Genomic DNA, 113,789 nt, shown 5'->3' with positions numbered 1-113,789 from the left:
TCTATCGCCCAACCGAAGTTGAGCTGTTGATCGGCAACCCGGCCAAAGCCAAGGAAGTTCTGGGCTGGGAGCCTAAGACCAACCTGGAAGAGCTGTGCCGCATGATGGTCGAAGCGGACCTGCGTCGTAACGAAAAAGGGTTCTCGTTCTGATGAGTATCGCCGGCAAGCGAGCGCTGATAACGGGTATTCATGGATTTACGGGGCGCTACATGGCCGCCGAGCTCACAGCCCAGGGCTGCGAGGTGGTTGGCCTGGGCAGCAATCCGTCCGATGAAGCCAATTATTATCAGGCCGACCTCACCGATCTGGTGGGTCTGAGCAAGCTGCTGGCGGACCTTCAGCCGGATATCGTCGTTCATCTCGCGGCACTGGCGTTTGTCGGGCACGGCGCGGCGGATGCGTTTTACCAGGTCAATCTGATTGGTACGCGCAACCTGCTCGAAGCCATCGCCCACTGCGGCAAAGCGCCTGAAAGCGTTTTGATCGCCAGCAGTGCCAACGTGTATGGCAATGCGTCGGAAGGGTTGCTTGATGAAAGCACCAGGCCGGCGCCGGCCAACGATTACGCCGTGAGCAAGCTGGCCATGGAGTACATGGCCAGTCTGTGGTTCGGGCGGTTGCCGATCATCATCGCGCGCCCGTTCAACTACACCGGCGTCGGCCAGGCGGAAAACTTCCTGCTGCCGAAGATCGTCAAACACTTCCGCGAGAAGGCCGAGAAAATCGAGCTGGGCAACCTGGATGTCTGGCGCGATTTCAGCGACGTCCGTTCGCTGGTGGCCGCTTACCGCGGGCTGCTTGAAGCCAAGCCGTTCGGTCAGTACGTGAATGTCAGCTCCGGCAAGACTCACTCGCTGCGTGAAGTGCTCGACATGTGTCGCGCCATCACCGGCCACGACCTCACCGTCGAAGTGAATCCTGCTTTCGTGCGGGCCAACGAGGTCAAGACCTTGTGCGGCGACAACAGCAAGCTGAAGTCGCTGGTCCCGGGCTGGCAGACACCCGAGCTGAGCGAAACGCTTGGCTGGATGCTGGCCGACGCGTAACGCCGCAGTACCCAACCCGAAGCGCTGTGTGGCGCTTCGGGTTTTCCTTTATCCTCCGCTCCACACATCCCCGCTCTGCCCGCAACGCACCTATCGCGAGAACAGCGGACGTTATCGTTTCGTCAGAGAATCCTGATGACCAAAGTTTTGCACTTCTTCAAGACCTACTTCCCGGAAAGCAAGGGCGGTGGGGTCGAGCAAGTCATCTTCCAGCTGGCACAGGGTTGTCAGACCCATGGGATCGAGTCCCAGGTGCTGTCGCTGAGCACACAGGGCGCGGCGCGTAACGAGACGGTCGGCAATCACATCGCCCACCGTTCAAAGCAGGATCTGTACGTCGCGTCGACGGGCTTTTCGGTGTCGGGCATTCGGGACTTCAAAGAGCTCGCGCGCGACGCTGACATCGTGCATTACCACTTCCCGTGGCCGTACATGGACATCGCGCACTTCGCCGCGCAGATCAAAAAGCCGACGGTGGTGAGCTACCACTCGGACATCATCAAGCAGAAGACACTGCTCAAGCTGTATGCGCCGCTGATGAACCGCTTTCTGGGGAGCGTTGATCGGATCGTCGTGTCTTCGCCCAACTACGCCGCGAGCAGCGACGTGCTGACCCGGTTCAGGGATAAGGTCGAGATCATTCCGTTCGGGCTGGATCGGGCCACGTACCCTGCCCCGTCTCAGGCGAAACTCGAGCACTGGAAGCAGCAACTGGGCGAGCGCTTCTTTCTGTTCGTCGGTGCGCTGCGTTACTACAAGGGGTTGGATTTTCTGCTTGAGGCTGCACACAAGAATCGTCTGCCGGTGGTGATCATGGGCGGCGGTCATCAGGAGCTGGAACTCAAAGCGAAAGCCAAGGCGCTCGGGCTTGGCACTGTCGTGTTTGTGGGCAGCCTGCCGGATGAGGACAAGAACGCGCTGCTGATGCTGTGTGAAGCGTTTGTATTCCCGTCGCACCAGCGTTCGGAATCCTTCGGGATCTCGCTGCTGGAAGCGGCGATGTATGGCAAGCCGATGATCTCGTGCGAAATGGGCACGGGCACCACCTTTATCAACATCGCGGACGAGACCGGGCTGGTGGTTCCGCCACGGGATTCGGATGCGTTGGCGGCCGCGATGAATACGCTGTGGAATGACAGAGAGCGGGCGACGCAGATGGGGTTGAAGGCGGCGCAGCGGTTTGAGTCGATGTTTACCGCGGAAGAGATGGTGCAGGGGTATGCGGATCTTTATCAGGATGTGCTGCGCCGGCGATAGGTATTAGCAGGATTGGCTTTAGCCGGGAAGACGCCGGTCGTCACGCCGCACAATTAATGGCGCTCACACTGGCCTCTTCCCGGCTGAAGCCGGTCCTACTGACACAGCGCGCTCCCATTGATCGCGTACACCCGTAGGACTGGCTTTAGCCGGGAAGGCGTCAGGTGTCACGCCGCAAATCTCATGGAGCTCATGCCGGCCTCTTCCCGGCTGAAGCCGGTCCTACTGACAGCACGCGTTCACCCTGTGGGACTGGCTTTAGCCGGGAAGGCGTCAGGTGTCACGCCGCAAATCTCATGGAGCTCATACCGGCCTCTTCCCGGCTAAAGCCGGTCCTACTAACACAGCGCGGTCCCGCATTGATCGCGTACACCCGTAGGACTGGCTTTAGCCGGGAAGGCGTCAGGTGTCACGCCGCAAACCTCATGGAGCTCATGCCGGCCTCTTCCCGGCTAAAGCCGGTCCCACTGACACAGCGCGGTCCCACATTGATCGCGTACACCCGTAGGACTGGCTTTAGCCGGGAAGACGCCGGTCGTCACGCCGCACAATTAATGGCGCTCACACTGCCCTCTTCCCGGCTGAAGCCGGTCCCACTGACACAGCGCGGTGCCACATTGATCGCGCTGAAGTCCGGGCACTGGTGAGAGGGCCCGGACTCTGCCGCTCTTCTTACGGCTTACGCTTGCGCGGTCCGGTGTTGAACACCGGCACTTTGCGCACAGGCTTGATGGACGGCACTTCTGCCGCCGCTTCGCCGCTGTCGACCCACTTGCCCAGATTGCGTTTGCCGCCTCCGCCACTGGTTTTGGGTTTCTTTGGCTTTTTCGGCTTTTTCAGAACCTGCCCGGTCGCGTCGGTGGCGGGTACCCGGTGTTCTGGAATGAAATCCGGTTCCTCGCGGCGCTGCAGGGTCTGGCGGGTCAGCATTTCGATGGCGCTGAGCAGGTCGACTTCGTCGGCGCACACCAGGGAAATCGCCTCACCGGTCTGGCCCGCGCGGCCGGTGCGACCAATGCGGTGGATGTAGTCTTCGGCAACGATCGGCAGGTCGAGGTTGACCACGGTCGGCAGGTCGTCGATGTCCAGACCGCGAGCCGCCACATCGGTCGCGACGAGGATCTGCACGTCACCGCTCTTGAAGCGATCCAGCGCGCGCTGGCGAGTGGCCTGGGGTTTGTCGCCGTGAATGCCGTCTGCGTTGAGGCTCAGACCCTGCAGACGCTCCACCAACTGGTCGACACCGACGCGGGTTTTCGCGAAGACCAGCACCTGACCCCAGCGATGCTTCTTGAGCAGATGGATGAACAGTTCGCTCTTGCGCTTCTTGTCGACGGTGACGATCCACTGCTTGACCGACGACGCCGCCACGTTGCGCGGGCTGACTTCGATGGTCAGCGGGTTGTCGAGCATCTGCCCGGCCAGCGCGCGGATCGCATCGGAGAAGGTCGCGGAAAACAGCAGCGTCTGGCGACGTTTCGGCAGCGCGGCGTAGATGTCGCGCAGTTCTTCGGAGAAGCCAAGATCGAGCATGCGATCGGCTTCGTCGAGGATCAGGGTCTGCAACTGCGAGAACTTCACGGCGTTCTGGCGATACAGGTCGAGCAGGCGGCCGGGGGTAGCAACCAGGACGTCAACGCCTCGACGCAGTTTCATCATCTGCGGGTTGATGCTGACGCCGCCGTAGGCCGCGTAAGTGGTCAGCGGCAGGTGTTCGGCGTATTGCGCAATGGCTTCGTGAACCTGCTCGGCCAGTTCGCGGGTCGGCACCAGCACCAGCGCGCGCACGGAGTTGGCGGCGACCTTCGGGCCTTCCATGGTCAGGCGTTGCAGCAACGGCAGCGCGAAACCTGCGGTCTTGCCGGTACCGGTCTGGGCAGCGGCCATGAGGTCGCGGCCTTCGAGCACGGGCGGAATCGCCTGGGCCTGAACGGGGGTGGGAGTCTGGTAGCCCAGTGTTTCGAGGGCACGCAGCAGGGGTTCGATCAGGCCGAGGGAGGCGAATGTCATTTCAGTACCGTTGGAAAAAGGTCAGCGCACAAGAGTCTGTAGAAGACAATGGCGCGCAGTTTACCCTTTCTGCAACGGTTTCTGCTTGCGCCACTGCGGCAGGCCGATGAGCACGACGGCGCTGATGATCACCGCCATCGCTGCACCTTCCGCCCAGCCGATGTGTTCGCCGGCGAACAACACGCCGAGCAACACCGCCACCGCCGGGTTGACGTAGCAATAGCTGGTCGCGGCGGCGGGTCGCACGTTCTTCAGCAGGTACATGTAAGAGCTGAACGCGACGATGGAGCCGAACACCACCAGATACGCCATCACCAGCCAGCCCGACAGGCCGGGGGATTGGGTCATGCGTTCGCCGCTGATGAAGCTGCCGAGCAACAGCACGGCGCCGGCCACCAGCATTTCACAGGCGCTGGCCATCGGTCCGGCGGGCAATGGCAGGTAGCGGCTCCACACCGAACCGAACGCCCAGGTCGCGGCGGCGAAGATCACCAGCGCAGCGCCCATGGGGCTGGCCTGCAGGTTCGAGCCGAGGTTGAGCAAGGAGATGCCGACAAGGCCGAGCAGGATGCCCGCCCATTCCAGCCCCGTGTTGCGATGGCCCCAGAACAGGCCGAACAGCAAGGTGAACAATGGCACCACGGCTACTGCCAACGCTGCGACACCAGAAGCAACGCCTGCGTGCTCGGCCAACGTGACGCCGCCATTGCCGCAGGCGAGCAACAGAAAGCCGATCATGCCGGCGGATTTCCACTGTTTCCAGGTGGGCATCGGCGCGCCACGAAAGCGCATGAAGGCGAACAGGATGGAACCGGCGATGGTAAAGCGCACCCCGGCCATCATGAGCGGAGGCCAGGTTTCGATACCGATGCGGATGGCGAGATAAGTTGAGCCCCAGATCACATAAAGCGCGAAAAAGGCCCCGATGAGCAGCAGGGGAAAACGGCGGGCGGCAGGCATGAAAGGCTCTAGTACAGTCGTTTATTGTGGGACTGATTCTAGAAATCTCAGGGCCGCCGGCGTCAGTTACAAATGCGGTTTATTCGACCCATACACTTTTGCTGGCGAGGTGTTCGCAGCCGCTCACGAGGGAGCGGCAAGATGATCGGGAATTGAAAGTACGCAGTAAGCGATAGGCGCCATGACAACCCGGCCATCGCCCTCCTCCAGCCTCTCCCAGCGGTATTTCGTCGGCCCTGGAAAAAACCGCCTTTAGTCGCCAGAAAGCATGCCGACAACCTCATCAGGAATGGGCACTAGCGTCTTCGACCGTGCCCTGCCGTACCTTCTCGAAGAGCCACACCCTCGTCAAGACCAAGGCGGGTCAACGCGCGTGAAGGTCATGTAGCCAGTTTTCAAAGCTGGCTCAGCGGATTGAACTCATCACCGATCCCTACCCGATTATTGCGTCATTGACCTGGCCAGGCCTGCCTTGCCCCGGAGTTTCTACATGTGTTCGATGTGCGATGCGCTCACCCAACTCTGGACGGACGGAGCGACCAGCCAGGGTGTGAGCCAACAGACAGCCACCAGCCAGGCGACGCTTGGGCACCTGACGCTTGATCAGCAAGCCAACTACCTGACTGATGGCTATTGGCACGACGCCTATGGCGGTTCCCAACACCACTTTGACGTGCACGCCGGTGGGTCGCTCACCGTCAACCTGGCCAGCTTGAGCGCAAATGCTCAGGTTGTTGCTCGATATGCGCTGCAAAGCTGGACCAATGTCAGCGGCCTGAAATTTGAGGAAACCACCGCTGCCGCTGCGATCAATTTCAGCGAAAACAAAAGCGGTGCGTATAGCAGCTCCAACTATGCAGGCAGCATCATCTCGAACAGCAGCGTCAACATCGCTTCCGATTGGGTGAAATACGGTTTGTATTATCAGCAAACCTACATTCATGAAATCGGCCATGCGCTGGGGTTGGGCCATGCGGGCAATTACAACGGAAGCGCGACCTTCCCCAACAATGTTTTCTATCAAGAGGACAGCTGGAAATACTCGGTAATGTCCTACTTCAGTCAGGACGAGAATACCTATTCCAATGCCTCTTTCGGCTATGTCGCTACGCCTATGCTGGCGGACATCGTAGCCATCCAGTCACTGTACGGCACCGCCGTTACCCGCACAGGTGACAATACCTACGGTTTCAACAACAACGCCGGAACCGACTTCATGCCAGGTCTGGTGGGCACAATTTATGATGCGGGCGGCAATGACACGATCAACGTCGGCACCTATGCCGGCGCTCAAACAGTCGATTTGAGAAGTGAAGCTTTTTCCAGCCTGTACGGCGGTGTATCGAACATCGCCATCGCGCGCGGTACGGTTATCGAGAACGCCATAACGGGTGCAGGCGCGGATACGCTGATCGGCAACGCCAGCGACAACTTCCTCAATGGCAACGCGGGCAATGACCAGTTGTTTGGCGGCGATGGCAACGATCGGCTGATGGGAGGGGCGGGTTCGGACATGCTCAATGGTGGCAACGGCTTAGACACCGCCTTGTATACCGAGGCAGGTGCCCGCTACTTTGCACGCTACGATGCCGCGCTTGTGAGTGGTGCCAGCCTCAGCGTTCATGACGCGCAAACGTCCGATGTGGACTCGCTTTCAAGCGTCGAAAAGCTGGCTTTCATGGACCGCAATGCCAGTGTCGACGAACTGCTGATGGCGTTTCACAGCCGGTATGGCGCCTTTAATGCCGAGAGTGACGCCACTGTTTCATTGAGTTTTGGCATGGACCTACATCACACAGCGCTCACCGAGGATCAGGCTTACGTTGCCAGGCTCTACTCATTGTTCGGTCGGACGCCCGATTATCAGGGCTTGAATTATTGGCTGACGCATCAGGCGATGGGCAGTTCGGATGCAGAGATTCGCGATGGCTTTCTGAATTCCGCTGAAGGGATACAGCGCTTCAGCATGCTTGGTAGTCGGGACTTTGTGCTTGAGCTCTATCAGAATGTACTGCATCGCACAGGCGATGATTCAGGTGTGTCGTACTGGAACACGCTGCTGCAGCAGGGTTTGAGTCGAACAGCGGTTGCTGATGGCTTCCTGAATTCGCGCGAGAGCCATGACTTCTCGGAGGGCGAGGCAGGCTACATCAGGATCGTGGCTCATAACGCCTGGAACAATCTGGATATGGTGGTGGGCAAGGGCGTGGCCACCGGCACGGCTGGCGACGATCAGATCAGCGAGCAGGAAGTCAGGCTTGACGGCAATGCAGTTTCGCATCTGGCCGGCAACGCCGGTATCGACACCTTTATTTTCAACGACGCTGCATCCGCCTACACGATCAGCGCGCTCGATACCGATACGCTATCCGTTAGTCGTTCCACGGGAGCTGCGGCGACGTTCGACCTGAGTGGCTTCAATGTGCTGGATTTCGCAGATCGCGAACTGTTCGTTCTCGACTCGGCGCAGGCAAGTATTGGTCGTCTGTATGCCATCCTGGATCGTGCTCCCGATATCGAAGGCCTGAAGTTCTGGCTGTCTCACGGCGCCGCAGGCGAAACCGGTGCCCAGATTGCGGATGGTTTTGTGCAATCTGCCGAGTTTTCCCAACGCCTGCCCGATGGCAGCAACGCAGCCTTTGTCGAAAATCTGTATCACAACGTCCTGGATCGAGGCAGCGACGCTGGCGGCCTTGCCTATTGGGTCCAATCGCTGGACGGCGGCACGAGCCGTGGGCAGGTCGCATTCAATATCGCCAACTCCGCGGAGTCTGCTGCACTGACTCAAGGCGATGCCGGCTTTATTCACCTGATAGGGCATGCTGATTGGGTTTGAGCCACCTGCGCCACAGTCTGGCTAGAGCCCCCGGTGCTTGCTGATCGCATCTGCAATTTTTTTCGCCGGGACTTTTTGCAGCGTGCAGAGTAACTGGTGGGAAACGCCGGCGAGGCCATGGGTGTCGCGCAGTTGATGGCCCAGGTGCAGCGTGAGGTTGGCGGCCATTTCGGCATCGGCCATGGCCCGGTGAGCCTTGCCCGTGTGGGGCAAGCCGGCCCAACTGGTGAGGGTGCCGAGTTTATGGTTCGGCGCGTGGGGCAGAAGGCGTCGCGCCAGCAGCATCGAGCAGGCGAAGCTTTGTACGCGATTGCGCTTGATGCGTGACAGCTCGAAGTCCCAGAACTTCTGGTCAAACGAGGCGTTGTGCGCCACCAGTGGCGTCAGGCCGACGAACTCGGCGACCTCGTTCATGACCCGGTCAGCCGGCGGCGCCGTGCGCAGCATGCTGTTGCTGATGCCGGTCAGGGACTCGATAAAAGACGGGATGCGCACGCCAGCGTTCATCAGGCTTTGATAGCGCTCGACGATCACGCCCTGCTCCACGATCACCACGGCGATTTCCGTGGCGCGGCAGTAGCTGCTGGGGGAAATGCCGGTGGTTTCGAAGTCGATGACGGCGATACGTTCTTGCATGGCGTGGCCTTCAAATAGCGGGGTGGTGCGTGGACGTGAGAAGTATCAGGCGGCCTGATCAGCGCGCTGCTGGCATCAATTCTTGAGCAGCAACCCGCCCTCGATGGGCACATAATGACTGGCCGCGCGGATCAGCGAATTGGCGGTCAACCCCGGCACACCGTAGGCAATCGCTTCGACGCCGTGCTTGTTGATGATGCGCTCCATCAACAGGTCGAAATCCCCATCCCCGGACGCCAGCACAACCTCATCGACATTCGGCGCGACGTCCATGATGTCGATGGTGATGCCCACGTCCCAGTCGCCTTTGGCCGAGCCGTCGCTGCGCTGGATGTAGGGCTTGAGTTTGACGGTAAAGCCGAGGTTGCGCAGGATCTGCTGAAATTGCTGCTGCTTGCTGTCGCCACGGTCGATGGCATACGCATACGCCTCGACGATCTGCCCGCGCTGGCTGATGTCAGCCCACAGGGCGGCGTAATTGAAGTGACAACCGTGAGCCTGACGCACTGTGTAATACAGATTCTGTACGTCGGCGAAGACCGCGATTCTTCTCACCCAAATTCCTCGATGCGCTGACAAGCGACAGGGATCCGAAAACCGGACCGGCGCTCAGTATGCCAGTTTGGGGAAGGGATAGAAGGATTGGGTGGAGGGCGCGGTTGTGCTGCGCAGACCTGATCCCTATAGAAACAATCCTGTGGGAGCAAGCTTGCTCGCGAAATGGCTTGGCCATCCGCCGAATCTTCAGCGACTGAAATGCCGCCTTCGTGAGCAAGCTCACCCCCACAGGGAGGGCGTTAGCTGCGGCTATCAGACGAACGAATCGTCGTCGTCAAACATGCCGCCACCGGTGTCGCTGCCGTAATCGGTATCGGCGAAGCCATTCGAATCACTGCCCCAGGCGTCATTCCCGGTGTTGTCGTTGCCAGTGACGCGCTGCTGGTCGTCACCCCAACCACCGCTGCCGCCCTGATCATGTTCAGCGGCAGGCTGGGCCGGCTGCTCCTGGATGATCTCGACGACTTCCTGCGGTTGGCTGTTGTGGTGGAACAGGCTGCTGATGCCTTCCGCCAGCATCACGCCACCGGCCACACCCGCGGCGGTTTTCAGTGCGCCACCGAGGAAACCACTGCCGACGGGCGCCGCCGGTGCCTGTTGCGGTTGGGCATAGTTTTGCGGTGGCTGAGCATAGTTCTGCTGCGGCGCGTTGTAAGGCGGCGCGCTTGCAGGGCCACTTTCGCGCCAGCCGCCCGACGAAGGCTGCGGATTCGATGGACGCGAGAACGACGAAGCCGGTTGCTGAGCCTGAGGCTCGCGCGAACCGCCACCAAAGATGCTCGACAGAAACCCGCCGCCACTGCCGGACGGCGCAGGCGCCGCAGATTTTGACCGCTCCAGTTCAGCCCGCAGTTGTTGAATCTGCTCGTCGCGCTGACGGTTCTGGGCCTCCAGCTGCTTGATCGCGACTTCCTGCACCAGAATCGACTGCGCCATGTAATAAGGCGCAGCGGGCTGGCGAGTCAGGTGCTCCTTGATCAGCGCTTCGGCCTGCGCATCACGGGGGGCCGATTCGGTTTCTGCTTGCTTGAGCTTGCCAAACAAGCCGTCGATCAGGGTTTGTTCTTCGCTGTTCATGGCGACCTCGTTAGATTGCCGTAGGAATTCTGTTCTGAGCCATTGCTCAGGCATAGCCAGTAATGGGGCTGTTCAAGGGCGTTTCAATAGCATGTAAAAAAAGTTAAGAAGGCTCGCAGGTCGCGGCCGGTTGGCCGGTTCTGCGGCGCTACGTTACAGTGTTGGCCTGCTTATCCTTGTGATCCGTTCATGAATCCGCTGACCCTTCTGCAAGACTCGTTTTACTTCTTCCGACGCAACTTCGGCAGCATTCTTACGCTGTGCCTGCCGCTGGTGGTACTGGAGGCCCTGACCAAACAGCTCGTCGGCTTCGGGGCGAGCACCGGGGCCGCGCCACTGTTGGTCGGACTGCTTTTCTACCCGCTCTATACCGGCGCGCTGATCCTGTTTATGGACGCCAAAACCCGTGGCGAAGAACCGGTCAAATCCAACCTGTGGGCGGTTGCCTTGCGCCTGTGGCCTACCTTCGCGGTGCTGACCGCACTGAGCACGCTGCTGATCATGGCCGGCATGTCGCTGTTCATCCTGCCGGGCGTGTGGGTGATGATCAAACTGGTGCTGTCGGAATACCTGCTGGTGTTGCGCGGGATGGGGCCGCTGGAGGCAATGCGCGAAAGCTTCAGGATGACCCAGGGCCATGTGGTGCGGATTTTCGTCTGCGTGCTGTGCGTTTACATCCCGCTGTCGCTGCTTGAGGCGCTCAGTTATTACGTGCTGCCGGACCAACAGAGCCCGGGGCTGTCGATTGCAGTGGACAGTATTTCCAGCTTCCTGCAGTTGTTTATCAGCGTGGTGATGTTCCGGTTGTTCATGCTCATCGACCCACCTGCCCGGTCGGCCTGACAAGATGGCACGCCCGACGCGGTATCTGCTTTACCTCGCAGTGTGTGCCGGGTTGTTCGTGATACTGCTGTATGACGTGACCTGGCACCCCACCCGGCACGAGAAGGTGGCGGTATCCTGCAACGCGAAGGACGGAAAGCCACCGGTATTGGCGCCGGGTCAGACGCTCAAGGTGATGACCTGGAACATTCAATACCTGGCCGGCAAGCGTTATGTCTTCTGGTACGACCTGCCCGACAGCAGCGGCCCGGATGAACGGCCAACGCCTGAAGACATTGCGTACAACCTGGATGAAGTGGCGCGGGTCATCCGCGACGAGCAGCCGGACATCGTCTTGCTGCAGGAAGTCGACGACGGCGCGAAGAACACCCACTACGGCAATCAACTGGCCCTGCTCCAGGCGCGCGTCGCCGACCTGTACCCGTGCAGCAGCGAGGCGTTTTACTGGAGGTCCGACTTCGTGCCGGATCAACACATCTTCGGCAGTGTCGGCCGCAAGCTGGCAACGCTGAGCCGCTACCAGATGGACAGCGCCGAACGCCTGCAACTGCCCTCGCCGTCCGGCCATTTCATCAGCCGCCTGTTTCAACCCCGGCCTGCGCTACTGGTCAGCTACCTGCCGCTCAAAGATGGCGGGCGCCTGGCAGTGACGAATACGCATTTAAGCGATGCCGAATCGGGCGGCGACGTGCAACAGCGGCAAGTAGCGTCGGTTCGTCAGTTGCAACAAGCCTTCGAGCAGAACGGGACGCTGTGGATAAGTGGTGGCGATTTCAATCTACTGCCGCAGGGGCAATATCAGCGACTGCCTGCCGGACAGCGCGCGCCGTATTCGGCGGAGAGCGAGCTGCGCAGCTTGTGGGAAAGCTTCCCGATGATCCCGAGCAATGAAGACGTAGCCGGTGAGGATCGTCGCACGTGGTACACCCGCTTCCCCAACGACCCGAGCATCAGCGGCCCGGACCGGACGCAGGACTTTCTGTTCTACAGCCCGAAGCTGAAGCGGGTGGAGGCGCGGGTGAGGCAGGCGGATACCCTGTTGATCTCTGATCACATGCCGGTGATTGCGCGATTCAGGGTACCGGCGAAGGTCGAGTAGAAAAGCGCCTCTAAAGCCTGCTTCCCAGGTGCATGGCAGGGGCGCTTGATCTGAACAGACCAGTGCCGGATTGCCCGGCACCGGTCGCTGCAATCAGAACGTGACGCTGGCCGTCAGCCGCGCGGTTCGGAGCGCCCCCTCCTCCACCTGAAGCGTGCTGCTGCCCGTGGTGGCCGGGTAGTATTCCTTGTTGAACAGGTTGTCGATGTTCAACTGCAGGCTGGTCTTGTAGTCATGGGTGGGCAAATCCCAGCGCACAAAGGCATCGGCCGTTGTGTAGCTGTCCAGCCAGAAGCTGTTGGCGTCGTCCCCCGGCCGCTCTCCGACGTATCGGGCACCTGCACCGACATGCCACTTACCGGTTTCGGCAGGCAGTGCGAGTTGATGGCTGAGGTACAGGCTCGCAGTATGCATCGGCGCATTGGGCAGGCGGTTGCCTTCCTGCTCGGGTGACTCTTCGTTTTTCAGCACTTCCGTGTGGTCATAAGCGTAGGTGCCGATGATGCTCCAGTTACGCGCTATCTCTCCGGTCACATCCAGCTCAACCCCTCGTGAGCGGGCCTTCCCCACCGCTTCGTCGATGCTGTCACCGTTGCTCTGCAGCACGCTGTTCACAAGGTTCTTCTTGACGATGTCATACACGGCCAGGTTCACATTGAGCGCCTGGACCGGGCTGTATTTGATGCCGACTTCGTAGCTGCGCCCTTCGGTAGGCTTGAAGCTGTTGCCCGCGTCGTCAGCATCGTTAGGCACGAAGGAGCGGCTGTAGTTGGCGTAGAGCGCAACGTTGTCGGTCGGCTGGTAAACAATCCCGCCAAAAGGGAGAAACTTGTCGCCGCTGGAGTCGGCGCCCGGTGCGTACGAGCTGCCCAGCCCCTGATCGCTGTATTGATCCCAGTGTTCCTGACGACCACCGAATACCAGAATCCAGCGATCATTGAGGTGCCAGTTGTCCTTGAAGTATGCCGAGGTAGTGACCAGGTTATTTTCGGCGTTGCTCTGGACCGCGCTGACCGTCGAAGGCTCAGCCAGATTGCCGTAGGTGGGGTCCTGAATGTTGAGGTTGCCGGTGGTGCTGCTGGCATTGCGATAGGTTTTACCGCGGTATTTATCCAGCGACTCGTTGTCCACCCCGACGACGATCTCATGCCTCTGGCCGAACAACTGCTGATCGCCTATGAAGTCCAGAGCGGTATAGCGGCTCTCATAATCATAGTGCCCGCCATTGGCAATCCGGCGCAGGGTGTCGCCTTTCAAGGTGCTCGGCTGTGCAATCGCCAGGCTGTAACGATCCTCGGTCCATCCGTAGGTCAACCGGCTTCGCCAGGCGTCATTGAGCTGGTACTCGAACTTCGCGGTGGTGCTTTGGCTGATGCCGACGGTCTTGGCCCAGCGCTCATCCAGACGGTCGCGGTAACTGATGTCGGCCGGGTGGCCATTGGCGAACACGGTGCCGCGGTCAAAGGGGCTCGCGTAATCGTTGTAGGTGTAGGCCAGCGAGAAACTGGCGCGGTCGCCCACCCAGGCGATCGAGGGCGCAATCAGCGTGTGCTCATCGACACCATAATTACGCCAGTAGTCCTCGTGGGAGCGCTCGGCAACCAGCCGATAAGCCAGGTTGGTATCGCCCAGCGGCCCAGTGGTGTCCAGACCAAACGTCCCGCCGCCTTCACTGTAACCAGATCCGGTCAGAGTCGTGCTTTGGGTGAATTGCGGCTGCTTGCTGATCACATTGATCAGCCCGCCCGGCTCCAGCGCGCCGTACATGAGCGATGCCGGGCCCTTCAGCACTTCTACGTGATCGGTGGTGGCGCCGAGATTGCGGCCGATCGCCGAGCGCACCCCGTCCCGCAAAATGGAGTTGTCGTCGTTGCTGCCAAATCCGCGCTTGATGACAGCATCCTTCGTGCCCCCCAACGTATTCGTCTGGGACACACCACTGACAAAGCGCATGGCGTCGTTGAGGTCTTTGACCTGGTAGTCATCCAGGGTTTGCGCAGTGACGGTGTTGACGGTTTGTGCTTCATCCCGATTCTGAGTGGAGGTCTTGCTGGCCGTACTCCCTTCAGAAAGCGTATAGCTCCCCGAGCCGTCAGCTGCATCGCGTGTGGACTGGATGACACTGGGCGCCAACTCGGTAACCGTCTGAGCGGCCATTGCAAGACCAGGTAGGGCAGAACACAGCAGGACCGATGCATGAGTCCGGTTAAAGAGCTTGACCACGAGCTGACTCCGTAATGAAAAGAACGCTAATGCGATTCGTTACTATTACACGGGTTGAACTCGTATTTACCTCACATGACTGCTGAAGTTTTTTTTGATCCGCTCGGGGTCATGCCTTTGTGCAGCCGATCACTTCCTCGGCTTCACCCGCGCGGTCGGTTCGGCGATCAACGGATCGTCCGGCCAATAGTGCTTCGGGTAACGGCCTTTCAAATCCTTCTTCACCTCGGCATAGGTGCTGCGCCAGAAGTTGGCGAGGTCCTGGGTGACTTGCACCGGGCGGCGTGCGGGGGACAGCAGGTGCAGCTTGACGATCTGCCGGCCGTTGGCGATGCGCGGGGTATCGGCCAGGCCGAAGAGTTCCTGCAGGCGCACCGCCAGAATGGGCGGGGACTCGCTGTAATCCAGGCGCACCGATGAACCCGACGGCACGGTCAGGTGGTGCGGCGCCAGCTCGTCCAGCCGCTGGGGCAAGGGCCATGGCAGCAGGTTGTGGAGAATCGATGACAGGTCCAGATTGCCAAAGTGGCTCAGTCGCGTGACCTTGCCCAGGTACGGCAGCAACCAGTGCTCCAGCGTCGCCAGCAAGCCATCGTTGCTCACGTCCGGCCACTCGCTTTCGCTCAGCTTTTGGAGATCCATCTGACGCAACAGGCCGACTCGCGCCTGCCACTGGCGCAGCTCCGGTGTCCATGGCAGCAGCTCCAGCCCTTTGCGCCGCACCAGCGCCAGCAACGCCTGCCCCCGTGCTGAATCGTCCAGCCCGGTGAGCGGCTCGCGGCTGATGATCAGTTCACCGGCCTTGCGCTGACGTTCGGCGCGGAATACGCCCTCGCGCTCGTCCCAATCCAGTTGATCGAACTGCGTCACCTGTTCGGCGAGCACTGTGTCGAACAGGTCGGGATCGAACTCGGCGGCCAGATAAATACGCTCCTCGCGCTGGCCCTGGCGGCTGCCCAGGTCAGCCACCACCAGCCACGGCTGTTTCATCAATGCGTCTGGCTCGGCGAACAAGGCGGCACGTCCGTTGGCGAGTCGATACTCCGCGCCGCCAGCACGGCGTTGTTGTGCGACGCGATCGGGATAGGCCAGCGCCAGCAGCGCGCCGAGCCAGCGCGGGTGATCAGGATCGACGACCGGTTTCCGGGCCGCGCCCCTCAGATAACCCCGATATTGGCGGGACAACTGCCGCGCTCGCTGCACGCCGCCCTGTGCGCCTTTCGCGGCGCGTTCTGCCCCCGCCAGCAACGTGAGCCGACTGTGCAGATCGGCACCGGCGCCGCGCAGAATGTCGCGCTCGCCCAGCAATGCAGCGACATCGCACGCCAGCGGGCCCAGGCCCAATTCATGACCGCGCAGCAGCAAATGGGCGATGCGTGGATGCGCGGGCACCTCCGCCATCGACTGGCCGTGAGGGGTGAGTTTCCAGTCTTCGCCCGGCTTGCGCGTCAGAGCGCCCAGCCGAGCCAGCAGGTCTTGCGCCTGGGCGTACGCGGCGGCAGGCGGCAGGTCCAGCCACGTCAGCTGCGCCGGTTCGACGCCCCACCGCGCCAGTTGCAACGCCAGGCCGGCGAGGTCGGCCTGAAGGATTTCCGCCGCGCCGTAGGCCGCCAATTGATCGTGCTGAGCCTCGGACCACAGCCGATAACAGACGCCCGGCTCAAGCCGCCCTGCCCGACCCGCCCGCTGAGTGGCGCTGGCCCGGGAAATCCGCTGGGTGTCGAGGCGCGTCATGCCGCTGCCGGGATCGAAACGCGGCACCCGCGCCAGCCCCGCGTCGATGACCACCCGCACGCCATCAATGGTCAGGCTGGTCTCGGCGATGTTGGTGGCCAGCACGACTTTGCGTTTGCCCTTGGGCGCGGGTTCGATTGCCGCGCGCTGAGCGCTCAGGTCGAGCTCGCCATGCAGCGGACACAGCAGCACGTCGCTGCGATCGCCGACCGCTTCAATCAGCTGCTGATTGACCCGACGGATTTCGGCCTGCCCCGGCAGGAAAACCAGCACGCTGCCGGACTCGCTGCCCAGCGCATCGAGCACGGTCTGCACCACCCGCGGCTCGATGAACTCCCCCGGCTGAAACGGCCGCCCCCACTGCATCGACACCGGAAACATGCGCCCTTCGCTGCTGATCACCGGCGCATCGTTGAGCAAGCTCGACAGCCGCGCGCCTTCGAGCGTCGCCGACATCAGCAGAATCTTCAGCGGCTGCTCGTCACGAAACAGCGCGCGACCGTTCAGGCTTAGCGCCAGCGCGAGATCGGCGTCGAGGCTTCTTTCATGAAATTCGTCGAAGATCAGGAGACCGACACCTTCCAGCGAAGGGTCCTCCTGCAAGCGCCGGGTGAGAATGCCCTCGGTGACCACTTCAATGCGGGTATTGGGGCCGACTTTGCTGTCCAGGCGAATTCGATAACCCACCGTCTCGCCGACGCCTTCTCCCAGCTCGCTCGCCAGTCTTTCAGCAGCAGCACGAGCAGCCAGACGCCGGGGCTCAAGCATCAGGATCGTCTGCCCGGCCAGCCACGACTCGTGCAAAAGCGCCAGCGGCACCCGGGTGGTCTTGCCCGCGCCCGGCGGCGCTTCGAGCACGGCCTCATCCCGGTCGGCAAGGGCCTGGCGCAAGGCAGGGAGAACGGCATCGATGGGCAAAGAATTCATGGTGGCTCCCAGATCAGCCGGGGAGTATACCCACGAGCATCGCAGGCCCCCAGCCTGTGTGGGGATGCGTTTGCGAAGGCCGCCAGAGAACAGCGTGCTGCCGATTCTCAAACGCCAGAAACAAGGAAGCCCCGCAAGCGGGGCCACAACTTAACCTAGTCTCATCACCGTTTCAAAAGCCCGGGAGTGGAGGTGCTAGGGCAGCGACGCAAATTTATCACAGAACCCTCGCCGGCGAATTCTCGAAATCGATGCCCTCGCCCATGACCTGCTTAATGGATCCTGAACAGGCGCGGAATCCAGCTCGAAATCAGCTTTCGCTCATCTGCCTTCAACCAACTTTCTTCCCACACGGATACTCTTATTGATTAGGCATTTGCCTTGTATAGTTGCGCCTTCTTCTGAGGAGATCCCCATGCGCATTCCATCCCGTTTGATTGGCGGTGTTCTGGTCGCCACCCTGCTGACGCAACTGACTGCCTGCGGCAGTATTTTCTACCCGGATCGTCGCGGCCAGATTCAGGGCAGCGGGCGAATGGACCCGGCGATCGTGATACTCGACGCCATCGGCCTGTTGTTCTACATCATTCCCGGCGTGATCGCGTTCGGCGTGGACTTCGCCACTGGCGCGATCTATCTGCCAGGCGGCACTCACGCTCAGATCGATCCGCAAAAGCTTGAACCGGCGGTGCGCACTGACGGCACCGTCGACAACGCCAAGCTGCAAGCCATCATTCAAACAGAGCTCGGCCGTACCCTGCCGCTGGATGATCCTCGTCTGATCCAGCACAAAGGCAGCACCCAGCAGCTTGCCTCCCTGGGCCTTGTACCGTCCGCTTGAGTCTGTGATTTAAAGGAAGCGCCATGAGCACCAGTCCCGAACACGCCCGCTTATTGCGTCTGGCAACCCGCGCCTCGCTTGCCGTGGCGAGCATTCTGATCGTTGCCAAAGCGGTTGCGTGGTGGCTCAGCGGCTCAGTGAGTCTGCTGGCCGGCCTTACGGACTCGATGCTCGACGGCGCGGCGTCTTTCCTCAATCTGCTGGCCGTGCATTACGCGCTGCGTCCCGCCGACGATGATCATCGCTATGGCCACGGCAAGGCCGAGGCGTTGTCGGGCATGGCCCAGGCGCTGTTCATCGCAGTAAGTGCGTTTTTGATCGGCTTTCAGGCGGTCGATCGCATCCAGCACCCGCAGCCCCTCGGCGCTCCCGGGTTGGGTTTGCTGGTGATGATGTTGTCGATTGGTCTGACGATTGCCTTGCTGATGTTGCAGCACCGCGTGGTGAAGGCAACCGGTTCGGCGGCGATCCGCGCCGATTCCCTGCATTATCGCTCTGACCTGTTGCTCAACTTCAGCATCATGCTGGCGCTGGGCTTGGCCTATTTCGGCTACTCCCAGCTGGACGCTTATTTCGGTCTGGCCATCGCGTTCTACATTTTGTGGAGCGCGATTTCCATTGCCCGAGAAACGGTGTCAGTGCTGATGGACGCTGAGCTGCCTGTCGATGTCAGCGCAAAAATGCTCGAGCTGGCCCAGGGCGTGCCGGGTGTGCTGGGTGCCCACGACCTGCGCACGCGGATTTCGGGCAATCACTGGTTTGTGCAGCTGCACCTGGAGTTGCCGGGCACGCTGACGCTGTCGGTGGCGCACGATTTGTGCGAGCGGGTGGAAGCGGCGATTCAGGACGAATTCCCCAAGGCCGAAGTGCTGGTGCACGCGGATCCGCAGGAAGTGGTGGGGCGTGAGGATGGACCGGTTTTGAATTGAGACGGTGGTAGGACCGGCTTTAGCCGGGAAGGCATCTGGTGTCATACCGCAAATCTGATGGCGCTCGCACTGGCCTCTTCCCGGCTGAAGCCGGTCCTACTGACCGCGTGCAGTTAGTGGGACTGGCTTTAGCCGGGAAGGCGTCAGACGACAAGCCGTGAAATTGAGGGTGTTGGTGCAGGCCTCTTCCCGGCTGAAGCCGGTCCTACAAAAACAGTGCGCTGCGCATTGTGCATCCCAGGCTACATCCCGCACTCACTGCTGAATGCTATACCCCCGCCCTGCATAACAACTGGCCATCGCCTGACGGTAGACACCCAGCACTTCCGGTGCCGGCTGATAGGCCGCGCCTGCCGGGTCGAAATTGCTCTGCTGCACGGCGTAGCGGTAGCAGTCGTAGCGGTCCTGTTCGATTTCCTGTTGCGGCTTGCCTTCGGGCGGATAGGCGACAACGTCATAGGGATTCGCGGCCTGCTGAACGGGCTGCGGCTGCTGCGGCTGCTGCGGCTGCTGCGGCTGCTGCGGCTGCTGCTGCGGCGAGTACACCGGTTCGACGTTCTGAGGAGGCTCGGCGACCACATATTCCTGGGTGTTCTGCTCGTAGGTGTAATAGGTGCCGGCGGCGACGAAGAACAGCGCGCTACCAAGCCAGACCTGTTGAGCGTAGTCAGGCAGATAGCGCACGCGGACACCCCGTGGGGGCTGGACGACCACATAACGCGGGCCCTGTGGGCGATACCAGTAGCCGCCTGAGTAGAAGTAGTCCCCGCCGCGATACGGCACGCGGGAATACCCGCCCGGCATGCGATCGATTTCGTAACCCGGGCGATAGCGCGGGCCCGAACCCCAACCATCGCCATGACCACCGGGACGGCCGGGCTGCCAGTTACCGTTATCAGGACGACGGTCGCCGTCGCGCCAGCGGTTGTCTCGGGGCTGGTCGCGGTAGAAGCCCTGCCGCGGCTCCTGGGTCTGAACCACTGTGTCCGGCCGACCCTGAATCGGCAGGCCGCCTTGGCGATCCTGCAACTGACGCTGTTGTTGCTGCTGCTCTTGCTGGCGTCGTTGCTGATCCTGCTGTTGCTGGCGCTGCTGTTGCTGTTGCTGTTGCTGCTGTTGGCGTTGATCGTCGCGCAGGTCGCGCTCGCGTTCCTGCTGCTGGCGCTGCTGATTGGCGCGCTCTTGCTGGTTCTGCTGAATCTGGCGGTTTTGCTGCAGCTGCTCCTGCTGCCGCTGCTGCTGTTGTTGCTGCTGCTGCGCCTGCTGTTGGCGTTGCTGCTGACGCTGCTGATCGTCGGCAAATCCGCGCTGCTTCTCCTGCTGCTGACGCTGCATCTCGAACCCGCGCTGTTGCTGTTGGCGCTGCTGCTGTTGTTGCTGTTGCTGTTGCTGTTGCTGCTGATTATTGTCGTCGGCCCACACCTGAGCACCGATGCTCAAGGCCAAGAGACTGACACCTGCCAAACGCCAGATGCGCGTGTTCATGCTTTCCTCACTGCGGCGCGGATACCTGTTGATAGGACTGCTAGTCGGGTGCGCCGTTCGCCGCACTCTATCAGCGTGGCGGATGAAACTGTAGAAGCACCACTGCGGCCTGAGCTGAAAGGCAGGCACAAAAAAAGAGGGCTCAATGGCCCTCTCTGGAATGCTTCGTCCTGGCTCGACGCTTTTGACGTCGGCTCACCTCGCATCGTCTTCTGGACAGTGCGTAGCCCGGTGGCCTGCTCAACCCTGTCGGGTTGGAGACCGCGGCTGGCCTGATTCGGCGGGCCGCGCTGGACGCTGTGTCCGGGCAGTGATTCTGGTTAAAAGAATAGGCTTTGGGAGACGACACAGGATTGCGAATATTGCTGATGAAAACGCCACTTGCGCAATAATTCACTTCAGATTAATAATCCTGCGCAATCCATTCAATAAAGGCGCTTATGGTGAGCAAGCTCGACAGATATGACTTGAGTATTTTGGCCGAACTGCAAAAGGACGCGCGCATTTCCAATCAGGAGCTGGCCGAGCGCATTGGCCTGTCGCCTTCACCCTGCTCGCGTCGCGTCAAGCAGCTGGAAGACGATGGTTATATCGTGGGGCAGGTCGCGCTGCTGGACCGCAAGAAGCTGGGCCTTAGCCTGACGGCCTACGTGCTGATCGGCATGGACCGCCATACGCCCGACCGCTTCGAGAATTTCGAGCACCACATCCGCAACCTGCCGCAGGTGCTGGAATGCAGCCTGGTCACCGGTATCGACGCCGACTACCAGTTGAAGGTGGTCGTCCCGGACATGGATCACTACCAGAAATTTCTGCTCGGCCACCTGACCCGCATCGACGGCGTGACCAGCGTGCGCTCCAGCTTCGTGCTCAATCAGGTACTGGCAAGCACCGAATTGCCACTGGTGCATTTGCGTGGGTGAAGCGCGTCCGCGCAGGTACAGGGTTTTTGTGGGAGCGACCGGGGTGGCGATCCACCTTGCTCGCGAAGAGGCGGGTACAGCCGCTAAGTCTTCAGCGGCTGTAACGCAGTCTTCGCGAGCAAGCTCGACTCCCACAGGGGTTGCGTTTGCTTCGCGACGGCCTGTCGTTTTTACTCAAAGCTTCGCCGGCACTTCCCGCCACTGCCCCTGATCCAGCCCATCAAGGCACCAGTCGCCAATCCGCACGCGCACCAGTCGCAACGTCGGCAGGCCGACCGCTGCGGTCATCCTGCGCACCTGGCGGTTGCGTCCTTCTTTGATCACCAACTCCAGCCAACTCGTCGGCACGCTTTTGCGAAATCGCACCGGCGGGTTGCGCGGCCACAGTTCCGGCTCGTCCAGTTGCCGGGCCTGGGCAGGCAAGGTCGGGCCGTCGTTCAGCTCGACGCCGTCACGTAGCTTTTGCAGTTGCTCTTCCGTCGGCTCGCCTTCCACTTGCACCCAGTAGGTTTTCGCCAGCTTGTGCTTGGGGTCAGCGATGCGCGCTTGCAACTGGCCGTCGTTGGTCAGCAGCAGCAAGCCTTCGCTGTCGCGGTCCAGGCGACCGGCCGGGTAGATGCCAGGGATCTCGATGAAATCCTTGAGCGTCGCCCGGCCTTCGCCATCGCTGAACTGGGTCAGCACATCAAAAGGCTTGTTAAACAGAATCAGCCGAGGCTCGGCGGGCGGCGCTTTGGCGACACGCCGGGGCGCGCCCGTGCGATCATGCGAAGGACGGCGGGGATCAGGACGTTGATTGCGGGGCATGGGAAACCGGTAAAGATGACGGAAACGGAAGAGACCACTAAACAGAAAGGGCCACTTTAGTGGCCCTTTCGTTGAACGCCTAACGCCTTAACGGAGCCCTTAGCGGAACGGCGGTTCGTCGAAGCTGCGCAGCTTGCGCGAATGCAGCGAGTTGAGCTGCGTGCGCATCAAGTCCAGCGCGGCGATGCCGATCTTCAAATGCTGGGTGACCGCACGCTCGTAAAATGCGTTGGCCGAACCCGGCAGCTTGATCTCGCTGTGCAGCGGTTTGTCCGAGACACAGAGCAAGGTCCCGTAAGGCACCCGCAGGCGATAACCCTGGGCAGCGATGGTGCCGCTTTCCATGTCCACCGCCACGGCGCGAGACAGGTTGATCAGCGGCCGCTCCTGAGCCCAGCGCAGTTCCCAGTTGCGATCGTCGTAAGTCAGGACGGTGCCGGTGCGCAGACGCTTCTTCAAATCGTCGCCGCGTTCGCCGGTAACTTGCGCGGCTGATTCCTGCAACGCCAACTGCACCTCGGCCAGGGCCGGGATCGGGATATTCGGCGGCAGCACGCGGTCAAGAATGCCGTCGCGACGCATGTAGGCGTGGGCGAGGACGTAGTCACCGATGGTCTGCGACTGACGCAGGCCGCCGCAGTGACCAATCATCAGCCAGCAATGCGGACGCAATACCGCGAGGTGATCGGTGATGTTCTTGGCGTTGGAGGGGCCAACGCCGATGTTGACCAATGTCACGCCATGGCCGTCTTCGGCGATCAGGTGGTACGCCGGCATCTGGTAACGGTGCCAGACCACGCCGGAGACGATGGCCTGGGCTTCGCCGTAATCCATGCTCTTGTCGACAACAACGTTGCCCGGCAGGACCATCTTCACGAAGCGCGGGTCGTCGCGCAGTTTTTCCAGGCCATGCACGATGAACTGGTCGACGTAGCGGTGGTAGTTGGTCAGCAGGATCCACGGCTGAACATGGCGCCAGTCGCTGCCGGTGTAATGCACCAGACGGCGCAGCGAGAAATCCACCCGGGCGGCGTCGAACAGCGCGAGCGGCAGCGGATCGGTGTTGGCCCAGTCGTACAGACCGTCGGCGATGCCATCGGTGGCCGCCGACAAATCGGTGCTCGGGAAGACACGCGCAAGGGTCGCGGCGGTGACGCCGGTACCGGCCAGCTCATCGCCCTGCTCGACCACGTAGGGGTACGGAATGTTCTGTTCGCTGACGCCCACTTCCACCGTCACGGTGAAGTCGTTCATCAACGGCACAAGCTGTTCGAGCAAATATTTGCGGAACGCCGCCGGGTGGGTGACGGTGACGCTGTAGGTGCCCGGCAGCTGAACCTTGGCGTAGGCGCGGGTGGTCAGCGGCACTTCGCCCTGGCAGTGATAGGTCAGACGCAGTTCGGGGTAGCGAAACGTCAGACGCTCGGCGGCAGTCGGTTCGACGCGGTCTTTCAGGTAGCGCTTGAGCGCCTGGCTCAAGGCGGTGGTTGCCCGTGCGTGCAGCTCAGCGAGCCGGTCCACGGCGTGTTCGGCAGTTTCTACGACAATGAAAGCTTCGGTCACGATGCATATCCTTCTTATCTTGCAAGCGCATATCTTGCCTGCAACAGATGACGAAGGCACGAGTTGCCTGTGGCAGACGCGGCAATGGACGCGTTATAGCTGCGGCGATGACCGCGCGACCAGCGCCTGAACATCCACCCCGCGCGGCAAGGCGCCGTAGACGCGTCCCGGCCGCTCAAGGCGTCCGGCAATAAACCCGTCGCTGACCACGGCATTGCCCGCTTCCAGCAGCAGCTTTGCCTGCAACGCAACGGCGATGTCTTCGGTCAGTTGCCGGGCGCGGTACTGGATGTCGCCGGGGTCCTGAAAAGCCTTTTTCAAGCCATGAATATGCGCGGCCAGACGCGTGTCGCCATGACCGTCGCCAAGCTCATCGAACAGCGCATCCAGCACGCCAGGCTCTTTGGACAACGCCCGCAGGACGTCCAGGCACTGCACATTGCCGGAACCTTCCCACGTCGAATTGACCGGCGCCTCACGGTAAAGGCGCGGCAGAATGGTGTCCTCCACATAGCCTGCGCCGCCCATGCATTCCGCCGCTTCGTTGATCATCGCCGGCGCGCGCTTGCAGATCCAGTACTTGCCCACCGCCGTCACCAGTCGTGCGAAACGGGCTTCGTGGCCGTCGTCCAGACGCTCCAGCGAGCGTCCCATGCGCAGGGTCAGTGCGAGGGCCGCTTCGCTTTCCAGCGCCAGATCGGCGAGCACGTTTTGCATGAGCGGCTGTTCACTGAGCAAGCGACCGCTGACGCTGCGGTGGGCACAATGGTGCGCGGCCTGGGTCAGGGCCTGACGCATCAGCGCGCTGGAACCGGTCATGCAATCGAAGCGAGTCATCGCCACCATTTCGATGATGGTCGGCACGCCGCGCCCCTCCTCGCCCACCATCCACGCCAGGGCGCCGCGGAATTCCACTTCGCTGGAGGCGTTGGACCAGTTACCCAGTTTGTTCTTCAGCCGCTGTATGTAGAACGCGTTGCGGGTGTCGTCCGGGCGATGGCGCGGCAGCAGGAAACAGGTGAGGCCCCTGTCGGTCTGCGCCAGAGTGAGAAAAGCGTCGCACATGGGCGCCGAACAAAACCATTTGTGCCCGACCAGCTCATACGCCTGACCGGGCCCGGGCTGGCCCACCGGATAGGCCCGCGTGGTGTTGGCGCGGACGTCGGTGCCGCCCTGTTTCTCGGTCATTGCCATGCCGATGGTGGCGCCCGCCTTGTGCGCGATGCCGACGTTGCGCGGGTCGTAGTGGGTGGCGAAGATCTTCGGCAGCCAGATCTCGGCCAGGTCCGGTTGAAGGCGCAGGGCCGGGACGCTGGCGAAGGTCATGGTCAGCGGACAACCGCTGCCGGCTTCGGCCTGGGTGTGCAGATAGCTCATCGCCGCGCGGGCGACGTGGGCACCTTCCCCGGGATCGGTCCACGGCAGCGACGGGATGCCGTGCTCGACGGCGGTTTGCATCAGTTGGTGATACGCAGGATGAAACTCCACCAGATCGATGCGATGGCCGTAGCGATCATGGCTGGCGAACACCGGCTTGTTCTGGTTGGCGAGAAAACCCGCTTCCATCAACGGGCCGCCGGCCAGCGCGCCGTAGGCGTCGATTCGGTCCCGTGCCCAGCCTGCTCCGAAACGTTGCGACCACTCTTGCAGCGGCAGGTCGATGCGGTACAGGTTGGTGCCGTCCAGAGAAGGCGGCTGATTGGTGACCTCGTGGGTCTCGGCGAACTGATGCAGATTGATGGGCTGGTCCATGAGGCGACTCCGGTCCGGGCAGCACGGGGCGGTTGTGCTGCTGACCTAGTGAATCACGCACCCAGCCCCGGCGACAGCGCCATAGAAGACGAAATCACGGCCGTTTTGCCTTGTATTAGCCCTGTAGGGACTGAGCTACGCCTGAGTGAACGCGGATCGACTGTAGGAGTGAGCTTGCTCGCGAACGCGGTGGGTCTGTTACGGAAAAGTCATCTGACACACCGCAATCGCGAGCAAGCTCACTCCTACAAGGGTCAGCCTTTACAGTCCCAACGCGTTGCGACCATCACACGCTGCAACCGCCCAAAATCTACTTGAATAGACACAGATCAACTGTAGGAGTGACCGGGGTGGCGCTCCTACACCGATTGCGTGGCGATCTGCACATCCAGGCTCAAGCGGAACTGGCTGCCATTGCCCGGTTCGGACTGATGGCTCAGGCGCCCGCCCTGCAATTCAATCAACTGTCGGCAAATCGCCAGGCCGATGCCCAGCCCGCCGTATTCCCGCGTTGTCGATCCATCCACCTGGAAGAAGTTGGCGTACAGCGTCTCTTCATCCAGTCGACTGAAGCCGATCCCGGTGTCAATGACGTCGATCACCAGCCGCACGTGCTCGGCGTCTGGGCGCTGGCCGTTGACGCGGATTCTGATCGAACCGGTTTTGGTGAACTTGATCGCGTTGTCCAGCAGGCACTCCAGGCACTGGCGCAACTTGACGCTGTCACCTTCAAGGCTGTCCGGCAGCGTTTCGTCCAGCTCCACACTCAGCGGCAACGCCTTGCTGCGGGCCAGCGGCTCGAAGCCACTGCGCAGCTGGAACAGCACATGCCGCAGGCTGAACGGCTCGTTGCGCACAGTGACCCGACCGGCTTGCAGTTCGGTCAGCGTGAGGATGCCGTTGACGATGCCCATCATGTTTTGCGCCGAATCGGCGGCGGTCTGGCGATACAGCTCGATCTCGCTCTCGGCCACGTCCATCTGCATCAATTCCAGCGAACCGATCACGCCGTTCATGGGCGTGCGCAGCTCATGGGTCAGCGTGGCGAGAAACTCGTCTTTCAACCGGTTACTCACCGCCAGTTGCTGGTTGAGGGTTTCCAGGCCCTGTCGCGATTCCGCCATGATCTGCGCCTCGCGCTCGCGCATGGCGTTGATGCGGTCGGCCAGCGCCAGCGACAGCAATGCCACCTCGATCACCGAACCGATCTGGCTGGCGTACATGGTCCAGAAGGTGTTGGGCAGATGCCCCAGCAGCATGGTCGCGTTGACCACCCCGCCGATCAGGAACGCCGACCAGCCGATGATGAAGTACCGCGCGACCCGCCGGCCCTTGAACCACGCCGCCAGACCGATCAACAGCACGACGGGCGTGAACAACAACACCAGCCCGGTCACCAGGCGCAGCGCAACGCCGTAATCCATGCTCAACGCGAGGGCCATGATCACCGCGGCGCAAACCATCATCACCCGCAGCGGCACGTCCAGCCAGCGCCCGAGGCTCGGCGTCTGCAGGAATTTACGGGTGAACTGGCTGGCAAACAGAATCGCGGCGGCGATGAGGAAGGTGGTTGAGGTATTGGCCCACCACGGGTTATTCGGCCAGAAATACTCGATCGCCGCGCCGTTAACTGACACCTGATACAGGCCGAAAAAGGTGATGTAGAGGATGTAATACAGGTACGCGGTGTCGCGCACGCTGAGGTAGATGAACAGGTTGTAGACGAGCATCACCGCCAGCACGCCGTAAATCATGCCGAGGATGTACAGCCGCGACGGCTGCTCTTCTATATAGGCGTGACTGGCCCACAGATTGAGCGGCGCCTGCACCGAGCCGTGGCTGGCGACTCGCAGGTAAACGGTCTTGGTCTCGTGGGCGTTCAGGTTGAGATCGAACACGTAGTTGTTCTGCTTAATCTGCCGGCTGGCAAACGGCAGCATGTCGCCGGTCTGCCAAGCGAGACGGGGTCGCGCGTCGCCGTCGCCGAGGTAGAGATCAACGTGGTCCATCGGCGGGTAGGCCATTTCCAGCAGCCAGTCGGCGGACGCCAGCGGGTAGCCGGGGCGATACGTCAGACGCACCTTCAGCCAGAAAGCGGAGCGAGAGTACCCGGCGTTGAGCGACTGACCGGCAAGCGGTTGGAAGCGTGAGGCGCCCTCGGGGGACGAGACTTGCTGGATGGTTGCATCGCCGGTGGGGTCTTCGAACACTTGGGTGTCGCGCCCCAGTGCCAGGCTGCGGGTCTTTTCATCAAAATCGACGGCGCTGGCGAACATCGGCAACAGGCAGAGCAGGACAATCAGCACCAGGCGCATGGGGCACCGCCTTGGCACTGATGGAGTCCACGAGCTGCCGTGGGCAAATCGCACGGCTTCGCAATTCTGCGAGCGACCGCTGTATCGGTCGAATAGGTCAGCGGGCAACGCACTTGCATTCACTCTTCTGGCGGAATGTATGAAGCGCCACAGGATAGCGACCGATAGCTCGGTGACACCATCTAAATCTGCGCATTGTGCGGGGCGGGTTTGTTCCCATGTAGGACTGGCTTTAGCCGGGAAGGCGTCAGATGTCTCGCTGCAAAATCAATGGTGAACGCACCGGCCCCTTCCCGGCTGAAGCCGGTCCTACTGAAACACAGCGTTCCCCCGTAGGACTGGCTTTAGCCGGGAAGGCGTCGGATGTCTCGCTGCAAAATCAATGGTGAACGCACCTGCCTCTTCCCGGCTGAAGCCGGTCCTACTGAAACACAGCGTTCCCTTGTAGGACTGGCTTTAGCCGGGAAGGCGTCGGATGTCTCGCTGCAAAATCAATGGTGAACGCACCTGCCTCTTCCCGGCTGAAGCCGGTCCTACTGAAACACAGCGTTCCCTTGTAGGACTGGCTTTAGCCGGGAAGGCGTCGGATGTCTCACCGCAAAATTGATGGTGTTTGCACTGGCGCTTTCCCGGCTGAAGCCGGTCCTACTAAAACACCGCGCTCCCTTGTAGGACTGGCTTTAGCCGGGAAGGCGTCAGATGTCTCGCTGCAAAATCAAGGGTGAACGCACCAGCCCCTTCCCGGCTGAAGCCGGTCCTACTAAAACACCGCGTTCCCCCGTAGGACTGGCTTTAGCCGGGAAGGCGTCGGATGTCTCGCTGCAAAATCAATGGTGAACGCACCGGCCCCTTCCCGGCTGAAGCCGGTCCTACTGAAACACAGCGTTCCCTTGTAGGACTGGCTTTAGCCGGGAAGGCGTCGGATGTCTCGCTGCAAAATCAATGGTGAACGCACCTGCCTCTTCCCGGCTGAAGCCGGTCCTACTGAAACACAGCGTTCCCTTGTAGGACTGGCTTTAGCCGGGAAGGCGTCGGATGTCTCACCGCAAAATTGATGGTGTTTGCACTGGCGCTTTCCCGGCTGAAGCCGGTCCTACTAACAGCATGCGTCCTGCCGCAAAATTGATGGTGTTTGTACTGGCGTCTTCCCGGCTGAAGCCGGTCCCACCGGCAAAAACTTTAGTGGTAAGCTCGCGCACCATGAATATCTATAGCTCCCGCCCTGTTGTCCTCTGTCTCTCCGGTCACGACCCCAGTGGCGGCGCCGGCTTGCAGGCAGATATCGAAGCCCTGCTCGCCCAGGGTTGCCACGCGGCTCCCGCCATCACCGCCCTCACTGTTCAAGACACCGTGAACGTCACTGACTTTCGCGTGCTGGATCGTGAGTGGGTGCTGGCGCAAGCCAACGCCGTGCTCAACGATTCCGTCGTCGCGGCAGTGAAGCTGGGCATGCTGGGTTCGCTGGAGATGGTCGACACCGTCGTCGAACTGCTGACGGCGCATCCGCACCTGCCCATGGTCTGCGACCCGGTGTTGCGTGCCGGTGGCGGCGGTCGGCTGGGCAAGGACGAAGTGGGTTACGCCATGCGCGAGCGTCTTTTGCCTCTGGCGACTATTGCCACGCCGAATCTGCCGGAAGCGCGCATTCTGGCTGAGCTGCCTGAAGGCACGGCCGATGAGTGCGCCGAGAAGCTGCTGCCGTTCTGTGAGCACCTGTTGATTACCGGCGGTCATGGCGATGAGCACGAAGTTCACAACCGCCTGTACATCCGCGGCGGTCAGTCACGCACCTTTACCTGTCAGCGTCTGCCGGGCAGCTATCACGGCTCCGGCTGCACACTGGCCAGCGCACTGGCGGGAAGACTGGCCCAGGGTCAGGACCTGATCGGCGCTGTGCAAATGGCGCTGGACTACACTTGGCGCACGCTGCGCGATGCCGAACAGCTGGGCCGGGGACAATTCGTTCCGCGCCGCCTGCCGCTGGATTTCTGCTCGTAACGCCACGAAAAAGAGGCACCTTGATGAGATTACGTGGCTTGTATGCCGTGACCGACAGCCAGCTATTGGCCGGCAAATTCCTGTCTTACGTCGAAGCCGCCCTCGATGGCGGTGTGACCCTTCTGCAATACCGCGACAAATCCGGTGACGAGACCCGCCGCCTGCGCGAGGCCTCAGCGCTCCTCAAACTGTGCGAGCGCTACAAGACCCGCCTGATCATCAACGACGACGCCGAAGTGGCCGCGCGGCTGGGTGTCGGCGTGCATCTGGGGCAAACCGATGGCTCGCTGCCGGACGCCCGCGCCCTGCTCGGTCACAAAGCCATTGTCGGGGCGACCTGCCACGCGCAGCTTGAGCTGGCCGACAAGGCCAAGGCCGACGGCGCCACCTATGTCGCCTTCGGCCGCTTTTTCAATTCCCAGACCAAACCCGGCGCGCCGACCTGCAGCCTCGAACTGCTCAGCCAGGCGCGCAAGCGCATCAATCTGCCCATTGCGGTGATCGGCGGGATTACCCTGGAAAACGCCGCGCCGCTGGTGGCCCATGGCGCCGACTTGCTGGCCGTCGTGCACGGGCTGTTCGGCGCGGAAACCACCCAGGAAGTCACCCGTCGCGCCCGCGCCTTCAACGATTTGTTCAAGCCCGCCTGATTCTGAATCAGGCCGGTTACGCACTCATTCATTCCCGATTCAAACAGAGACCTCATCATGTCCCGTTCTGAAACCCTGTTCGCCAACGCCCAGAAACACATCCCCGGCGGCGTCAACTCGCCGGTCCGCGCCTTCAAAAGCGTCGGTGGCACGCCGCTGTTCTTCAAGCACGCGGTGGGCGCCTACGTCACCGATGAAGACGACAAGCGTTACGTCGATTACGTTGGCTCGTGGGGCCCGATGATTCTGGGCCACAGCCACCCGGACGTGCTGGACGCCGTGCGCAAGCAGCTGGAACACGGTCTGTCGTACGGCGCGCCGACGGCGATGGAAACCGAGATGGCCGATCTGGTCTGCTCGATCGTGCCGTCGATGGAAATGGTGCGCATGGTCAGCTCCGGCACCGAAGCGACCATGAGCGCGATCCGTCTGGCCCGCGGTTTTACCGGACGGGACAGCATCATCAAATTCGAGGGCTGCTACCACGGCCACTCCGACAGCCTGCTGGTGAAAGCCGGTTCGGGCGCGCTGACCCTGGGCGTACCGAGTTCGCCCGGCGTACCGGCGGCGTTCGCCAAGCACACGCTGACCCTGCCGTTCAACGACATCGACGCGGTCAAGACGATGCTGGCTGACGTTGGCCAGGAAGTGGCGTGCATCATCGTCGAGCCGGTGGCGGGCAACATGAACTGCGTGCCGCCCGCGCCGGGTTTCCTGCAAGGCCTGCGCGAGGCCTGCGACGAACATGGCGTGGTGCTGATTTTCGACGAAGTGATGACCGGTTTCCGCGTTGCTCTCGGCGGCGCGCAGGCGTACTACGGCGTGAAGCCGGACCTGAGCACCTTCGGCAAGATTATCGGCGGCGGCATGCCGGTCGGCTGTTTCGGCGGCAAGCGCGAAATCATGTCGCACATCGCGCCCCTGGGCCCGGTGTATCAGGCCGGTACCCTGTCGGGTAACCCGCTGGCGATGGCGGCGGGTCTGACGACCCTGCGCCTGATCAGCCGTCCGGGTTTCCACGACGAACTGACTGCGTTCACCACGCGTCTGCTGGAAGGCCTGCAACAGCGCGCCGACGCCGCCGGCATCCCGTTCGTGACCACCCAGGCGGGCGGCATGTTCGGCCTGTACTTCAGCGACGCCAAAGAAATCGTCACCTTCCAGGACGTGATGACCAGCGACGCCAATCGCTTCAAGCAATTCTTCCACCTGATGCTGGAAGGCGGCGTTTACCTGGCGCCAAGCGCCTTCGAGGCCGGCTTCACCTCCATCGCCCACGGCGACGCGGAGTTGCAGCAGACGCTGGACGCGGCAGAAAAGGCGTTCGCTCAACTGAAATGACCGGCAGACCGGGCGGAACGGATGCCGCCCGAGTGTCTACGGCCTGCTCAACCGCCCTGAATTCAGGTCTATCAAGCCCGCGCAGCAGAAAATCAGTAAAGACTTTGTAAGGTTGCCCTCGCTTATTTCATAATGCGCAGCCAGCACGTTTCGCTGGACGGGCATGCCCGCACCTTTTTCAGAGGTAAGTCGACTTCCATGAATCGCACCGGCCGCACCCTTGCATTGGGCTGCCTGTTGCTTCTTCATCCCCTGCTGGCTAATGCAGGTGGCAACTCGTTGTTGATCCCGGCGGTGGGTCGTTGCACCCTCGATACCCAGCCAGACAACCTGCCAGCAGCGTTGTCCGCTTGTCAGCAGGCGGCTCAGGATGGGGATGCGCAGGCGCAATACGAGTTGGGGGAGTTCTATTACGAGGGCAAAAGTGCGCCACGTGACTTGCCCCAGGCACTCAACTATTTCGAAAAAGCTTCGTTGCAGGGCCATGCCCAGGCGCAGTACCAGCTGGGTTTGATGTTCTTTCGTGGCGAAGGGGTGCAGGCCAACAACATTCAGGCGTATATCGTGCTGAAGATGGCGGCGGTCAACGGTTCGGAAGATGCACTGGACCAGGCGGATGAAGTGTCGGCACAGATGAAGCGCGAGGATCTCGAAGTGGCCACGCAAGTGCTCGGGCAGATCTTCCGCAAATACCTGCTGGAGCTGCAAACCGCTGAAGGACGCACACCGTTCGCGCCCTTCCCTGCCGACAGCGTCAAGCCCTGATCCCGGTGTTATTGCCGATCGCCTGTCCGGTATCGGCTACTTGTAGAGCGTCGTTTACTTGTCCGGCATGGGCATCGGAAACGGCATGACGTTGCCGGTGTGACGCGCCTCGGTGATCTTCGCTGTGCCCATCCGCTCGACTTCATCGATCCGCACGATCGAGTGCATCGGCACGAAGCTGCGTACAACACCATCGAACTGCGCCTTGAGCTTCTCTTCACTCGGGTCGACCACCACGGTGGTGCGCTCGCCGAAGACGAATTCTTCCACTTCCAGAAAACCCCACAGATCGCTCTGATAGATCTGTTTGGCGTACATCTCGAACACCTGTCCCTGGTTGAGAAAAATCACCTTGTAGATTGGAGCTTCGCGTTTGGTCATAACAGGCAGGCAGTGGTCAGCGTTTTGAAAAGGGCGCGAACTATAGCATGCCGCTGGTTAGACGACGCTAGGAAGCCGGGGCCCGCATCCCTATAATGCGCGGTTCTTTGAATCACCTGATGAACCCGCGCATGGCCAAGAAGCTTTACATCGAAACCCACGGCTGCCAGATGAACGAGTACGACAGCTCGCGCATGGTCGATCTGCTGGGCGAACATCAAGCACTGGAAGTCACCGCACGGGCGGAAGACGCCGACGTCATCCTGCTCAACACCTGTTCAATCCGCGAGCGGGCGCAGGATCGGGTGTACTCCCAGCTTGGCCGCTGGCGGGAACTGAAGCTGGCGAACCCGGAAATGGTCATCGCCGTCGGTGGCTGCGTGGCGAGTCAGGAAGGCGCGGCCATCCGCGACCGCGCACCGTACGTCGACGTGGTCTTCGGCCCGCAGACCCTGCACCGCCTGCCGGAAATGATCGACGCGGCGCGCATCACGCGCCTGCCCCAGGTTGACGTCTCGTTTCCCGAAATCGAAAAATTCGATCACCTGCCCGAGCCCCGTGTCGATGGCCCGAGCGCTTATGTGTCGGTCATGGAAGGCTGCAGCAAATACTGCACGTTCTGCGTGGTGCCTTACACCCGTGGCGAGGAAGTCAGCCGGCCGTTCGACGACGTCATTAACGAGGTGCTTCATCTGGCCGAAAACGGCGTCCGTGAAGTGACCCTGCTGGGCCAGAACGTCAACGGCTATCGCGGCACGACCCACGACGGGCGCCTCGCCGATCTGGCCGAATTGATCCGCGTGGTTGCAGCCATCGACGGCATCGACCGCATTCGCTACACCACCTCGCACCCGCTGGAATTCTCCGACAGCCTGATTCAGGCCCACGCCGAAGTGCCGGAACTGGTGAAGCATCTGCATTTGCCCGTGCAATCAGGTTCCGACCGGATTCTTGCGGCGATGAAACGCAATCACACGGTGCTCGAATACAAGTCACGCCTGCGCAAGCTGCGCGCGGCGGTACCGGACATCTGCATCAGCTCCGACTTCATCGTCGGCTTCCCGGGCGAAACCGAGAAGGATCACCTGCAAACCATGAAGCTGGTGGAAGACGTCGGCATGGATTTCTCCTACTCCTTCGTTTACAGCGCGCGCCCCGGCACACCCGCAGCCGATCTGGCCGATGACACGTCGGAAGAAGTGAAGAAAGAGCGCCTCAAGCAGCTGCAGGACCTGATCAACCGTCAGGGTCTGGACATCAGCCGCAAGATGGCCGGCACCGTGCAGCGCATTCTGGTCACCGACTATTCGAAGAAGGACCCGGGCGAATTGCAGGGCCGTACCGAGAACAACCGGATCGTCAATTTCCGCTGCGACAACCCCCGGCTGATCGGCCAGTTCACCGACGTGTACATCGACAGCGCCCAACCCCACTCGCTCCGCGGGTCGTTGTTGCAATAAGCCAAAAGCGCCCCAATGTAATCGTCACGTCTATTTTTTCGTGCAGGCCAAAGCGTTGAATCAGGTGCCGGACAGCCGCCATACGTCGGCTGCACCGGCCCGAGATTCGGCGCACGGACCCGGCGAGCTGTCTGCCAAAGGGCATCCTGCCGGGCGTCTGCTGACCTCATTTACCCATTAGTGCGCGAACCCTTCCGGACACTGCCTGCAGGGGTTATCCTTCACGTCACTTCACATTGCCGTCGGGCGGCCCAAAACCACTTTGAACGCACCTATCGAACCACATCGCTTCAGCCTCGAACCTATCGAGGCTCACCGCTTCGCCAATCTGTGCGGGCAATTCGACGAGCATCTGCGCTTGATCGAACAGCGCCTGGACATCGAGATCCGCAATCGCGGAGGCCAGTTCGAGATGATCGGCGAACGCAAACAAACCACCTCGGCAGAGAACCTGCTGCGCCGGCTGTATCGGGAAACGAAAGCGACCGAGCTGTCACCGGACATGGTCCATCTGTTTCTGCAGGAATCCGGCGTCGAAGAGCTGGACAACCACCCTGCTGCCGAGGTCGGCGTCGCTTTGCGTACCAAGAAAGGCATGATTCGCCCCCGTGGCTTGAATCAGCAGCGGTACGTGAAGGAAATCCTCGCCAACGACATCAACTTCGGCATCGGCCCGGCCGGTACCGGCAAGACCTATCTGGCGGTGGCCGCTGCGGTGGATGCGCTTGAGCGCGAGACCATCCGCCGCATTCTGCTGGTGCGTCCTGCCGTAGAAGCGGGCGAAAAGCTCGGCTTCCTGCCCGGCGATCTGTCTCAGAAAATCGACCCGTACCTGCGCCCGCTGTATGACGCGCTGTACGAAATGCTCGGCTTCGAATACGTCGCCAAGCTGATCGAGAAGCAGGTGATCGAAGTCGCGCCGCTGGCGTACATGCGCGGTCGCACGCTTAACAATAGCTTCATCATTCTCGACGAGAGTCAGAACACCACCGTCGAGCAGATGAAAATGTTCCTGACCCGTATCGGCTTCGGCTCCACGGCCGTGATCACCGGTGACGTGACCCAGATCGACTTGCCCAAGGGCACGAAATCCGGTCTGAACCACGTCATTGAAGTGCTCAAGGACGTGCCGGGCATCAGCTTCACCCACTTCAAGCCCAAGGACGTCGTGCGCCACCCGCTGGTGCAGCGCATCGTCGAAGCCTACGAGCGCTACGAAGAACGCACCGACAATCCGGCCGCTCCCCACGGTTCACCGGACACTCGCCGCGATGCTTGAGCTGGATCTGCAACTTGCGAGTCAGGCCAGCGCCCCGAGCGAAGCCCAGTTCCGCCTCTGGTGTGAAATGGGCCTGCGTCAGCGTTCGGCTGACTCGGAACTGACCATTCGCCTCGTCGACGAAGCGGAAGGCCGAGAGCTGAACAACACGTGGCGGCACAAGGATTACGCCACCAACGTGTTGTCGTTTCCTGCCGACGTCCCCGACGAGATGCTGGACATTCCGTTGTTGGGCGATCTGGTCATCTGCGTGCCTGTAGTCACCCGTGAAGCCGCTGAACAGGGCAAATCACTGGATGCCCATTGGGCGCATCTGGTGATTCATGGTTGCCTGCATCTGTTGGGCTACGATCACATCGATGATGACGAAGCGGAAGAGATGGAAGCGCTGGAACGGGAGTTGCTTGCAGAACTTGGCTATCCGGATCCTTACGCAGACGACGAACCTGTCGAAGCTGTTCATACAAAAGCATCGCATTCCGATACACCCCATTTAGAAACATCAGCCAAGGACCACGAGTAAGGGCTATGAGCGAAGACCGATCGAGCAACGGGCAAAAGTCATGGTTGGGCAAACTGACCCAGGCATTTGCCCATGAGCCGAAAAACCGTCAGGAGCTATTGGAGCTGCTGCGCGAAGCCCATCAGAACAAGCTGCTGGACAGTGAAGCGCTGGCCATCGTCGAGGGCGCTATTCAGGTCGCCGACCTGCAGGTCCGCGACATCATGGTGCCGCGTTCGCAGATGATCAGCATCAAGGCCAGCCAGACCCCGCGCGAATTCCTGCCAGCCGTGATCGATTCGGCGCACTCGCGCTACCCGGTCATCGGCGAAAGCCACGATGACGTGCTGGGCGTATTGCTCGCCAAGGACCTGCTGCCGCTGATTCTCAAGGAAGACGGTGGCAGCGGCGACGTGAAAAGCCTGCTGCGCCCGGCGACCTTCGTCCCTGAATCCAAGCGCCTGAACGTGCTGTTGCGGGAATTCCGCGCCAACCACAATCACATGGCCATCGTCATCGACGAATACGGCGGCGTGGCGGGCCTGGTGACCATCGAAGACGTGCTCGAGCAAATCGTCGGCGACATCGAAGACGAGCACGACGTCGAGGAAGACAGCTACATCAAGCCGCTGCCCAGTGGCGATTTCCTGGTCAAGGCGCTGACCCCGATCGAGAGCTTCAACGAGTTCTTCGACAGCGGGTTCTCCGATGACGAATTCGACACCGTCGGCGGTCTGGTGATGAATGCGTTCGGGCATCTGCCCAAGCGTAATGAAATCACCGAAATCGGCGCGTACCGTTTCCGCATCCTGAATGCCGACAGCCGTCGTATTCACTTGCTGCGCCTGAGCCCTATCAACCGCACGTAATGCCCTACCCGCTTTAAGGAATGTAAATGCGCTGGATCACCCGCCCCGGCTGGCCCGGTAACCTGCTGGCCATGGTGGCCGGCGGGTTGATTACCCTGGCCCTGGCACCGTTCGATATCTGGCCCCTGGCGATTGTCGCGCTGGTGGTTTTCTATCTCGGTCTGCGTGACCTCACCCCGCGTCAGGCCCTCTGGCGCGGCTGGTCATACGGGTTCGGCCTGTTCGGCGGCGGCACCAGCTGGATTTACGTCAGCATCCACACCTATGGCGAGGCGCCGGTCTGGCTGGCGGCTTTCCTGATGGTGCTGTTCTGCGCAGCGGTGGCGTTTTTCTTCGCCCTGCCGGCGTGGATCTGGGCCCGCTGGATCCGTCGTAACGAAGCGCCGCTGGCAGACTCTCTAGCCTTCGCAGCCCTGTGGTTCGGCCAGGAGATGTTTCGCGGCTGGTTCCTCACCGGTTTCCCCTGGCTTTATTCCGGCTACAGCCAATTGGACGGCCCCCTCAAAGGACTCGCGCCACTGGGCGGCATGTGGCTGATCTCCTTTGTGCTCGCCCTGAGTGCCGCGCTGCTGTGCAATCTGCCTCGTTTGCGCACCCGCGCGCCAAAATTGGCGGCAGGCATTGCGTTGCTGCTGGCGCCATGGGTTGCCGGGCTGGCCCTGAAAGATCACGCCTGGACCGAGCCTGCCGGCAAGCCGCTGACCGTCGCAGCCATGCAGGGCAACGTCGAACAGAGCATGAAGTGGGACCCGGCGGCGCTCAACGCGCAACTGGCGCTGTACCGCGACATGACGTTCACCTCGAAGAAAGCTGACCTGATCATCTGGCCGGAAACCGCCGTGCCTGTGCTCAAGGAATCGGTCGAAGGCTACCTGTCGGTGATGGGCAAGTTTGCGGCCGAGCGCGATTCGGCGCTGATCACCGGCGTGCCACTGCGAGAGAAAGGCACCCATGGGGAATACCGTTACTACAACGCCATTACCGTAACCGGTGAAGGCGATGGCACTTACCTGAAGCAGAAGCTCGTGCCGTTTGGTGAGTACGTGCCGTTGCAGGACCTGCTGCGGGGGTTGATCGGGTTCTTCAACCTGCCGATGTCCGACTTTGCGCGCGGCCCGTCCGGGCAAGCGCTGTTGCAGGCCAAGGGTTATGAGATCGCGCCGTTCATTTGTTATGAGGTGGTGTACCCGGAGTTCGCCGCAGGGCTGTCGGCGCAAAGCGATCTGCTGCTGACGGTGAGCAATGACACGTGGTTCGGCACCTCGATCGGTCCGCTGCAGCACTTGCAGATGGCGCAGATGCGCGCCCTGGAAGCCGGCCGCTGGATGATCCGCGCCACCAACAACGGCGTCAGCGCGCTGATCGACCCGTTCGGCGAAATCACTACCACCGTGCCGCAGTTCGAGCGCGCCGTGATGTACGGCGAAGTGACCCCGATGCAAAACCTCACGCCGTACCTGCACTGGCGCTCGTGGCCGCTGATCGTGCTGTCACTGCTGCTGATCGGCTGGGCGTTCTTCGCGGGTCGGATGGCGAAGGCGGTGTGAGCCCTCGAGCGCAGCCAGCTCCGCTGACTGCGCTTGGTCCTACAACTGGCCTGCACCCGCCTGACTGAATGCATGCGGACTATTAGTGGGACCGGCTTCAGCCGGGAAAGGGCCAGCGCGGACACCATCAAACATGCGGTGTGTCACCTGACGCTTTCCCGGCTAAAGCCGGTCCCACAATAAATCTCAACTAGCCCCGCTGACTGCGTACGGTCCCACCATTGAGCCTCAGCCAGCCCCGCTGACCGCGCGCGATCCTACAATTGGGCCTGCACCCGCCTGAATGAATGCACGCGGACTATTAGTGGGACCGGCTTTAGCCGGGAAGAGGTCGGCACGAGCACCATCAAATATGCGGTGTGACACCCGACGCTTTCCCGGCTAAAGCCGGTCCCACAATAAATCTCAGCCAGTCTCACCGAATGCGGACGGTCCCACCATTGAGCCACAGCCAGTCCCGCTGACTGCGCACAGTCCCACCATTAAGCCTCAGCCAGCCCCGCTGACTGCACTTGGTCCTACAGTCGGCCTGCACCAGCCTGACTGAATGCACGCGGACTATTAGTGGGACCGGCTTCAGCCGGGAAGAGGCCGGCACGAACACCATCAAATATGCGGTGTGACACCTGACGCCTTCCCGACTAAAGCCGGTCCCACTAAGAGCATGTGGTGTTTTGGTGGGGTAGCTACAGGCAGTCCCACTCAAGCTCCCACTCGCAGTCCCACAGTGGATAATCTGCCCGGCGCATCACCAGCCCTGCTCGAATCGGGTTATTAATGACATAGCGAGCCATTTCGACGAGCTCCTCATCGGCCCTGACCCCATGATCGTGATAACCCTTCTGCCATGTCATTTTTTTTGCGCCATGTGCCTTGTTCACTGCGAAAGCGGTTCTGCCCTTCAGCGCTTGCATGAGCGCAGGCAGTGATCCTGACTTGAGTTCAAACAGCCAATGCAGATGATCGGGCATAACCACCCAGGCGAATGAGTGCACAACGCCTGAGTCGTGCAAACGTTTCATTTCCTGAACCGCTAGGCGGCCTATTTGAATATTACTGAACAGAGGGGTGCGATCCTTCACCACAGAGGTTACGAGATAGACGTTCCCCTGTTGGGAATATCGACCGATACGCAAAGACCGTTCATGTTTGCTTCCATACATTTCGCCGCTCTCCCTCGTTGTGAAGGCGAACAGTAAAAGCAGTGAACCCCTTTACCTATAGCGGGTGGGTATCGAGAGATTTCTGATAGATGATGACATCCCCATGGGACCGGCTTCAGCGGGGAGAGGCCCGCATGAACACCATCAAATATGCGGTGTGATACCCGACCCCTTCCCGGCTAAAGCAGGTCCCACATTAAACCGCAGCCAGTCTCGCTGAACGCGTACGGTTCCACCATTGGGCCACCGCCAGTCCCGCTGAGTGCGCATGATCTTACAATTGGGCACCAGCATGACTGGATGCATGCGGTCTATTAGTGGGACCGGCTTTAGCCGGGAAGAGGCCAGTTTGCGCATCATCAGATTTGCAGTGTGACACCCGGCGCTTTCCCGGCTAAAGCCGGTCCCACTAACAGCGTGCGCGGTGTCAGGGGATACGCGCTTTGACAGCGGGACCGAACGCCTGCTGCTCAGCTCACCGGTAAAACAACCGATACCCCACCAACCCCGCCGCTTCGTTGATCAATTGCCCGTTCTGCCACACCGCCCTCGCCTCCGGCGTCCAGCCTCCAAATGGGCGGGCGTTGTCCACGCTCAGGAAGCCGACCGGAGCTGGAACCACGCTGAACCCGGCCTTCTCGAAACTCCAGACCGAACGCGGCATGTGCCACGCCTGGGTCACCACGACCACACGCTTGATGCCCTGGGGCAATAGGATCGCGGCCGTCATCTTGGCGTTTTCCCAGGTCGTGCGGCTTTCACCTTCCTGCCAACGGACAGTCACGCCAAAGTCGTCGCGCAGGGAGTCGGCCATGATCGCCGCCTCGCTCGGCGGCTCGCCGTAATGCAGCCCGCCGGTGGTGAGGATCGGCAGGCCCGACGCCTTCGACAGACGCGCGGCGTATCTCATGCGTTCCAGCGCAACCCCCGTCGGGATGTCGGTGCCCCAGCTCGGGTCATTGCGTTCCCGGCCCGAGCCCAGAATCACGATCGCATCGGCGCGCTGGGCCAGCGTTGCCCACTTGCTCTGCGGCAGCGGCGGGATGCGCTCGATGCCCTTCGCCGACCACTCCACCACAATCGGCAGACTCATCGCGGCCATCCCGCCAACGCCCATCACGAACAGCACCCGCGCCAACACCGGTCGCCTGTTTCTCAACCACCAGGCGAGCACTAACAACAGCAGGAATAGGCCCGGAGGCAGCAGCAGATTTTTGATGAAGTAACGAAAGGGCATCGGGCATCTCCAAAGATGCCCGAAGCCTAGAAGCAATGACGCTAAGCAGCAATGCTCGATTGGCCGGGGTCAGTCCCCGCAGAAGTTAACGCTTGAAATGTTTGCTGGAACTGTAGCGACTCAACTTTGCCGACACCTTGGCTCGGCGCTGATCCTTGAGCCAGATGACATTGGCGTGGGGATGGGACGCTCGCATCGGCTCTGAAGGCTCCCGTGAGGTGCTTGAACCTCCCCTCGTGACGGTCGGAGAATCTTCTTTGAAAACGACTTCGGTTCTGCCCAGATAAGCCTCGATCAACTGAAACTCGGCGTGACTCAAGCCACGCAACTCAAGCTCAACGGGGGATTCGTTTCGAAGTCGCACCGCTGTTTTTGCCGTGTCCAGAGCCAGGCCCAGACGATCGATCAGACGGTCATACACATCAGGTTGCTCTACTTCATGCTGCAGCTCTGCCATCCGTTCACCTCACTGAAGATAAACACTTACCCCCGTCAGTGAGCTTAGCGCCGCTGCAAAAACCGGCGCGATGCCGCGACCAACGGCGGATGCCGCAGATGCCGAGTCTTGAGCACGCAATCAGGGTTTCCCTCGGCTTGGTAGCCTCATGTATGCTACGGCGCTTCCTGTAAATCCACTTCCGCCCAACCGGGCATGGATGCATCGCAATGCGGACGGCCCCGTCTGGCATGCGAAGGCTTCCTGATCCGGTCACGCCGAGAAGCGGTCAAGGGTCACTCATTTCAGCCAAAAGTAGCCATGCACGAACTCTACCAGCCCCGCGAAATCGAAGCCGCCGCCCAGACCTTCTGGGACGAGCAAAAGTCTTTTGAAGTCAGTGAACAGCCAGGCAAGGACACCTTCTACTGCCTGTCGATGTTCCCTTACCCCAGCGGCAAGCTACACATGGGTCACGTGCGCAACTACACCATCGGCGACGTGATCGCCCGCTATCAGCGCATGCAAGGCAAAAACGTGCTGCAGCCGATGGGCTGGGACGCGTTCGGCATGCCGGCGGAAAACGCCGCGATGAAGAACAACGTCGCCCCCGCCAAGTGGACCTACGAAAACATCGCCTACATGAAGAACCAGCTCAAGAGCCTGGGTCTGGCGATCGACTGGTCCCGCGAAATCACCACCTGCAAACCCGATTACTACCGCTGGGAACAATGGCTGTTCACTCGCCTGTTCCAAAAAGGCGTGATCTACCGCAAGAACGGCACCGTGAACTGGGACCCGGTCGACCAGACCGTCCTGGCCAACGAGCAAGTCATCGACGGGCGCGGCTGGCGGTCGGGCGCGGTGATCGAAAAACGCGAAATCCCGATGTACTACTTCAAGATCACCGCCTACGCGGATGAGCTGCTGGAGAGCCTCGACGAGTTGCCGGGCTGGCCTGAACAGGTCAAGACCATGCAGCGCAACTGGATCGGCAAATCCCGTGGCATGGAAGTGCAGTTCCCGTACGACCAGGCGTCCATCGGCGAAGCCGGCACCCTGAAAGTCTTCACCACCCGCCCCGACACCCTGATGGGCGCGACCTACGTCGCCGTTGCCGCCGAGCACCCGCTGGCGACCCTCGCGGCGCAGAACGATCCCGAGCTGCAAGCGTTCATCAACGAATGCAAAAGCGGCAGCGTCGCCGAAGCCGACGTCGCTACCCAGGAAAAGAAAGGCCTGCCGACCTCGCTGTTCGTCGAACACCCGCTGACCGGCGAGAAGCTCCCGGTGTGGGTCGCCAACTACGTGCTGATGCATTACGGCGACGGTGCGGTCATGGCCGTGCCTGCACACGACGAACGCGATTTCGAGTTCGCCACCAAGTACAGCCTGCCGATCAAAGCCGTTGTGCGCACCAGCGCGGGCGATGAAACCCCTGCGCCTTGGCAGGACGCGTACGGCGAGCACGGCCAGCTCATTAATTCCGGTGAGTTCGACGGTCTGGACTTCACCAGCGCGTTCGACGCCATGGAAGCCGCGCTGCTCAAGAAAGAACTGGGCAACTCACGCACCCAGTTCCGCCTGCGCGACTGGGGCATCAGCCGCCAGCGCTACTGGGGCTGCCCGATCCCGATCATCCACTGCGACACGTGCGGCGACGTGCCTGTCCCGGAAGATCAACTCCCGGTCAAGCTGCCTGAAGACGTGGTACCGGACGGCGCGGGCTCACCGCTGGCGCGCATGCCCGAGTTCTACGAGTGCAGCTGCCCGACCTGCGGGGCGCCGGCCAAGCGCGAAACTGACACCATGGACACCTTCGTCGAGTCCTCGTGGTATTTCGCCCGCTATGCCTCGCCTCACTACGAAGGCGGCATGGTCGACCCGAAGGCCGCGAACCACTGGCTGCCGGTTGATCAGTACATCGGCGGTATCGAACACGCGATCCTGCACCTGCTGTACGCGCGCTTCTTCCACAAGCTGATGCGCGACGAAGGCCTGGTCAGCTCCAACGAGCCGTTCAAGAACCTGTTGACCCAGGGCATGGTCGTGGCCGAGACGTTCTATCGTCTGGAAGCCAACGGCAGCAAAACCTGGTTCAACCCGGCGGATGTCGAGTTCGAACGCGACAGCAAGGCCAAGATCATCGGCGCCAAGCTGATTGCCGATGGCCAGCCGGTTGAAATCGGCGGCATCGAAAAGATGGCGAAATCTAAGAACAACGGCGTCGACCCTCAGTCGATGATCGACCAGTACGGCGCCGACACCTGCCGCCTGTTCATGATGTTTGCCTCGCCGCCTGACATGAGCCTGGAGTGGTCTGACTCAGGCGTTGAAGGCTCCCATCGCTTCCTCAAGCGCGTCTGGCGTCTGGCGCAGGCTCACGTGACGGCGGGCGCTGCAGGCGCACTCGACAAAACCGCGCTGAACGACGACCAGAAGGCCATTCGCCGCTCGATCCACCTGGCCATCAAGCAGGCAGGTCAGGACGTGGGCCAGCACCACAAATTCAACACCGCTATCGCTCAGGTGATGACGCTGATGAACGTCCTGGAAAAAGCGCCGCAGGTGTCGGCTCAGGACCGCGCGCTGTTGCAGGAAGGTCTGGAGACGGTCGCCCTGCTGCTGGCGCCGATCACCCCGCACATCAGCCACCAATTGTGGGCGGCGCTGGGCCACTCAGGTCCAATCATCGACGCCGGCTGGCCTGTGGTGGATGACTCGGCACTGGTGCAGGACACGTTGCAGTTGGTGATTCAGGTCAACGGCAAGCTGCGTGGCCATATCGAGATGCCGGCCAGCGCCACCCGCGAGGAAGTCGAGGCTGCCGCACGGATCAACGAAAACGTGCTGCGCTTCATCGACGGCCTGACGATCCGCAAGGTCATCGTGGTGCCGGGCAAACTGGTTAATATCGTCGCCAGCTGACGCAATCATCGGGCGCCTGTCTGCAGGCCCCGCATAAATTTCAAGAACCCGGGATGCCGGGTTCTAACGGATTCAAGGGAGCAACAAGATGATCAAACGCAATCTGCTGGTAATGGGACTCGCGGTTCTGCTGAGCGCCTGCGGTTTCCAGCTGCGCGGCACCGGCACCAACGCCCTGTCGATCAAGGAACTGGACGTGAGCGCGCGCGACGCTTACGGCGACGTCGTCACCCAGCTGCGTCAGACCCTGACCAACAGCGGCGTGCACGTCTACACCGGCGCCCAGTACAAGCTGTTCATCGCCCGTGAAGACGAAGCCCAGCGCACGGCGAGCTACGCCGGCTCCGGTCGCTCCGCCGAATACGAGCTGACCACCGTGCTCAAGTACGAAATTCACGGCAGCAAAGATGTTCTGCTGCTTGATGACTCCGTGCAGTCGCAGAAAGTCTTTGTCCATGACGGCAACAACCTGATCGGCTCTGACCAGGAAGCCGATCAGATCCGTAAGGAAATGCGCACTGACCTCGTGCAGAAAGTGCTGGCCCGTCTGCAGCAGCTGACACCTCAGCGCCTTGACGAGCTGCAAGCCAAAGCCGACGCCGCTGCCCGCGCCCAGGCGGATGCCGAAGCCGCTGCTCAGCGCATTCGCGACGAGACGCCACAGCAGTCGCCTATCGAAATCCCGTCCAAGTGACGGCGTCGGGGCCGGTTCGCCGGCCCTGATCTTTTCTGACCCATGAAACTCGCCCCCGCCCAGCTTTCCAAACACCTTCAAGGTGCGCTTGCGCCTGTCTACATCGTCAGCGGCGATGACCCGCTGCAATGTCAGGAGGCGTGCGACGCCATCCGTGCGGCTGCGCGCCAGCAAGGCTATGACGAACGTCAGGTGTTCAGCGCAGACTCGAGCTTCGACTGGGGCACCCTGCTTCAGGCGGGCGCGAGCATGTCGCTGTTCGCCGAGCGCAGGCTGCTGGAGTTGCGCCTGCCGTCCGGCAAACCCGGCGACAAAGGCGCCGCCGCACTGCTGGAATACTGCGGCCGCCCTGCCGAAGACACGCTGCTGTTGATCAGCCTGCCCAAGCTCGACGGCTCGGCGCAGAAAACCAAATGGGGCAAAGCGCTGGTCGAAGGGCCGCAGACACAGTTCGTGCAGATCTGGCCGGTGGACGCCAGCCAGTTGCCGCAATGGATTCGTCAGCGCCTGTCACAGGCCGGCCTCGCAGCGACCCCGGACGCCATCGAACTGATCGCCGCGCGGGTTGAAGGCAACTTGCTCGCCGCTGCGCAGGAAATCGAAAAGCTCAAGCTGATGGCCGAAGAAGGCCAGATCACGGTCGAGACCGTGCAGGCGGCGGTGGCCGACAGCGCGCGCTTCGATGTTTTCGGTCTGACTGACGCCATCCTCAACGGCGAAGCGGCCCACGCGCTGCGGATGCTCGAAGGCCTGCGCGGCGAAGGCGTCGAGCCTCCGGTCATTCTCTGGGCACTGTCCCGCGAGCTTCGCGTGCTGGCCAATCTGGCGTTGCAGTTCAGTCAGGGCATCCCGCTGGACAAAGCCTTCAGCCAGGCGCGTCCGCCCATCTGGGACAAGCGCAAGCCGTTGATGAGCAAAGCCCTGCAACGCCACTCGGCACGACGCTGGGGCCAGTTGTTGATGGACGCCCAACACATCGACGCGCAGATCAAAGGCCAGGCCCAGGGATCGGTCTGGAGCAGCCTCAGTCGTCTGACGCTGCTGATGGCGGGGCAACGGCTGGCATTGCCGGCGGAATAATCTGTAACGTTTCGATAGCTCAGGTTAATTGGACAGCGGCGCCTAACTGGCAGAATATCCCCGCTGCTCCACCCCACCACTTGAGCGAGAACGCCATGAGCAAAGCCAAAAAGCGGCCGAACAAGGCCAAATCCATCATCGCCCAGCCCCTGTTCCGCAGCCGTCAGGAACAACCCGGCAAGGGCAAAGGCAGCTACCGCCGCGAAGCCTTCCAGTCTAAAAGCTGGGAGGCTTCTTCCGTTATGGCGGCTTGAAAACTTCAGGTTACTGACTGACGCCCCACCGACAGGGCCGGCATGTTAAGGTCTGCACCTTCCGGTTTAGCCCTGTGGACCCCAGAATGCCCCCAAGCTTTCCCCGTCGCTGGCACCTCCGCCAGTTGATCGCCGCTTCCAGCCTCTTCGCGCTGGTTGCCTGTGCCGAGCAGCCTACCGCTGCCGTTGCCACCCCGCTCCAGGCCGCACCCGCAGCGCAAGTCGTCAAAAGTCTGCCCGTGCCCTCCGGCGCTGTTGCGCAACCTGACGACGGTAACTTTGAAATCCAGCCCGCAATGACCTTCAGCGAGTGGCAGAGCCAGTTTCGTGCTCTCGCGCTGAACGCGGGTGTGCGTCCGGAGGTGTTTGATAACGCATTTGCCGGCGTCACGCCGGACATGAGCGTGGTCAAGGCCGATCGCAGCCAGCCGGAGTTCAGTCGTCCGGTGTGGGAATACCTCGACGGCGCAATGTCCGCCGTGCGTGTACGCAAGGGTCAGGCCCTGCTGAATCAATACGCCGACGCGCTGAGCGCCATCGAGCAGCGTTATGGCGTCGATCGCCAGGCACTGGTCGCCGTGTGGGGGATGGAGAGCAGCTTCGGTCAGTTCCAGGGCACGCAGTCGGTGATTCGCTCGCTGGCGACGCTGGCCTATGAGGGACGCCGACCACAGTTCGCCCAGGATCAACTGATCGCCGCGCTGCAGATCATTCAGCACGGCGACATCGATGCGCCGAGCATGCTGGGCTCCTGGGCTGGCGCCATGGGCCAGACGCAGTTCATACCGACGACCTACAACACCCACGCGGTGGATTTCGACGGCGACGGTCGCCGTGATATCTGGAACTCCCCCACCGACGCACTGGCCTCCACTGCACATTACCTGCAAAGCTCGGGCTGGCAGAAAGGTCAACCCTGGGGATTCGAAGTGCAGCTGGCGCAAGGGTTTGACTACGCGCTGGCGGACGCCTCAACGCGCAAATCCATCGGCGAATGGCAGCAGCTGGGCCTGAAGCTGCCGAGCGGCTCTGCGCTGCCGGCCAATCTGCTGCAACAACAAGCCGCTTTGCTGCTGCCTGCGGGCTATAAAGGCCCGGCCTTTCTGGTGATGGATAACTTCCGCGCCATCCTGAAGTACAACAACTCGTCGTCCTATGCGATGGCGATCGGCTTGCTGTCCGAGCGATTCAGTGGCGGCGGTTATGTGCAGGGAAGCTGGCCGCGCGGTGATCGTCCGCTGAGCCGCACCGAGCGTATCGAGTTGCAGACGCTGCTCTCGGCCCGACAGTACGACGCAGGCGCGCCGGACGGGATCATCGGCGCCAACACGCGCAAGGCGATTCGCAGCGCGCAGCAATCCTTTGGCTGGCCTGCGGACGGGTATCCAACCCAGGAACTGCTGCAGCAGTTGCGCCAGCCTTAACTGCGCAGAATGAAACGCGACACAAAAAAAACGGGCCGGATATTTCTATCCAGCCCGTTTTGCTTTCTGCGTCAGTGACGCCGTGATCAACCCGCCGTGAGCAGCGACTTGACCAGCTTGGCTTGCTCGTCCGCATGGTACGAGGAGCGGACCAACGGGCCGGAGGCGACGTTCTTGAAGCCCATTTTGTAGCCTTCTTCGGCGAACCAGTCGAATACGTCAGGGTGCACGAAGCGCTGCACCGGCAGGTGGTTGCGCGACGGTTGCAGGTACTGACCCAGGGTCAGCATGTCGATGTTGTGCTCGCGCATGCGCTGCATGACTTCGATGACTTCTTCATCCGTCTCGCCCAGGCCCAGCATCAGCCCGGATTTGGTCGGCACGTGGGGGACCATTTCCTTGAAACGCTTGAGCAAGGTCAGCGACCACTGGTAATCCGAACCCGGACGCGCGGCCTTGTAAAGGCGCGGTACGGTTTCCAGGTTGTGGTTGAAGACGTCTGGCGGCGTCGCGGCGGTGATTTCCAGCGCGATGTCCATACGGCCACGGTAATCCGGGACCAGGGTCTCCAACTGCACGTTCGGCGACAGCAGGCGGATTTCGCGGATGCAGTCGGCGAAGTGCTGAGCGCCGCCATCGCGCAGGTCGTCACGGTCCACGGAAGTGATCACGACGTACTTGAGTTTGAGGTCAGCGATGGCGACGGCGAGGTTCTTCGGCTCATCGGTGTCCAGCGCCTTCGGACGGCCATGGCCGACGTCGCAGAACGGGCAGCGACGGGTGCAGATGTCCCCCATGATCATGAAGGTCGCGGTGCCGCCAGAGAAGCACTCGCCCAGGTTCGGGCAGGACGCCTCTTCGCACACGCTGTGCAGCTTGTGCTTGCGCAGCAGCGCTTTGATGCGGTCGACTTCCGGCGAGACCGGGATACGCACACGAATCCAGTCCGGCTTCTTCGGCAGATCGACCGTCGGAATGATCTTCACCGGGATGCGCGCCACTTTTTCCGCACCGCGCAGCTTCACGCCGGCTTCCACTTTAGGACGCGCCACACGCTCAGGCGTGGCCACGTTTACCGTCGGGATCAGGGTTTGTACGGCATTCTCTGTATTCACGACAGTGTCAGCTGCCTCATACGCAGTAGTCATATCAATCGATTCCGCCCGTTAGGGTCGTCTGCTCAGCGTAGTCGAGGTGGTTGACGAGCTGCGCACGCAGCCGGGCACTAACCTCGGCAAATTCAATCGGACCTGCCTGTTCGCGCAGCTGGGTCATTGCCAGCCCCGCATACCCGCAGGGATTTATCCGTTTAAAAGGGTTCAGATCCATATCGACGTTCAGCGCAAGGCCATGAAACGAACAGCCGTTACGGATGCGCAGCCCCAGTGAGGCAATCTTGGCGCCGTCGACGTAGACCCCTGGCGCATCAGCCTTGGCTGTGGCGGTGACACCATAACCGGCCAGCAGGTCGATCAGGCTGTGTTCGATCCGGGTGACCAGGTCGCGAACGCCAAAGCCCAGACGGCGCACGTCCAGCAGCAGATACGCTACCAGTTGGCCGGGGCCATGATAAGTCACTTGGCCGCCGCGATCGACCTGCACCACCGGGATATCCCCCGGTAGCAATAAATGCTCGGGCTTGCCGGACTGGCCCTGGGTGAAGACAGGCGGATGCTGCACAAGCCAGACCTCATCGGCGGTTTCGCGGTCGCGGCCGTCGGTGAAGCGTTTCATGGCCTGCCAAGTGGGCTCGTAGTCGGTCAGACCGAGTTCACGAAAGCCCAGAACCGCACCCATCACAGCACCATGTGCACGAAGCCGGTGGCCCGCAATTCGCTGTTGATGTCGTAAAGCTGGTCTTGCCCGGTGGCAATGATGTGCAGCTGAACGGTGGTGTACTTGCCGTTGCTGCTCTGGCGCTCGGCCAGGGTTTTCATGTCAACGGTGGCGTGCTTCTCAAGAATCTCGATGACCTTGTCTTTGAAGCCCACGCCCGTGTCGCCGATGATCTTGATGGGATAGTCGGCGCAGGGAAATTCGATTTTTGGCGCTTTTACTTCGGTATCTGTCATGGCAGTAACGGCCTCGTAAGCCGGAAAACGGACAGGCCCCCGGCGCTGTCGGCGACGGGGGCGTACGGAGCAACGGTCAGCTTTTGATCAATCGTTGATCAGTTGAACAGACCGTAGAAGAACAAGCGGATGCTATCCCACAGGCGGCGGAAGATACCACCCTCCTCGACGGCGTCCAGAGCGATCAGGTTGGCACTGTGCACGACCTTGTCGTCCAGCTTGACCTCAACCTTGCCGATGACGTCGCCTTTGGCGATCGGCGCAACCAGCTGTGGATTCATGGTCATGCTCGCGGCCAGCTTCTTCAGCTCGCCTTTTGGCATGGTCATGGTCAGGTCTTCAGCCAGACCGGCTTTGACTTGACGCTCTGTGCCTTTCCAGACCGGCGCCTGAGCCAGTTCGGTGCCCTTCTGATAGAAGGTCTGGGTTTCGAAGAAACGGAAACCGTAGGTCAGCAGTTTCTGGGTTTCGGCAGCACGAGCTTGCTCGCTGTTGGTGCCGAACACGACAGCAATCAGACGCATGCCATCACGCACGGCCGAGGACACCATGCAGTAGCCGGCTTCTTCGGTGTGACCGGTTTTCAGACCGTCGACGGTCTTGTCACGCCACAGCAGCAGGTTGCGGTTTGGCTGTTTGATGCCGTTCCAGAAGAACTCTTTCTGCGAGTAGATCGCGTAGTGCGCCGGGTCTTCGTGGATGATCGCGCGCGCCAGCAGGGCCATGTCATGGGCGGTGGCGTAGTGATCAGGGTTCGGCAGGCCGGTCGGGTTCATGAAGTGGCTGTTGACCATACCCAGGTCGGCAGCGGTCTTGTTCATCAGGTCGGCGAAGGCGTCTTCGCTGCCGGCGATGTGCTCGGAAAGCGCAACGCTGGCGTCGTTACCCGACTGAATGATGATGCCGTGCAGCAGGTCACTGACGGTGACCTGGCTGCCCACTTTGATGAACATCCGCGAACCGCCGGTGCGCCAGGCGTTTTCGCTGACGGTCACCGGGTCGTTTTCGCCGATCTGGCCACGACGGATTTCCAGCGTGGCGATGTAGGCGGTCATCAGCTTGGTCAGACTGGCCGGTGGCAGGCGCTGGTCGCCATTGTTTTCGACCAGAACGTTGCCACTGTTGGCGTCCATCAGCACATAAGCCTTGGCAGCCAGTTGCGGTGGCGATGGCGTCATCTGTTCGACCGCAAACACGGCAGGCGTGGTGAATAGCGGGATAAGCAGGCAAAGGCGTTTTGCAAAGCTGGTGATGTTCATCCGTCTCTCGAAAATGCTAATGGGCAAACATGCCCTTGCGGGCAAAGCGGGTGCCGGGCTACCCCGGCAAACGGGCTCACATTCTACAGAACGTGCCGTGAAAAGCTGCTGACAACGACAAAACCGGTCGGCATGTCGTCGGTCAGGCAGCGAAACGCGCCTCCGTTGCCGGGGCGTTAATCGCTGATGAAAGCGTTACTGGTCCGACGTGACGACGCTTGGCGAACCGAGATTGGCCGACCTTACGCTGTTTTGCAGCTGCTGGGCTTCACCCGGCGTGTCGACCGGTCCCATCCGCACGCGATAGAGCGTCTGTTGATTGCGCGCGATCGAACTCACGAACACCGGCGCGCGGACCATCCCGCTCAATTTCGACCTCAGGAGTTCCGCAGCGTCCGGGTTGGCGAAGGCTCCCACTTGGAGAAACAGCCCAGACGCTTGTCCGGAAGCGTTTTTTTTTGCGTCAATCGGCACGGGCGTGACCGGAGCGGCGTGTTGCTGCGGCGGTGGCGTCCATTGCTCGATCGTACCGGCCGATGCGGTAATCACCGGCGCCGCTGCCTGCCGAGGCGGCGGATTGCTGCTTGCCACTTGCGGCTGATCCAGCATCAACGGCGCCGGTTTGCCGCGCTGCGCCCAATACTGAGAAGGGTCGATGCCTTCAACTTTCACCCGTGCGGTGCCGTTTTCGGCATAACCGAGCTTCTTCGCCGCTGCATAGGACAGGTCGATGATGCGGTCCGAATAGAACGGGCCGCGATCGTTGACCCGCAGGATCACGGTGCGGTTGTTGTCCAGGTTGGTCACGCGAACATAGCTGGGCAGCGGCAGCGTCTTGTGCGCCGCGCTCATGCCATACAGGTCATAGACTTCGCCGTTGGCCGTGTTCTGGCCGTGAAACTTGGTGCCGTACCACGACGCCGTTCCCGTCTGGGAATAGGTCCTGGAATCGCTGAGGGGGAAATAGGTCTTGCCCAGCACAGTGTACGGGTTGGCCTTGTACGGGCCGGTGTGCAGGGTCGGAATGGCATCGGGGATGCGCGACACATCAACGTCCCACCAGGGCGCGCCGTCTTTGTGCGCCCTGTTGATATCCAGCCCGGGCTGCGAGCGAATGACGTTGCCCTGCTGCCGCTGCGTCGTTGTCGTCGGGCGGCTGGTCGAGCAGCTGACGATCAGCAACGTCAGTGCCGTGAAGGCCATCAGTTTCAATGGTTGGTGCATCGGCAGTGGCCGCATTACTTGACGTCCCGGGCTTGAACAAGCATTTCAGACAGTTGATGCACGGCCATGGCGTACATCACGCTGCGGTTGTATCGCGTGATTGCGTAAAAATTCTTCAGGCCCATCCAGTATTCAGGGCCTTTGTCGCCATCGAGGCGAAATGCCGTGACCGGCATGTCGTCGCGCAGCGCATCATGACTCGCCCAGCCCAAGGCTCGCAACTCCCCAACAGTCTTCACCGGATCGATGCCCGGGCTCAAGCCCTGATCGACGCGGTCACCGCGCACGTCCGCGCGGCTGACAACCGGCTGGCCGGCCACCCAGCCGTGACGCTGAAAGTAGCTGGCCACGCTGCCGATTGCATCGTCCGGGTCGTTCCAGATGTTGATGTGGCCATCGCCGTCGAAGTCCACTGCATAGGCGCGGAAACTGCTCGGCATGAACTGGGGCAAGCCCATCGCCCCGGCGTAGGAGCCTTTGAGCGTCAGCGGATCGACCTGCTGTTCGCGGGACAGCAACAGGAACTCGCGCAGCTCCTTGCGGAAGAAGTCGGCGCGCAGGGGATAGTCGAACGCCAGGGTCGACAATGCGTCCATCACCCGGTAATTCCCGGTATTGCGGCCGAAAAACGTCTCAACGCCGATGATCGATACGATCACCTGAGCGGGCACGCCGTACTCCTGCTCGGCGCGCGCCAGGGCGGCCTCGTGCTGACGCCAGAAGTCGACGCCCCGGGCAACGCGGGCGTCGGTGAGGAACATCGGGCGATAGTCTTTCCACGGTTTGACGCGTTCGGCAGGCCTGGAAATGGCATCGAGGATTGCCTGCTTGCGCTGCACATCGCGGAACACATCGATCAGTTGTTCACCCGCGAATCCATAATCGCGGGTCATTTCGCTGACGAACTGGGCGACTTGAGGAGAGCCGTCATAGTCACCGGCAAGTGATTCCTGCACTGAGCCGAAGATGCCCATCAGACCGACCAGCGGCGCATATCGAGCAGCCCAGCCACGCACTACTTGCATTGAGTTCTTCACCTTAATCAAACCTGAGCGATCCATTTGCGATGCGTATGGACCGACATCAAAACACCAAACGCTGACAGCAGCGTCACCAGCGAAGTTCCGCCGTAGCTAATGAAGGGCAACGGCACGCCTACGACCGGCAGCAGACCGCTGACCATACCGATATTGACGAAAACGTAAACAAAAAAGGTCATGGTCAGGCTGCCCGCGAGCAGCTTGCCGTAGAGCGTCTGCGCCTGGGCGGTGATCACCAGCCCGCGGCCGATGAGCAACAGATAGATCAGCAGCAGCGCGCAAATCCCGACCAGCCCGAATTCCTCGCCGAGCACCGCAATGATGAAGTCGGTGTGACTTTCAGGCAGGAAGTCCAGGTGCGACTGCGTCCCCATGAGCCAGCCTTTGCCGAATACGCCGCCCGAACCGATCGCTGCCTTGGACTGAATGATGTTCCAGCCGGTGCCGAGCGGATCGCTCTCCGGGTCGAGGAAGGTCAGGATCCGCTGCTTCTGGTAGTCGTGCATGAAGAAGAACCACATGCCGACCGCGACCGGGACCGCTGCCGCCACCACGCTGATGATCCAGCGCCAGCGCAGGCCGGCCATGAACAGCACAAAGGTGCCGGAGGCCAGAATCAGCAGCGAGGTGCCGAGGTCCGGCTGACGCACGATCAGAATGAACGGCAGACCGATCAACCCGAGGCTCACCGCCACGTGCTTGAGGTGCGGCGGCAGCGTGCGCTTGGACAGGTACCAGGCGATGGTCGCCGGCATGATGATCTTCATGAATTCCGAGGGCTGAAAGCGGATGACCCCGGGAATGTTGATCCAGCGCGTCGCACCCATGGCGTTGTGGCCCATGACGTCCACCGCCACCAGCAGCAGAACGCCGATCACGTAGGCGGCGGGCACCCAGCGGGCCATGAATCGGGGTTCAAGCTGGGCGATGACGAACATCGACACCAGGCCGATGCCGAAGGAGGTCGCTTGCTTGATCAGCAGGTCCCAACTCTTGCCGCTGGCCGAATACAGCACGAACAGACTGCCCGCCGCCAACGTCAGCAGCAGGATCAGCAGCGGGCCATCGACGTGAATCTTCTGCAGAAACGTGGCGCGACGGCGCATCACATCTTCGCTGGACAGGATGCGGTCGAAATTACTCTTCACGGGCCGCGGTCTCCGGAGGCTGTGCATTGCTGGCGTATTCGGGTTTCAGGTGACCCTGGGGATCAAGCAGCCAGGCGTCCATGACCTGCCGCACCACCGGCGCGGCAACGCCCGATCCCGACTCGCCGTTTTCGATCATCACCGCAACGACGATCTTCGGGCTGTCGGCCGGCGCGAAGCCGACGAACAAGGCGTGGTCGCGGTGGCGTTCCTGGACTTTCGAGCGGTCGTACTTCTCGCCCTGCCGAATGGCCACGACCTGGGCCGTACCGCTCTTGCCGGCGATGCGGTACTGGGCACCGATCGCGGCCTTGCGCGCGGTGCCGCGAGCGCCGTGCATCACTTGCTGCATGCCGTGGTTGACCTTGGCCCAGTCAGACGGATCACGCAGGACGATGTCCGGCATCGGGTTGTGGTCCACCGGCTTCTGCCCTTCGACGGTCCTGGCCAGGTGCGGGCGGTTCCATTTGCCTTTGTTCGCCACCAGCGCGGTGGCCTGGGCCAACTGCAGCGGGGTGGCCTGCATGTAGCCCTGGCCGATCCCCAGAATGAGTGTTTCACCCGGGAACCACGCCTGCCGCCGGGTGACACGTTTCCAGTCACGGGACGGCATCAGGCCGGGGGATTCTTCGAACATGTCCAGCGAGACTTTCTGGCCGATGCCGAACTTGTTCAGGTACGCCGACAGCCGATCAATCCCGACCTTGTGGGCCAGATCGTAAAAGTAGGTGTCGTTGGAGCGCATGATCGCCGTGTCCAGATCCACCCAGCCATCGCCGGTGCGGTTCCAGTTGCGGTATTTGTGGTCGTAGTTCGGCAGCATGTAATAGCCTGGGTCGAACACCCGCGTGCTCGCCGTGATAACGCCAGTATCGAGACCGGCAATCGCCACCGCCGGCTTGATCGTCGAACCCGGTGGATACAGGCCCCGCAAAATACGGTTGAACAGTGGGCGGTCGACCGAATCTCGCAGTTCGGAGTACGCCTTGAAGCTGATTCCGGTGACGAACAGATTCGGGTCGAAGCTCGGCTGGCTGACCATCGCCAGCACCTCGCCGGTGCTTGGGTCCAACGCCACCACGGCGCCGCGACGCCCGGCCAGCGCGGCTTCGGCGGCTTCCTGCAACTGGATGTCGAGGCTCAGGACGATGTCCTTGCCGGGCACCGGATCGGTCCGTTTGAGCACGCGCAAGACGCGGCCGCGGGCGTTGGTTTCGACTTCTTCGTAGCCGACCTGGCCGTGCAGCTCGGGCTCGTAAAAGCGCTCGATACCGGTTTTGCCCATGTGGTGAGTGCCGCTGTAATTCACGGGATCGAGGCTTTTCAGCTCTTTCTCGTTGATCCGCCCCATGTAACCCACCGAGTGGGCGAAGTGCTCGCCCTGCGGATAGTGACGAACCAACTGCGCCACCACTTCAACGCCCGGCAGCCGGAACTGATTAACGGCGATACGGGCGATTTGCTCTTCGGTCAGCTCGAACAGAATGGGCACCGGCTCGAACGGCCGTCGCCCCTGCTTCATGCGTTTTTCGAAGATGATCCGATCATCCGGCGTCAGCTCAAGCACTTGAACGATGGTGTCCAGCACTTGGGTCCAGTCACCGGAACGTTCGCGGGTCATGCTCAGGCTGAAGCTCGGCCGGTTGTCGGCAATGACCACGCCGTTGCGGTCGTAGATCAGCCCGCGACTCGGCGGAATCGGCTGCACGTGAACGCGATTGTTCTCGGACAGCGTCGAGTGGTACTCGTACTGGATGACCTGCAGGAAATACAGCCGCGCGATCAGCACGCAGATCAGCACGACGACCGCGACAGCACCGACCACGACTCGGCTGCGCACCAGGCGTGCGTCCTTTTCGTGGTCTTTCAGGCGGATCGGCTGAGACATTTAGGGCAGGTTCACAGTGAAGGCAGCGGCGCTACTTGTGATAAGGGTGACCGGACAGCACGGTCCAGGCACGATAAATCTGCTCGCCGATGAGGATGCGCACCAGCGGGTGCGGCAACGTCAGTGGCGACAACGACCAACGCTGCTCGGCCCGTGCACAGACTTCCGGCGCCAGCCCTTCCGGACCGCCGACCATCAGGTTGACCGTGCGCGAATCCAGACGCCAGCGATCGAGCTCGCCCGCCAGTTGCTCGGTGCTCCAGGGCTTGCCATGCACTTCAAGCGTGACGATCCGCTCGCCCGGCTGCACTTTCGCCAGCATGGCCTCGCCTTCCTGACGGATGAGGCGTGCCACGTCGGCGTTCTTGCCACGGGTATTGAGCGGAATTTCCACCAGGTCCAGCGCCAGCTCGGATGGCAGACGCTTGGCATACTCATGCCAACCCTCTTCCACCCACTTGGGCATGCGGGAACCGACAGCGATCAGACGCAGACGCACAACGACGCCTTAGGCCTGGTCTTTGTTCAGCTTGTCGAAATGCTCGTGAGCGTTTTCCGGGCTGTGGTGTGCAGCGCTGGCCGAACGGCTCTGCTCGGCACCGGCCCACAGACGCTCGAGGTCGTAAAACTGGCGAGCGGAGGCGGTCATCATGTGAACGATGGCGATGTCCAGGTCCAGCAGCACCCAGTCGCTGTCGCCCTTGCCTTCTTCGCCCAGCGGCTTGAGGCCCTGCTTTTTGACTTCTTCGCGGACCTTGTCGAGCATCGCGTTGATCTGGCGATTGGAAGTACCGGTCGCGATGACCATGTAATCAGTGATGCTTTGTTTGTCACGAACGTCCAGCACCTGGATATCCTGGGCCTTGACGTCTTCCAGGGCAGCCCTGATCACTTCGATGATTGGGTTTACAGCGCGTTTGTCAGTCATAAAAAACTCTTTTAACTCGTATGTTTGGGCGTTTCTTCGCGCACTTGGCTGCGTAGCAACACACCTTCAGTTCGACGCACGGTACAGCCCGTGCGTATCGATATAGGCCAGTACCGCGTCTGGCACCAGAAAACGTACCGACTTACCGCTGGCCAGCAGTTGACGGATCTGGGTGGCAGACACCGAAAGCGGCGTCTGCCAGACGAACGTAATCTTTCCGCCGGGCCCCTTGAGGGCCTTTGGATCACTGACGGCACGTCCCGCGAGCAGATTTCGCATCGCATCCGGGGACTCGCTGTCGGCGTCCGGGCGTTGCAGCACCACGATATGGCAGTGCTCCAGCAACTCTTCCCACCGATGCCAGGAAGGCAGCCCGCAAAAGGCGTCCCAACCCAGCAATAAAAATAGCTGGTCATCGGCGGCGAGTTCCGCGCGCATCGATTCCAGCGTGTCGATCGTGTACGACGGCTTGTCGCGCAACAGCTCGCGATCATCCACCGTCAAGGGTGGCACCCCGGCGACCGCGCACTGCACCATCGCCAGACGGTCCTGCGCCGACACGCTCGGCGTGTCGCGATGAGGCGGTCGGGCGCTGGGCGTCAGGCGCAGCTCATCAAGTTCCAGCAGTTCGGCAACTTCCAGTGCGCCACGCAAGTGGCCAATGTGCACCGGGTCGAACGTGCCGCCGAGTATGCCGATGCGCTGTGGCACCCGTGCCGTGTTCAGCGGAACCGCAATCGGATCGGCCATTGCCTGCGCGCCGCTGCCTGAAGCCTGACCGACGTGGGCCAAGTCAGACCGGCCCCTGCCCGCGCAACTGCGTGCCATCGCCGACGACGATGTATTTCTCGCAGGTCAGGCCTTCAAGCCCCACGGGACCGCGCGCGTGAATCTTGTCGGTCGAAATGCCGATTTCCGCGCCCAGGCCGTATTCGAAACCGTCGGCAAAACTGGTGGGCGCGTTGACCATCACCGAACTCGAGTCGACTTCAGCCATGAAGCGGCGAGTCTGGGCTTGCGAGTCGGAGATGATGGCGTCGCTGTGATGCGAGCCGTAGTGATTGATGTGTTCGATGGCTTGGTCCAGACCGGTGACGATGCGGATCGACAGGATCGGCGCAAGGTACTCGGTGTGCCAGTCGTCTTCGGTGGCCGGCAAGACATCGATCAGGTCGCGGGTGCGCTCGCAGCCGCGCAGTTCGACGCCTTTCTCGCGAAACTGGGCGGCCATGGGCGGCAGAAACTCTGCGGCAATAGCTTGATCGACCAGCAGGGTTTCCATCGCGCCGCAGATGCCATACCGGTAGGTCTTGGCGTTGAAACTGATGCGCTGGGCAGCGGCCAGGTCGGCATGGGCACTGACGTAGACGTGGCAGATGCCGTCCAGGTGTTTGATGACCGGGACTTTGGCGTCACGGCTGACGCGTTCGATCAGGCCTTTGCCTCCACGCGGCACGATGACGTCCACGTACTCCGGCATGGTGATCAGTGCGCCAACGGCGGCACGGTCGGTGGTTTCGACGACTTGTACGACGGCGGCCGGCAAACCTGCGTCATCAAGGCCGCGCTGGATGCAGGCGGCGATGGCGCGGTTGGAATGTATGGCTTCGGAGCCGCCACGCAAGATGGTGGCATTCCCGGATTTGAGGCAGAGGCTGGCGGCGTCGATGGTTACGTTGGGACGCGACTCATAGATGATGCCGACGACGCCCAGTGGCACGCGCATTTTGCCGACCTGGATGCCGGAGGGCTGGAAGCTCATGTCGCGCAGGGTGCCGATGGGGTCTGGCAGGCTGGCGACCTGGCGCAGGCCGGCGATCATGCTGTCGATGCGGGCCGGGGTCAGGGATAGGCGTTCGAGCAGAGCGGGTTCGAGTCCATTGGCGCGGCCAGCGGCGAGGTCTTGTTCGTTGGCGGCGGTCAGCTCGGCACGGGAAGCGTCCAGCGCGGCAGCGGTGGCTGCGAGGGCGCGGTTCTTCTGTGCGGTGCTGGCACGGCCGATCACGCGGGAGGCTTCGCGGGCGGCGCGACCCAGGCGGGTCATGTAGTCAAGAACGGACTCAGTCATGGTCTCGGGGGTCTTGGCAAATGGGAAAGCGGCGGATTATAGCTGTCGGGCGTGCTGAACGACAGCGGCGACAGGCGGATGGTCGGAATAAGGAGGTTTTGTTCAGTGAACCAGGCCCACCGAGCGTGGATTCCGCCTAACGGCGGAACTGTTTCGCCTTCTGCGAGTTACTTGGAAAAGCACCCCAAGTAACCAAGGGTGCCTGCTCCCGGTTGGGCCCGACTTCGTCGGGTTCCTTCACTCCGGTCTCGCTCCGTGGGCCCGCGCCGAACGGACATCCATGTCCTGACGGCGCTCTCGCCGCATCCCTGCGGCTCGGCCCACTGCGCGAGACCGGCGTTCAGCCTGCACCCAAGTCGCGTTTGGCGGTGTCTGAGCCTTTTGCGTATGAAGATCAAAAGCAGATTAGAAGCAGATCAAAAGCTTCCCGGCTAAAGCCGGTCCTACGGGGAGCGGCGCCGGTCCCACTGGAGGGATGCGATGCTTTTAGTGGGACCGGCTTTAGCCGGGAAGGCGCACGTGTGGGCAATGAGATTTTTGATCTGCTCCCCGTTGGTAGGGGACTGATTTATTTACAGCGCTTCACCGTAAATCAATCTGTCCCCGGCTTCGCGCCCACCCTCACCCATTCAGCTCCAATTAAGGCCGATGTTGATATGATCGCGGTCCATTCTCTGACTGCATTTGTTTATGCCTGACCAATCGCCACGCGCCCTGCCGGACAGTTTTTTTCATCGCGATGCGCAGACGCTTGCCCGGGAGTTACTCGGCAAGGTCATTCGTCACAAGGTCGACGGGGTGTGGTTGTCGGCCCGGATTATTGAGACGGAGGCGTATTACGTGGCCGAGAAAGGCAGTCATGCGTCCCTCGGTTACACGGAAAAACGTAAGGCTTTGTTTCTGGAAGGCGGGCACATTTATATGTATTACGCCCGCGGCGGTGATTCGCTGAATTTCAGTGCGGAGGGCCCGGGCAATGCGGTGTTGATCAAATCGGCCTATCCCTGGGTCGATGCGGTGTCCGATGAGAACGCCCTCGCCCGCATGCTGCTGAACAATCCCGACGCCAGTGGCAACGTGCGCACGCCCGAGCGGCTGTGTGCCGGGCAGACATTACTGTGCAAGGCGCTGGGCCTGAAAGTGCCGATGTGGGACGCCAGGCGCTTCGATGAAGAGCAACTCTTTGTCCAGGACGTGGGTCAGCGACCGCCGCGGATTATTCAAACCACGCGCCTGGGCATTCCCGCCGGGCGTGACGAACACCTGATGTACCGGTTCGTTGACGCCGCCTATGCCCGCTTCTGCACACGGAACCCGATCAGACGCGGGCAAGTCGAAGGGCGCGACTATATTCTCATCGAGCAAGGAAACTGAACCCATGGGCGCATGGCTCGACAGCATCACTTCTTGGCTAAGCGCCAACCCTTCCTGGCTCGGCGCGGCGATTTTTATCGTCGCGTTCATCGAATGCCTGGCGATTGCCGGCATCGTCGTCCCCGGCACCGTTGTGCTGTTCGCGATTGCCGCACTGGCCGGCAGCGGGATACTCCCATTGAGCGAAGCGCTTTTGCTGGGCTTCCTCGGCGGTATCCTGGGCGACCTGGTGTCGTACTTCCTCGGCCGGCGCTTCCATCAGAGGATTCGTCAATTGCCGGGTCTGCGCAGTCACCCGGAGTGGATCGGCGGCGCCGAGACCTACTTTCAGCGCTACGGCATTGCCAGCCTGCTGGTCGGCCGCTTCATCGGCCCGCTGCGCCCGATGCTGCCGATGGTGGCCGGGATGTGCGACATGCCGTTCGTGCGCTTTGCCGGCGTCAGCCTGATCGCCGCGGCCGGATGGTCCGTGGCCTATATTCTGCCGGGCTGGGCGACCGGTGCTGCGATCCGCCTGCCGCTGCCGGAAAACTTCTGGCCCCAGGCTGCCGTGGTGGGCGGCGGGCTGGCGCTTCTGCTGGGCATCAGCATCCAAAGCAGCCTGCGACAAAAGCCCTACGCGACGAAAGTTATCGCCCTGACCTGCTTCATTTTGCTGGCAAGCGTTTTCCTGGGCTGGCCGTACCTGGCCGATTTCGATCAGGGCATCATGACTGTGGTGCAGGCCAGCCGGAGCGCTGCAGCCGAGAACTTCGTGGTGATGGTGACGGGCCTGGGGGATTTCCGGACTCAGTTCTGCGCGGCCGCCCTGCTGACCATTCTGCTGGTCGTCACGCGGCAATGGCGCCATGCAATCTTCGTGATCGGCACCACCCTTGGCGCGGCGCTGATCAATCAGAGCATGAAATACACTTTCGCCCGCGCACGGCCTGAGGTCCTGACGGAGGCGCTCGGGACTTACAGCATGCCGAGCGGACATGCCTCGGCCTCGTTTGCGCTATTCATGTCGCTGGCAGTGCTTGCCGGCCGGGGTCAGCCGGTTCGGCTGCGATTGACCTGGCTGCTGCTGGGCGGGATTCCGGCGCTGGCGATCGCCATGTCTCGGGTGTATCTGGGGGTGCACTGGCCGACGGATGTCACGGCCGGGATGCTGCTGGCGTTTTTCACCTGCGCCGCGAGCCTTGCCTTCGTGCAGAACAAGAAGCCGTTGGAGGCGCTGCCAATCAAGGTGTGGTGGCTGGTGCTGCCGGCGATGGTGGCGCTGTTCGGCGGGTTCGGTCTGCACTCGTTCCCCCACGGTGTGATCCGCTACCAGTACTGACGCGACGTGCATGCGGCCCGGCGGGGTAACGAGCCGGGCTGCGAGCAACATCTAGCATCAGGCCTGCATGTCGCCCTGCATTTCGTCGAGCAGGTCCTGAATCGCATCAAGCCGTTCTTCGGCGTCTTCGATTTCCAGCAGCTCGATCTTGTCTTCTTCCGCGAACGGCAACAGGTACGCCAGTTGATTGGCCAGCGAGTGCTGACCGCTGGCGGTGAGGCCCATGTTCAGCGCGGCTACCATCGGGTGTTCAGCCAGCGCAGCGAGCAACGCGACCAGATCGTCGTCCTCTTCCTGCAGCGGTTGCTCCTGGGGATCGTCCAGCCACTCGACTTCGCCGACCAGCAGGTTGTCGCGCTGGGTGCTGTAGTCCTTCACCCGAAAGCGTCGAGCCCCCACAACGCGAATGCCGAGCAAGCCGTTATCCTGCTTCTGGAAATCGGTCACCCGTGCTTCGCAGCCGATCAGCGAGAAACCGTCCGGCACGTCGCCCGTCTCACTGCCTTCAGTGATACAGACCACGCCGAAGCCTTCGCCCTGCTTCATGCAGCGGCCAATCATGTCGAGGTAGCGCGCCTCGAAGAGCTGCAGATCGAGCACGCACCCCGGGAACAGCACGGCATTCAGTGGAAACAACGGCAACGACATAAACCCGTCCTCAAGCAACCAGAGACACCGCCAACGGCAGGAACAAGGCCGTGGCGACACCCATCAAACTCATTGCCAGCGCCGCGAAGGCGCCGCATTCCTCACTTTCCTGCAGGGCCGCCGACGTACCCACCGCATGGGCCGTCAGCCCGAGGGCCATGCCTCGCGCTTCCGGGCTGGTTACCCGCGCCAGGGTCAGCAGACCGGGGCCGAATATGCCGCCGATCACCCCGGTTATCAACACAAACACCGCGGCCAGCGCCGCCACGCCGCCAATCTGCTCGGCGACGAGCATGGCGATCGGCGAAGTCACGGACTTGGGCGCCATGGTCATCAGGATCATGTGATCGGCGCCGAGCATCCAGCCCAGCCCCACGCACAGCCCGGTGGCCAGCACGCCACCCACCACCAGCGTAGTCAATACCGGCCAGAACAGTTGCCGGATGCGCCGCAGATTCAGATAAAGCGGCACCGCCAACGCCACCGTGGCGGGGCCCAGCAGAATGCTGAGGATTTCAGTGCTCTTGCGGTACTCGACGTAGGACAGTCCGCAGCTCACCAATACGCCAATCACCACCAGCATGGAGATGAGCACCGGTTGCAGAAACACCCAGCGGGTTTTCTCGTAACCGGCCAGCACCAGTTGATAAGCGCCCAGCGTGATGGCGATGCCGAACAAGGGGTGATGAATCACCGACAGCCAGGCGCCGTGCCAGTCCAGACTCATGATGGCTCCCGGCGATTGGCCTGACGGTCGATGAGTTTCTGCATCAGCCAGCCGGCGAAGGTCAGCGAGACCATCAGAGAAATCACCAGCGAGCCGACGATCGCCCAGAAATCTTCGGCGATCTGGTCCGCATACACCATCACGCCCACGGCAGGCGGTACCAGCAGCAGCGGCAGGTAGCGCAGCAGGCTGCTGGCCGCCAAACTGATGGGTTCGCTGACTTCGCCGCGGGTCATCAGGTAGATCATCAGCAGCACCAGCCCGATGATCGGGCCGGGCAGGATCGACAGAAACAGGTGATTGAGCGCGGTTCCGATCAGTTGGAACAGCACAAGCCAGGTCAGGCCTCTTAGCAACATAGAAAACTCCAGCAGATTCGCGCCGACATTATAGGCACGCCACCCGCTCTGCCTATGGGGTGGCATTCGCCAGTTGAGGGAACGTTGACCCGCGCGGTGCGGCGTGCTGATCTCCAGTGCCAAGCAATAACAGCGCCGACGCCACGCTGCCTGTGAAGATCGCGCGCAAAAAAAATAACTGACAAGGAGAGTAGCGATGCCCCACGTACCCGTTGCAGAACTCAAACGCTATGAAGGCAAGGACTTGGGATGCTCCGAATGGCTGACCATCGATCAGGCGCGGATCAATCTGTTTGCCGAGGCCACCGGCGACTTTCAGTTTATCCACGTTGATCCGGTCAAAGCGGCGCAAACCCCGTTCGGATCGACCATCGCCCATGGCTTTCTGTCGCTGTCGCTGATCCCCAAGCTGATGGAGTCCCTGATGGTCGTACCCGAAGGCATGCAGATGGCGATCAACTATGGCCTGGACAGCGTGCGATTCATTCAGCCGGTGAAAGTGAATTCGCGCGTTCGTCTAAAAGTCACGCTGGCGCAGGTCACCGAAAAGAAGCCCGGCCAATGGCTGCTCAAAGCCACGGCAACGCTTGAAATCGAAGGCCTGGACAAGCCCGCGTTCATTGCTGAACCGCTTTCGCTGTGCTTCGTATAACCCCGCCGTCCCTCTACAAAGCCTCTGCAAACCTTCCAGAAACATGAAACAGTCGTAACAGACTGTTTCATGAGCGTTCCTCGCTGCGGCATACTCGCTGCGGCTGTGTGAGCGACTCGATACACGTACGCGATCAGATCACGCCGAAACATCTTTTTTTCGGGATTTACCATGCGCGCGTTTGCTCCTTTGGCCCTGACCTTCCTTCTTACCGCTTGCGGCGACGGCGAATCGCTGTTGCCCCCGGACGCTCGCCTGCCCGACGGCGGACGCTATCGCGGCGACGTGATCAATGGCGTGCTGCAAGGCAAGGGCCGGATCGATTACCCCAATGGCAGCTGGTACGCCGGGGAATTCAAGAGCGGGCAATGGAACGGCCAGGGCGAATGGCACGCCAGCAACGGTGACGTGTACCGCGGCGGTTTTCAGGACGGGCTTTTCCATGGCCAAGGCTCGCTGACGACCAGCGCCGGCAGTTACGTCGGCGGCTACAAGCTGGGGCGGCGCGACGGGGAAGGCACGCTGAAAGAGCACGGCATGAGCTATCGCGGCGAGTTCAAGGCCGACCTGTACGACGGCGCCGGTCATCTGGAACTGGACGACGGCAGCGAGTATCAGGGCCAGTTCGCCCACGGCAAACCCAACGGCGAAGGCCAGCGCAACGATTCGGCGGGCAACCAGTTCAGCGGCAAGTTCGTCGATGGCCAGCTTGAAGGCACGGGCAATTTCAACAGCGCCGATGGTGATCAGTACGTCGGCGGCTTCCATAACAACCAGCTCAATGGCCGCGGTCGCTACGAAAACGCCGATGGCGATGTCTGGTCGGGGCAGTTCAAGGATGGCGCGTTCACCGGCAAGGGCGAGTTGATCGGCTCCGATGGCACCCGCTATCAAGGGGACTTCAAGAACTGGCGCTTCGCAGGCTCAGGCAGCCTGAAGCTCCCGGACGGCAGCGTGTACATCGGCCAGTTCGAGAACGACAACTATCAAGGCAGCGGCGTGCTGACCACGGCGGACGGCGAAGTCCAGAGCGGCACCTGGTCCAACGGCCAGCGCGTGCGCGATGCGGCCGGCAAGCTGCTGCCGGACCCGCTGGAAATGGGCCTGCTCGCCCAGGGCGCCCTGGTCGAAAAAGCCCTCGCCGCCGTGCCCGCCTCCACGCCGGCCATCGAGCTGTACAGTCTTGTCGTGGGTGGCGATGGCAAGCAGAGCGTGTTTCTGCGCGAGGCCGATTACGTGAACAAGCTGCTCGCCACGCGCTTCGGTGCGTTTGGCCAGATCACGCTGGTCAACCATCGCGATCACATGGCCGATCGCCCGCTGGCAACCCGCGAAACCATCAGCCGCGCCGTGCAGACGTTGGCCAAGCGCAGTGGTCCGGAAGATTTGATCTTCATTTACCTCACCAGTCACGGCACCCATGAACACGAGCTGGTGCTGGATCAGCCGCGCCTGGAGCTGTCCGACCTGCCCGCCAACGAGATGGCCGGCGTGCTGGCTCCGCTGAAAAATCGCGACAAGGTGGTGGTGATTTCCGCGTGCTATTCGGGCGGTTTCATTCCGGCGATCAAGGACGAGCGGACGATGGTGATTACCGCATCCCGTGAGGACCGGGTGTCCTTTGGCTGTTCTGAAGAGGCGGATTTCACCTACTTCGGCGAGGCGCTGTTCGGCAAGGCGCTGGTGGAAACCGACGATCTAGTGCAAGCATTCAATGAGGCAAAAGACATCGTCGCTCAGCGTGAAACGGACGAAAGCTTCGAAGCCTCCGAGCCGCAGATGTGGGCACCGAAAGGCGTGGTCAACCATTGGCGGCAGCTGCGCAAAAGTCAGGCGGAGCGCGCGCTGAATACCGTTCGACGCTGAGTCCCATCGCACCTGATGCAGGACCGGCTTCAACCGGGAAGGGGCCGGGCGGGTCCGCCTGTAAACCGGTTCCGACAGATTGATCCAGGCCCAAGTGCGGGATGCGCGAACATTTCATGTGTTTTTGTGAAACCCTCCCGCTACGCCCGCAGTCTGTTCCGGTACAGCGCCTATGCTTGTGGCGTATCAAGGGAGAAAGATCATGTACTTGACGCCTCAGCACATCTTGCTTGCCGGAGCTACCGGATTGACTGGCGAGCACTTGCTCGACCGCCTGCTCAACGAACCCACTGTCACCCGCCTCCTAGCCCCCAGCCGTCGTCCCCTGGCTGAACACCCACGTCTGGAAAACCCGGTCGGCGATCTCCAGCGTTTGCTGCCCACCCTCGAAGGTCCTGTGGACATCGCTTTCTGCTGCCTCGGCACCACGATCAAACAGGCCGGTTCCCAGGAAGCGTTCCGGGCTGTGGACTTCGACCTGGTCGTGGCGTTCGGCAAACGTGCCCGCGAGCTGGGGGCGCGTCATCTGCTGGTGATCAGCGCAGTGAACGCGGACCCGCAATCGAGCATCTTTTACAGCCGTGTGAAAGGCGAGATGGAAGAAGCGCTGAAGCTTCAGGGCTGGCCGCAACTGACCATCGTCCAGCCGTCGCTGCTGATTGGCGAGCGGCAGGATCAGCGTCTGATGGAGCAGCTGGCCGGGCCGATTGCCAAGCTGATTCCCGGCAAATACGGCGGCATCGAAGCCTGCAACCTCGCCCGCGCGTTGTGGCGCCTGGCGCTGGAAGAGCAGGAAGGGGTGCGGGTGGTTGAATCGGATGATTTGCGGCGGTTGGGGAAGTAGCGCCAAGCTGATCTACCTGACGACACAAACGGTGTAGGAGTGAGCTTGCTCGCGATCAGGTTCTGACAGTCACCATTAATGGAACGGTCAGACCGCAATCGCGAGCAAGCTCACTCCTACAGGGATCGCCGTTCTGAGTTACATCCCGCCCGTCGCCTGAAACCCCACACCCAGCGCGGTCAGAATCGACAATGGCAATAGCAGCGTGTCGAGCAGCGCGCTACCGGGCAGGTCAAGCATCGGGTATTTCGGCGCCTCGGTGCCGAAGCGATCCTTCTCGCAGCAGCCCCCTTCAATGGCGTACAGATCCAGTCGCGTGCCGGCATAAACGACCGGCGCGCCGGGCTGATTGGCGTCGAGGGTGCGCACGGTCGAGCAGCCTGTCGTCAGCAACAGGCCCAAGGCAATGACGACGAGCTTATTCATCGGCGCCAAAATGATGCTCGCCCCAACGCGGCAGCATGTCCTGCGGGATGTTGAGCAGGTTCAGAATCCGCGCGACGACGAAATCCACCAGATCGTCGATCGTCTGCGGCTGGTGATAGAAACCGGGCGACGCCGGCAGAATCACCGCGCCCATGTTCGACAGCTTGAGCATGTTCTCCAGGTGGATGCTGGAGAACGGCGCCTCGCGGGGCACCAGGATCAACTGCCGGCGCTCCTTCAACGTCACGTCCGCAGCGCGCTCGATCAGGTTGTTGCAGGCGCCTGTGGCGATTGCCGACAAGGTCCCGGTCGAACACGGCACCACGACCATCGCACTCGGCGAACCTGAACCGGACGCCACTGGCGACATCCAGTCTTCCTTGCCGTACACCCGAATCTGGCCCGCTGTAGCGCCGGTGTATTCGTTGAGGAAGGCCTGCATCATCTGCGGTTTGGGCGGCAGGTTGACGTCGGTCTCGGTGGCCATGACCAACTGCGCGGCCTTGGAGATGAGGAAGTGCACTTCGCGGTCTTCGCGCACCAGGCAGTCCAGCAGGCGCAGGCCGTATTGCGCGCCGGACGCGCCGGTCATCGCCAGGGTAATGCGTTCCGGGCCGCTCATTGCAGGGCCTCCGCGAGTTTGCCGTGCAGGCCGCCGAAGCCGCCGTTGCTCATGATGACCACGTGGGTACCGGGCTCTGCCTGGTTTTTCACAAGCTCGATAATGCCGTCGAGGCTGTCGCACACCAACGATGGAATGGTGCACTCCGCGGCGGTTGCCGCCAGATCCCAACCCAGATTGGCCGGCGCATACCAGACCACCTGATCGGCCTGGACGACGCTTTCCGGCAGGCCGTCGCGGTGGGCGCCGAGCTTCATGGAGTTGGAACGCGGCTCGACGATGGCGATGATTGGCGCATCGCCAACCTTTTTGCGCAGTCCATCCAGCGTGGTGCCGATGGCGGTCGGGTGGTGGGCGAAGTCATCGTAGATGGTGATGCCGCGCACTTCGGCGACCTTCTCCATGCGCCGCTTCACGCTCTTGAACGCACTCAGCGCGTCGACGCCCTGCTGCGGCACCACACCAACGTGGCGGGCAGCGGCGAGGGTCGCCAAGGCATTCGCCACGTTGTGCTGGCCGGTCATGCCCCAATCGACGACGCCTTGGACCGCACCTTCAAACAGCACTTCGAATTTCGAGCCGTCTTCGCTGAGCAGGTTCGCCTGCCATTGACCGCCCTCTCCGGTGGTCTGCACCGGCGTCCAGCAGCCCATTTGAATCACGCGCTCAAGGGCGGGCTCGGTGGTCGGGTGAATGACCAAGCCTTCGCTCGGAATGGTGCGCACGAGGTGGTGGAACTGCCGTTCGATGGCCGGGAGATCGGGGAAGATGTCGGCGTGATCGAATTCCAGGTTATTGAGGATGGCGGTGCGCGGGCCGTAGTGGACGAACTTGGAGCGCTTGTCGAAGAAGGCGCTGTCGTATTCATCCGCCTCGACGACGAAGAATGGCGTTTCGCCCAGGCGCGCCGAGACATCGAAGTTCTGCGGCACGCCGCCAATCAGGAAGCCCGGGGCCATGCCGGCGTGTTCCAGCACCCAGGCGAGCATGCTGCTGGTGGTGGTTTTGCCGTGGGTGCCGGCGACGGCCAGCACCCAGCGACCGCGAAGGACGTGATCGGCCAGCCATTGCGGCCCGGAAACGTAGGGCAGGCCCTTGTTCAGGACATGTTCGACCGCAGGATTGCCGCGCGACATGGCGTTGCCGACCACCACCAGATCCGGTGCCGGTTCGAGGTGCGAAGGGTCGTAACCCTGCATCAACTGAATGCCCTGCGCTTCGAGCTGCGTGCTCATCGGCGGGTAGACGCTGGCATCGGAGCCCGTGACTTTATGGCCCAGATCCTTGGCGAGCACCGCCAGCGAACCCATGAACGTGCCGCAGATACCCAGAATATGAATGTGCATGACCGACCTCTTAGAACATGGGCCGCAGGTTAGCGTAGAAGGCAGTGGATGCGCACGGGGGAATTGAGGGTGCTCGATCAGACTGGTTGAAGGGGACTCGGTTGAAGGGGACGGTTGAAGGGGACTGATTTATTTACAACGCTTCACCGTAAATTAATCTGTCCCCGCTTCAGACAGTGCCCCCTGCGATGTGACGCCTGGCGCCTTCCCGGCTAAAGCCGGTCCTACTAATTGACCGCGATCCCCCTGTAGCACTGGCTTTAGCCGGGAAGACGTCAGATTGGGGTTGAAGGGGACTGATTTATTTACAACGCTTCACCGTAAATTAATCTGTCCCCGCTTCAGACAGTGCCCCCTGCGGTGTGACGCCTGGCGCCTTCCCGGCTAAAGCCGGTCCCACAAATTGACCGCGATCCCCCTGCAGGACTGGCTTTAGCCGGGAAGACGTCAGATCGCACACTGCAGAATTGATGGCGCTCAAACCGGGCTCTTCCCGGCTGAAGCCGGTCCTACAGGGGACCGCATGCACACGCAGAATTCCGAGCATTCACACCGGTTTCATCCACCCAGAACCTCAGCGATTGATCCCATGCTTGCGCAGCTTTCTGTACAGCGTATTGCGGCTCACCCCCAGCTCCCGGGCGGCGTGGGTCATGTGCCAGCGCTGGGCGTCCAGGGTGGCGATGAGCGCTGCGCGTTCGGCATCGTCCAACGGCGAATGGGCCTCATCGGGCTTTGTCTGCGCACTCACCTGCCGAATCGCTGCCGGCAGATCTTCATAACCAATCCGCCCCTCATCACACAGCGCCGCCAGGGTCCGCAGCACGTTGCGCATCTGCCGCACGTTGCCGGGCCAGTTGAAGTCCAGCAGGGCCTGCCTCGCCTTCGCCTCAATCACAATCGAAAGCCCATCCGCCTCTTGCTTCAGCAACAACTCCAGCAACTGCGCCTTATCACTCCGCTCTCTCAACGGCGGCAAGGCGATTTCCAGGCCATTAAGCCGATAAAACAAATCCTCGCGAAAGCTGCCGTCCTCCACCCGCTCCAGCAGATTCCGGTGGGTCGCGCTGATCAGTCGTACATCCACTTCTTGCGGCTCGCCGCCGATGGGCACCACCAACCGGTCTTCCAGCACTCGCAGTAAACGGGTCTGCAAGGCCACCGGCATGTCGCCGATCTCATCCAGAAACAACGTGCCGCCATCGGCCTGTTGCAGCTTGCCGCGCATGCCTTCCTTGCGCGCGCCGGTAAAGCTGCCGCCGCGATAACCGAACAGCTCGCTCTCGATCAGGCTTTCCGGAATGGCCGCGCAGTTCAGCGCCACGAACGGCTTGGCGGAGCGCTGACTCGCCTGATGCACTGCCTTGGCAAACGCCTCCTTGCCAGAGCCGGTTTCACCGTTGATCAGCAACGGCACGTCGCGCTCGAATACCTTCAGCGCCCTGCGGAAATCAGTTTGCAGCGACGCATCGCCCAGGCAGATGTCGTGCGAAGAAAACGGCACAGCCAACGTGCTGACCACCGGCGCAACAAGGCCCTTCAGCTCGGCACGCGATTGCCCACGCAATACGGCGAAGAATCCCCGCCCGTCCCGCGTGCGCAGCGGCCAACTGGCAGCGGCGTCCGGCGAAGCGCGGCTCAGCAGTTCATCCAGCGAACAGTCAAACAACGATTCCACGCCCTGCCCGACCAGTTCGTCACGGCTCAGGCCCAGCAGATTCAGCGCGCTCTGGTTCAGCGCACTGACGCGGCCCGCGCCGTCGAACGCCAGCAGCCCTTCACTGAACAAACCGACCGCGCCGGCCTGAAGATGAAATCGCAGCAGCCACTGACCGTCGAAATGACGCAGGAAATAGCTGCTTTCGATCATCTTCGCCGACAGATTCACCAGCGCCATGGTGTGAAACTGGCTCTGGCGGGACACGTCGTGGCGGGCCGAAGAAACGTCCAGCACCGCAAGCAGATCGCCATGGGGATCGAACACCGGGCTCGCCGAACAAGTGAGGCCGGTGTGACGGCCGCGAAAATGCTCGTCGCGATGGATCGTCACCGACTGACGCTCGACCAGGCAGGTGCCGATGCCGTTGGTGCCCTCTCGCGCCTCGCTCCAGTCGGCGCCCAGCCAGAGGCCGGCGCGCTCAAAAATCCGTCGATCCCCTGGCTCGGTCACGCAGTTGAGGATGATCCCGCGCGCATCAGTCAGGAGCACCGCACTGCCGCCGGCAAGCTGACGGTGCAGGCTGTTCATCTCGTCGCCGGCGATGGTGAGGACTTGCTGCAACTGCTCGCGACTCTCCAGCACGCGCGCATGCTCCAGCACGGTGGGCGCCATCGCTTGCGCGGGGTCGAGGTGGTAATCCTCAAGGCAGCGCAGCCATGAACGCGCAATAGACGGGTCGGTAGCAAGGTGATGGGGGGCTTTGCCTTGGGCAACGGTCAGCACTTGTTCGGCGTGACGCGTCAGGTGATTGCTGTGCATTTTTATTGTTCATCCTGAGCCAGGGCTCTGCGGAGGATTTGCCGATCAGCATCCTCCTCGCCCGGACTCATTGCAATGCTGCGAAAGGCGGGGTCCGCCAAGCTGTCACGCAAAGGGTACAAAGTGTCACCCTTGCCGCCCCGCCGTTGATACACCACTCGGGCATGACCACAGGATTCATCGACAAAACCCCGATAAACCGGGGACCGGACGGCAGTGGCCCGCGCTTTGCTCTACGCTCTAACCATGCGACCTAGTCATGCGCCGCAACGCGTTATCCCCAGACAATCACAAGAGCAAGGAGATATTCACCATGCGTTATGCCCACCCCGGTACTGAAGGCTCAATCGTTACCTTCAAGACCCAGTACGGCAACTACATCGGTGGCGAATTCGTGCCGCCGGTCAAAGGCCAATACTTCGAAAACATTTCGCCGATCACCGGCAAGCTGATCGCAGAATTCCCTCGCTCCACCGCCGAAGACATCGACAAAGCGCTCGACGCCGCCCATGCCGCGGCCGATGCGTGGGGTAAAACCTCGGTGCAGGAACGCTCGCTGACCCTGCTGAAAATCGCTGACCGCATCGAACAGAACCTGGAATTGCTGGCCGTCACCGAGACCTGGGATAACGGCAAAGCCGTGCGCGAAACCCTCAACGCGGACATCCCCCTGGCAGTCGACCACTTCCGTTATTTCGCCGGCGTGCTGCGTGCCCAGGAAGGCTCCGCTGCGGAGATCGACGGCAACACCGTGGCGTATCACATTCACGAGCCGCTGGGCGTGGTCGGGCAGATCATCCCGTGGAACTTCCCGCTGCTGATGGCCGCCTGGAAACTCGCGCCCGCCCTCGCCGCCGGTAACTGCATCGTCCTCAAACCCGCCGAGCAAACGCCGCTGGGCATCACCGTGCTGATGGAGCTGATCGGCGATCTGCTGCCCAAAGGCGTACTCAACGTGGTGCAGGGTTATGGCCGCGAAGCCGGTGAAGCGCTGGCCAGCAGCAAGCGTATCGCCAAGATCGCTTTCACCGGTTCGACGCCGGTGGGTTCGCACATCATGAAACTGGCGGCCGACAGCATCATTCCGTCCACCGTGGAACTGGGCGGCAAGTCGCCGAACATCTTCTTCGAAGACATCATGCAGGCCGAGCCGGAGTTCATCGACAAAGCCGCTGAAGGCGTGGTGCTGGCGTTCTTCAACCAGGGCGAAGTCTGCACCTGCCCGTCCCGCTGCCTGGTTCAGGAATCGATCTACCCGCAGTTCATGGAAGTGGTGATGAAGAAGGTCCTGAAGATCCAGCGCGGCGATCCGCTGGACACCGACACCATGGTGGGTGCGCAGGCGTCGCAGCAGCAGTTTGACAAGATTCTTTCGTACCTCGAAATTGCTCAGGGCGAAGGCGCCGAGCTGCTGACCGGTGGCAAGGTCGAGAAGCTCGAAGGCTCGCTGGCGACCGGCTATTACATCCAGCCGACCCTGCTGAAAGGCAACAACAAGATGCGCGTCTTCCAGGAAGAAATCTTCGGCCCGGTGGTGAGCGTGACCACCTTCAAGGACGAAGCGGAAGCCCTGGCCATCGCGAACGACACCGAATTCGGCCTGGGTGCCGGCGTCTGGACCCGCGATATCAACCGCGCCTATCGCGTGGGCCGCGCAATCAAGGCCGGTCGCGTGTGGACCAACTGCTATCACTTGTACCCGGCCCATGCTGCCTTCGGCGGCTACAAGAAATCCGGCGTCGGCCGCGAAACCCACAAGGTCGCGCTCGAGCACTATCAGCAGACCAAGAACCTGCTGGTGAGCTACGACATCAACCCGCTGGGCTTCTTTTGATTTAGCGTAAACGAGCGACAAGCAACGGCCTCTTCGGAGGCCGTTTTTGTTGGCAGATAGCGACTATGCACCCTGTAGGAGCGTGGCTTGTCCCGCGATCTCGCGCGCAGCGGCAGCAATCCGGCCAATGCGGGCTATCCATAATCGCGCGGCGGCAGGTTTACGACTGCTTCGCAGCCGATCGCGGGACAAGCCACGCTCCTACCGGTTCGTACCCGCCGTTGACACGTAGCAGACGCAAACCCTGCGGGAGTGAAAGGGGGCGGCATGTCGAGCGCCATAATTGCATTGCATGCCTCTATAATGCCGCGCACATTTCCCCTCTTCGCCCCGCACGACCCGGATCGGGTCTCAAAACCAGGTGCCTAATGGATTTCAATCCGCTTGATCTTATTCTTCATCTCGACGTTTACCTCGACCTGCTTGTGACCCAATACGGCACCTGGGTGTACGCGATCCTGTTCTTGGTGATCTTTTGCGAAACCGGCCTGGTGGTCATGCCTTTCCTGCCAGGCGATTCGCTGCTGTTCATCGCGGGCGCCGTCGCGGCCGGTGGCGGCATGGACCCGGTGTTGCTGGCGTGCCTGCTGATGGCGGCGGCGATACTCGGCGACAGCACCAACTACATCATCGGCCGCACGGCCGGCGACAAGCTGTTCAGCAATCCAAATTCGAAAATCTTCCGTCGCGATTACCTGACCAAAACCCAGGAATTCTATGGTCGCCACGGCGGCAAGACCGTCACCCTCGCGCGCTTCCTGCCGATCATCCGCACCTTCGCCCCCTTCGTGGCCGGTCTTGGCCGCATGCCTTACCTGCGCTTTCTCGGGTTCAGCGTGCTGGGCTCGGTGCTGTGGGTCGGCGGGCTGGTCACTCTGGGCTTCTTCTTCGGCAATATCCCGTTCATCAAGAAGAACCTCACGCTGCTGGTGCTGGCGATCATTCTGATCTCGCTGCTGCCGATGATCATCGGTCTGATCCGCAGCCGCGCAGGTCGCTCCGCCGAGGCGCGCTGAAGCCATGTGGTCGTTCCGGGAATGGCGCAAACGGCGCACGCTGGCCCGCCATCCGGTCGATCCGCAGGTGTGGGAACGCGTACGCCAGCGCCTGCCGATACTCGACGGTCTGAGCGCTGACGAAGACCGTTACCTGCTCGACAGTTGCGTGTTGTTCCTGCAGGCCAAACACCTCACCGCGCTGGAAGGCGTGGAGCTGGATGATGAATCGCGGCTGTTTCTGGCTGCTCAGGCGCAGCTGCCGTTGCTCGCTCTGGGCGATCTGAACTGGTACCAGGGTTTTCACGAAATCATCCTCTACGGCGACGATTTCATCAGCCCGCAACGCTATCGCGACGCCAGCGGTATCGAGCATGAATGGGACGGCGAGCACAGCGGCGAAGCGTGGTCCCAGGGCCCGGTGATTCTGGCCTGGCCCGGTGTGCTGACCAGTGGCGGATGGGAAGCCTATAACCTGGTGATCCACGAACTGGCGCACAAGCTGGACATGCTCAACGGCGAGGCGAACGGGCTGCCACCGCTGCACCCGGACATGCGCGTCAGTGACTGGGCCAGCGCCATGCAGAGCGCGTACGACGATCTCAACCGGCAACTCGACGCCAACCCGGACGCTGAGACGGCCATCGATCCGTATGCCGCAGAAAACCCCGCCGAGTTTTTCGCGGTCATCAGCGAATACTTCTTCAGCGCCCCGGATTTGCTCGTCGACGCCTATCCCGCCGTCTACGGGCAGCTGAAAGCGTTCTATCGGCAGGATCCGTTGGCGCGGCTGACGGCATTTCAGCGTGGCACTTTAGACTAGGACGCCGGTCTATCAGGCTCAACACGACGCCTGAAGCCCACCGTCACGCATGGCAACGCTTCAGGAATGTGCCTATAATCCGGGCCACTTTTTGGCGTTGCATGCCAGATTCTGAATGGTCAACCAAGGGGGCAAAGCCCAATGAGCTACAGCAAGATTCCGGCCGGTAAAGACCTGCCGAATGACATCTACGTCGCAATCGAGATCCCGGCCAACCACGCGCCGATCAAGTACGAAATCGACAAAGAAAGCGACTGCCTTTTCGTTGACCGTTTCATGGCCACCCCGATGTTCTACCCGGCCAACTACGGTTTCATCCCCAACACTCTGGCTGACGACGGCGACCCCCTCGACGTGCTGGTCGTGACCCCTTATCCGGTCACCCCGGGTTCCGTGATTCGCGCCCGTCCGGTCGGCGTGCTGAACATGACCGACGACGGCGGCGGCGATGCCAAAGTCATCGCAGTCCCCCACGACAAGCTGTCCCAGCTGTACGTGGACGTGAAGGAATACACCGATCTGCCACCTCTGCTGATCCAGCAGATCGAGCACTTCTTCGCGAACTACAAAGACCTCGAAAAAGGCAAATGGGTGAAGATCGAAGGTTGGGCTGGCGCTGACGCCGCTCGCGAAGCGATCACCAAATCGGTAGCGGCCTACAAGGGCTGATCCGGTTGCGCCCCGCCGAAGCGCTCGCCGCTTCGACGGGGCCACGTTTTACCTGCATGGCCCCGCCTTCTGCTTTCTGAATACCCCTCCCCCCGTACATCCCCCCTTTTTTTCGCCCTCTGTCATTACACACATGTTTAAAACTCACACTGCACACACAACGTGTTTAATCGCGTCGTATGATTTTCTTCTTTGAACAACACCGCCCGATTCAAACTTCCCTGGCGCCCCCTTTAGTCAGGCCTCCGTGCCGTTAATTGCTCACGTGCATGAGTGACATCGGTTTCAACCATTGTTGATGCATAAGAAAACAGTGAGCGAATCGGCCTACAAAAACAGCCGAAGGTTGTAATCCTTACATTCACGCCCAGGCATGACGGCGTGCTCATTTGAACACTTCGTTCATTTAAACGAGCTTCAACCCGCCGTAAACTTCGGCCCATGAATACATCAGGTGATCGACTGCGCGGCCTTCTGCGAGAGTGCCATCTCTCCGCAACGGACTTTGCCGCCAACCGAAAGGTTACGCCGCAACACGTGAACAACTGGTTCAAGCGCGGCATCCCCATGGCGCGCATTGAAGAAGTCGCCGAACTGCTGAGCGTCAACGCGCGCTGGCTGCGCAGCGGCGAGGGACCCAAGCACCCTGGACACGATCGGGACACTGGCCAGAAGGCAGAGACTCAACCACCCCGGCCCGAGCGAAACGTACGCGAAGAACTGGAAATGCCGGTCTACACCGAACTGGAGACGCAAAGCTCCGGCCGGACCGCGGTGGGCGAAATCCACAACCACAAAGTGCGCTTGTCCCGGCGCGTGCTCGAAACCATGGACGTTGAGCTGCACAACGCGATCTGCGTGGCGATGGTCGGCAACAGCATGGCGGACAAGATCCAGGACGGTTCGCTGATCGGTATTGATCGCGGGCGCGTGCAGATCATCGATGGCGAAATGTACGCCCTCGAGCACGACGGCATGCTGCGGGTGAAATACCTGTATCGCCTGCCGGGCGGCGGGTTGCGTCTGCGCAGCCACAATTGCGCCGAGTACCCGGACGAGATTTTCAGCGCCGAACAGGTCCAGGCGCAGCACATTCAGATCCTGGGCTGGATCTTCTGGTGGTCGACGCTCAATAACCGCCGCCATCCGGCAACGTTGCGGTGAGGTGCGCAATGAGCGTGTTTCAGAACTGGGCAGACGCCAGCAACATGGGTATCCTGCACGCCTTCGTTTTAGCACCCGTCAGCCACACGCGGATGGGTGATCGACTTGGCACCGTCTCCGCGACCTGCCCGGTCTACCTGACAAGCGCCTCTTTGCAGCGCGCACTTTTGCGGACGGGTGCGGTTAGCCAAAAACTAATCAAACCCGTCACCGAGAAGCCGGCCACAAGCCGGCTTTTTAACTCCCCGTGAATATGTCGCACCGCTAACCCATGCGGCGCCTCCGCGCGCGCGTCAATCGGCAATCAATGGACTGAGCGCCTTGATCAACGAAGCAGACAACCGCCTTCGCTTTACTACAGGAAGTTCATCATGAGTTATCGCAACAAGACTTACATCGCCTTCGCCAGTGAAGACATCAAGCATTACTGGCTGATGAAAGCCTGGAAACAGAACGAGAGAATCGACTTCGACTTTTTCAATGCCCATGACTTGTTCGAAGCACGGGACAGCTGTTCGCCCGAGACCATCAAACGCCGACTGCGCGAACGCCTCAACAACACCAAACAAGTCATCTTTCTGGGCAGCGAAGATGGCCGTCGCAAAGGCGGCGACGGGGATTCTTTTCTTGCTTATGAAATCGAGGTGGTTCTCGAACTCGATCTTCCTATTGTCATCGCCAATCTCTGCCAGAGCAGAAACATCGTCATGGATAACATTCCCCAGCCGCTGATCGATCAAAAACACTTCAACGTTTCGGTGTCTTTCCAGCCCAAAATCATTCAGTACGCGCTGGACAACTACGTCGAAGGCTACGCGAAGAGCGAGATGCAGGGTCCCCATCGGTATGTCGGGAGAATCTACAACGAGCTGGGCCTGCAATGACCATTCTTCAGGACATGCAAACGTGGCGCTTCTGGCGCCACTTTCTGGTGGCGTTGTTCGCCTGCGTCGGCGGACTGTCGACGATCATGCAGACCTTCAACGTCATTTACCCTGGCAGCCATGCGATGGAAGGTGTCGGCATCCTGATAGCAATCATCGTGGTGTCAGTTTCCGCCGCGCTGTTCAAAGCCTGGCCGCGCCCGATTGCCGAGGAATACAACGCGCCGAAAACGCGGATTACCATCGTGCCCGGCGACCTTCTTAAGGAAGACGGCCATCTGGTGATTGGTACCAACGACACCTTCGACACGGAAACGCCGAACATCATTGCCACCTCCAGTCTGCAGGGCCAGGCATTGCAGGTGCTCTACGGCGGCGACCTGAAAGAACTTGATCGTCATCTGGACGACGCCCTGGTCAACACGCCCTGCGTCGGCACACTCAACAAGCCAGGGAAGCACGTGCAATACGGCGTCGGCACCATCGCCACGCTCAAGCACGCGCACCGGCTGATCTTCTTCCTGGCCTACTGCGAAATGGACGCCCAGAACGTCGCGCGCTCCACGCCAGACAAAGTGTGGAAAGGCTTGCTCGCGCTGTGGGCCGAAGTGTCCCGACGCGGCAACGGCGGGACGATCTCTATCCCGGTGATCGGCGGCGGACAGGCGCGACTGTCCAGCGTGCTGCCCGCCCAGGACGCCATCCGCTTCACCCTGCTGTCGTTCATGTTCGCCTCCCGCAACTCGAAGGTCTGCGACGAACTGCGCATCGTCGTGCGCCCCGACGACTATCGAAAACTTGATCGTCTGGAGCTGCAGTCCTTCCTCTCGTCATTGAGGTCATCATGAGCGCGACCACCAGCCTGGACATGCCGGACAACCCCGACTGCGCGTTCTGCGCGTATCTTAAAGGCAAACGGCCATACACCATCCTCTCGTGCACCACCGAAACCGCGACGTTCGTGACCCGCGAACAACGGGGTCACCCGCACGTGCTGGTGCTGCCCCAACGCCACGTGCCTTCGTTGCTGGAAATGACCGACGAGGAAGTGGCGGCGGTGGCGGTTGAAGTGCGCAATGCGGCACGGCTGATTGAAAAGGCGTATGGGAAAACCGGGATTGCCGTCTGGCAGAACAACGGCGTGCCGGCGGGCCAGGCGATCGGGCATGTGCACTTTCATGTGGCGGGGACGTTGCCAGGCGGGGGGACGGAGTTTGGGGAAGTGCAGGAGATATCGGTGATGGAGACGGATGAGATTGCGCGGCGGTTGGTTGGGGGGAGTTAGAAGAGACGGCCCGGGACTGTCAGATTTTTTTGTGTGCGGGCCGGTTACGGCCTGCCGTTAGGCAGGCCGTGCTCTTACCAGGCCGGCCTGATAAATCGATCTCCGTACAGAATCGCAAATTGATTCATTGCACTCTTCCAGTCATGGGCCGCAGAGCCCCAGTTTGCAGTGATATTGCGCAGCCCCAGCCAGATCAGTTTGGTTGCTGCATCGTCGGTCGGGAAGTGGCCGCGAGTCTTGATGATCTTTCGTAGCTGAGCGTTGATGCTCTCGATGGCATTGGTGGTGTAGATCACCTTTCGGATTGCTGGCGGGAAAACGAAAAATGGAATGACGCGATCCCACGCACGCCGCCATGAAGCTACTACCGTTGGATATTGCTTGCCCCATGGCCCGGCTTCGAACGCATCCAGCGCCTGTTCGGCCGCTTCTGCGGTGACCGCCTGGTAGATCGGCTTGAGCGCCTTGGCCAATTCGCGCCGCTTATCCCAAGCCACGTAATCAAGGCTATTACGGATCAAATGGACGATGCAGGTTTGCAGTGTTGTAGCTGGAAAGACAGCGCCAAGGGCCTCTGGCATGCCTTTGAGCCCATCAGTTACGGCGATCAGCACATCTTCAACGCCGCGTGTTTTGAGGTCGTTGAATACTTTCATCCAGAACTTCGCGCCCTCGGTATTTTCGATCCAGATGCCCAGGATGTCGCGTGTGCCGTCAGGCAAAACACCAAGCGCCAAGTAGATCGCCTTGTTGCGCACCAGTCCTTCTTCGCGAATTTTGACACGCAGGGCATCGAAGAAAATAACCGGATACATCGGCTCCAGAGGCCGCTGTTGCCACGCACCGATCTCAGCCATGACCTCGTCGGTGACAGAGCTGATGAAGTCAGGCGAAACGTCCGTACCATACTGCTCGGAGAGGAAAGCGCGGATTTCCCTGACCGTCATTCCTCGGGCGTACATGGCGATTATTTTGTCGTCAAAACCGGTGTAACGGCGCTCGTGCTTGGGGATCAAAATGGGCGAAAAGCTACCGTCTCGGTCGCGAGGAATATCCAGCCGGATCGGGCCATCCCCGGTCAGAACCGTCTTGCCGCTTTTGCCGTTACGCTGGTTAGTTTCATCCTCTGGGCGCTGCGCGCCCGACGGATAGCCCAGGTGATGGCCGAGTTCGGCACTCAGGGCTCGCTCGATCAATGCCTTCTTGAACGCCGCGGAGGCGTCCTCGATGGCTTCAGCGGTCATCAATCCGCCGCCGAACTGCTCGAGCAGCTCTTTAGGGATTTTTGGTAGCTCGCGTAACGCAGGTTTCTTTTTGGTTGGCATACATGCACCTCTTACTCATGTTATGCCCGAACACAAAATTTCTGACACCCCCGACGGCCCCGGACTAGAACCTGGCGCCCCCCCAGCAGCGTGCCACATCGCTTCCAATCCTGTTTCGCAACCACTCCCTTCGGTTTGAGGATCAACTGCGCCGCGTACCCCACTTGGTCCGTCGGACTTGTATCTGCGCGGCATCCGTACCGTTGGAACAACCAACCACTAAGGATTTCTTAGTAGTTCACCAGTAGGAGCTAGTCAGATGCGGCGCATCGAGCAACCAGTCTCGATGCCATCATTCGATAGGCATCGAGTGTCCTCATTACTAAGGCTGAGGACAGTTGTCAGCCGGAATACCACCATGAGTTAAACGCCCGGAGCCACAGATATCATCTGTAGCCGTAGTCATCTCAGAATGAGGCTTCAATGGCGAAGTTCTACAAAGCTGGCCATCGTGATGTGGCAAAGTGTCGGGGTCAACGCCCTACTTCATTACGAACAACTGCGCTGCAATGCACAGCTCAGGCTAGCCAACTGAAAAGGAAGTCATCGATGCCCATCCCGGATTTTCAAAGTGTCATGCGACCGATACTAAGCACCGTTGCCGACGGCGTGCCGCTAGCTTTGGGCGAACTGCGTGAGCGCATCGCCAGCGATTTCCAACTCAGTGAAGACGAACGCAGCGAGCGTTTGCCATCAGGTAAGCAGACGGTGATGAACAATCGGGTCGGCTGGGGACGGACTTATTTGAACAAAGCCGGGCTTCTAAGCATTCCTACCAAAGGTATGGTGCAGATCACGGAACGCGGTCGGGAGGCCCTGAGCACTGGCCCGGCACGCATCACCGTTAGCTGGCTCAAACAATTTCCCGAATTTGCAGCTTTTCATACGTCGAGTCCCGCCGACAGTCCACCGCTAATCTTGCAGGGTGATCCGACCGAACAAGCTACCCCTGATGAGCAACTGGCCGCAGCACATCAAGCTTTGACGCAGTCACTAGCCGGTGATCTGCTGGCCCAAGTACGGGCAGCCTCGCCGACCTTTTTTGAGCAACTGGTGGTCGACCTCATGATTGCCATGGGCTACGGCGGCTCACGCAAGGAAGCGGGTCAAGCAACGCAGCAAACTAACGATGACGGCATTGACGGCATCATCAAGGAGGACAAGCTAGGGCTGGACGTCATCTACCTGCAAGCCAAGCGCTGGACCAACACCGTACACCGCCCGGAGATCGACAAGTTCATTGGCGCCCTCACCCGCCAGCGCGCTCGCAAAGGTGTGTTCATCACCACGTCGGACTTTTCGGATGGTGCTCGTAACGCGGCGATGAGCCTGGATATAAAGGTAGTGCTGATCGACGGCCCGGAGCTCGCCAGACTGATGGTCGAAAACAATCTCGGCTGTAGCGTGAGACAGGTTTACGAAGTGAGGCAGCTGGATAGCGACTATTTCGTAGAATACTGAGTTGCAACGGCAAGTTCCCAGCATCAAGCAAAAACTCGCTGCTGGAGCAATGACTCGACAACCCTCGATGCATAAGGCATCTAAAGGATTAGCCTCCCGGATACCGCTCCCAAATCTCGTCATCAAACTCCCCGCCATAACCCGTAAACACCCTCGGCACCCGCTCTATATCCTCCGCCATCGCCTCAATCACCCCACGCAACTCAAGCGGCGCAAGCCAGCGATCCGGGATCGCTTTAACGCCGTGCTGAATACCCAGCAAATGCCCGGCAATCAGCCCGGTGCTGTCACTGTCCCCGCTGTGATTCACGGCATTGATCACGCCGTCTTCGAACGACGTCGCCGTGAGTGCGCACCAGATGCCAATGGCCAAGGCTTCCTCCGCGATCCATCCGCCGCCCAATTCCTCGATCCGCTCGGGGGTTGGGCGGTGGCCTTCGTAGCAAAAGAACAGCACGCGTTCGACCAGCGCACGTGTTTCTTCCATGCCGGGTTTCTGGCCGTGCTCTGACAGGCTGTTGGCGATGGCGTCTTCGAGGCTGTCTTGGCGGTCGACGATGCGCTGGAGAATGTCAGCGAAAAGACCGCCAGCCAGGTAGCCCGTTGGGTGACCGTGGGTCAGACGGCCGGAGTCAGCGGCGACGTCGAAGGCGTTGCGGAAGAATGCGCACGGCGCAACGCGCATGACGGCGCCACAGCCTTTGCTGTCGTTTTGGGCGAAAGAGCCAAATTCCGTACTGGCCTTCAATGCGCTTAGACAGGTGAGGCCGGGCGCGCGGCGGGACCACAACTCGCGCTCCTTCACCAGCCAGCCATCCAGGCTGACGCTTTTGATGGCAGGCGAGTAGTCCTGGGTCATCAACCAGCGCAGCAACGCATGGTGGATGACGCCGGGTATGTGGCAAATACCGCGGGAGATACCGCGCACATGGGCGCGCAGCAGACCTTCAGCGGTGAAGAGCATCATTTGCGTATCGTCGGTAACGGCGCCCAAGCGACCGTAAGCCGGGGCAAAATCGACAATGCCACGCGCACCGAACGTGGCGCGGATGTCGTTCCATTTGAGAAATTCGACCGGCGCACCCAGCGCATCGCCCACCGCGCCGCCGAGCAGGCAGCCTTTGATCCGTTCAAGTCTGTTCATCTGTGCTTCCTTACACTGGCTGCATCATGGTTTTGAGCGATTCGAGCGTTCTTTCAAGTGGCTCAACATGGGCTCTTTTTGCACGCGAAGTCCTGATCTTCTATGTGTTAATCCTCAAATTCAGGCCCAAGATCTTGCTCACGTCGACGTGACCTCCAGCTCTTATACCCCTCCGAAATCTCCACCTCGGTCATCACCATTCCGAACCTCGGAAAAGCCTGCTTCAGCTCCAGCTCAGCCGGAATGAAGTAATCCCCGCCCCTGATTGTTCGAAACATCCCGTTGGGCACCTCACCGAAAGCGATGAGATCCGGCGCCTCAACTGGCAGCCCTTCTCCTTCGTAGGCATCGTATGCAGCCATGTAGAGCACATCATTGATATGCGCCTGAACGCTTCGGTCGCTACGCTTGAAAAAATGTACGGGTTGGAGGCTTTCTTCCCACACGTCGACGTGTCGCTGGAGCTCAGCCTGAGGCGGAATTTGCCCGCGAACATTACCCGCCAACACAAGCATTTCAAGAAGGTATCGAGCGTTGAACTGCTGCAGAAAACCCTGCACGTCGTTGCGTTTCAGACCCACAAACATCATCGCGTAGCGCGTGTCGACTTTCATGGCGAGCAGGACATGAGTCCTGCCGAATTTGGTGACGTGTGCAGTTGCCAGCGATCCACTCGATCGTGGGCTGCGCTGTCCGCTTCCAGCGATTGGGCAGCGGCGGAGGGCTGCACAGCGCTGATGATTTCGCCCTTCACTTTTTTCGAGAAAAAATCAGCAGCGTCTTTGGTGCAATCAAAAATCAGCATAGGGATGGGGGTCCGTTCGGCGATGGTCGAGGATACCGGCGATCAACCTCACCCCGCCAACACATGCCGCAAAAACAACGCCCCCGCCACCGACAACCCTTCCCGCGACCTCACACAAACGTTGAGTTCGCGACTGGCCCATTCCTCTTCCAGCTGAACCACTTTCGCGCCGTCCATTCGGTAAATCCCTACGCTGCCCTCGGGCATGATGCCGATGCCGACGCCGGCCTGAACCATCAGGCTCAAAGCGTCATAGCTGGCGACCTCCATGCGGATTCTCAGGGAGCGGCCGAGGTCATTGGCGGCTTTGATCAGCTGGAAATTCAGGTGGGTGCCGCTGCGCAGGGCGACGTATTCGTGGTCGAGGGTGTCGCTGAAACGAACAGATTCGCGGCCTGCCAGCGGGTGGTCGTTGGGCACGATCAATACGAGGCGATCAGTGCGGAACGGGAAGACTTCGATGTCGGCGCCGTGGGGCAAGCGCGTGAATATGCCGATCTCGGCGCGGTTTTCGGCGACGGCTTTGGTGATCGCCAGGCTTTGTTGTTCTTCGAGGACGATGTTGATGAGCGGGTACAGCGCCATGAACGACTTGATCAAGCCGGGCATGAATTGGGTGATCGCGGAGATGTTCGCCAGCACGTGCACCGAGCCGCGCGTGCCGTTGGAGTAGTCGCGCATCTGCAGGACGATGTCGTTAAGGTTGTTCAGTGCGCTGCGGGCCATGAACAACAGCGACAGGCCGGCGTCGGTCGGCGTGATGCCTTTATTGGTGCGGGTGAGCAGTCGCGAGTCGAGCAGCTCTTCCAGTTCGCTGAGCCGCTTGCTGACGGCCGCCGCCGCGATGTGTTCGCGCTTGGCAGCGGCAGCGATGGTGCCTTCTTCGACGACGCTGACGAAGAGGCGCAGCGAGACAGGGTCGAGTTTCATGTGGGGTACCGGGCGTGCTGGCCTGAGTGGCCGCCATAGTACCCCGTCAGGCATCGCCTCAGAACGCGCCGGATAACAGATGGCCGGCGTTGGGAACCTGCGCTTTGAGGCCGAGGGTTTTAAGCATCTGGTAGACGGTCGCCACGGACGCGGACAGCACCGGCTTATCCAGCCGATCCTGTACGACCTGGATGGCGGGCAGCGACGGCATCTGCACGCAGCACGACAGCACGACGCCATCGGCTTGCCCGATGTTGAGCCGGTCGGCGTGGGAAACCAGATCCATCGGGTCGAGGCGACCGACTTGCAGGTTGTCGGAGACTTCCAGGCTGATGGCGTCCACCACCTCGATTCCGGCCGCTTCGATGTAGTCGATGACCTGTTGGGTGAGTGGCTTCATGTAGGGTGTGATGATCGACACTTTCTTGTAGTCGAGCATCTGCAGGCTGTCGATCAGCGCGCCGGCCGAGCTGAGCACCGGTGCATCGGAGGCGTTGGTGGCGACGGTTTTGCTCAAGCGCTCCTGGGAGATTTTGTGGTAACCGGCGCCCTGGCACATGATTGCCACCAGGCAGGCATACGCCATGACATCGACCCGTGCATCGCTCAATTCCAGCGCGCAGCGGTCGCTGTCGATGTCCATCTTCTTCAGTTCTTCGGGGCTGACTTTCATCATGCGCATGCGGGAGGAGTGGAAGGTGAAGCGCTCGTCCGGAAACAGGGAGTACCGCGACGTGAGCATCGCCGGGATCTCGGTTTCCATGGTGGTGTTGGAGCTGGGGACGATCTGGCCAATCCGGAAATTTCTCACAAGGTCTTCTCCATTTCGCCGACGGCGAGGTCATGTGCGACCGATGCTAGGAGTGACCGTGAGCGGCGTATATCAGGCAATGGCGAGCCTGCCATCGCGGCTGGCGATGGCAGGCCCTGATTCTCGTCTACGCGTGAGAAAGCACCTCGCCTCGCGCAGGCGCTTCGGCCTTGTGATTGCCCAGCATCGCCCGAGGGATCGACAGAATCAGTCCGGCGCTGATGAACAAGCAGGCGCCCAGCACGTAGGTGCCGTTGTTGATGTTGCCGGTGAGGTTCTCGGCGACGGCGGTGATCATCGAACCGGTGAAGCCTGACAGGTTGCCGATGGCGTTGATCATGCCGATCCCCGCAGCGGCCGCGACGCCGGACAGAACGGTGCCCGGGAGGGTCCAGTAGATCGGCATCAGGCTCAGCACGCCGGACGCGGACACGCTGAGGAAGATGATCGACAGCACCACGTTGCTGGCGAAGTAGGCGCTGAGGATCAAGCCGATGCCGCCGATGATCGCCGGAATCGCTGCGTGCCAGCGGCGCTCGCCGGTCTTGTTGGAATGCCGCGCGTTGAGGGTCATGGCGATCACCGCGATGCCATAGGGAATGGCCGTCAGCAGGCCAATGTCCATCGGGTTGGAGACGCCGGCGCTTTTGATGATTGATGGCATCCAGAACGCCAGCCCGTAGAACCCGGTGTTGAACGTCAGCAGGATCAGCACCAGCAGCCACACGCGTCCGTTGAAAAACACCTCGCGCAAATTCGTCGCCTTGCCTTTGCTGTCATTCTCCAGATTGGCCTTGAGCATGGCCTTTTCCTGGGGCGACAGCCATTTGGCCGCGTCGATGTTATTGGCCATAAACGCCAGCACCACGAATGCCATCACCACCGAAGGCAGGCCTTCGATGATCAGCAGCCACTGCCAGCCGGCCATGCCGTTGACGCCCTGCATTCGGGTCATCAACCAGCCGGAAATCACACCGCCCAGCGTCAGACTGATGGGCATCGCCATGAGGAAACCTGCCATCACCCGGCTTTGCCGACGGGTAGGAAACCAGTAGTTGAGGTAAAGGATGACGCCGGGAAAGAAGCCTGCCTCACAGATGCCGAGCAAAAAGCGCAGCACGTAGAACATGGTTTCCGACTCGATGTGGAAAAACTTCGCCAGCGGCACGGTAAACGCGACGGCCATGGACACGATGGCCCAGGTGAGCATGATCCGGGCGATCCAGAACCGCGCGCCGAAGCGATGCAGCAACAGGTTGCTCGGGACTTCGAAGAGGAAATAGCCCCAGAAGAACATGCTCGCGCCGAGGGCATAGATGGTGTTGCTGAATTGCAGGTCGTTGAGCATGTCCAGCTTGGCGAAGCCGATGTTCACGCGGTCGAGGTAGGCCGCCATGTAACACAGGAGCAGGACGGGAAGGATGCGCAGAATGACTTTGCGGTAGGTGCGGTCTTCAAAGTTGGCGTGCCCGGGACCCGAGGACTCGGGCAGGCGCTGGGAAACGGTTTCCATGGTGGGACCTCCAGGCACTCGAGGGCGCCTGTATTGTTGTTATGTGAGGGTCGAAACACGGGCCGATGGTACTGACAACAGCATTGATTAGGATAATGACTTGTTTCCATTGATTGATAACGCTGCGTTATCGCCTATTGATGGGCCAGCCTTGCATTTGCCAGCAGGATCTCGGCGAATTCCGATGCAGCGCCGAGTAACGGCTCACCACGGCGGGTGAGAATTCCGTAATCCTGGGGCGCCAGTTTCAGCGGCGTGTTCAGCACTTTCAGCAAACCGGAATCCAGATGCGGCTGCGCCATCGAGGCTGGCAACATGGCGATCATCGGCCCTGCCTGCAGCACCTGGAGAAAGGTCTGCATGGAGATGGTGTCAATGGTGTTCTTTGGGGTGGGGATGCCGGCTTTGGCGAAGGCCTGCTCCATCCGTGCGCGAATGGGCGTGCCCAGCGGATACAGAATCCATGGCCAGTTTCCGAGCGCTTGCAGCGGCGTCTGCGGCAATTCGATCAGCGGGTGACGACTGTTGACGACCATGCAGAATGGCTCCGGCGCCAGCGCCTGAAAGTCATACACCTGCTGTTGGTTTTCGTTGGTGTAGCGCGCCACCGCGAGATCAAGCTTCTTGTCGTCGAGCATTTCCATTAAATGGTCGCTGGTCTGCTCAACCACCTCGATCGACAGCAGCGGCCAGCGCGCTTTCAACTGCACGATGGCTTCCGGCAGCACCACCGCGGTCGCCGCGAAGATCGCCCCCACCTTCAGGAAACCATGCCCGCCCTCGCGCAGACTGCTGATCTGATCAACGAACTTGCTCGCGTCGTTCAGGGCGATCTGCGCGTAGCGCACCACGTGTTCACCGAGGGCGGTCGGCGGCATGTTCCGCGGCAGACGCTCGAACACATCAAAACCCAGCAGCCGCTCGATCTCGCGCAGCATTTTGCTCACCGCCGGTTGGCTGAGGTTCATGTGTTGCGCTGCCGCGTGCATGTTGCGAGTGCGCGCGAGGGTTTCGATGAGCACCAGATGCTTGAACTTGAGCCAGTTACAGACCGTGGAAAATGAAATGTCCGACATGAGCGCGGCCTCAATAAGCGATAACCCAATGTTATCGATTCTTGAGCAGATGTCATTGGAGTTTATCGACGGCGCTGATTAGGGTCGTTGATAAATCATAAAAAGCGTTGAGGACTTCACCATGCCGATTCAGCTCACTCCCGAAAACACCCTCCCCGCCGACGGCCTGAATGGCACGCTGATCGGCCGCGCCTGGGTGCCCGGTAAAGTTGGCGGCCCGTCGCCCGTGGTGGTGCGCAGCGACGGGGTGTTCGATCTTTCGTCGAGCTTCGCCACGTTGAGCGACTTGCTGGAGGTCGACTCGCCATTGGCCGCCGTTCGCGAAGCCCAGGGTACGCGCGTCGCCAGTCTCGAAGAATTGCTGGCGAATTCGACCGCAACGCCCGATCCGAACAAACCACACTTGCTGGCACCGGCGGACCTGCAAGTGATCAAGGCCGCCGGCGTCACCTTCGCGGCGAGCATGATCGAACGGGTGATCGAGGAACAAGCGGCGGGCGACCCGGCCAAGGCGGAGAGCGTACGCGCCATCGTGCAGAACGCGATTGGCGACAACCTGCGCAACATCAAACCGGGCTCCGAACAAGCCCGCACACTCAAGGCGCTGCTGATCGAGCAAGGCATGTGGTCGCAGTACCTTGAAGTCGGCATCGGCCCGGACGCCGAGATTTTCACCAAAGCGCCGGTGCTGGCGGCAGTGGGCAGCGGCAGCCAGGTGGGCATTCATCCGAAATCCGAGTGGAATAACCCCGAGCCGGAAGTGGTGCTGGCGGTGAACAGCCGCGGGCATATCCACGGCGCGACCTTGGGTAACGACGTCAATCTGCGTGACTTCGAAGGCCGCAGCGCGCTGCTGCTGAGCAAGGCAAAGGACAATAACGCCTCGTGCTCAATCGGCCCGTTCATTCGGCTGTTCGACGAAACCTTCTCCCTGGATGACGTGCGCAACTGCGTGGTCGATCTGCAGGTAAAAGGCGATGACGGCTACGTGATGAAAGGCTCAAGCTCGATGTCGCAGATCAGTCGTGATCCGGCCGACATCGCCGGACAGGCGCTCAACGCCAACCATCAATACCCGGACGGCTTCCTGCTGTTTCTCGGTACCCTCTTCGCCCCGACCGCCGACCGTGACCATGTCGGCGGCGGTTTCACCCACAAGTTGGGCGATCAGGTCAGTATCAGCAGCAGCCTGCTCGGCGGGCTGCACAATGAGGTGACCCACAGCAGTGACGCGGCGCCGTGGAGGTTCGGCGTCGGCGCGTTGATACGCAATCTTGCCGTGCGCGGTTTGTTGTAACGCTGAACACCTACGCAGCACACCTAATTCCAAGAGAGACCCGAACCATGTCCGACACGCCGAAACGCCCCCTTCGCAGCCAGCAATGGTTCGATGATCCGGAACACGCTGACATGACGGCGCTGTACGTCGAGCGCTACATGAACTACGGCCTGACCCGCGAGGAGCTGCAATCGGGCCGACCGATCATCGGCATCGCCCAGACGGGTTCTGATCTGGCGCCCTGCAACCGTCATCACCTTGAGCTCGCCCAGCGGGTCAAAGCCGGCATCCGTGATGCAGGCGGCATTCCGATGGAGTTTCCGGTGCACCCGATGGCCGAGCAGACGCGCCGGCCGACCGCGGCCCTGGACCGAAACCTGGCGTACCTCGGGCTGGTGGAAATTCTTCACGGCTACCCGCTGGATGGCGTCGTTCTGACCACCGGTTGCGACAAAACCACGCCGGCCTGCCTTATGGCAGCGGCGACCACCGACCTGCCGGCCATCGTGTTGTCCGGCGGGCCGATGCTCGACGGTCGTCACAAGGGCGAATTGATCGGTTCCGGCACGGTGCTGTGGCACGCGCGGAATTTAATGGCGGCCGGCGAGATTAATTACGAAGGCTTCATGGAAATGACCACCGCCGCGTCGCCGTCGGTCGGCCACTGCAACACCATGGGCACGGCGCTTTCGATGAACGCGCTGGCCGAAGCACTGGGCATGTCGCTGCCCGGTTGCGCGAGCATTCCGGCGGCGTACCGCGAGCGCGGGCAGATGGCCTACATGACCGGCAAACGCATCTGCGGTCTGGTCCGCGAAGACGTGCGCCCTTCGCAGATCATGACCCGCGAGGCGTTTGAAAACGCAATCGCGGTCGCCTCCGCGTTGGGCGCTTCAAGCAACTGCCCGCCGCACCTGATCGCCATCGCCCGGCACATGGGCGTCGAGTTAAGCCTCGACGACTGGCAGCGCATCGGCGAAGACGTGCCGTTGCTGGTCAATTGCATGCCGGCCGGGAAGTATCTGGGCGAAGGCTTCCACCGCGCAGGCGGCGTGCCGGCGGTGATGCACGAGCTGCAGAAGGCCGGCAAGCTGCATGAAGACTGCTATACGGTCTCCGGCAAAACCATCGGCGACATCGTGCGTAACGCCGTCGCCCACGACTCCGACGTGATTCGTCCGTACGAAGACCCGCTCAAACACCGCGCGGGCTTTATCGTGTTGAGCGGTAATTTTTTCGACAGCGCGATCATGAAGATGTCGGTGGTCGGCGAGGCGTTCCGCAAGACCTACCTGTCCGAGCCCGGCGCGGAGAACAGTTTCGAGGCGCGAGCGATCGTGTTCGAGGGCCCGGAGGACTATCACGCTCGGATCAACGATCCTTCGCTGGAAATCGACGAGCGCTGCATTCTGGTGATCCGTGGCGCTGGCACGGTCGGTTATCCCGGCAGCGCCGAAGTGGTGAACATGGCGCCGCCGTCTGCGCTGATCAAACAAGGCATCGATTCGCTGCCGTGCCTGGGCGATGGCCGGCAGAGCGGCACCTCGGCCAGCCCTTCAATCCTCAATATGTCGCCAGAAGCAGCGGTGGGCGGTGGCCTGGCGCTGCTGAAAACCAACGACCGGCTGCGCGTGGATTTGAATAACCGCAGCGTCAACGTGCTGGTCAGCGACGAGGAAATGGCCGCACGCCGCGCGCTGTTCGAGCCGAAGATGCCCCCCTCCCAAACCCCGTGGCAGGAGCTGTATCGGCAGTTGGTGGGGCAGTTGTCCACTGGCGGATGTCTGGAGCCGGCAACGCTGCATTTGCGGGTGATTGCACGCAGCGGCGAGCCGCGGCATTCGCATTGAGCAGCCGCGCGCGCTCGTGTAGGAGCGTGGCTTGTCCCGCGATCGGCGACGAAGTCGTCGCAAAACCTGTCATCTGGGTGTGGAAGGTTTCCCGAGGTAGTCAATTTACGGCTGCTTTGCAGCCGATCGCGGGACAAGCCACGCTCCTACAGGGACATCATTGTGCCGAGAGTTGCGCCATGGACGCAGAGGGTTGGACAGCACTCACAACAACGCCGGCAACCCCTTTTCCATGCCGGCAAGGCGGTTTTTCAACAGCGAATGCAGCTGTTGCACCGCCGGGGAAAACTGTTTGCGGTGCGGGCAGACCAGATTGAGCGGGGTCGGCTCGCCCGGGTAATCCGGCAGCAACAGTTCCAGCCGCCCGGCGCGCACGTCCTCGCAGACATCCAGCCACGACTTGTACGCCACGCCCTGCCCCGCCACCGCCCAGCGTCTCACCAGATCAGCGTCATCGGTGAGCAACGGGCCTGACACCGAGAACACCCGGCCACCGAGCCGCCACTTGTCATATACCCGGCCCGCCAGGGTGAACAGCAAGCACTCATGGCGCAGCAAGTCGTCGGAGACCACGGGTCGGCCCTTGCGCGCCAGATACTCGGGCGATGCCACCAGCACTCGGCGATTCCACGGCGCCAGCGCCAACGCGATGTAGTTAGCGTCTTCGATCACGCCGTAGCGAATCGCAACGTCCACCGGATCGCGAAACAGATCGGCCACTTGATCGGAGATAAACAGGCGCAGATTCAGCGCGGGGTGCTGACTGCGAAAATCCGTCAGCCAGGGCAGCAGCATGTTTCGCCCCAGATCCGAAGGCGCCGCCACTTGCAGCGTACCTTGCAGCTGAGCGCTTTCCCGCTGCAGCTTTTCCCGGCCATCCCGTAAGGCATCGAGCACCGTCTGGGCGGTCGGCAGGTACTGCTCGCCTTCAGCGGTGAGGCGCAGGCTGCGCGTCGAACGGGCAAACAGGCGGATATCCAGCTCCCGTTCGAGGCGCTTGATGGCCGCCGCGACTTGCCCCGGCAACAGATCCACCTCCCGCGCAGCATTGGAAAAGCTACCCAGCGCGGCGGTGCGGACGAAGAGGGTCAGGTCGTCGATGCGGATCATTTTCACTCCAGCCGTGAAAGTGTTGCCGGATTCTGCGGGTTTTTCTGCCCAACGAACAAGAACAAGATGGGTCCAACGTTTCAGCCACCTTTTGTCCACTGACTAGAGAGATCGCCATGAAAGCCATCGCCTTCACCCAGCACGGTCTGCCCATTGAAGACCCCAACGCGCTGCTGGACATGGACCTGCCCAAGCCAACGCCCGGCCCTCGGGATTTGCTGGTCGAAGTCAAAGCAATTTCGGTCAACCCGGTCGACACCAAAATCCGCGCCGGCTCTGCCGCCACCGAACCCAAAGTGGTCGGCTGGGACGCCGTCGGCGTCGTTCGTGAAACGGGGGGCGACGTCACGCTGTTCAAAGCCGGGGACGAAGTGTTCTACGCCGGCTCCATCGCCCGTCCGGGCAGCTACAGCGAATTCCACCTCGTCGACGAGCGCATCGTCGGGCACAAACCCAAGAGCCTCGACAACGCCCACGCCGCCGCGCTGCCGCTGACCTCGATCACCGCCTGGGAATTGCTCTTTGACCGTCTGGGCGTTAAAGAAGGCGGCGGCGAAGGTGACAGCCTGTTGATCATCGGTGCCGGTGGCGGCGTCGGGTCGATTCTGGTGCAACTGGCCCGCCAACTGACCAAACTGACCGTGATCGGTACAGCGTCCCGTCCGGAAACCCGCGAATGGGTCGAAAGCCTGGGCGCCCACCACGTCATCGATCACAGCCAGCCGCTGGTCGAGCAACTGAATCAGATCGGCGTCGGTCAGGTGAGCCATGTCGCCAGCCTGACCCACACTGATTCGTACTTCACGCAGCTGATTGAGGCCCTGAAACCGCAAGGCCAGTTAGCGCTGATCGATGACCCGAAATCCCTCGACGTCGTCCCGATGAAACGCAAGGCCCTGTCGCTGCACTGGGAACTGATGTTCACCCGCTCGCTCTACGAAACCCCGGACATGATCGCTCAGCATGAGCTGCTCAATCGCGTCGCCGACCTGATTGACCAGGGCGTGCTGAAGACCACCCTCGGTGAGCACTTCGGCGCGATCAACGCCGAAAACCTGCGCCGCGCCCACGCCGTGATCGAGAGCGGCAAGGCCAAGGGCAAGATCGTTCTCGAAGGTTTCTAACCCTGTCCATTTTTTGAAGGGCCTGCTGCGGCAGGCCGGGAGCCGTTTGTGTCCATGAAGCAGAACATGATGTTGTCAGCGCTGGCCCTGTCAGTCGCTTTGATCAGCCAGACCAGCATTGCAGCCACGACCGCCACCGCACTACCCGCCAATGCACCGGCGGAGAAAACCATCGGTCAGCTTGAGCAGATGTTCACCTTTCACGACGCCATGCCCACCGGCGTGACCGTGACGGAAACCGGGCGCATCTTCGTCAACTACCCGCATTGGGGCGACGACGTGCCGTTTACCGTGGGCGAAATCCGTGACGGCAAGGTCGTCGCCTACCCCGATGCAGCCATCAACAAAGAAGACCCAAAAGACCCGGCCAAAGGGCTGATCAGCGTGCAGAGCGTGGTCGCTGACGGTCAGGGCCGCGTCTGGCTGCTGGACACCGCCGCCCCGAATTTCGCCGCGCCAAAAGCCGGCGGCGCCAAGCTGGTGGCGGTTGATCTGGCCAGTAACAAGGTGGTCAAAACCCTGGTCTTCCCGGCCAACGTCATCCTGCCGAGCACCTACGTCAACGACATGCGTTTTGATTTCCGCGCTGGCAAGGAAGGCACGGTTTACGTGACAGATTCGTCGGTCTCCGGGCCTGGCGCGATCATCGTCATGGACATCGCCAGCGGCAAGGCGACCCGTCGTTTGAGCGGCGGTAAATCCACTTCGGACGACCCTGACTTCAAGCCGGTGGTCGAAGGCCAGGCCGCCCTGGTCACCAAAGGTCCGGATGGCAAGCCGAAAACCATGGCCGTTGCGTCTGATGGCATCGCGCTGTCCCCTGACGGCAAAACGCTGTATTTCAGCGCGCTTTCCAGCCGCCACCTGTATGCGGTGCCCACCACCATGCTGCGTGATGCCAACGTCAGCGAGGCTCAACTGAACGCAGCGGTCAAAGACCTCGGCGAAAAAGGCGCGTCCGACGGCCTGGAAGCAGACGCCAACGGCGCGGTCTACGCCGGCGACTACGAGCACAACGGCATCCGCAAACGTCTGGCGGACGGCAGCTGGCAGACCATCGTTCACGACCCTCGGGTGCTGTGGCCGGACACGTTGTCGGTGGGGCCGGACGGGTATCTGTATTTCACCGCCAACCAGCTGCAGCGCCAGGCCGGTTTCCACGATGGCAAGGACCTGCGCGAAAAGCCCTACAGCCTGCTTCGGGTGAAGATCGACGCCGCGCCTGCGCCGACGCGTTGATCGTGCAGGCATAGTCAGTCGCGCGAAAGCGCAGATCCTGTAGGAGTGAGCTTGCTCGCGAAGACGGTATTTCAGCCGCTGAAGATTGAGCCAATGTGCGGCCCCCTTCGCGAGCAAGCTCGACTCCCACACGTCCATCATCTGCGGCCAACATCCGCGAGGCTGATGCAATTCTTGTGGGAGTGATGCACTGCAAGCCGTCACCTGCGTACCCCTTCTCATTTGCCCCGATGCGTGCGCTCTGCTAGTGTCGCGCCGGTTTAACGTCTACCGGGATAGCCGCCATGGCCCGCAAGAAAGCTGCACTGGATTTCGAACAGTCCCTCACGGATTTGCAAACGCTCGTCGAGCGTCTGGAGAACGGTGAGCTGTCGCTGGAAGACTCACTGACCGCCTTCGAACAAGGCATCCGCCTGACCCGCGAGTGCCAGAGCGCACTGGCCCAGGCCGAGCAGAAGGTGCAGGTCTTGCTGGAGCGCGACGGCGAACTGGCCGAAGAGCCGTTCGACGCGGAACAGCCGGAATGATCGCGGCGTATCAGGCACTCAGCCAGGCTCGCGTAAATGCGGCGCTGGAGACGCTGTTCGATGCGCCCGCCCCTGAATTGACCCGCCTTTACGCCGCCATGCGCTACAGCGTCACCAATGGCGGCAAGCGCGTGCGCCCGCTGCTGGTCTACGCCGCCTGCGAAGCCTTGGGCGGCAACGCCGAGCACGCCAACGGCGCAGCCTGCGCCGTCGAATTGATCCACGCGTATTCGCTGGTGCACGACGACCTGCCGGCCATGGACGACGACGATTTGCGTCGCGGCCTGCCCACGACCCACAAAGCCTTCGACGAAGCCTGCGCGATTCTCGCCGGCGACGGTCTGCAGACCCTGGCCTTCAGCGTACTGAGCGATAACGCACTGACCCCACAGAACGCCGAGACCCGGCTGAAAATGGTCGCCACCCTCGCCCGTGCATCCGGCCCTGCCGGCATGGTCGGCGGACAGGCCATTGATCTCGGCTCGGTCGGACTCAAGCTCGACCAGACGGCGCTGGAATTCATGCACCGGCACAAGACCGGCGCGCTGATCGAAGCCAGCGTCAGGCTCGGCGCCCTGGCCAGCGGCAACGCAACCCAGGTCCAGCTCGATTCGCTGCAGATTTACGCTCGCGCCATCGGCCTGGCCTTTCAGGTGCAGGACGACATTCTCGACGTCGAGAGCGATACCGCCACGCTGGGCAAACGCCAGGGCGCCGATATCGCCCGGGACAAGCCGACCTACCCCGCGCTGCTGGGCCTGGAAGAAGCCAAACATTACGCACTTGAGTTGCGCGACCAGGCCCTCGTGGCCCTGCGACCGTACGACGCATCGGCCGAACCCTTGCGAGCCTTGGCGCGTTATATCGTCGAACGCCGCAACTGAGCGCAGGTCATAAAACTTACCGGGTGTCGGCAGCCTTGCTGCCGCTGCCTGATTTCGCCGGCAATCGTTGCCCCTGAACATCCCGTTGCTGCACATCGTGCGCAGCCGGCAATGCATCAGGTAAACTGCCGCCTCTTTTACTTATAACGATTCGCCTGATGCCCACGACGTTCAAAGAGATTCCCCGCGAGCGCCCGTCCACGCCCCTGCTCGACAAGGCAGTGACGCCGGACGGCCTGCGCCGCTTAGGTGAAGCAGAGCTTGAAGCCCTGGCTGACGAACTGCGCCTGGAGCTGCTCTACACCGTCGGCCAGACCGGCGGCCATTTCGGCGCCGGCCTCGGCGTCATCGAACTGACCGTGGCCTTGCACTACGTCTTCGATACCCCCGACGACCGGCTGGTCTGGGACGTCGGTCACCAAGCGTACCCGCACAAAATCCTCACGGGTCGTCGCGAACACATGTCGATCCTGCGCCAGAAAGGCGGAGTGGCGGCATTCCCGCGTCGCAGCGAGAGTGAATACGACACCTTCGGCGTCGGTCACTCCAGCACCTCCATCAGCGCCGCGCTGGGCATGGCGATCGCCTCCCGGCTGCAAGGCAGTGAGCGCAAGTCCATTGCCGTGATCGGCGACGGCGCACTGACCGCCGGCATGGCCTTCGAAGCGCTGAACCACGCCCCCGAAGTCAGCGCCGACATGCTGGTGATCCTCAACGACAACGACATGTCGATCTCGCGCAACGTTGGCGGGCTGTCGAATTATCTGGCGAAAATCCTCTCAAGCCGCACTTACACGAGCATGCGCGAAGGCAGCAAGAAAGTACTGTCGCGTCTGCCCGGCGCGTGGGAAATCGCCCGTCGTACCGAGGAATATGCCAAAGGCATGCTGGTCCCCGGCACGTTGTTCGAAGAGCTCGGCTGGAACTACATCGGTCCGATCGACGGACACGACTTGCCTATCCTGATCGCCACCCTGCGCAACATGCGTGACCTCAAGGGTCCGCAGTTCCTGCACGTGGTCACCAAGAAAGGCAAAGGCTTCGCGCCGGCCGAGGTCGATCCGATCGGCTATCACGCGATCACCAAGCTTGACCCGCTGAACGCACCTGTCGTCCCTAAAAAAGCCGGCGGCCCCAAGTATTCCGGCGTGTTCGGCCAGTGGCTGTGCGACATGGCCGAAGCGGATGAGCGTCTGGTCGGTATCACGCCGGCCATGAAAGAAGGTTCGGATCTGGTCGCGTTCAGCGAACGTTTCCCGGAGCGCTATTTCGACGTCGCCATCGCCGAGCAGCACGCGGTGACGCTGGCAGCGGGCATGGCCTGCGAAGGCGCCAAGCCGGTAGTGGCGATTTACTCTACGTTCCTGCAGCGCGGTTACGACCAGCTGATTCATGACGTCGCCGTGCAGAATCTGGACGTGCTGTTCGCCATCGACCGCGCGGGGCTGGTGGGCGAAGACGGCCCAACCCACGCCGGCAGTTTCGATCTGTCGTACCTGCGCTGCATCCCCGGCATGCTGGTCATGACGCCGAGCGATGAAAACGAGCTGCGCAAGATGCTCACCACCGGCCATCTGTTCAAAGGCCCCGCAGCCGTGCGTTACCCGCGCGGCAACGGTCCCGATGCCGTGATCGAGAGCCGTCTCGAACCGCTGGAAATCGGCAAGGGTGTGGTTCGCCGTCAAGGCAGCAAAGTCGCCATGCTGGTGTTCGGCGTGCAGTTGACCGAAGCGCTAATCGTGGCGGAGAAGCTTGATGCGACCGTGGTCGACATGCGCTTCGTCAAACCGCTGGACGAGTCACTGGTGCGCGAAATGGCCGGCAGCCACGACCTGCTCGTGACGATCGAAGAAAACGCCATCATGGGTGGCGCGGGCGCGGCGGTCAGCGAGTTCCTGGCGCGGGAGAACATTCTCAAGTCGGTCCTGCACCTGGGCCTGCCGGATGTGTACGTCGAGCACGCCAAACCAGCGCAGATGCTGGCTGAGTGCGGGCTGGATGTCGCTGGCATCGAAGCGTCGATCAACCAGCGCCTGTTGAAGATGTAGCCTCTCGCAAGCGTGACCGAGGTGCAGTCCACCCCGGTCATGCCTGCAAGTTATGCGATCAATCAAATGACCCTTTCCCGTCTTGCCCTCGCCTTCTCCCTGATCCCCGCCACGCAGGTCTTTGCCGATCAGCCTGATCGCGAACGCGCCCTGAAGCTGGACAGTGTGCTGATCAGCAGCAATCGTCAGGTCGAACAGCGGGACGCCAGCAGTGCGGCGAACACCGTGTTCACTCGCGCTGACATCGAGCGGCTGCAACCGAGTAGCGTCACTGACCTGCTGAGTCGTGTCCCCGGTGTGCAAGTGGCGCCCAGCGGCGGCCGGGGCAGTTTGCCGGGGATTTTCATTCGCGGGACCAAGGCTGCGCAGAGTCTGGTGTTGGTCGATGGCCAGCGCATTGCCAATGCCACGTCGGCGGACAGTAACCTGCAATACCTCGACGTCGAGCAGATCGAGCGCGTGGAAGTGCTGCGCGGTTCACGTTCGGTCATCTACGGCGCGGACGCCATTGGCGGGGTGATTCAGATATTCACCCGACGAGGCGCCGAGCAAGGGCTGCAAGCTCGGCTGCATACGGGTTTCGGCAATCGCGGCACGCAGCAGCAGAGCCTCGGTCTGTCGGGTGGCGACCAGCAAACGCATTTCAACCTCAGTACCAGTTTGGATGAAACGGCAGGCATCAACCGTACCGGCCCGTCCTTCGCCAGCGATGACGACCACGACGCCTACCGCAATAAATTCCTGAGCCTGAGCCTCAGCCACTGGCTCAACGACGACGTGGAAGTGGGTCTCAACGCGCTGGATAACCGGGGCAAGACCGAGTTCGACAACCCGTTCGGTCTGTTCGACCCGGTCACGTTCGACACCGTGGGTCAGCAGCAATACAGCAAGTTTGAGCTGAGCAGCCTCGGCACTTACGTCGACGCCCGCATCAACCAGACCTGGAAAACCCGTCTGGAACTGGGCCATAGCGAGAACCGCGAGAAGACGCTGGACAAGCTGAGCGACGATCACTACGTGTTCAACACCTACCGCGACTCGGTCAATTGGCAGAACGACCTGACGCTGGACGAGCGCAATAGCCTGACGCTGGGGGGCGACTGGTACGAGGACCGTGTCAACAGCAGCACGGCGTTCGAGGAGGACAGCCGCTGGAACCGAGCGGTGTTCGTTCAGCACCGTTTCAAAAGCGAGCATTTCTCCACCGAGCTGGGCCTGCGCCATGATCAGAATGAGCAGTTCGGCAGCCAGAACACCTGGAGCGGCACGGTCACCGTTCCGCTCAATGACGCCAACGACGTGCTGCTTTCCTACAGCGAAGGCTTCCGCGCGCCGACATTCAATGACCTGTATTACCCGGATTTCAGCAACGCGGATCTCAAGCCCGAGCACTCCAAAAGCTACGAGCTGCAATGGCGCAGTCGTCTGAGCGAAACCGCCCGTCTTGAGGCTTCGCTCTATCGCACCGACCTGCAGGACGCAATCGCCCTCGACAGCGACTTTCGCCCCCAGAACATCGGCTCGGCACGGATCAATGGTTTCGAAGGGTCCCTTGAGCAGCAACTGTTCGGCTGGACCGGCAAGCTTGGGGCGTCGGTCATCGACCCGCGTGACCGAGACACTGGGCACACGCTCAACCGTCGCGCTCGCCGCACCCTGAATCTCGATATTGATCGGCAGTTTGATGGGCTCGGCGTCGGCGCCAGCTGGCAGGCCGTCAGTGACAGCTACAACGACGAGGCCAACACCCAGCATGTCGGAGGTTATTCGTTGTTCGGTTTGCGCAGCAGTTGGAAGGCCAGCGACGACGTGAAGCTGGAGTTCAAGCTGGATAACGCCTTGGACAAACGTTACAGCCGCACGCTGTACAGCTTCGATGGCAGCAATTACGGCTATCGCGAAGAGGGCCGGACGTGGATGTTTGGCGTGACCTGGACGCCGACGCTGTAAATGTATAGCCGCCTGATTTAGCGATCTGGCGCGATCACGCTGCACACTTTCGCCACCGCGCCCACCATTTGCCCGCTGGCTCGTTCGAGGCCTTTGTCGGGCACGGCAAGCAGGCGGCCGGCTTTCACCGCCTTCAACTGCGACCAAGTCTTCCATCCTGGCAACAACACGGCATCACTGGCCAGAATCAGGTCCGGGTCGCGCTGCAGCACTGACTCGAGACTGACCTGAGGCGCAGGCAGTTTGAGGTCGTCAAAGACGTTGCGTGCGCCGCACACGGTCAGTGCATCGCTGATGATCTGCCCGCCGCCTACGGTATAAAGCGGCTGGTCCCACACTTGGTAAAAGACTTTCAACGGGACATCGCGTCGATACCGCTCACGCAACGCGGCCAATCGCTGACGGACATCCTTCGCTGCCTGTCGTCCACGGTCAGGGCGGCCAAGGCGCTCGCCCATCTCCTCGATCTGATCAGCCAGCTCGTTCAGCGTATGGGGCTCGGCGGTGTAGGTGGGAATGCTCAGCCGTTTCAGTTGGTCACGCTGAACCGCGCTGACGCTGCCAGGCCACAGCAGCAAAAGATCCGGCTGCAGAGTGAGCAAACCCTCGATGTCGAGCTGCCCGTATCGGCCCACCGAAGGCAGGCCCGCGACCTTCTCCGGGCGCGGGCCGCCATCGAGCACGCCGACCAACAGATCGGCGGCATCCAGTTCGATAACGATTTCGGTAAGAGAGGGGGCGAGGCTGACGACCCGCTGTGCAGCTCCGGCCTGAAAAGCGATCAGCAACAGCAGGCAGGCAATCAGTGGGCGCATCAAGCGCGTCGAACCCGCGCAAGACCACGGCGCGGGCGGCCAGCTGTCACGCCGGATCGACTTCGCTCTGATGCTCGTTGCCCATCATGTGGCCGAGCTTGCCGGCCTTGGTCGCCAGATAGAGCTTGTTGTGCGGGTTGTGGCCGGTGTGCAGCGGCACGCGCTCGGCGACGGTGATGCCCATGTCGGTCAGCGCTTTGACCTTGCGCGGATTATTGGTCATCAAACGCAGAGACTTGATGCCCAGGTGCTCAAGCATCGGCAGGCAAATGCCGTAATCGCGCTGGTCAGCGGCGAAGCCCAGGCGCTCGTTGGCTTCAACGGTGTCGGCACCGCCGTCCTGCAATTCATACGCGCGGATCTTGTTCATCAAACCAATGCCGCGGCCTTCCTGGCGCAGGTACAACAGCACGCCACGGCCTTCGGCGGCGATGGCGCGCAACGCCGCTTCAAGCTGGGAACCGCAATCGCAGCGCTGACTGAATAGCGCATCACCCGTCAGGCATTCGGAATGCACACGCCCAAGCACCGGGGCGCCATCGGATACATCGCCCAAGGTCAGCACGACATGCTCGCGACCGTTTTCCTGCTCGAGAAAGCCATTCATCTTGAAAGTGGCAAAGGGGGTAGGCAGCTTGGAAGCCGCGACAAATACGACGGGCACCGGGTGCTCCTGATCAGTATGAGGGCTGGAAATTCGCAACATTGTAACAGCAGGTTCCGACAGACGCTTAGGCTGAATTGTGAGCCAATCAGATCAACTCGTTTGATCAGTGGCTCTCGCCAGCGCGGGACTGAGCATCGCCTGAATCGAATGGATACGCATGCTTCCAGCGCGCGAAGATCGGCCGCAGCTTGCCGCTGCGCACCAGATCGCTCATCCGCACGTCAAACAGATCCCGCAGCGCATGCCCTCGGGGAGTATCCGCGAAGCCGAGATACAGAGGAATCGCAGTGAGGTAGGTCAGTCGATAGCGCTGCGGGTCGCTGGTCTGCGCGAGGATGAAGTCCATCTCCGGCTTGGCATCGATGTACAGATCCGCGCGCCCATATTCAAGCATCGGCACAATGTGGTCACGCCGGGCGACTTCGTTGAAGTGCATCACGTTGGGCAGGTAGTGCTGATACTCGTAGCCACGGACCCAGGCCAGACGATATTTGCCCAGCGTCTGTAGCGAAGGGGGCGGCTTCGACGCCAGACCCAGTGTGTAGATTTCGTCTGTGTCGTAGTGCCACTTTGAATAAAGCGCGCCCTCGACCTCACCCTTGTAGGCGGCAATCCAGGCATCGGCCTCGCCGCGCTGCACCAGCCCGACCGCGCGGGTGTAGGGCTCGATGCGCTGCTCGACCTTGACGCCAGCCGGCTCGAAGATCTCCCGCATCAGTTCCCAACCCAGCCCCGTGCCGTCGGTTTCGGTGTAGCGAATCCAGTGCTCGCTCACCAGCAGGATGTCGGAGGGTTTGTCAGACATCGGTGCAATGGTTGCAGCGCCGGCAGTCGCCCACACACTCGTCATCATCAACGCCAGACTCAGCAGCCATACCCCGCCTGAACGCCTCATGAGCGCAGCCCCTACATCACGGCCCACAACCAGACCAGCCCTTGCATCGCCAGCCATGCGAACACACCGGCCAGCACATCATCGAGCATGATGCCGACGCCCCCGTGCACGTGCTTGTCGATCCAGTGGATGGGCCAGGGCTTGAGGATGTCGAAAAAGCGGAACACCAGGAAACCCACCAGCAGCCAGACCCAGCCTTCGGGCACCAGCCACAGGGTGATCCACATGCCGACCATCTCGTCCCAGACGATGCCTTCGTGGTCGTGGACGCGCAGGTCATCGGCCACCTTGCCGCACAGCCAGAAGCCGAACAGCATGGTCAGGCCGAGCATCAGCCAATAGCCCCAGTCCGGCAGCATTTGCCACAACGGGATGAACGGCACGGCGACCATCGAGCCCCAGGTGCCGGGCGCTTTGGGCAGTGTGCCTGAGCCGAAACCGAAGGCCAGGAAATGCCACGGATTGGTCCATACCGACGGGGGAACGTTTTCCGCCGGGACCTGATTAGGATGATCTGTCACCGTGTCTCCTGAAAATGTTGATAGCCCCGAGTCAACGGGGTGACGTCCTGCCCAAGTGGGTCAATCAGCGCCACGCCGCGACCTTCGACCACTCGACCCAGAACGAAAACAGGCAAGCCGGCAGCCTGCAGTTCAGCCAGCCATGATGGCGGCAACGTGAAAGCCAGTCTGTAGTCATCGCCCCCACTGAGCGCGGCATTCAACGCAGCGTCAGGCCCGAAAAACGTCAGCAGCGCGTCAGACATCGGCACTTTCTCGCGCTCCACCAGCAAACGCACGCCCGATGCCGCTGCGATGTGTCCACAGTCGGCGAGCAGTCCGTCGGAGATGTCCAGCGCCGCGCTGGCCCTGCCGCGTAACGCAATGCCCAACTCGAACTGCGGCTGCGGCGACCAGTAATGCGCCAGCAAGGCCTGAGTGGTAGACGCCTCGGTGCTGCGCTGGTTCAACACCAACGGCAGCGCCCCGGCCGCGTCGCCCAGCGGACCGCCCACGCACAACAAATCGCCAGGCCGCGCGCCGCTTCGGGTCAAGGCCTGCCCGGTCGGGACTGTGCCGAAGACAGTAAGGGTCAGGCTCAAGGGACCGCGCGTGGTGTCGCCGCCGATCAGGCGCAGGCCGCAGCTCTGGGCAATGGTATTCAAACCACGGGCGAACGCTTCCAGCCAGTCGGCGGAAACCTGCGGCAGGGTCAGGGCAAGGGTGAATGCAAGGGGACTGGCGCCCATGGCGGCCAGGTCGCTGGCCGACACGCCGAGTGCGCGCTGGCCAAGCAAGAAAGGATCGCAGGCGTCGGGGAAATGCACCCCGGCGACCAGCGTGTCAGTGGAGATGGCGAGTTGCTCGCCAGCGGCCACCGACAACAGGGCGCAGTCGTCGCCGATCCCCAAGGCAACGCCTTCGCCGGGCTGCGCGCAGGGCGCAGCGGCAAAGTAATTGCGGATCAGCTCGAACTCGCCCATGGCGGAGACGCTCAGGTTCTGGAGAAACCCAGAAGCCTCAGCGCTTGTGCGCCTTCACTTCGACTTCGCGCAGACGCGGAGCCAGCTTGTCGAGCACGCCGTTGACGAACTTGTGGCCGTCGGTCGAACCGTAGACTTTCGCCAGCTCGATGCCTTCGTTGATGACCACACGGTACGGCACGTCGATGCGCTCCAGCAGCTCCCAGGTCGACAGACGCAGGACAGCGAGTTCAACGGGGTCCAGCTCTTCGATGGTCAGGTCCAGACAAGGCGCCAGCGCCGCGTCGATCTTGTCCTGATTGGCCGGGACACCGTGCAGGATGTCGTGGAAATAGCTCGCATCGACGGAGGTGAAGTCGTTGTCGACGCGGAATTGGGCTTCGATTTCGTTCAACGACTGACCAGCCATGTGGCGCTGGTAGAGGGCTTGCATCGCCATCTGGCGAGCTGCGCGGCGCTTTTCGCTTTTGGAGGGCTTGCCGGCGTCTGCCGCACGTGGATCACGCGGGTTGAACTGATCGCTTTCGTCGTTAATCACTTGGCCTCCAACTGCGCCAACAGGCTGACCATCTCAATGGCGGACAGCGCAGCTTCGGCGCCTTTGTTACCGGCCTTGGTGCCGGAACGCTCGATCGCCTGCTCGATGGAATCAACGGTCAGGACGCCGAAGGCGACCGGCACGCCAAACTCCATGGACACTTGGGACAGGCCCTTGGTGCATTCGCCAGCAACGTATTCGAAGTGCGGGGTGCCGCCACGAATGACGGCGCCGAGCGCGATGATGGCAGCAAATTCGCTGCGTTGAGCGACCTTCTGCACCACCAGCGGGATTTCGAACGCGCCCGGTGCGCGGATGATGGTGATGTCGCTTTCGCTCACGCCATGGCGAACCAGGGCATCAACGGCACCGCTGACGAGGCTTTCGACGACGAAGCTGTTGAAGCGGCCAACCACCAGGGCATAGCGACCTTGGGGGGCGATGAAGGTACCTTCGATGGTCTTCAGGGTCATTCGGCTGAGTCTCGTGTTCTCGTATTAAAGAGCATGAAAGCGCGCATAGGGCGCGCGCTTTCAGGGATTTTAGGCCACGAATCGGGCGACTGCCGGGACAAAAACCACCAACGGCTGAATGCTGTCGGGGCCTGTCACCTGCCGGCCTTTATTCGGAGGGCACGTATTCTACAACTTCCAGATCGAAACCGGATATCGCATTGAACTTCATTGGTGAACTCATCAGGCGCATTTTGCGCACGCCGAGGTCACGAAGGATCTGCGAACCGGCACCGACGGTGCTGTAAGTGGTCGGCGTCTTGATCGGTGTGCCGCCGGCGGTTTCACGCACATGGGCCAGAACCGTGTCGCCATCGAGCGGGTGACCGAGCAGCAGCACCACGCCGCTGCCAGCCTCGGCCACAGTCTTCATGGCAGCGCGCAGGCTCCAGCGGCCGGGCTGTCTGACCATCAACAGGTCGCGCAGCGGGTCCATGTTGTGCACGCGAACCAACGTGGCTTCTTCTGCGCAGATCTTGCCCAGCGTCAGCGCCAGGTGGACGTCGCCTTCAACGGAATCGCGGTAGGTCACCAGATTGAAATGGCCCAGTTCGCTGTCGAGGGGCTGTTCGGCAATCCGCTGAACGGTACGTTCGTGGATCATCCGGTAATGGATCAGGTCGGCGATGGTGCCGATCTTGATGTTGTGCTCGGCTGCGAAAGCTTCCAGCTCCGTGCGACGGGACATGGTGCCGTCGTCGTTCATGACTTCACAGATCACGCCGGTCGGCTCAAAACCGGCCATCCGCGCCAGATCACAGGCTGCTTCGGTATGGCCTGCGCGGGACAGTGTGCCGCCGGCCTGGGCCATCAACGGGAAGATGTGGCCAGGGCTGACGATGTCTTCGGCTCTGGCCTCTTTGGCCGCAGCCGCCTGAACGGTGCGCGCGCGGTCGGCGGCGGAGATCCCGGTGGTGACGCCTTCGGCGGCTTCGATGGACACGGTGAACTTGGTGCCGAAGCCCGAGCCGTTGCGCGGTGCCATCAACGGCAGTTTCAGGGTTTCGCAGCGCTCGCGGGTCATCGGCATGCAGATCAGGCCACGGGCATAACGCGCCATGAAGTTGATGTGCTCGGCCTTGACGCACTCGGAGGCCATGATCAGATCGCCTTCGTTCTCGCGGTCTTCGTCATCCATGAGGATGACCATCTTGCCTTGGCGAATGTCTTCAACCAGTTCTTCGATGCTGTTGAGCGCCACGCGGCACCCCCTTCGATTCAGGATTTGAGGTAGCCGTTGGCGGCCAGAAAGCTTTCAGAAATGTTGCCGCCCTGGGCCGGCGTCGGGTCGGCCGCTTTGTCACCGAGCAGCAAACGCTCGAGGTAACGCGCCAGCAGGTCGACTTCCAGATTGATCTTACGGCCCGCGCGGTAGTCGCCCATGATGGTTTCGGCGAGGGTGTGCGGGACGATGGTCAGCTCGAACTCGGCGCCATTGACTGCGTTAACGGTCAGGCTGGTGCCGTCGACGGTGATCGAGCCTTTGTGGGAGATGTACTTGGCCAGCTCGCGGGGGGCGCGCAGGCGGAACTGGATCGCACGGGCGTTTTCTTCCCGGGACAGCACCTCGCCGACGCCGTCGACGTGGCCGCTGACCAGATGGCCACCCAGGCGCGTGGTCGGGGTCAGGGCTTTTTCCAGATTGACCCGGCTGCCCGTTTTCAGATCGACGAACGCAGTGACGTTCAAGGTTTCGCGGCTGACGTCGGCCCAGAAGCCGTCGCCTGGCAATTCAACGGCGGTCAGGCAGACCCCGTTGACCGCGATGCTGTCGCCCAGCTTGACGTCGGAGAGGTCGAGCTTGCCGGTCTCTACGTAGACGCGGACGTCGCCGCCTTTCGGAGTGATGGCGCGGATGCTGCCGATGGATTCGATGATGCCGGTAAACATGGGTGCTCCTGGAAAACAGGGCCAGCGCTGAACGCGAAAGCCGGAATTATACGCCGGGGTGCGACGCGGGTATCGCAATGACTCGCCAGTCATTGCCGACTGCACGCATTTCAACAATCTTGAGCTCGAGCGCTTCGCTCATCTGCGCCAGCGGCAGGTCCAGCAATGGCCGCGCCGACGAGCCCATGAACTTGCCCGCCACGAAGATCTGGTATTCATCCGCCAGACCGAGCCGGGTAAACGCGCCAGCGAGCTTGGGTCCGGCCTCGACCAGCACGTCGTTGACGCCGCGGGCGGCCAGTTCGACCAACAGTTTGCGCAGATCGACGTGCCCGCCACTGCTCGGCAGCGCCAGCATGTCGTGACCTTCGTCGTGGTAACGCTCGCGGGCCGAGGCAGCCGCGCAGGTCACCACCAGCGCATTGCCCGCTTTAAAGAAAGGCGCATCGAGGGGCACCCGCAAGCGCCCGTCGATCAACACGCGCAACGGCGGTCGGGTCGCGGCCAATGCGGTGAGCTCGGCGTTCAGGCCCAACTCGTCAGGCCGCACGGTGAGTCGTGCGTTATCGGCCAGCACGGTATCCGCGCCGGTCAGCACCACACTCGACTGCGCTCGCAGGCGCTGCACAGCCGAGCGCGCTTCGGGGCCGGTGATCCACTGGCTTTCACCGCTGGCCATGGCCGTGCGTCCGTCGAGGCTCATCGCCAGCTTGACCCGCACGTAGGGCAGGCCGTGTTCCATGCGCTTGAGAAACCCTTTGTTCAGCCCCCGCGCTTCGCTTTCGAGCACGCCGCTCTGCACCGCAATACCCGCGCTAATCAGGCGCAACAGGCCACGGCCGGCCACGTCGGGATTAGGGTCTTGCATCGCGGCGACCACGCGCGCCACACCGGCGTTGACCAGCGCGTCGGCGCACGGCGGGGTGCGGCCGTGATGACTGCAGGGTTCGAGGGTGACGTAAGCGGTCGCGTCCTTTGCCTTGTCGCCCGCCTGGCGCAGGGCATGCACCTCGGCGTGGGGTTCACCGGCGCGGACGTGCCAGCCTTCGCCGACGATGGCGCCATCACGGACGATCACGCAGCCGACACGCGGGTTGGGGTGCGTCGAGTAGACGCCCTTGCGCGCCAGTTCCAGCGCCCGCGCCATATAGGCTGCGTCGAGCACGCTTTGCTCTGTGGAGGTCATGCTCACTCTTTAACCGGCTCGCGAGCCAGTCGGTCGATTTCTTCGCGGAATTCGTTGAGGTCCTGAAACCGCCGATAAACAGAAGCAAAGCGGATGTAGGCCACCTCATCGAGCTTTTGCAATTCGCCCATCACCAGCTCACCGACGATCAGCGATTTGACCTCGCGCTCGCCGGTCGCGCGCAGCTTGCTTTTGATGTGGGCCAGGGCCGCTTCCAGACGTTCGACACTGACCGGGCGCTTTTCCAGCGCGCGCTGCATGCCGGCGCGCAGCTTCTCTTCGTCGAAGGGCTGACGGCTGCCGTCCTGCTTGATCAGCCGGGGCAGAACCAGTTCAGCGGTTTCGAATGTGGTGAAGCGTTCTTCGCAGGCGACGCATTCACGGCGGCGGCGAACCTGATCGCCTTCAGCAACAAGGCGCGAGTCAATGACTTTGGTGTCGTTGGCACCGCAAAAGGGACAGTGCATGGTGGCAGGCAACAAAAAAAGGGAGGGCCATGGTAGCGCATCTCGCTGGCAAGACAAGTGCGAGGCTTTGAGGTATATAGACGCGCATTCAGTGCGGTGAAACCCGCCGCACTCAGCGATACTGCGCTATCCCGTGCGTATCCCGCCCGCATTCGCCCGCATTCTGCTTTTTCTGGAGCTGTTCATGACGCTACGTACGCTTGCTGTAATCAGCCTTGTGGGCCTGCTCGCTGCCTGCAGCACGGCCGAGGCGCCGAAACCTGCCGCCCCCGCCAAGCCTGCCCCCAACGCCATTACGCTGCCGGAAGGGCAAGGTCCGCTGCAGCCCTTCCAGCGCGAACTGAGCGGCCAGTTGCTGGGCGTGCCGGCCGGCGCAGAGGTCGAACTGGCGTTGCTGGTCATTGACGATCGCAACCGCCCGCAAAAGCTGCTGACTAGCACCAAACTGGTGGGAAACAACCAGTCGCTGCCGTTCCAGTTGCGCTTCAATCCCGAAGCCTTCCCGGTGGGCGCGCGCGTGGAGCTGCGTGGTCGCGCCAGCAAGTCGGGCCAGCTGATTCTGCATCTGCCGTCCGTGCTGATCACTCAACCCACCACTCAGGCGCTGGGTCAGTTGCAATTCGCTCCCGCGCCGTGACCGCTCCGCTTCACCTGCAAGCCGCATTGAGCGAGCTGCTGGGCGATGCGCAACTGGTGGCCGAAGCGCTACCGGGCACGGACCTGAGGTTGTGGCTGATCGACGCGAACAATATGGATCGCGCGTTCAGCCCCGAAGAAACCCGGCGCATTCTTGAAGACCCGCCCTACTGGAGTTTCTGTTGGGCCAGTGGCCTGGCGCTGGCGCGCTTTATTGCCGAGCAGCCGCAGTGGGTCGCGGGCAAGCGGGTGCTGGATTTCGGCGCAGGCTCGGGCGTCGCAGGCATTGCGGCGATGAAAGCCGGCGCCCTTGAAGTGGTTGCGTGCGATCTCGATCCGCAGGCCATCGAGGCCTGTCGGGCCAACGCCGAGCTGAACGGCGTGACGCTTGAGTATTCGGGCGACTTCTTCGCCGAGGAAGATCGCTTCGACCTGATCCTGGTGGCGGACGTGCTGTACGACCGCGCCAACCTTCCGCTGCTGGATCAGTTTCTCAGTCGGGGGAAACAAGCGTTGGTGGCTGATTCCCGGGTGCGGGATTTCCAGCATCCTCTGTATCGGCGGCTGGGCATTCTTGAGGCGCTGACGCTGCCCGATCTGGCCGAACCGTGGGAGTTTCGCAGGGTGAGTCTTTACCATGCGGTCAGGTCATGACTCGCTTAGCGCCTGCAATTTAGCGACAGGCATCAACCGCGCTTCCGACAATCCCCCCAGCCCTTTATAGTTCGCGCCATCAAGCCTTCTTTCGAGACCCGCGATGAGCCAGGACACGCCGTACATCTTCGATGCCACCACCGCCACTTTCGATCAGATGGTCATCGAGAATTCCTTTCACAAACCCGTGCTGGTGGATTTCTGGGCCGAGTGGTGTGCGCCGTGCAAGGTGCTGATGCCGCTGCTGCAGCAGATTGCCGAGAGTTATCAGGGCGAATTGCTGCTGGCCAAGGTCGACTGCGACGCTGAACAGGACATCGTGGCGCGCTTCGGCATTCGCAGCCTGCCTACTGTGGTGCTGTTCAAGGACGGCCAACCGGTGGATGGGTTCTCCGGCGCCCAGCCTGAATCGCAAATCCGCGCGCTGCTTGAGCCCCATGTGCAGATGCCGCCGCCAGCCGCCGCCGACCCGCTGAAAACCGCGCAGGCGATGTTCGCCGAGAGCCATTTCGCCGAAGCCGAAGCGGTCCTGCAGACCATCCTCGCCGAGGACAACACCAATGCTGCGGCCCTGATTCTGTACGCGCGTTGCCTGGCCGAACGCGGCGAGCTCACGGAAGCCCGCACGGTGCTGGACGCGGTGAAAGGCGATGAGCACAAAGCCGCGCTGGCCGGAGCGAAGGCGCAATTGACGTTTCTGGCCGAAGCCGCCGCGGTGCCTGACGCCGCTGAGCTGAAATCGCGCCTGGCGCAGAACCCGCAGGACGATGAAGCCGCGCACCAGTTGGCGATCCAGCAATTGTCCCGTCAGCAATACGAAGCCGCGTTGGAGGGACTGCTCAAGCTGTTCGTCCGGAACCGCAGCTACAACGAAGGCCAGCCGCACAAGACGCTGCTGCAGGTGTTCGACTTGCTGGGGAACGATCATCCGCTGGTGACTACCTATCGTCGTCGGTTGTTTGCGGCGCTTTACTAGCCTTCCCGGCTGAAGCTCGTCCTACATTGACGGGCCGAGCCAGTCCCACAGATCTACGCGGTCCTATGGGGGTCCTGCAGGCTGTGTATCACTCAACCCAGTGATACACCGGCGTGTCGCCCTGGCTTTCCACTTTCACGTTGGCGCTGTGACGCATGCGCACCATCAGGCGTTTGCCCGCAGCGGTGCTGCCCGACAGACCTTCCAGCTGACCGAGCAGATCCGGCCCGTTCAGGTGACCTGCCTTGCGCAACAGCGCCTGAGCGATATCCCAGACAGCATCGTTGCGGCTGGCGACAGGTTTGACCGGCGTATCAGTGGGCGCAGACGCTTCCCGCACCTGCGTGCCCAACTGAACACCCAGCCGAGCCCAATCGGCGTCGTCCATTTCCACAGTCAGATCCACCGGCAGATCGCCGACGGTTCCACGGATTCGCAGCATGGGGTGTGTCCTCTGATAGGGCGGACCGGCATGGTCCCACAGGAATTGGCGACCTGCACGTGATCCCTGAACCCTCCGCGACGCACCTCCATAAGCGCTGCCTGAAAAAGTTAAGAAACGGCGCCACACATTGTTATAAGATTACATAACACATTTCAGACTCGCTTCCGGAGCTTTCCCCCATGCGTCGTTTGCTACTCGCCCTGCCCTTCGCCCTGCTGCCCCTCGCCGTCGCCTTCGCGGCCGATGAACATGACCACGATCATGAGCACGGCAGTCTCGGCGCGCACGTCCACGGTGTCGCGCGGCTGGATATGGCGCTGGACGGCCGCACGCTGGAACTGGAATTCGACACCCCGGCCATGAATATCGTCGGCTTTGAGCACCCGGCAACCACCGACGCAGACAAAATGACCCTGGCCCTGGCCAAGGAAACCCTGCTCAAGCCCCACGCGCTGTTCAGTCTTCCGGAAGCGGCCGGCTGCACCGCCACCAGACAACGGGTGGAAAGCACGCTGTTCGGCGACAAGGATGACGACGATCACGACCACGCCGATGGCGACGCCGCCGAACACGAGCACAGCGAAATTCATGGCCACTATCAATTCACCTGCAGCGCGCCAAATGTGTTCAACAAGCTCGATCTGACCCAACTGTTCAAAAGCTTCCCGGCCACTCAGACCATTCAGGTGCAGTTGGTGACACCGAAACGCCAAATGGGCGCCGAAGTGCGTCCGAGCAATCCGGCGATCAAGTTTTAACCAACGCCGCTCCATCAGCGACCGGGCTTCCCGGTCGATCACTTTTCAGACGCACGTGTGGCCATGACTCAAGCGCTCATTGAATTGTCCGAACTCGGCTTCAGCTGGCCGGGGCATCCGCAACTGCTGGACATTCCGGCGTTTCGCCTTGATGCCGGCGAAACCCTGTTCCTCAAAGGCCCCAGCGGCAGCGGCAAAACCACACTGCTGGGTCTACTGGGCGGTGTGCAGCGCCCGAGTCGCGGCAGCGTTCGCCTGCTCGGTCAAGAGCTGACACAGCTCTCGGCCGGAGCGCGGGACCGCTTTCGTGTCGATCACACGGGCTACATTTTCCAGCAGTTCAACCTGCTGCCGTTTTTGTCAGTGCGCGAGAACGTCGAGCTGCCCTGCCGCTTTTCCACATTACGCACCCAGCGGGCGACCCAGCGCCACGGCAGCGTCGACAAAGCGGCTGAAACCCTGCTCGCTCACCTCGGCTTGAAAGACTCTGAAATGCTGGGCCGCCGCGCCGACTCGCTGTCCATCGGTCAGCAGCAGCGCGTCGCTGCCGCACGCGCCCTGATCGGCCAGCCGGAACTGGTCATCGCCGACGAGCCCACCTCGGCGCTGGATGCCGACGCCCGCGAAGCCTTCATTCAGCTGCTGTTCGCCGAATGCCGCGAGGCCGGTGCCAGCCTGTTGTTCGTCAGCCATGATCAGAGCCTGGCGCCGCTGTTCGACCGCAACCTGTCGCTGGCCGAACTCAATCGCGCCGCCGTCGCTGCAGAGGTTTGAGATGTATCTTCTTCGTCTGGCGCTGGCCAGCCTCGCCAACCGCCGCTTCACTGCATTCCTCACCGCGTTCGCCATTGCCCTCTCCGTCTGCCTGCTGCTGGCGGTCGAACGGGTGCGCACCGAAGCGCGCGCGAGTTTCGCCAGCACCATCAGCGGCACAGACCTGATCGTCGGCGCGCGCTCGGGCTCGGTCAACCTGCTGCTCTACTCGGTGTTCCGCATCGGCAACGCCACCAACAAC

Annotated in this window: 108 protein-coding genes (2 of these 108 only partly in view); 52 read left to right on the top strand and 56 right to left on the bottom strand. The window is 61.4% G+C overall.

The annotated features are described in order from the left end of the window. From gmd to M1E04_RS03170, 3 genes are all read left to right on the top strand, one after another. On the top strand, window positions 1-152 hold the end of the coding sequence (gene gmd / locus M1E04_RS03180) for a GDP-mannose 4,6-dehydratase (protein ID WP_065988336.1). It extends 880 nt beyond the left edge of the window; 152 of the gene's 1,032 nt are visible here — the last part of the coding sequence; its start codon lies off the left edge, out of view; it ends in the stop codon at window positions 150-152. Then, on the top strand, window positions 152-1,048 hold the full coding sequence (locus M1E04_RS03175; RefSeq protein WP_065988337.1) for a GDP-mannose 4,6-dehydratase: 897 nt from the start codon (window positions 152-154) through the stop codon (window positions 1,046-1,048). The genes gmd and M1E04_RS03175 overlap by 1 nt, the downstream gene beginning before the upstream one ends. A gap of 135 nt (window positions 1,049-1,183) precedes the next feature. Further along, a complete protein-coding gene (locus tag M1E04_RS03170) occupies window positions 1,184-2,305 on the top strand; it encodes a glycosyltransferase family 4 protein (RefSeq protein ID WP_456292378.1) in 1,122 nt (373 codons plus the stop codon). Window positions 2,306-2,977: 672 nt separating this feature from the next. On the opposite strand, the gene M1E04_RS03165 is transcribed toward M1E04_RS03170, so the two are convergent. Both M1E04_RS03165 and yedA read right to left on the bottom strand, forming a co-directional pair. Then, window positions 2,978-4,315, bottom strand: coding sequence for a DEAD/DEAH box helicase (locus tag M1E04_RS03165; RefSeq protein ID WP_296315014.1), 1,338 nt, complete (start codon window positions 4,313-4,315; stop codon window positions 2,978-2,980). A gap of 60 nt (window positions 4,316-4,375) precedes the next feature. Beyond that, the gene (gene yedA / locus M1E04_RS03160) at window positions 4,376-5,275 is read right to left on the bottom strand and encodes a drug/metabolite exporter YedA (protein ID WP_065988340.1); all 900 of its coding nucleotides are present in this window, start codon (window positions 5,273-5,275) and stop codon (window positions 4,376-4,378) included. Window positions 5,276-5,765: 490 nt separating this feature from the next. Here yedA and M1E04_RS03155 point away from each other — a divergent pair, with 490 nt between their 5' ends. Beyond that, on the top strand, window positions 5,766-8,111 hold the full coding sequence (locus tag M1E04_RS03155) for a DUF4214 domain-containing protein (protein WP_456292377.1): 2,346 nt from the start codon (window positions 5,766-5,768) through the stop codon (window positions 8,109-8,111). Window positions 8,112-8,132: 21 nt separating this feature from the next. Here the strand turns inward: M1E04_RS03155 and M1E04_RS03150 are convergent, their stop codons facing one another. The 3 genes from M1E04_RS03150 to M1E04_RS03140 form a co-directional block, all read right to left on the bottom strand. Next, window positions 8,133-8,747 carry a 3'-5' exonuclease gene (locus M1E04_RS03150; RefSeq protein WP_065988342.1) on the bottom strand — a complete coding sequence of 205 codons (615 nt, stop codon included), beginning with the start codon at window positions 8,745-8,747 and terminating at the stop codon, window positions 8,133-8,135. Window positions 8,748-8,822: 75 nt separating this feature from the next. Further along, window positions 8,823-9,302: an NYN domain-containing protein gene (locus M1E04_RS03145; protein WP_456292376.1), complete on the bottom strand. Its 480-nt coding sequence runs from the start codon at window positions 9,300-9,302 to the stop codon at window positions 8,823-8,825. A 255-nt stretch (window positions 9,303-9,557) separates the two neighbouring features. Continuing rightward, window positions 9,558-10,382, bottom strand: coding sequence for a DUF2076 domain-containing protein (locus M1E04_RS03140; RefSeq protein WP_065988344.1), 825 nt, complete (start codon window positions 10,380-10,382; stop codon window positions 9,558-9,560). Between the two features lie 189 nt (window positions 10,383-10,571). Here M1E04_RS03140 and M1E04_RS03135 point away from each other — a divergent pair, with 189 nt between their 5' ends. After that, complete coding sequence (locus M1E04_RS03135) at window positions 10,572-11,225, top strand: YciC family protein (RefSeq protein ID WP_192133554.1); 654 nt, start codon at window positions 10,572-10,574, stop codon at window positions 11,223-11,225. Between the two features lie 4 nt (window positions 11,226-11,229). Further along, a complete protein-coding gene (locus M1E04_RS03130) occupies window positions 11,230-12,324 on the top strand; it encodes an endonuclease/exonuclease/phosphatase family protein (RefSeq protein WP_456292375.1) in 1,095 nt (364 codons plus the stop codon). Between the two features lie 93 nt (window positions 12,325-12,417). On the opposite strand, the gene M1E04_RS03125 is transcribed toward M1E04_RS03130, so the two are convergent. Both M1E04_RS03125 and hrpB read right to left on the bottom strand, forming a co-directional pair. Further along, window positions 12,418-14,481: a TonB-dependent siderophore receptor gene (locus tag M1E04_RS03125; RefSeq protein ID WP_456292374.1), complete on the bottom strand. Its 2,064-nt coding sequence runs from the start codon at window positions 14,479-14,481 to the stop codon at window positions 12,418-12,420. A gap of 195 nt (window positions 14,482-14,676) precedes the next feature. Then, the gene (gene hrpB, locus M1E04_RS03120; RefSeq protein WP_456292373.1) at window positions 14,677-17,208 is read right to left on the bottom strand and encodes an ATP-dependent helicase HrpB; all 2,532 of its coding nucleotides are present in this window, start codon (window positions 17,206-17,208) and stop codon (window positions 14,677-14,679) included. 415 nt (window positions 17,209-17,623) lie between these two features. Between hrpB and M1E04_RS03115 the strand changes: the two genes are divergently transcribed. Together M1E04_RS03115 and M1E04_RS03110 are read left to right on the top strand one after the other, a co-directional pair. Continuing rightward, entirely contained in the window at window positions 17,624-18,049 is a 426-nt protein-coding gene (locus M1E04_RS03115; protein ID WP_065988349.1) for a polyribonucleotide nucleotidyltransferase, read from the top strand. A 23-nt stretch (window positions 18,050-18,072) separates the two neighbouring features. Next, complete coding sequence (locus M1E04_RS03110; protein ID WP_369320127.1) at window positions 18,073-18,978, top strand: cation diffusion facilitator family transporter; 906 nt, start codon at window positions 18,073-18,075, stop codon at window positions 18,976-18,978. A 255-nt stretch (window positions 18,979-19,233) separates the two neighbouring features. On the opposite strand, the gene M1E04_RS03105 is transcribed toward M1E04_RS03110, so the two are convergent. After that, on the bottom strand, window positions 19,234-20,463 hold the full coding sequence (locus M1E04_RS03105) for a DUF6515 family protein (protein WP_456292372.1): 1,230 nt from the start codon (window positions 20,461-20,463) through the stop codon (window positions 19,234-19,236). A 443-nt stretch (window positions 20,464-20,906) separates the two neighbouring features. On the opposite strand from M1E04_RS03105, the gene M1E04_RS03100 reads away from it, so the two are divergent. Further along, a complete protein-coding gene (locus M1E04_RS03100; protein WP_065988473.1) occupies window positions 20,907-21,386 on the top strand; it encodes an Lrp/AsnC family transcriptional regulator in 480 nt (159 codons plus the stop codon). A 174-nt stretch (window positions 21,387-21,560) separates the two neighbouring features. Here M1E04_RS03100 and M1E04_RS03095 read toward each other — a convergent pair whose 3' ends face one another. The 4 genes from M1E04_RS03095 to M1E04_RS03080 form a co-directional block, all read right to left on the bottom strand. Next, on the bottom strand, window positions 21,561-22,193 hold the full coding sequence (locus tag M1E04_RS03095) for a pseudouridine synthase (protein ID WP_456292371.1): 633 nt from the start codon (window positions 22,191-22,193) through the stop codon (window positions 21,561-21,563). Between the two features lie 99 nt (window positions 22,194-22,292). After that, a complete protein-coding gene (gene amn, locus M1E04_RS03090) occupies window positions 22,293-23,756 on the bottom strand; it encodes an AMP nucleosidase (protein ID WP_065988354.1) in 1,464 nt (487 codons plus the stop codon). A 93-nt stretch (window positions 23,757-23,849) separates the two neighbouring features. Further along, on the bottom strand, window positions 23,850-25,496 hold the full coding sequence (locus tag M1E04_RS03085) for an acyl-CoA dehydrogenase family protein (RefSeq protein ID WP_456293140.1): 1,647 nt from the start codon (window positions 25,494-25,496) through the stop codon (window positions 23,850-23,852). Window positions 25,497-25,867: 371 nt separating this feature from the next. Then, window positions 25,868-27,823: a sensor histidine kinase gene (locus M1E04_RS03080; RefSeq protein ID WP_456292370.1), complete on the bottom strand. Its 1,956-nt coding sequence runs from the start codon at window positions 27,821-27,823 to the stop codon at window positions 25,868-25,870. 1,200 nt (window positions 27,824-29,023) lie between these two features. On the opposite strand from M1E04_RS03080, the gene M1E04_RS03075 reads away from it, so the two are divergent. From M1E04_RS03075 to M1E04_RS03060, 4 genes are all read left to right on the top strand, one after another. Beyond that, complete coding sequence (locus M1E04_RS03075; RefSeq protein ID WP_065988475.1) at window positions 29,024-29,821, top strand: hydroxymethylpyrimidine/phosphomethylpyrimidine kinase; 798 nt, start codon at window positions 29,024-29,026, stop codon at window positions 29,819-29,821. A gap of 23 nt (window positions 29,822-29,844) precedes the next feature. Beyond that, window positions 29,845-30,471: a thiamine phosphate synthase gene (thiE, locus tag M1E04_RS03070; protein WP_456292369.1), complete on the top strand. Its 627-nt coding sequence runs from the start codon at window positions 29,845-29,847 to the stop codon at window positions 30,469-30,471. Between the two features lie 57 nt (window positions 30,472-30,528). Next, window positions 30,529-31,812, top strand: coding sequence for a glutamate-1-semialdehyde 2,1-aminomutase (gene hemL, locus M1E04_RS03065; RefSeq protein WP_065988357.1), 1,284 nt, complete (start codon window positions 30,529-30,531; stop codon window positions 31,810-31,812). Between the two features lie 198 nt (window positions 31,813-32,010). Beyond that, window positions 32,011-32,577 (top strand): tetratricopeptide repeat protein, encoded by a 567-nt coding sequence (locus M1E04_RS03060; RefSeq protein WP_065988476.1) that lies wholly within the window; start codon window positions 32,011-32,013, stop codon window positions 32,575-32,577. Between the two features lie 54 nt (window positions 32,578-32,631). Here the strand turns inward: M1E04_RS03060 and M1E04_RS03055 are convergent, their stop codons facing one another. After that, entirely contained in the window at window positions 32,632-32,958 is a 327-nt protein-coding gene (locus tag M1E04_RS03055; protein ID WP_065988358.1) for a DUF1820 family protein, read from the bottom strand. Window positions 32,959-33,089: 131 nt separating this feature from the next. On the opposite strand from M1E04_RS03055, the gene miaB reads away from it, so the two are divergent. The 5 genes from miaB to lnt all read left to right on the top strand — a co-directional run bounded on the left by miaB (window position 33,090) and on the right by lnt (window position 38,615). Continuing rightward, the gene (gene miaB, locus M1E04_RS03050; protein ID WP_172609812.1) at window positions 33,090-34,418 is read left to right on the top strand and encodes a tRNA (N6-isopentenyl adenosine(37)-C2)-methylthiotransferase MiaB; all 1,329 of its coding nucleotides are present in this window, start codon (window positions 33,090-33,092) and stop codon (window positions 34,416-34,418) included. A 262-nt stretch (window positions 34,419-34,680) separates the two neighbouring features. Next, window positions 34,681-35,697 carry a PhoH family protein gene (locus M1E04_RS03045; RefSeq protein ID WP_065988359.1) on the top strand — a complete coding sequence of 339 codons (1,017 nt, stop codon included), beginning with the start codon at window positions 34,681-34,683 and terminating at the stop codon, window positions 35,695-35,697. Further along, a complete protein-coding gene (ybeY, locus tag M1E04_RS03040; RefSeq protein WP_410929861.1) occupies window positions 35,690-36,220 on the top strand; it encodes an rRNA maturation RNase YbeY in 531 nt (176 codons plus the stop codon). The genes M1E04_RS03045 and ybeY overlap by 8 nt, the downstream gene beginning before the upstream one ends. Window positions 36,221-36,225: 5 nt before the next feature. Further along, on the top strand, window positions 36,226-37,068 hold the full coding sequence (locus tag M1E04_RS03035; RefSeq protein WP_065988361.1) for an HlyC/CorC family transporter: 843 nt from the start codon (window positions 36,226-36,228) through the stop codon (window positions 37,066-37,068). Between the two features lie 26 nt (window positions 37,069-37,094). Then, a complete protein-coding gene (gene lnt, locus M1E04_RS03030) occupies window positions 37,095-38,615 on the top strand; it encodes an apolipoprotein N-acyltransferase (RefSeq protein ID WP_456292368.1) in 1,521 nt (506 codons plus the stop codon). 686 nt (window positions 38,616-39,301) lie between these two features. Here lnt and M1E04_RS03025 read toward each other — a convergent pair. The 3 genes from M1E04_RS03025 to M1E04_RS03015 form a co-directional block, all read right to left on the bottom strand. Then, window positions 39,302-39,778, bottom strand: coding sequence for an REP-associated tyrosine transposase (locus M1E04_RS03025; RefSeq protein WP_456292367.1), 477 nt, complete (start codon window positions 39,776-39,778; stop codon window positions 39,302-39,304). 475 nt (window positions 39,779-40,253) lie between these two features. Next, window positions 40,254-41,015, bottom strand: a complete 762-nt coding sequence (locus tag M1E04_RS03020) for a YdcF family protein (RefSeq protein ID WP_192133533.1) — start codon at window positions 41,013-41,015, stop codon at window positions 40,254-40,256. A gap of 85 nt (window positions 41,016-41,100) precedes the next feature. Beyond that, on the bottom strand, window positions 41,101-41,472 hold the full coding sequence (locus M1E04_RS03015) for a hypothetical protein (RefSeq protein ID WP_296306878.1): 372 nt from the start codon (window positions 41,470-41,472) through the stop codon (window positions 41,101-41,103). 300 nt (window positions 41,473-41,772) lie between these two features. On the opposite strand from M1E04_RS03015, the gene leuS reads away from it, so the two are divergent. The 5 genes from leuS (at window position 41,773) to M1E04_RS02990 (ending at window position 47,831) form a co-directional block, all read left to right on the top strand. Further along, the gene (gene leuS / locus M1E04_RS03010) at window positions 41,773-44,379 is read left to right on the top strand and encodes a leucine--tRNA ligase (RefSeq protein ID WP_456292366.1); all 2,607 of its coding nucleotides are present in this window, start codon (window positions 41,773-41,775) and stop codon (window positions 44,377-44,379) included. Between the two features lie 88 nt (window positions 44,380-44,467). Continuing rightward, window positions 44,468-45,073, top strand: a complete 606-nt coding sequence (locus tag M1E04_RS03005) for an LPS-assembly lipoprotein LptE (protein WP_065988367.1) — start codon at window positions 44,468-44,470, stop codon at window positions 45,071-45,073. A 42-nt stretch (window positions 45,074-45,115) separates the two neighbouring features. Continuing rightward, window positions 45,116-46,153, top strand: coding sequence for a DNA polymerase III subunit delta (gene holA / locus M1E04_RS03000; protein WP_065988368.1), 1,038 nt, complete (start codon window positions 45,116-45,118; stop codon window positions 46,151-46,153). Window positions 46,154-46,248: 95 nt separating this feature from the next. Further along, the gene (arfA, locus tag M1E04_RS02995) at window positions 46,249-46,407 is read left to right on the top strand and encodes an alternative ribosome rescue factor ArfA (protein WP_037017982.1); all 159 of its coding nucleotides are present in this window, start codon (window positions 46,249-46,251) and stop codon (window positions 46,405-46,407) included. Window positions 46,408-46,493: 86 nt separating this feature from the next. Further along, window positions 46,494-47,831: a lytic murein transglycosylase gene (locus M1E04_RS02990; RefSeq protein WP_065988369.1), complete on the top strand. Its 1,338-nt coding sequence runs from the start codon at window positions 46,494-46,496 to the stop codon at window positions 47,829-47,831. An 86-nt stretch (window positions 47,832-47,917) separates the two neighbouring features. Here M1E04_RS02990 and lipA read toward each other — a convergent pair whose 3' ends face one another. The 12 genes from lipA to M1E04_RS02930 form a co-directional block, all read right to left on the bottom strand. Beyond that, window positions 47,918-48,979: a lipoyl synthase gene (gene lipA / locus M1E04_RS02985; RefSeq protein ID WP_065988370.1), complete on the bottom strand. Its 1,062-nt coding sequence runs from the start codon at window positions 48,977-48,979 to the stop codon at window positions 47,918-47,920. A gap of 1 nt (window position 48,980) precedes the next feature. Beyond that, the gene (lipB, locus tag M1E04_RS02980; protein WP_456292365.1) at window positions 48,981-49,628 is read right to left on the bottom strand and encodes a lipoyl(octanoyl) transferase LipB; all 648 of its coding nucleotides are present in this window, start codon (window positions 49,626-49,628) and stop codon (window positions 48,981-48,983) included. Further along, window positions 49,628-49,903: a DUF493 domain-containing protein gene (locus M1E04_RS02975; RefSeq protein WP_065988372.1), complete on the bottom strand. Its 276-nt coding sequence runs from the start codon at window positions 49,901-49,903 to the stop codon at window positions 49,628-49,630. The genes lipB and M1E04_RS02975 overlap by 1 nt, the downstream gene beginning before the upstream one ends. A 98-nt stretch (window positions 49,904-50,001) precedes the next feature. Further along, window positions 50,002-51,162 (bottom strand): D-alanyl-D-alanine carboxypeptidase family protein, encoded by a 1,161-nt coding sequence (locus M1E04_RS02970; RefSeq protein WP_192133526.1) that lies wholly within the window; start codon window positions 51,160-51,162, stop codon window positions 50,002-50,004. A gap of 195 nt (window positions 51,163-51,357) precedes the next feature. Continuing rightward, window positions 51,358-52,401, bottom strand: a complete 1,044-nt coding sequence (locus M1E04_RS02965) for a septal ring lytic transglycosylase RlpA family protein (protein ID WP_065988374.1) — start codon at window positions 52,399-52,401, stop codon at window positions 51,358-51,360. After that, entirely contained in the window at window positions 52,401-53,411 is a 1,011-nt protein-coding gene (gene mltB / locus M1E04_RS02960; RefSeq protein ID WP_456292364.1) for a lytic murein transglycosylase B, read from the bottom strand. The genes M1E04_RS02965 and mltB overlap by 1 nt, the downstream gene beginning before the upstream one ends. Before the next feature lie 17 nt (window positions 53,412-53,428). Next, window positions 53,429-54,532, bottom strand: a complete 1,104-nt coding sequence (gene rodA / locus M1E04_RS02955) for a rod shape-determining protein RodA (protein WP_065988478.1) — start codon at window positions 54,530-54,532, stop codon at window positions 53,429-53,431. A gap of 31 nt (window positions 54,533-54,563) precedes the next feature. Continuing rightward, window positions 54,564-56,462: a penicillin-binding protein 2 gene (gene mrdA, locus M1E04_RS02950; protein WP_065988376.1), complete on the bottom strand. Its 1,899-nt coding sequence runs from the start codon at window positions 56,460-56,462 to the stop codon at window positions 54,564-54,566. Window positions 56,463-56,493: 31 nt separating this feature from the next. Beyond that, window positions 56,494-56,961, bottom strand: a complete 468-nt coding sequence (rlmH, locus tag M1E04_RS02945; protein WP_065988377.1) for a 23S rRNA (pseudouridine(1915)-N(3))-methyltransferase RlmH — start codon at window positions 56,959-56,961, stop codon at window positions 56,494-56,496. Window positions 56,962-56,970: 9 nt separating this feature from the next. Beyond that, on the bottom strand, window positions 56,971-57,390 hold the full coding sequence (rsfS, locus tag M1E04_RS02940) for a ribosome silencing factor (RefSeq protein ID WP_065988378.1): 420 nt from the start codon (window positions 57,388-57,390) through the stop codon (window positions 56,971-56,973). Between the two features lie 66 nt (window positions 57,391-57,456). Next, window positions 57,457-58,101, bottom strand: coding sequence for a nicotinate-nucleotide adenylyltransferase (nadD, locus tag M1E04_RS02935; RefSeq protein WP_167355788.1), 645 nt, complete (start codon window positions 58,099-58,101; stop codon window positions 57,457-57,459). Between the two features lie 82 nt (window positions 58,102-58,183). Next, the gene (locus M1E04_RS02930) at window positions 58,184-59,458 is read right to left on the bottom strand and encodes a glutamate-5-semialdehyde dehydrogenase (RefSeq protein ID WP_369319215.1); all 1,275 of its coding nucleotides are present in this window, start codon (window positions 59,456-59,458) and stop codon (window positions 58,184-58,186) included. 690 nt (window positions 59,459-60,148) lie between these two features. Here M1E04_RS02930 and M1E04_RS02925 point away from each other — a divergent pair. Together M1E04_RS02925 and M1E04_RS02920 are read left to right on the top strand one after the other, a co-directional pair. Beyond that, a complete protein-coding gene (locus M1E04_RS02925; protein ID WP_192133518.1) occupies window positions 60,149-60,832 on the top strand; it encodes a DNA-3-methyladenine glycosylase in 684 nt (227 codons plus the stop codon). A 4-nt stretch (window positions 60,833-60,836) separates the two neighbouring features. Next, window positions 60,837-62,153, top strand: coding sequence for a bifunctional DedA family/phosphatase PAP2 family protein (locus M1E04_RS02920; RefSeq protein ID WP_456292363.1), 1,317 nt, complete (start codon window positions 60,837-60,839; stop codon window positions 62,151-62,153). Window positions 62,154-62,210: 57 nt separating this feature from the next. Here M1E04_RS02920 and M1E04_RS02915 read toward each other — a convergent pair whose 3' ends face one another. The 3 genes from M1E04_RS02915 to M1E04_RS02905 are packed head-to-tail and all read right to left on the bottom strand — an operon-like array spanning window position 62,211 to window position 63,887. Continuing rightward, window positions 62,211-62,801, bottom strand: coding sequence for an LON peptidase substrate-binding domain-containing protein (locus M1E04_RS02915; RefSeq protein WP_065988382.1), 591 nt, complete (start codon window positions 62,799-62,801; stop codon window positions 62,211-62,213). A 10-nt stretch (window positions 62,802-62,811) separates the two neighbouring features. Further along, a complete protein-coding gene (locus tag M1E04_RS02910; RefSeq protein ID WP_192133651.1) occupies window positions 62,812-63,522 on the bottom strand; it encodes an LrgB family protein in 711 nt (236 codons plus the stop codon). A 2-nt stretch (window positions 63,523-63,524) separates the two neighbouring features. Then, entirely contained in the window at window positions 63,525-63,887 is a 363-nt protein-coding gene (locus M1E04_RS02905) for a CidA/LrgA family protein (protein ID WP_065988384.1), read from the bottom strand. 196 nt (window positions 63,888-64,083) lie between these two features. Here M1E04_RS02905 and M1E04_RS02900 point away from each other — a divergent pair, with 196 nt between their 5' ends. The 3 genes from M1E04_RS02900 (at window position 64,084) to M1E04_RS02890 (ending at window position 67,249) form a co-directional block, all read left to right on the top strand. Beyond that, entirely contained in the window at window positions 64,084-64,539 is a 456-nt protein-coding gene (locus M1E04_RS02900; RefSeq protein WP_065988385.1) for a MaoC family dehydratase, read from the top strand. A gap of 171 nt (window positions 64,540-64,710) precedes the next feature. After that, window positions 64,711-66,405, top strand: coding sequence for a C13 family peptidase (locus M1E04_RS02895; protein WP_192133514.1), 1,695 nt, complete (start codon window positions 64,711-64,713; stop codon window positions 66,403-66,405). 202 nt (window positions 66,406-66,607) lie between these two features. After that, entirely contained in the window at window positions 66,608-67,249 is a 642-nt protein-coding gene (locus M1E04_RS02890; RefSeq protein ID WP_456292362.1) for an oxidoreductase, read from the top strand. A gap of 138 nt (window positions 67,250-67,387) precedes the next feature. Here the strand turns inward: M1E04_RS02890 and M1E04_RS02885 are convergent, their stop codons facing one another. The 4 genes from M1E04_RS02885 to M1E04_RS02870 all read right to left on the bottom strand — a co-directional run bounded on the left by M1E04_RS02885 (window position 67,388) and on the right by M1E04_RS02870 (window position 72,122). Then, the gene (locus M1E04_RS02885; RefSeq protein ID WP_122536988.1) at window positions 67,388-67,675 is read right to left on the bottom strand and encodes a YceK/YidQ family lipoprotein; all 288 of its coding nucleotides are present in this window, start codon (window positions 67,673-67,675) and stop codon (window positions 67,388-67,390) included. Continuing rightward, window positions 67,668-68,297 (bottom strand): flavin prenyltransferase UbiX, encoded by a 630-nt coding sequence (ubiX, locus tag M1E04_RS02880; protein WP_065988388.1) that lies wholly within the window; start codon window positions 68,295-68,297, stop codon window positions 67,668-67,670. The genes M1E04_RS02885 and ubiX overlap by 8 nt, the downstream gene beginning before the upstream one ends. Then, window positions 68,294-69,643, bottom strand: coding sequence for a UDP-N-acetylmuramate:L-alanyl-gamma-D-glutamyl-meso-diaminopimelate ligase (mpl, locus tag M1E04_RS02875; protein ID WP_456292361.1), 1,350 nt, complete (start codon window positions 69,641-69,643; stop codon window positions 68,294-68,296). Before mpl ends, ubiX begins: the two co-directional genes overlap by 4 nt. Before the next feature lie 574 nt (window positions 69,644-70,217). Next, entirely contained in the window at window positions 70,218-72,122 is a 1,905-nt protein-coding gene (locus tag M1E04_RS02870; RefSeq protein ID WP_456292360.1) for a sigma-54-dependent Fis family transcriptional regulator, read from the bottom strand. Between the two features lie 313 nt (window positions 72,123-72,435). Between M1E04_RS02870 and exaC the strand changes: the two genes are divergently transcribed. The 9 genes from exaC (at window position 72,436) to M1E04_RS02825 (ending at window position 79,776) form a co-directional block, all read left to right on the top strand. After that, on the top strand, window positions 72,436-73,956 hold the full coding sequence (gene exaC, locus M1E04_RS02865) for an acetaldehyde dehydrogenase ExaC (RefSeq protein ID WP_065988391.1): 1,521 nt from the start codon (window positions 72,436-72,438) through the stop codon (window positions 73,954-73,956). 368 nt (window positions 73,957-74,324) lie between these two features. After that, entirely contained in the window at window positions 74,325-74,972 is a 648-nt protein-coding gene (locus M1E04_RS02860) for a DedA family protein (protein ID WP_065988392.1), read from the top strand. Between the two features lie 4 nt (window positions 74,973-74,976). Beyond that, window positions 74,977-75,774 (top strand): M90 family metallopeptidase, encoded by a 798-nt coding sequence (locus M1E04_RS02855; protein WP_456292359.1) that lies wholly within the window; start codon window positions 74,977-74,979, stop codon window positions 75,772-75,774. A gap of 141 nt (window positions 75,775-75,915) precedes the next feature. After that, window positions 75,916-76,443, top strand: a complete 528-nt coding sequence (gene ppa / locus M1E04_RS02850; protein ID WP_065988394.1) for an inorganic diphosphatase — start codon at window positions 75,916-75,918, stop codon at window positions 76,441-76,443. A gap of 441 nt (window positions 76,444-76,884) precedes the next feature. Continuing rightward, entirely contained in the window at window positions 76,885-77,607 is a 723-nt protein-coding gene (locus M1E04_RS02845) for a LexA family transcriptional regulator (protein WP_410929838.1), read from the top strand. An 8-nt stretch (window positions 77,608-77,615) separates the two neighbouring features. Then, window positions 77,616-77,858 (top strand): hypothetical protein, encoded by a 243-nt coding sequence (locus M1E04_RS02840; RefSeq protein ID WP_456292358.1) that lies wholly within the window; start codon window positions 77,616-77,618, stop codon window positions 77,856-77,858. Between the two features lie 120 nt (window positions 77,859-77,978). After that, window positions 77,979-78,491, top strand: a complete 513-nt coding sequence (locus M1E04_RS02835; RefSeq protein ID WP_456292357.1) for a TIR domain-containing protein — start codon at window positions 77,979-77,981, stop codon at window positions 78,489-78,491. Then, on the top strand, window positions 78,488-79,339 hold the full coding sequence (locus tag M1E04_RS02830) for a macro domain-containing protein (RefSeq protein WP_455914688.1): 852 nt from the start codon (window positions 78,488-78,490) through the stop codon (window positions 79,337-79,339). Before M1E04_RS02835 ends, M1E04_RS02830 begins: the two co-directional genes overlap by 4 nt. Next, the gene (locus M1E04_RS02825) at window positions 79,336-79,776 is read left to right on the top strand and encodes an HIT family protein (RefSeq protein WP_456292356.1); all 441 of its coding nucleotides are present in this window, start codon (window positions 79,336-79,338) and stop codon (window positions 79,774-79,776) included. Before M1E04_RS02830 ends, M1E04_RS02825 begins: the two co-directional genes overlap by 4 nt. A gap of 74 nt (window positions 79,777-79,850) precedes the next feature. Here M1E04_RS02825 and M1E04_RS02820 read toward each other — a convergent pair whose 3' ends face one another. Continuing rightward, window positions 79,851-81,101, bottom strand: a complete 1,251-nt coding sequence (locus M1E04_RS02820) for an IS256 family transposase (RefSeq protein WP_456292355.1) — start codon at window positions 81,099-81,101, stop codon at window positions 79,851-79,853. 549 nt (window positions 81,102-81,650) lie between these two features. Between M1E04_RS02820 and M1E04_RS02815 the strand changes: the two genes are divergently transcribed. Then, on the top strand, window positions 81,651-82,562 hold the full coding sequence (locus M1E04_RS02815) for a restriction endonuclease (RefSeq protein WP_369319228.1): 912 nt from the start codon (window positions 81,651-81,653) through the stop codon (window positions 82,560-82,562). Window positions 82,563-82,650: 88 nt separating this feature from the next. Here the strand turns inward: M1E04_RS02815 and M1E04_RS02810 are convergent, their stop codons facing one another. The 7 genes from M1E04_RS02810 to M1E04_RS02780 form a co-directional block, all read right to left on the bottom strand. Beyond that, entirely contained in the window at window positions 82,651-83,706 is a 1,056-nt protein-coding gene (locus M1E04_RS02810; protein ID WP_456292354.1) for an ADP-ribosylglycohydrolase family protein, read from the bottom strand. 107 nt (window positions 83,707-83,813) lie between these two features. Beyond that, window positions 83,814-84,320, bottom strand: coding sequence for a DUF6933 domain-containing protein (locus M1E04_RS02805; protein ID WP_456292353.1), 507 nt, complete (start codon window positions 84,318-84,320; stop codon window positions 83,814-83,816). Then, window positions 84,317-84,511, bottom strand: a complete 195-nt coding sequence (locus tag M1E04_RS02800; RefSeq protein WP_456292352.1) for a hypothetical protein — start codon at window positions 84,509-84,511, stop codon at window positions 84,317-84,319. The genes M1E04_RS02805 and M1E04_RS02800 overlap by 4 nt, the downstream gene beginning before the upstream one ends. Window positions 84,512-84,559: 48 nt before the next feature. Continuing rightward, complete coding sequence (locus M1E04_RS02795) at window positions 84,560-85,441, bottom strand: LysR family transcriptional regulator (protein WP_369319241.1); 882 nt, start codon at window positions 85,439-85,441, stop codon at window positions 84,560-84,562. A 58-nt stretch (window positions 85,442-85,499) separates the two neighbouring features. Next, window positions 85,500-86,252 (bottom strand): maleate cis-trans isomerase family protein, encoded by a 753-nt coding sequence (locus tag M1E04_RS02790; protein WP_456292351.1) that lies wholly within the window; start codon window positions 86,250-86,252, stop codon window positions 85,500-85,502. A gap of 127 nt (window positions 86,253-86,379) precedes the next feature. Then, window positions 86,380-87,765 (bottom strand): MFS transporter, encoded by a 1,386-nt coding sequence (locus tag M1E04_RS02785; RefSeq protein WP_369319243.1) that lies wholly within the window; start codon window positions 87,763-87,765, stop codon window positions 86,380-86,382. A 134-nt stretch (window positions 87,766-87,899) separates the two neighbouring features. Further along, complete coding sequence (locus M1E04_RS02780; RefSeq protein WP_065988416.1) at window positions 87,900-88,841, bottom strand: LysR family transcriptional regulator; 942 nt, start codon at window positions 88,839-88,841, stop codon at window positions 87,900-87,902. 121 nt (window positions 88,842-88,962) lie between these two features. On the opposite strand from M1E04_RS02780, the gene M1E04_RS02775 reads away from it, so the two are divergent. Next, window positions 88,963-90,138, top strand: a complete 1,176-nt coding sequence (locus M1E04_RS02775; protein WP_296313256.1) for a fumarylacetoacetate hydrolase family protein — start codon at window positions 88,963-88,965, stop codon at window positions 90,136-90,138. 47 nt (window positions 90,139-90,185) lie between these two features. Next, a complete protein-coding gene (locus M1E04_RS02770) occupies window positions 90,186-91,970 on the top strand; it encodes an IlvD/Edd family dehydratase (protein ID WP_456292350.1) in 1,785 nt (594 codons plus the stop codon). A 204-nt stretch (window positions 91,971-92,174) separates the two neighbouring features. On the opposite strand, the gene M1E04_RS02765 is transcribed toward M1E04_RS02770, so the two are convergent. After that, complete coding sequence (locus tag M1E04_RS02765; RefSeq protein ID WP_192133474.1) at window positions 92,175-93,080, bottom strand: LysR family transcriptional regulator; 906 nt, start codon at window positions 93,078-93,080, stop codon at window positions 92,175-92,177. Window positions 93,081-93,196: 116 nt separating this feature from the next. Between M1E04_RS02765 and M1E04_RS02760 the strand changes: the two genes are divergently transcribed. The 6 genes from M1E04_RS02760 (at window position 93,197) to M1E04_RS02735 (ending at window position 100,852) form a co-directional block, all read left to right on the top strand. Continuing rightward, the gene (locus tag M1E04_RS02760; RefSeq protein ID WP_456292349.1) at window positions 93,197-94,204 is read left to right on the top strand and encodes a zinc-binding alcohol dehydrogenase family protein; all 1,008 of its coding nucleotides are present in this window, start codon (window positions 93,197-93,199) and stop codon (window positions 94,202-94,204) included. Window positions 94,205-94,258: 54 nt separating this feature from the next. Next, a complete protein-coding gene (locus M1E04_RS02755; RefSeq protein ID WP_456292348.1) occupies window positions 94,259-95,443 on the top strand; it encodes an L-dopachrome tautomerase-related protein in 1,185 nt (394 codons plus the stop codon). A gap of 284 nt (window positions 95,444-95,727) precedes the next feature. After that, on the top strand, window positions 95,728-95,970 hold the full coding sequence (locus M1E04_RS02750) for an exodeoxyribonuclease VII small subunit (RefSeq protein WP_062384761.1): 243 nt from the start codon (window positions 95,728-95,730) through the stop codon (window positions 95,968-95,970). Beyond that, complete coding sequence (ispA, locus tag M1E04_RS02745) at window positions 95,967-96,854, top strand: (2E,6E)-farnesyl diphosphate synthase (protein WP_065988422.1); 888 nt, start codon at window positions 95,967-95,969, stop codon at window positions 96,852-96,854. The genes M1E04_RS02750 and ispA overlap by 4 nt, the downstream gene beginning before the upstream one ends. Window positions 96,855-97,012: 158 nt before the next feature. Further along, window positions 97,013-98,902, top strand: a complete 1,890-nt coding sequence (gene dxs, locus M1E04_RS02740) for a 1-deoxy-D-xylulose-5-phosphate synthase (protein ID WP_456292347.1) — start codon at window positions 97,013-97,015, stop codon at window positions 98,900-98,902. 66 nt (window positions 98,903-98,968) lie between these two features. Continuing rightward, a complete protein-coding gene (locus M1E04_RS02735) occupies window positions 98,969-100,852 on the top strand; it encodes a TonB-dependent receptor domain-containing protein (RefSeq protein ID WP_456292346.1) in 1,884 nt (627 codons plus the stop codon). Window positions 100,853-100,869: 17 nt separating this feature from the next. On the opposite strand, the gene M1E04_RS02730 is transcribed toward M1E04_RS02735, so the two are convergent. The 11 genes from M1E04_RS02730 to nrdR all read right to left on the bottom strand — a co-directional run bounded on the left by M1E04_RS02730 (window position 100,870) and on the right by nrdR (window position 109,305). Beyond that, entirely contained in the window at window positions 100,870-101,667 is a 798-nt protein-coding gene (locus tag M1E04_RS02730) for a cobalamin-binding protein (protein WP_456292345.1), read from the bottom strand. A gap of 46 nt (window positions 101,668-101,713) precedes the next feature. Next, window positions 101,714-102,331, bottom strand: coding sequence for a GTP cyclohydrolase II (gene ribA / locus M1E04_RS02725; protein ID WP_074891807.1), 618 nt, complete (start codon window positions 102,329-102,331; stop codon window positions 101,714-101,716). Between the two features lie 106 nt (window positions 102,332-102,437). Further along, a complete protein-coding gene (locus tag M1E04_RS02720; RefSeq protein WP_192133464.1) occupies window positions 102,438-103,229 on the bottom strand; it encodes a substrate-binding periplasmic protein in 792 nt (263 codons plus the stop codon). A gap of 11 nt (window positions 103,230-103,240) precedes the next feature. Further along, window positions 103,241-103,750 carry a phosphatidylglycerophosphatase A family protein gene (locus tag M1E04_RS02715; RefSeq protein ID WP_065988427.1) on the bottom strand — a complete coding sequence of 170 codons (510 nt, stop codon included), beginning with the start codon at window positions 103,748-103,750 and terminating at the stop codon, window positions 103,241-103,243. After that, complete coding sequence (gene thiL, locus M1E04_RS02710; protein ID WP_192133462.1) at window positions 103,747-104,712, bottom strand: thiamine-phosphate kinase; 966 nt, start codon at window positions 104,710-104,712, stop codon at window positions 103,747-103,749. The genes M1E04_RS02715 and thiL overlap by 4 nt, the downstream gene beginning before the upstream one ends. Window positions 104,713-104,749: 37 nt before the next feature. Further along, window positions 104,750-105,250, bottom strand: coding sequence for a transcription antitermination factor NusB (gene nusB / locus M1E04_RS02705; RefSeq protein ID WP_065988429.1), 501 nt, complete (start codon window positions 105,248-105,250; stop codon window positions 104,750-104,752). Further along, window positions 105,247-105,723: a 6,7-dimethyl-8-ribityllumazine synthase gene (gene ribH / locus M1E04_RS02700; protein ID WP_037017809.1), complete on the bottom strand. Its 477-nt coding sequence runs from the start codon at window positions 105,721-105,723 to the stop codon at window positions 105,247-105,249. The genes nusB and ribH overlap by 4 nt, the downstream gene beginning before the upstream one ends. Before the next feature lie 148 nt (window positions 105,724-105,871). Beyond that, window positions 105,872-106,963: a bifunctional 3,4-dihydroxy-2-butanone-4-phosphate synthase/GTP cyclohydrolase II gene (gene ribBA / locus M1E04_RS02695; RefSeq protein WP_065988430.1), complete on the bottom strand. Its 1,092-nt coding sequence runs from the start codon at window positions 106,961-106,963 to the stop codon at window positions 105,872-105,874. Between the two features lie 17 nt (window positions 106,964-106,980). Further along, window positions 106,981-107,652, bottom strand: a complete 672-nt coding sequence (locus tag M1E04_RS02690; protein ID WP_065988431.1) for a riboflavin synthase — start codon at window positions 107,650-107,652, stop codon at window positions 106,981-106,983. Between the two features lie 46 nt (window positions 107,653-107,698). Further along, the gene (gene ribD, locus M1E04_RS02685) at window positions 107,699-108,838 is read right to left on the bottom strand and encodes a bifunctional diaminohydroxyphosphoribosylaminopyrimidine deaminase/5-amino-6-(5-phosphoribosylamino)uracil reductase RibD (RefSeq protein WP_456292344.1); all 1,140 of its coding nucleotides are present in this window, start codon (window positions 108,836-108,838) and stop codon (window positions 107,699-107,701) included. A gap of 2 nt (window positions 108,839-108,840) precedes the next feature. Further along, window positions 108,841-109,305: a transcriptional regulator NrdR gene (gene nrdR, locus M1E04_RS02680; RefSeq protein ID WP_065988433.1), complete on the bottom strand. Its 465-nt coding sequence runs from the start codon at window positions 109,303-109,305 to the stop codon at window positions 108,841-108,843. Window positions 109,306-109,489: 184 nt separating this feature from the next. Here nrdR and M1E04_RS02675 point away from each other — a divergent pair, with 184 nt between their 5' ends. The 3 genes from M1E04_RS02675 (at window position 109,490) to trxA (ending at window position 111,571) form a co-directional block, all read left to right on the top strand. Further along, window positions 109,490-109,942, top strand: coding sequence for a hypothetical protein (locus tag M1E04_RS02675; RefSeq protein ID WP_133776016.1), 453 nt, complete (start codon window positions 109,490-109,492; stop codon window positions 109,940-109,942). Next, window positions 109,939-110,595 (top strand): class I SAM-dependent methyltransferase, encoded by a 657-nt coding sequence (locus M1E04_RS02670; protein ID WP_065988435.1) that lies wholly within the window; start codon window positions 109,939-109,941, stop codon window positions 110,593-110,595. Before M1E04_RS02675 ends, M1E04_RS02670 begins: the two co-directional genes overlap by 4 nt. A gap of 103 nt (window positions 110,596-110,698) precedes the next feature. Continuing rightward, complete coding sequence (gene trxA / locus M1E04_RS02665; RefSeq protein ID WP_192133454.1) at window positions 110,699-111,571, top strand: thioredoxin; 873 nt, start codon at window positions 110,699-110,701, stop codon at window positions 111,569-111,571. 88 nt (window positions 111,572-111,659) lie between these two features. On the opposite strand, the gene M1E04_RS02660 is transcribed toward trxA, so the two are convergent. Next, entirely contained in the window at window positions 111,660-112,013 is a 354-nt protein-coding gene (locus M1E04_RS02660) for a hypothetical protein (RefSeq protein ID WP_065988437.1), read from the bottom strand. 182 nt (window positions 112,014-112,195) lie between these two features. Between M1E04_RS02660 and M1E04_RS02655 the strand changes: the two genes are divergently transcribed. From M1E04_RS02655 to M1E04_RS02645, 3 genes are all read left to right on the top strand, one after another. Next, on the top strand, window positions 112,196-112,774 hold the full coding sequence (locus tag M1E04_RS02655; RefSeq protein WP_456292343.1) for a DUF2796 domain-containing protein: 579 nt from the start codon (window positions 112,196-112,198) through the stop codon (window positions 112,772-112,774). 63 nt (window positions 112,775-112,837) lie between these two features. Further along, window positions 112,838-113,548: an ABC transporter ATP-binding protein gene (locus M1E04_RS02650; RefSeq protein WP_456292342.1), complete on the top strand. Its 711-nt coding sequence runs from the start codon at window positions 112,838-112,840 to the stop codon at window positions 113,546-113,548. Window position 113,549: 1 nt separating this feature from the next. Then, window positions 113,550-113,789, top strand: partial view of an ABC transporter permease gene (locus tag M1E04_RS02645; RefSeq protein WP_456292341.1) — the 5' end (the start) only. It continues 1,026 nt past the right edge of the window; the window shows 240 of its 1,266 coding nt (coding positions 1-240); it begins with the start codon at window positions 113,550-113,552; its stop codon lies beyond the right edge, outside the window.

Source organism: Pseudomonas sp. AK106 (assembly GCF_053903055.1).
The sequence above is the reverse complement of the archived record's forward strand: the minus strand, read 5'-3'. Positions and strand labels throughout refer to the sequence as shown.

What these genes read in the sequence shown, in the direction of transcription:
- M1E04_RS02990 (WP_065988369.1), top strand. Translation starts at nt 46,494, where the DNA reads ATGCCCCCAAGCTTTCCCCGTCGCTGGCACCTCCGCCAGTTGATCGCC.
- M1E04_RS03125 (WP_456292374.1), bottom strand. Translation starts at nt 14,481, where the DNA reads ATGGCCGCTCAGACGGTTACCGAGTTGGCGCCCAGTGTCATCCAGTCC.
- M1E04_RS03170 (WP_456292378.1), top strand. Translation starts at nt 1,184, where the DNA reads ATGACCAAAGTTTTGCACTTCTTCAAGACCTACTTCCCGGAAAGCAAG.
- M1E04_RS02650 (WP_456292342.1), top strand. Translation starts at nt 112,838, where the DNA reads ATGACTCAAGCGCTCATTGAATTGTCCGAACTCGGCTTCAGCTGGCCG.
- dxs (WP_456292347.1), top strand. Translation starts at nt 97,013, where the DNA reads ATGCCCACGACGTTCAAAGAGATTCCCCGCGAGCGCCCGTCCACGCCC.
- M1E04_RS02760 (WP_456292349.1), top strand. Translation starts at nt 93,197, where the DNA reads ATGAAAGCCATCGCCTTCACCCAGCACGGTCTGCCCATTGAAGACCCC.
- M1E04_RS02840 (WP_456292358.1), top strand. Translation starts at nt 77,616, where the DNA reads ATGAGCGTGTTTCAGAACTGGGCAGACGCCAGCAACATGGGTATCCTG.
- M1E04_RS02660 (WP_065988437.1), bottom strand. Translation starts at nt 112,013, where the DNA reads ATGCTGCGAATCCGTGGAACCGTCGGCGATCTGCCGGTGGATCTGACT.
- lnt (WP_456292368.1), top strand. Translation starts at nt 37,095, where the DNA reads ATGCGCTGGATCACCCGCCCCGGCTGGCCCGGTAACCTGCTGGCCATG.
- M1E04_RS02855 (WP_456292359.1), top strand. Translation starts at nt 74,977, where the DNA reads ATGTGGTCGTTCCGGGAATGGCGCAAACGGCGCACGCTGGCCCGCCAT.
- M1E04_RS03095 (WP_456292371.1), bottom strand. Translation starts at nt 22,193, where the DNA reads ATGCCCCGCAATCAACGTCCTGATCCCCGCCGTCCTTCGCATGATCGC.
- M1E04_RS03035 (WP_065988361.1), top strand. Translation starts at nt 36,226, where the DNA reads ATGAGCGAAGACCGATCGAGCAACGGGCAAAAGTCATGGTTGGGCAAA.
- holA (WP_065988368.1), top strand. Translation starts at nt 45,116, where the DNA reads ATGAAACTCGCCCCCGCCCAGCTTTCCAAACACCTTCAAGGTGCGCTT.
- M1E04_RS02770 (WP_456292350.1), top strand. Translation starts at nt 90,186, where the DNA reads ATGTCCGACACGCCGAAACGCCCCCTTCGCAGCCAGCAATGGTTCGAT.
- M1E04_RS02690 (WP_065988431.1), bottom strand. Translation starts at nt 107,652, where the DNA reads ATGTTTACCGGCATCATCGAATCCATCGGCAGCATCCGCGCCATCACT.
- M1E04_RS03060 (WP_065988476.1), top strand. Translation starts at nt 32,011, where the DNA reads ATGAATCGCACCGGCCGCACCCTTGCATTGGGCTGCCTGTTGCTTCTT.
- rodA (WP_065988478.1), bottom strand. Translation starts at nt 54,532, where the DNA reads ATGCGCCGTCGCGCCACGTTTCTGCAGAAGATTCACGTCGATGGCCCG.
- M1E04_RS02730 (WP_456292345.1), bottom strand. Translation starts at nt 101,667, where the DNA reads ATGCGCCCACTGATTGCCTGCCTGCTGTTGCTGATCGCTTTTCAGGCC.
- M1E04_RS03140 (WP_065988344.1), bottom strand. Translation starts at nt 10,382, where the DNA reads ATGAACAGCGAAGAACAAACCCTGATCGACGGCTTGTTTGGCAAGCTC.
- M1E04_RS03005 (WP_065988367.1), top strand. Translation starts at nt 44,468, where the DNA reads ATGATCAAACGCAATCTGCTGGTAATGGGACTCGCGGTTCTGCTGAGC.
- M1E04_RS02750 (WP_062384761.1), top strand. Translation starts at nt 95,728, where the DNA reads ATGGCCCGCAAGAAAGCTGCACTGGATTTCGAACAGTCCCTCACGGAT.
- thiE (WP_456292369.1), top strand. Translation starts at nt 29,845, where the DNA reads ATGAGATTACGTGGCTTGTATGCCGTGACCGACAGCCAGCTATTGGCC.
- M1E04_RS02915 (WP_065988382.1), bottom strand. Translation starts at nt 62,801, where the DNA reads ATGTCGTTGCCGTTGTTTCCACTGAATGCCGTGCTGTTCCCGGGGTGC.
- M1E04_RS02870 (WP_456292360.1), bottom strand. Translation starts at nt 72,122, where the DNA reads ATGCACAGCAATCACCTGACGCGTCACGCCGAACAAGTGCTGACCGTT.
- M1E04_RS03110 (WP_369320127.1), top strand. Translation starts at nt 18,073, where the DNA reads ATGAGCACCAGTCCCGAACACGCCCGCTTATTGCGTCTGGCAACCCGC.
- M1E04_RS02785 (WP_369319243.1), bottom strand. Translation starts at nt 87,765, where the DNA reads ATGGAAACCGTTTCCCAGCGCCTGCCCGAGTCCTCGGGTCCCGGGCAC.
- M1E04_RS02675 (WP_133776016.1), top strand. Translation starts at nt 109,490, where the DNA reads ATGACGCTACGTACGCTTGCTGTAATCAGCCTTGTGGGCCTGCTCGCT.
- M1E04_RS02970 (WP_192133526.1), bottom strand. Translation starts at nt 51,162, where the DNA reads ATGAACATCACCAGCTTTGCAAAACGCCTTTGCCTGCTTATCCCGCTA.
- M1E04_RS02905 (WP_065988384.1), bottom strand. Translation starts at nt 63,887, where the DNA reads ATGTTGCTAAGAGGCCTGACCTGGCTTGTGCTGTTCCAACTGATCGGA.
- trxA (WP_192133454.1), top strand. Translation starts at nt 110,699, where the DNA reads ATGAGCCAGGACACGCCGTACATCTTCGATGCCACCACCGCCACTTTC.
- M1E04_RS02835 (WP_456292357.1), top strand. Translation starts at nt 77,979, where the DNA reads ATGAGTTATCGCAACAAGACTTACATCGCCTTCGCCAGTGAAGACATC.
- M1E04_RS02655 (WP_456292343.1), top strand. Translation starts at nt 112,196, where the DNA reads ATGCGTCGTTTGCTACTCGCCCTGCCCTTCGCCCTGCTGCCCCTCGCC.
- miaB (WP_172609812.1), top strand. Translation starts at nt 33,090, where the DNA reads ATGGCCAAGAAGCTTTACATCGAAACCCACGGCTGCCAGATGAACGAG.
- mpl (WP_456292361.1), bottom strand. Translation starts at nt 69,643, where the DNA reads ATGCACATTCATATTCTGGGTATCTGCGGCACGTTCATGGGTTCGCTG.
- M1E04_RS02820 (WP_456292355.1), bottom strand. Translation starts at nt 81,101, where the DNA reads ATGCCAACCAAAAAGAAACCTGCGTTACGCGAGCTACCAAAAATCCCT.
- mltB (WP_456292364.1), bottom strand. Translation starts at nt 53,411, where the DNA reads ATGCAAGTAGTGCGTGGCTGGGCTGCTCGATATGCGCCGCTGGTCGGT.
- M1E04_RS03025 (WP_456292367.1), bottom strand. Translation starts at nt 39,778, where the DNA reads ATGTATGGAAGCAAACATGAACGGTCTTTGCGTATCGGTCGATATTCC.
- M1E04_RS02885 (WP_122536988.1), bottom strand. Translation starts at nt 67,675, where the DNA reads ATGAATAAGCTCGTCGTCATTGCCTTGGGCCTGTTGCTGACGACAGGC.
- M1E04_RS03130 (WP_456292375.1), top strand. Translation starts at nt 11,230, where the DNA reads ATGGCACGCCCGACGCGGTATCTGCTTTACCTCGCAGTGTGTGCCGGG.
- M1E04_RS03135 (WP_192133554.1), top strand. Translation starts at nt 10,572, where the DNA reads ATGAATCCGCTGACCCTTCTGCAAGACTCGTTTTACTTCTTCCGACGC.
- ppa (WP_065988394.1), top strand. Translation starts at nt 75,916, where the DNA reads ATGAGCTACAGCAAGATTCCGGCCGGTAAAGACCTGCCGAATGACATC.
- M1E04_RS02965 (WP_065988374.1), bottom strand. Translation starts at nt 52,401, where the DNA reads ATGCGGCCACTGCCGATGCACCAACCATTGAAACTGATGGCCTTCACG.
- M1E04_RS02845 (WP_410929838.1), top strand. Translation starts at nt 76,885, where the DNA reads ATGAATACATCAGGTGATCGACTGCGCGGCCTTCTGCGAGAGTGCCAT.
- M1E04_RS02795 (WP_369319241.1), bottom strand. Translation starts at nt 85,441, where the DNA reads ATGAAACTCGACCCTGTCTCGCTGCGCCTCTTCGTCAGCGTCGTCGAA.
- hrpB (WP_456292373.1), bottom strand. Translation starts at nt 17,208, where the DNA reads ATGAATTCTTTGCCCATCGATGCCGTTCTCCCTGCCTTGCGCCAGGCC.
- M1E04_RS02825 (WP_456292356.1), top strand. Translation starts at nt 79,336, where the DNA reads ATGAGCGCGACCACCAGCCTGGACATGCCGGACAACCCCGACTGCGCG.
- M1E04_RS02800 (WP_456292352.1), bottom strand. Translation starts at nt 84,511, where the DNA reads ATGCTGATTTTTGATTGCACCAAAGACGCTGCTGATTTTTTCTCGAAA.
- M1E04_RS03150 (WP_065988342.1), bottom strand. Translation starts at nt 8,747, where the DNA reads ATGCAAGAACGTATCGCCGTCATCGACTTCGAAACCACCGGCATTTCC.
- ubiX (WP_065988388.1), bottom strand. Translation starts at nt 68,297, where the DNA reads ATGAGCGGCCCGGAACGCATTACCCTGGCGATGACCGGCGCGTCCGGC.
- M1E04_RS02975 (WP_065988372.1), bottom strand. Translation starts at nt 49,903, where the DNA reads ATGACAGATACCGAAGTAAAAGCGCCAAAAATCGAATTTCCCTGCGCC.
- M1E04_RS02930 (WP_369319215.1), bottom strand. Translation starts at nt 59,458, where the DNA reads ATGACTGAGTCCGTTCTTGACTACATGACCCGCCTGGGTCGCGCCGCC.
- mrdA (WP_065988376.1), bottom strand. Translation starts at nt 56,462, where the DNA reads ATGTCTCAGCCGATCCGCCTGAAAGACCACGAAAAGGACGCACGCCTG.
- rsfS (WP_065988378.1), bottom strand. Translation starts at nt 57,390, where the DNA reads ATGACTGACAAACGCGCTGTAAACCCAATCATCGAAGTGATCAGGGCT.
- yedA (WP_065988340.1), bottom strand. Translation starts at nt 5,275, where the DNA reads ATGCCTGCCGCCCGCCGTTTTCCCCTGCTGCTCATCGGGGCCTTTTTC.
- M1E04_RS02755 (WP_456292348.1), top strand. Translation starts at nt 94,259, where the DNA reads ATGAAGCAGAACATGATGTTGTCAGCGCTGGCCCTGTCAGTCGCTTTG.
- ispA (WP_065988422.1), top strand. Translation starts at nt 95,967, where the DNA reads ATGATCGCGGCGTATCAGGCACTCAGCCAGGCTCGCGTAAATGCGGCG.
- lipB (WP_456292365.1), bottom strand. Translation starts at nt 49,628, where the DNA reads ATGGGTGCGGTTCTGGGCTTTCGTGAACTCGGTCTGACCGACTACGAG.
- M1E04_RS02735 (WP_456292346.1), top strand. Translation starts at nt 98,969, where the DNA reads ATGACCCTTTCCCGTCTTGCCCTCGCCTTCTCCCTGATCCCCGCCACG.
- M1E04_RS03080 (WP_456292370.1), bottom strand. Translation starts at nt 27,823, where the DNA reads ATGCGCCTGGTGCTGATTGTCCTGCTCTGCCTGTTGCCGATGTTCGCC.
- M1E04_RS02805 (WP_456292353.1), bottom strand. Translation starts at nt 84,320, where the DNA reads ATGAAAGTCGACACGCGCTACGCGATGATGTTTGTGGGTCTGAAACGC.
- M1E04_RS03115 (WP_065988349.1), top strand. Translation starts at nt 17,624, where the DNA reads ATGCGCATTCCATCCCGTTTGATTGGCGGTGTTCTGGTCGCCACCCTG.
- M1E04_RS03075 (WP_065988475.1), top strand. Translation starts at nt 29,024, where the DNA reads ATGAATATCTATAGCTCCCGCCCTGTTGTCCTCTGTCTCTCCGGTCAC.
- M1E04_RS02810 (WP_456292354.1), bottom strand. Translation starts at nt 83,706, where the DNA reads ATGAACAGACTTGAACGGATCAAAGGCTGCCTGCTCGGCGGCGCGGTG.
- hemL (WP_065988357.1), top strand. Translation starts at nt 30,529, where the DNA reads ATGTCCCGTTCTGAAACCCTGTTCGCCAACGCCCAGAAACACATCCCC.
- M1E04_RS02925 (WP_192133518.1), top strand. Translation starts at nt 60,149, where the DNA reads ATGCCTGACCAATCGCCACGCGCCCTGCCGGACAGTTTTTTTCATCGC.
- M1E04_RS03020 (WP_192133533.1), bottom strand. Translation starts at nt 41,015, where the DNA reads ATGCCCTTTCGTTACTTCATCAAAAATCTGCTGCTGCCTCCGGGCCTA.
- ybeY (WP_410929861.1), top strand. Translation starts at nt 35,690, where the DNA reads ATGCTTGAGCTGGATCTGCAACTTGCGAGTCAGGCCAGCGCCCCGAGC.
- M1E04_RS03155 (WP_456292377.1), top strand. Translation starts at nt 5,766, where the DNA reads ATGTGTTCGATGTGCGATGCGCTCACCCAACTCTGGACGGACGGAGCG.
- M1E04_RS02920 (WP_456292363.1), top strand. Translation starts at nt 60,837, where the DNA reads ATGGGCGCATGGCTCGACAGCATCACTTCTTGGCTAAGCGCCAACCCT.
- M1E04_RS02815 (WP_369319228.1), top strand. Translation starts at nt 81,651, where the DNA reads ATGCCCATCCCGGATTTTCAAAGTGTCATGCGACCGATACTAAGCACC.
- M1E04_RS02890 (WP_456292362.1), top strand. Translation starts at nt 66,608, where the DNA reads ATGTACTTGACGCCTCAGCACATCTTGCTTGCCGGAGCTACCGGATTG.
- lipA (WP_065988370.1), bottom strand. Translation starts at nt 48,979, where the DNA reads ATGACTACTGCGTATGAGGCAGCTGACACTGTCGTGAATACAGAGAAT.
- M1E04_RS02895 (WP_192133514.1), top strand. Translation starts at nt 64,711, where the DNA reads ATGCGCGCGTTTGCTCCTTTGGCCCTGACCTTCCTTCTTACCGCTTGC.
- exaC (WP_065988391.1), top strand. Translation starts at nt 72,436, where the DNA reads ATGCGTTATGCCCACCCCGGTACTGAAGGCTCAATCGTTACCTTCAAG.
- M1E04_RS02830 (WP_455914688.1), top strand. Translation starts at nt 78,488, where the DNA reads ATGACCATTCTTCAGGACATGCAAACGTGGCGCTTCTGGCGCCACTTT.
- M1E04_RS03055 (WP_065988358.1), bottom strand. Translation starts at nt 32,958, where the DNA reads ATGACCAAACGCGAAGCTCCAATCTACAAGGTGATTTTTCTCAACCAG.
- ribD (WP_456292344.1), bottom strand. Translation starts at nt 108,838, where the DNA reads ATGACCTCCACAGAGCAAAGCGTGCTCGACGCAGCCTATATGGCGCGG.
- M1E04_RS02720 (WP_192133464.1), bottom strand. Translation starts at nt 103,229, where the DNA reads ATGAGGCGTTCAGGCGGGGTATGGCTGCTGAGTCTGGCGTTGATGATG.
- ribH (WP_037017809.1), bottom strand. Translation starts at nt 105,723, where the DNA reads ATGACCCTGAAGACCATCGAAGGTACCTTCATCGCCCCCCAAGGTCGC.
- arfA (WP_037017982.1), top strand. Translation starts at nt 46,249, where the DNA reads ATGAGCAAAGCCAAAAAGCGGCCGAACAAGGCCAAATCCATCATCGCC.
- M1E04_RS02765 (WP_192133474.1), bottom strand. Translation starts at nt 93,080, where the DNA reads ATGATCCGCATCGACGACCTGACCCTCTTCGTCCGCACCGCCGCGCTG.
- thiL (WP_192133462.1), bottom strand. Translation starts at nt 104,712, where the DNA reads ATGGGCGAGTTCGAGCTGATCCGCAATTACTTTGCCGCTGCGCCCTGC.
- M1E04_RS03015 (WP_296306878.1), bottom strand. Translation starts at nt 41,472, where the DNA reads ATGGCAGAGCTGCAGCATGAAGTAGAGCAACCTGATGTGTATGACCGT.
- M1E04_RS03175 (WP_065988337.1), top strand. Translation starts at nt 152, where the DNA reads ATGAGTATCGCCGGCAAGCGAGCGCTGATAACGGGTATTCATGGATTT.
- M1E04_RS03105 (WP_456292372.1), bottom strand. Translation starts at nt 20,463, where the DNA reads ATGAACACGCGCATCTGGCGTTTGGCAGGTGTCAGTCTCTTGGCCTTG.
- M1E04_RS02900 (WP_065988385.1), top strand. Translation starts at nt 64,084, where the DNA reads ATGCCCCACGTACCCGTTGCAGAACTCAAACGCTATGAAGGCAAGGAC.
- M1E04_RS02780 (WP_065988416.1), bottom strand. Translation starts at nt 88,841, where the DNA reads ATGTCGGACATTTCATTTTCCACGGTCTGTAACTGGCTCAAGTTCAAG.
- leuS (WP_456292366.1), top strand. Translation starts at nt 41,773, where the DNA reads ATGCACGAACTCTACCAGCCCCGCGAAATCGAAGCCGCCGCCCAGACC.
- M1E04_RS02775 (WP_296313256.1), top strand. Translation starts at nt 88,963, where the DNA reads ATGCCGATTCAGCTCACTCCCGAAAACACCCTCCCCGCCGACGGCCTG.
- M1E04_RS03165 (WP_296315014.1), bottom strand. Translation starts at nt 4,315, where the DNA reads ATGACATTCGCCTCCCTCGGCCTGATCGAACCCCTGCTGCGTGCCCTC.
- M1E04_RS02860 (WP_065988392.1), top strand. Translation starts at nt 74,325, where the DNA reads ATGGATTTCAATCCGCTTGATCTTATTCTTCATCTCGACGTTTACCTC.
- nrdR (WP_065988433.1), bottom strand. Translation starts at nt 109,305, where the DNA reads ATGCACTGTCCCTTTTGCGGTGCCAACGACACCAAAGTCATTGACTCG.